This is a genomic window from Rhodococcus sp. IEGM 1302, from assembly GCF_030056935.1.
GTDB lineage: Bacteria > Actinomycetota > Actinomycetes > Mycobacteriales > Mycobacteriaceae > Rhodococcus_F > Rhodococcus_F qingshengii.
This window is the reverse complement of sequence record NZ_JASHKY010000001.1, coordinates 1-82,132: the sequence shown is the minus strand read 5'-3', so window position 1 is coordinate 82,132 and position 82,132 is coordinate 1. Positions and strand designations below refer to the sequence as shown.

General features: G+C 62.2%; 72 protein-coding genes and 2 pseudogenes. 43 read left to right on the top strand and 31 right to left on the bottom strand.

Annotated features, from left to right (window positions below; translation table 11 throughout):
* The 3 genes from QM609_RS00370 to ggh form a co-directional block, all read right to left on the bottom strand.
* Positions 1-3,775, bottom strand: a 3,775-nt coding sequence (locus QM609_RS00370) for a DUF7927 domain-containing protein (RefSeq protein WP_283336851.1), incomplete at its 3' end; no start/stop codon positions are given.
* Positions 3,776-4,754: 979 nt separating this feature from the next.
* Positions 4,755-5,450 (bottom strand): glycoside hydrolase family 25 protein, encoded by a 696-nt coding sequence (locus QM609_RS00365; RefSeq protein ID WP_370334015.1) that lies wholly within the window; start codon positions 5,448-5,450, stop codon positions 4,755-4,757.
* Positions 5,451-5,557: 107 nt separating this feature from the next.
* The gene (ggh, locus tag QM609_RS00360; RefSeq protein ID WP_019746148.1) at positions 5,558-6,895 is read right to left on the bottom strand and encodes a glucosylglycerate hydrolase; all 1,338 of its coding nucleotides are present in this window, start codon (positions 6,893-6,895) and stop codon (positions 5,558-5,560) included.
* A gap of 110 nt (positions 6,896-7,005) precedes the next feature.
* Here ggh and QM609_RS00355 point away from each other — a divergent pair, with 110 nt between their 5' ends.
* The 3 genes from QM609_RS00355 to QM609_RS00345 all read left to right on the top strand — a co-directional run bounded on the left by QM609_RS00355 (position 7,006) and on the right by QM609_RS00345 (position 10,169).
* Positions 7,006-7,704, top strand: a complete 699-nt coding sequence (locus QM609_RS00355; RefSeq protein WP_007735269.1) for a haloacid dehalogenase type II — start codon at positions 7,006-7,008, stop codon at positions 7,702-7,704.
* 72 nt (positions 7,705-7,776) lie between these two features.
* Positions 7,777-8,688, top strand: a complete 912-nt coding sequence (locus QM609_RS00350) for a cation efflux transmembrane domain-containing protein (protein WP_047270088.1) — start codon at positions 7,777-7,779, stop codon at positions 8,686-8,688.
* 119 nt (positions 8,689-8,807) lie between these two features.
* Positions 8,808-10,169 (top strand): HNH endonuclease signature motif containing protein, encoded by a 1,362-nt coding sequence (locus QM609_RS00345; RefSeq protein WP_149357883.1) that lies wholly within the window; start codon positions 8,808-8,810, stop codon positions 10,167-10,169.
* Positions 10,170-10,218: 49 nt separating this feature from the next.
* On the opposite strand, the gene QM609_RS00340 is transcribed toward QM609_RS00345, so the two are convergent.
* Entirely contained in the window at positions 10,219-11,220 is a 1,002-nt protein-coding gene (locus tag QM609_RS00340; RefSeq protein WP_003942580.1) for a PHP domain-containing protein, read from the bottom strand.
* Positions 11,221-11,280: 60 nt separating this feature from the next.
* Here QM609_RS00340 and QM609_RS00335 point away from each other — a divergent pair, with 60 nt between their 5' ends.
* Entirely contained in the window at positions 11,281-11,691 is a 411-nt protein-coding gene (locus QM609_RS00335; RefSeq protein ID WP_371683560.1) for a TIGR03668 family PPOX class F420-dependent oxidoreductase, read from the top strand.
* A gap of 144 nt (positions 11,692-11,835) precedes the next feature.
* Positions 11,836-12,588, top strand: a complete 753-nt coding sequence (locus QM609_RS00330) for a cyclase family protein (RefSeq protein WP_007729041.1) — start codon at positions 11,836-11,838, stop codon at positions 12,586-12,588.
* On the opposite strand, the gene QM609_RS00325 is transcribed toward QM609_RS00330, so the two are convergent.
* From QM609_RS00325 to QM609_RS00310, 4 genes are all read right to left on the bottom strand, one after another.
* Positions 12,577-14,118 carry a GGDEF domain-containing protein gene (locus QM609_RS00325; protein WP_050655896.1) on the bottom strand — a complete coding sequence of 514 codons (1,542 nt, stop codon included), beginning with the start codon at positions 14,116-14,118 and terminating at the stop codon, positions 12,577-12,579. The genes QM609_RS00330 and QM609_RS00325 overlap by 12 nt on opposite strands.
* Before the next feature lie 119 nt (positions 14,119-14,237).
* On the bottom strand, positions 14,238-15,146 hold the full coding sequence (locus QM609_RS00320; protein WP_050655897.1) for a metal ABC transporter permease: 909 nt from the start codon (positions 15,144-15,146) through the stop codon (positions 14,238-14,240).
* Between the two features lie 3 nt (positions 15,147-15,149).
* On the bottom strand, positions 15,150-15,881 hold the full coding sequence (locus tag QM609_RS00315; protein WP_050655898.1) for a metal ABC transporter ATP-binding protein: 732 nt from the start codon (positions 15,879-15,881) through the stop codon (positions 15,150-15,152).
* On the bottom strand, positions 15,878-16,804 hold the full coding sequence (locus QM609_RS00310) for a metal ABC transporter substrate-binding protein (RefSeq protein ID WP_047272640.1): 927 nt from the start codon (positions 16,802-16,804) through the stop codon (positions 15,878-15,880). Before QM609_RS00310 ends, QM609_RS00315 begins: the two co-directional genes overlap by 4 nt.
* 77 nt (positions 16,805-16,881) lie before the next feature.
* On the opposite strand from QM609_RS00310, the gene QM609_RS00305 reads away from it, so the two are divergent.
* The 3 genes from QM609_RS00305 to QM609_RS00295 all read left to right on the top strand — a co-directional run bounded on the left by QM609_RS00305 (position 16,882) and on the right by QM609_RS00295 (position 19,511).
* Positions 16,882-17,559 carry an SDR family oxidoreductase gene (locus QM609_RS00305; protein ID WP_050655899.1) on the top strand — a complete coding sequence of 226 codons (678 nt, stop codon included), beginning with the start codon at positions 16,882-16,884 and terminating at the stop codon, positions 17,557-17,559.
* Positions 17,560-17,697: 138 nt separating this feature from the next.
* A complete protein-coding gene (locus QM609_RS00300) occupies positions 17,698-18,606 on the top strand; it encodes a TIGR04222 domain-containing membrane protein (RefSeq protein ID WP_050655900.1) in 909 nt (302 codons plus the stop codon).
* Positions 18,603-19,511, top strand: coding sequence for a TIGR04222 domain-containing membrane protein (locus tag QM609_RS00295; protein WP_047272643.1), 909 nt, complete (start codon positions 18,603-18,605; stop codon positions 19,509-19,511). Before QM609_RS00300 ends, QM609_RS00295 begins: the two co-directional genes overlap by 4 nt.
* Here QM609_RS00295 and QM609_RS00290 read toward each other — a convergent pair.
* From QM609_RS00290 to pdhA, 5 genes are read right to left on the bottom strand one after another with little or no spacing between them, the layout of a single operon-like run.
* Positions 19,440-20,546, bottom strand: coding sequence for a Glu/Leu/Phe/Val dehydrogenase family protein (locus QM609_RS00290; RefSeq protein ID WP_050655901.1), 1,107 nt, complete (start codon positions 20,544-20,546; stop codon positions 19,440-19,442). The two genes, QM609_RS00295 and QM609_RS00290, sit on opposite strands and share 72 nt — an antisense overlap.
* A gap of 24 nt (positions 20,547-20,570) precedes the next feature.
* Entirely contained in the window at positions 20,571-21,950 is a 1,380-nt protein-coding gene (gene lpdA / locus QM609_RS00285) for a dihydrolipoyl dehydrogenase (protein ID WP_283336848.1), read from the bottom strand.
* On the bottom strand, positions 21,950-23,173 hold the full coding sequence (locus QM609_RS00280; protein ID WP_050655910.1) for a dihydrolipoamide acetyltransferase family protein: 1,224 nt from the start codon (positions 23,171-23,173) through the stop codon (positions 21,950-21,952). The genes lpdA and QM609_RS00280 overlap by 1 nt, the downstream gene beginning before the upstream one ends.
* Positions 23,170-24,174: an alpha-ketoacid dehydrogenase subunit beta gene (locus tag QM609_RS00275; protein ID WP_050655903.1), complete on the bottom strand. Its 1,005-nt coding sequence runs from the start codon at positions 24,172-24,174 to the stop codon at positions 23,170-23,172. The genes QM609_RS00280 and QM609_RS00275 overlap by 4 nt, the downstream gene beginning before the upstream one ends.
* A 2-nt stretch (positions 24,175-24,176) precedes the next feature.
* A complete protein-coding gene (gene pdhA / locus QM609_RS00270; protein WP_003942481.1) occupies positions 24,177-25,304 on the bottom strand; it encodes a pyruvate dehydrogenase (acetyl-transferring) E1 component subunit alpha in 1,128 nt (375 codons plus the stop codon).
* Between the two features lie 154 nt (positions 25,305-25,458).
* On the opposite strand from pdhA, the gene QM609_RS00265 reads away from it, so the two are divergent.
* Genes QM609_RS00265 through QM609_RS00255 form a run of 3 tightly spaced genes read left to right on the top strand, consistent with a single transcriptional unit; the run spans position 25,459 to position 27,123 of the window.
* Positions 25,459-25,929, top strand: coding sequence for an Lrp/AsnC family transcriptional regulator (locus QM609_RS00265; RefSeq protein WP_020971454.1), 471 nt, complete (start codon positions 25,459-25,461; stop codon positions 25,927-25,929).
* A 46-nt stretch (positions 25,930-25,975) separates the two neighbouring features.
* Complete coding sequence (locus QM609_RS00260) at positions 25,976-26,800, top strand: MbnB/TglH/ChrH family RiPP precursor modification enzyme (protein WP_007729070.1); 825 nt, start codon at positions 25,976-25,978, stop codon at positions 26,798-26,800.
* A complete protein-coding gene (locus QM609_RS00255) occupies positions 26,797-27,123 on the top strand; it encodes an SCO6045 C-terminal-like domain-containing protein (protein WP_050655904.1) in 327 nt (108 codons plus the stop codon). The genes QM609_RS00260 and QM609_RS00255 overlap by 4 nt, the downstream gene beginning before the upstream one ends.
* Here the strand turns inward: QM609_RS00255 and QM609_RS00250 are convergent.
* The 8 genes from QM609_RS00250 to QM609_RS00215 all read right to left on the bottom strand — a co-directional run bounded on the left by QM609_RS00250 (position 27,112) and on the right by QM609_RS00215 (position 34,405).
* The gene (locus QM609_RS00250; RefSeq protein ID WP_003942478.1) at positions 27,112-27,906 is read right to left on the bottom strand and encodes a family 1 encapsulin nanocompartment shell protein; all 795 of its coding nucleotides are present in this window, start codon (positions 27,904-27,906) and stop codon (positions 27,112-27,114) included. The two genes, QM609_RS00255 and QM609_RS00250, sit on opposite strands and share 12 nt — an antisense overlap.
* Entirely contained in the window at positions 27,903-28,961 is a 1,059-nt protein-coding gene (locus QM609_RS00245; protein ID WP_042447536.1) for a Dyp-type peroxidase, read from the bottom strand. The genes QM609_RS00250 and QM609_RS00245 overlap by 4 nt, the downstream gene beginning before the upstream one ends.
* 68 nt (positions 28,962-29,029) lie before the next feature.
* Positions 29,030-29,986, bottom strand: a complete 957-nt coding sequence (locus QM609_RS00240) for an SMP-30/gluconolactonase/LRE family protein (RefSeq protein WP_007729077.1) — start codon at positions 29,984-29,986, stop codon at positions 29,030-29,032.
* Between the two features lie 34 nt (positions 29,987-30,020).
* A complete protein-coding gene (locus tag QM609_RS00235; RefSeq protein ID WP_076948822.1) occupies positions 30,021-30,977 on the bottom strand; it encodes an alpha/beta fold hydrolase in 957 nt (318 codons plus the stop codon).
* Position 30,978: 1 nt separating this feature from the next.
* Entirely contained in the window at positions 30,979-31,353 is a 375-nt protein-coding gene (locus tag QM609_RS00230) for a nuclear transport factor 2 family protein (RefSeq protein WP_003942502.1), read from the bottom strand.
* Between the two features lie 65 nt (positions 31,354-31,418).
* Positions 31,419-32,099 (bottom strand): hypothetical protein, encoded by a 681-nt coding sequence (locus QM609_RS00225; RefSeq protein WP_007729081.1) that lies wholly within the window; start codon positions 32,097-32,099, stop codon positions 31,419-31,421.
* A gap of 54 nt (positions 32,100-32,153) precedes the next feature.
* Positions 32,154-33,584, bottom strand: a complete 1,431-nt coding sequence (locus tag QM609_RS00220) for an APC family permease (RefSeq protein WP_283336843.1) — start codon at positions 33,582-33,584, stop codon at positions 32,154-32,156.
* 98 nt (positions 33,585-33,682) lie between these two features.
* Entirely contained in the window at positions 33,683-34,405 is a 723-nt protein-coding gene (locus QM609_RS00215; protein WP_007729085.1) for a FadR/GntR family transcriptional regulator, read from the bottom strand.
* Between the two features lie 200 nt (positions 34,406-34,605).
* Between QM609_RS00215 and QM609_RS00210 the strand changes: the two genes are divergently transcribed.
* Genes QM609_RS00210 through QM609_RS00190 form a run of 5 tightly spaced genes read left to right on the top strand, consistent with a single transcriptional unit; the run spans position 34,606 to position 39,574 of the window.
* The gene (locus QM609_RS00210) at positions 34,606-35,412 is read left to right on the top strand and encodes a gamma-glutamyl-gamma-aminobutyrate hydrolase family protein (protein WP_158656627.1); all 807 of its coding nucleotides are present in this window, start codon (positions 34,606-34,608) and stop codon (positions 35,410-35,412) included.
* Positions 35,396-36,169, top strand: a complete 774-nt coding sequence (locus QM609_RS00205) for an SDR family NAD(P)-dependent oxidoreductase (RefSeq protein ID WP_007729089.1) — start codon at positions 35,396-35,398, stop codon at positions 36,167-36,169. Before QM609_RS00210 ends, QM609_RS00205 begins: the two co-directional genes overlap by 17 nt.
* Positions 36,166-37,542, top strand: coding sequence for a glutamine synthetase family protein (locus tag QM609_RS00200; protein ID WP_007729091.1), 1,377 nt, complete (start codon positions 36,166-36,168; stop codon positions 37,540-37,542). Before QM609_RS00205 ends, QM609_RS00200 begins: the two co-directional genes overlap by 4 nt.
* A gap of 31 nt (positions 37,543-37,573) precedes the next feature.
* Positions 37,574-39,037, top strand: coding sequence for an aldehyde dehydrogenase family protein (locus tag QM609_RS00195; RefSeq protein ID WP_076948824.1), 1,464 nt, complete (start codon positions 37,574-37,576; stop codon positions 39,035-39,037).
* Between the two features lie 18 nt (positions 39,038-39,055).
* Positions 39,056-39,574 carry a hypothetical protein gene (locus QM609_RS00190; protein ID WP_007729094.1) on the top strand — a complete coding sequence of 173 codons (519 nt, stop codon included), beginning with the start codon at positions 39,056-39,058 and terminating at the stop codon, positions 39,572-39,574.
* A 67-nt stretch (positions 39,575-39,641) separates the two neighbouring features.
* Here the strand turns inward: QM609_RS00190 and QM609_RS00185 are convergent, their stop codons facing one another.
* A complete protein-coding gene (locus QM609_RS00185; protein WP_030537475.1) occupies positions 39,642-41,147 on the bottom strand; it encodes an MFS transporter in 1,506 nt (501 codons plus the stop codon).
* 424 nt (positions 41,148-41,571) lie between these two features.
* Positions 41,572-44,418 (bottom strand): leucine--tRNA ligase, encoded by a 2,847-nt coding sequence (gene leuS, locus QM609_RS00180; RefSeq protein WP_007729098.1) that lies wholly within the window; start codon positions 44,416-44,418, stop codon positions 41,572-41,574.
* A gap of 101 nt (positions 44,419-44,519) precedes the next feature.
* Between leuS and QM609_RS00175 the strand changes: the two genes are divergently transcribed.
* On the top strand, positions 44,520-45,014 hold the full coding sequence (locus QM609_RS00175) for an SdpI family protein (protein ID WP_283336840.1): 495 nt from the start codon (positions 44,520-44,522) through the stop codon (positions 45,012-45,014).
* A gap of 5 nt (positions 45,015-45,019) precedes the next feature.
* Positions 45,020-45,979 carry a DUF1648 domain-containing protein gene (locus QM609_RS00170; RefSeq protein WP_230793344.1) on the top strand — a complete coding sequence of 320 codons (960 nt, stop codon included), beginning with the start codon at positions 45,020-45,022 and terminating at the stop codon, positions 45,977-45,979.
* Here QM609_RS00170 and QM609_RS00165 read toward each other — a convergent pair.
* On the bottom strand, positions 45,948-46,643 hold the full coding sequence (locus QM609_RS00165; RefSeq protein ID WP_007729102.1) for a FadR/GntR family transcriptional regulator: 696 nt from the start codon (positions 46,641-46,643) through the stop codon (positions 45,948-45,950). The two genes, QM609_RS00170 and QM609_RS00165, sit on opposite strands and share 32 nt — an antisense overlap.
* 162 nt (positions 46,644-46,805) lie before the next feature.
* On the opposite strand from QM609_RS00165, the gene QM609_RS00160 reads away from it, so the two are divergent.
* Together QM609_RS00160 and QM609_RS00155 are read left to right on the top strand one after the other, a co-directional pair.
* Positions 46,806-47,975: an MFS transporter gene (locus tag QM609_RS00160; protein ID WP_007729103.1), complete on the top strand. Its 1,170-nt coding sequence runs from the start codon at positions 46,806-46,808 to the stop codon at positions 47,973-47,975.
* 4 nt (positions 47,976-47,979) lie between these two features.
* Positions 47,980-48,960 (top strand): bile acid:sodium symporter family protein, encoded by a 981-nt coding sequence (locus QM609_RS00155; RefSeq protein ID WP_003942582.1) that lies wholly within the window; start codon positions 47,980-47,982, stop codon positions 48,958-48,960.
* A 266-nt stretch (positions 48,961-49,226) separates the two neighbouring features.
* Here the strand turns inward: QM609_RS00155 and QM609_RS00150 are convergent, their stop codons facing one another.
* Together QM609_RS00150 and QM609_RS00145 are read right to left on the bottom strand one after the other, a co-directional pair.
* Entirely contained in the window at positions 49,227-49,832 is a 606-nt protein-coding gene (locus QM609_RS00150) for a YqgE/AlgH family protein (RefSeq protein WP_003942572.1), read from the bottom strand.
* 53 nt (positions 49,833-49,885) lie between these two features.
* The gene (locus QM609_RS00145) at positions 49,886-50,581 is read right to left on the bottom strand and encodes a TetR/AcrR family transcriptional regulator (protein WP_039973071.1); all 696 of its coding nucleotides are present in this window, start codon (positions 50,579-50,581) and stop codon (positions 49,886-49,888) included.
* Between the two features lie 134 nt (positions 50,582-50,715).
* On the opposite strand from QM609_RS00145, the gene QM609_RS00140 reads away from it, so the two are divergent.
* On the top strand, positions 50,716-51,657 hold the full coding sequence (locus QM609_RS00140; RefSeq protein WP_007729110.1) for an NAD-dependent epimerase/dehydratase family protein: 942 nt from the start codon (positions 50,716-50,718) through the stop codon (positions 51,655-51,657).
* A gap of 24 nt (positions 51,658-51,681) precedes the next feature.
* On the opposite strand, the gene QM609_RS00135 is transcribed toward QM609_RS00140, so the two are convergent.
* A complete protein-coding gene (locus tag QM609_RS00135; RefSeq protein WP_007729112.1) occupies positions 51,682-53,103 on the bottom strand; it encodes an MFS transporter in 1,422 nt (473 codons plus the stop codon).
* Between the two features lie 86 nt (positions 53,104-53,189).
* On the opposite strand from QM609_RS00135, the gene QM609_RS00130 reads away from it, so the two are divergent.
* From QM609_RS00130 to QM609_RS00115, 4 genes are all read left to right on the top strand, one after another.
* Positions 53,190-53,756 (top strand): TetR/AcrR family transcriptional regulator, encoded by a 567-nt coding sequence (locus QM609_RS00130; protein WP_007729114.1) that lies wholly within the window; start codon positions 53,190-53,192, stop codon positions 53,754-53,756.
* 87 nt (positions 53,757-53,843) lie between these two features.
* A complete protein-coding gene (locus QM609_RS00125; RefSeq protein WP_042924289.1) occupies positions 53,844-54,467 on the top strand; it encodes a TetR/AcrR family transcriptional regulator in 624 nt (207 codons plus the stop codon).
* Positions 54,451-56,088: an acyl-CoA dehydrogenase family protein gene (locus QM609_RS00120; protein WP_050655907.1), complete on the top strand. Its 1,638-nt coding sequence runs from the start codon at positions 54,451-54,453 to the stop codon at positions 56,086-56,088. Before QM609_RS00125 ends, QM609_RS00120 begins: the two co-directional genes overlap by 17 nt.
* A gap of 23 nt (positions 56,089-56,111) precedes the next feature.
* On the top strand, positions 56,112-57,419 hold the full coding sequence (locus QM609_RS00115; protein ID WP_007729119.1) for an MFS transporter: 1,308 nt from the start codon (positions 56,112-56,114) through the stop codon (positions 57,417-57,419).
* Here the strand turns inward: QM609_RS00115 and QM609_RS00110 are convergent.
* Positions 57,403-58,854, bottom strand: a complete 1,452-nt coding sequence (locus tag QM609_RS00110) for a CCA tRNA nucleotidyltransferase (RefSeq protein WP_003942535.1) — start codon at positions 58,852-58,854, stop codon at positions 57,403-57,405. The two genes, QM609_RS00115 and QM609_RS00110, sit on opposite strands and share 17 nt — an antisense overlap.
* 111 nt (positions 58,855-58,965) lie before the next feature.
* Between QM609_RS00110 and QM609_RS00105 the strand changes: the two genes are divergently transcribed.
* The 4 genes and pseudogenes from QM609_RS00105 to QM609_RS00090 all read left to right on the top strand — a co-directional run.
* Positions 58,966-59,538 (top strand): NUDIX hydrolase, encoded by a 573-nt coding sequence (locus tag QM609_RS00105; RefSeq protein WP_030537486.1) that lies wholly within the window; start codon positions 58,966-58,968, stop codon positions 59,536-59,538.
* On the top strand, positions 59,535-61,889 hold the full coding sequence (locus QM609_RS00100; protein WP_050655908.1) for a DUF6049 family protein: 2,355 nt from the start codon (positions 59,535-59,537) through the stop codon (positions 61,887-61,889). The genes QM609_RS00105 and QM609_RS00100 overlap by 4 nt, the downstream gene beginning before the upstream one ends.
* On the top strand, positions 61,886-65,905 hold the full coding sequence (locus QM609_RS00095; RefSeq protein ID WP_050655909.1) for a lipid II flippase MurJ: 4,020 nt from the start codon (positions 61,886-61,888) through the stop codon (positions 65,903-65,905). Before QM609_RS00100 ends, QM609_RS00095 begins: the two co-directional genes overlap by 4 nt.
* Before the next feature lie 140 nt (positions 65,906-66,045).
* Positions 66,046-66,264 (top strand): annotated as a pseudogene (locus QM609_RS00090) (sigma factor); the annotation flags it as partial.
* A gap of 20 nt (positions 66,265-66,284) precedes the next feature.
* On the opposite strand, the gene QM609_RS00085 reads toward QM609_RS00090, so the two are convergent.
* The gene (locus tag QM609_RS00085) at positions 66,285-67,481 is read right to left on the bottom strand and encodes a tyrosine-type recombinase/integrase (protein ID WP_283336837.1); all 1,197 of its coding nucleotides are present in this window, start codon (positions 67,479-67,481) and stop codon (positions 66,285-66,287) included.
* Positions 67,462-68,052, bottom strand: a complete 591-nt coding sequence (locus tag QM609_RS00080; protein WP_283336836.1) for a helix-turn-helix transcriptional regulator — start codon at positions 68,050-68,052, stop codon at positions 67,462-67,464. Before QM609_RS00080 ends, QM609_RS00085 begins: the two co-directional genes overlap by 20 nt.
* A 99-nt stretch (positions 68,053-68,151) precedes the next feature.
* Here QM609_RS00080 and QM609_RS00075 point away from each other — a divergent pair, with 99 nt between their 5' ends.
* The 13 genes and pseudogenes from QM609_RS00075 (at position 68,152) to QM609_RS00015 (ending at position 80,026) form a co-directional block, all read left to right on the top strand.
* Entirely contained in the window at positions 68,152-68,406 is a 255-nt protein-coding gene (locus QM609_RS00075) for a helix-turn-helix transcriptional regulator (RefSeq protein ID WP_283336834.1), read from the top strand.
* A gap of 100 nt (positions 68,407-68,506) precedes the next feature.
* Positions 68,507-69,019 carry a hypothetical protein gene (locus tag QM609_RS00070; RefSeq protein WP_283336833.1) on the top strand — a complete coding sequence of 171 codons (513 nt, stop codon included), beginning with the start codon at positions 68,507-68,509 and terminating at the stop codon, positions 69,017-69,019.
* Positions 69,019-69,738 carry a bifunctional DNA primase/polymerase gene (locus tag QM609_RS00065; protein WP_054187661.1) on the top strand — a complete coding sequence of 240 codons (720 nt, stop codon included), beginning with the start codon at positions 69,019-69,021 and terminating at the stop codon, positions 69,736-69,738. The genes QM609_RS00070 and QM609_RS00065 overlap by 1 nt, the downstream gene beginning before the upstream one ends.
* Positions 69,738-70,856 (top strand): AAA family ATPase, encoded by a 1,119-nt coding sequence (locus tag QM609_RS00060; protein ID WP_283336831.1) that lies wholly within the window; start codon positions 69,738-69,740, stop codon positions 70,854-70,856. The genes QM609_RS00065 and QM609_RS00060 overlap by 1 nt, the downstream gene beginning before the upstream one ends.
* Positions 70,853-71,050: a hypothetical protein gene (locus QM609_RS00055; RefSeq protein WP_054187659.1), complete on the top strand. Its 198-nt coding sequence runs from the start codon at positions 70,853-70,855 to the stop codon at positions 71,048-71,050. The genes QM609_RS00060 and QM609_RS00055 overlap by 4 nt, the downstream gene beginning before the upstream one ends.
* Entirely contained in the window at positions 71,047-71,331 is a 285-nt protein-coding gene (locus QM609_RS00050) for a hypothetical protein (RefSeq protein ID WP_065352600.1), read from the top strand. The genes QM609_RS00055 and QM609_RS00050 overlap by 4 nt, the downstream gene beginning before the upstream one ends.
* Positions 71,332-71,738: 407 nt before the next feature.
* The gene (locus QM609_RS00045; protein ID WP_283336829.1) at positions 71,739-76,511 is read left to right on the top strand and encodes a transglycosylase SLT domain-containing protein; all 4,773 of its coding nucleotides are present in this window, start codon (positions 71,739-71,741) and stop codon (positions 76,509-76,511) included.
* Positions 76,512-76,531: 20 nt separating this feature from the next.
* Complete coding sequence (locus tag QM609_RS00040) at positions 76,532-76,693, top strand: hypothetical protein (RefSeq protein ID WP_166501951.1); 162 nt, start codon at positions 76,532-76,534, stop codon at positions 76,691-76,693.
* Between the two features lie 145 nt (positions 76,694-76,838).
* Positions 76,839-77,714, top strand: coding sequence for a hypothetical protein (locus QM609_RS00035; RefSeq protein WP_283336828.1), 876 nt, complete (start codon positions 76,839-76,841; stop codon positions 77,712-77,714).
* A 266-nt stretch (positions 77,715-77,980) separates the two neighbouring features.
* On the top strand, positions 77,981-78,247 hold the full coding sequence (locus QM609_RS00030; protein WP_142006314.1) for a hypothetical protein: 267 nt from the start codon (positions 77,981-77,983) through the stop codon (positions 78,245-78,247).
* A 136-nt stretch (positions 78,248-78,383) separates the two neighbouring features.
* Complete coding sequence (locus QM609_RS00025) at positions 78,384-78,575, top strand: helix-turn-helix domain-containing protein (RefSeq protein WP_142006317.1); 192 nt, start codon at positions 78,384-78,386, stop codon at positions 78,573-78,575.
* Between the two features lie 354 nt (positions 78,576-78,929).
* Positions 78,930-79,256: pseudogene (locus tag QM609_RS00020) on the top strand (sigma-70 family RNA polymerase sigma factor); the annotation flags it as partial.
* Between the two features lie 53 nt (positions 79,257-79,309).
* Positions 79,310-80,026 (top strand): RsmA family anti-sigma factor, encoded by a 717-nt coding sequence (locus QM609_RS00015; RefSeq protein ID WP_007729130.1) that lies wholly within the window; start codon positions 79,310-79,312, stop codon positions 80,024-80,026.
* A 9-nt stretch (positions 80,027-80,035) separates the two neighbouring features.
* On the opposite strand, the gene QM609_RS00010 is transcribed toward QM609_RS00015, so the two are convergent.
* Positions 80,036-80,602 (bottom strand): helix-turn-helix domain-containing protein, encoded by a 567-nt coding sequence (locus tag QM609_RS00010; RefSeq protein WP_003942539.1) that lies wholly within the window; start codon positions 80,600-80,602, stop codon positions 80,036-80,038.
* A 98-nt stretch (positions 80,603-80,700) separates the two neighbouring features.
* Here QM609_RS00010 and nox point away from each other — a divergent pair, with 98 nt between their 5' ends.
* Entirely contained in the window at positions 80,701-81,924 is a 1,224-nt protein-coding gene (gene nox, locus QM609_RS00005) for a 4,4'-dithiodibutanoate disulfide reductase (protein ID WP_050656768.1), read from the top strand.
* Positions 81,925-82,132: the final 208 nt, after the last annotated feature.

The window sequence follows — 82,132 nt, the reverse complement described above, 5'->3', positions numbered from 1 at the left end:
CAACATTCGAACCCGACACCGGATCAGAAGACTTCACCACAGCAATCTTCGGAGAGACCACCGGATGCGTCGTGCACAGCTGCGTCGCCGGATCACACACCTCCGGAGGATCAACCGGCGGAGTCGTACCCGGAACAACGAAGTTGTTCACGAACACCCCACCGACCACATCGGCATTGACCTTCACCGAATACGTCACCGACTTCGTTTCGCCGGCCGCCAAGGTTCCCGTCACCGAGAAACCATCACTGCCGACCATCGTCGCAACCAACGGAGCATCAGCAGCCAAACCACTCAATGCACCCTTGTCCACAACCTGACGCAAATCATCGAAGTACGCCACCTCACCCGCACCGTTACCGGTGTTCGAGAACGTGAGCGTGTACTTGATGTCCTGACCGGCAACAACATTCGAACCCGACACCGGATCAGAAGACTTCACCACAGCAATCTTCGGAGACACCACCGGATGCGTCGTGCACAGCTGCGTCGCCGGATCACACACCTCCGGAGGATCAACCGGCGGAGTCGTACCCGGAACAACGAAGTTGTTCACGAACACCCCACCGACCACATCGGCATTGACCTTCACCGAATACGTCACCGACTTCGTTTCGCCGGCCGCCAAGGTTCCCGTCACCGAGAAACCATCACTGCCGACCATCGTCGCAACCAACGGAGCATCAGCAGCCAAACCACTCAATGCACCCTTGTCCACAACCTGACGCAAATCATCGAAGTACGCCACCTCACCCGCACCGTTACCGGTGTTCGAGAACGAAAGCGTGTACTTGATGTCCTGACCGGCAACAACATTCGAACCCGACACCGGATCAGAAGACTTCACCACAGCAATCTTCGGAGACAGAACCGGATGCTCCGTCGTCACCGGCGGAGGAGTGATCTCCGGACCCGTCGGCGGCTTCGCAGTACCGGTGACCTTGTTGTTGATCAGAACCCCGCCGGCAACACCGGCATTGATCTTCACCTGATAGGTCAGAACAACCGACTTACCAGCTTCCAATCCACCGGTCCAGGTGAGCGTGGTGCCCGACAGGGTCGGAGCAGCACCGTCGACACCGTCAACAGTCGCCTTCAGCGAACCGTCCACCAACGTCGCGTTGTCGAGAACCTTCGATAAATCATCAGTCAACACAACAGGATTGAGCGTCGTCTTACCGGTGTTCGTACCGGTCACCGTATACGTGATCGTCTGACCAGCATTGACGCCGGTACCCGACGCAGGATCCGCAGTCTTCGCGACAGTGAAACCGGGAACCGAGTGATTCGTCTCAACCGGCGGCGGAGTGATATCCGGACCGGTCGGCGGCTTCGCAGTACCCGTGACCTTGTTGTTCAAGACCGTACCCGCAGCGACACCGTCGTTGACCTTCACCTCGTAGGTCAGGACAACCGACTTGCCGGCTTCGAGAACGCCAGTCCACGAGAGCGTCGTACCCGACAAAGTCGGAACAGCCACGGAAGCTCCGTCAATGGTCGCCTTCAGCGAACCAGGAACGACAGCAGCATTATTGAGGACCGCACCCAGATCGTCATTGATCTGTACCGGATCAAGCTTCGTCTTGCCGGTGTTGGTGCCGGTGACGGTGTACTTGATCGACTCGCCGGCCTGAACCGTCGAACCGGAGATCGGATCGGCAGTCTTCGCCAGCGTAAAGCCTGGAACCGAGTGATTCGTTTCCACCGGAGGAGGAGTGATGTCCGGACCGGTCGGCGGCTTCGCAGTACCGGTGACTTTGTTGTTCAGAACCGTTCCCGCGGCAACGCCGGCATTGACCTTCACCTGGTATGTCAGAACAACAGACTTACCGGCCGGGAGATTCGCGGACCACGACAAAGTGCTGCCCGAAAGAGTCGGAGCAGCAACAGGAGCACCGTCGATGGTCGCCTTCAGCGAGCCCGGAACGACAGCAGCATTGTTGAGAACCGCACTCAGATCATCGGTGATCGTCGCGGGAGTCAGGGCCGTCCTGCCGGTGTTGGCACCGGTGACGGTGTACGTAATGGTGTCGCCGGCCTGAACCGTCGAACCGGAAACCGGATCAGCCGTCTTGGTCAGCGTGAAACCAGGCATGGGATGCGTCGTGCAGAGATTGGTTGCAGGATCACATGTTGTGGGGGGAGTTGTAGTCCCCGGAACCAGATAGTTGTTCAGAACTTTGTTGCCGCCGTCTTTGACAGTGACGGTGTATGTGACTGTCCCCTTGCCGCCGGCCGGCAAGGTGCCGCCGACCTTGATCTTGTCGGCGCCGTTCAATGCGGCGGTGAGTCCGCCGGTTGCAGCACCGACCGCAACTGTTCCGTCATCAATGACGTCGGCGAGGTAGTCCGTGTAGTCGATCGTTGCCGGCGCAGTGCCCGGATTCTCGAAATTCAGAGTGTAGGTGATTGATTGGCCGATATTGACCGTCTCACCGGTAGGTGGTGACGACGACTTCTTCACGAGAACCGGGGTGTTCTTGACCTTGCAATACACGTTGTCACCCGGTGTAAGTGCTGCCTGCGCAACGTCACCGACCCTGAGGGCCTGGGTCACGCCGTTTACCTGGCAATCCCACGATGTCGCATAGTTCGCGGTCTTGGTCGCCGAGGTAGTTGGCTTCTCCCAGAACGTGACAGGGGTGGGCGTGGTATCTGCGAGGAGCGTCCGCCAGCCAGTCGATGCCGTCGTATCAGTCGCACCGGTCGTGGTGCTCTTGATCTCGGTTGCTGCAGCGGCGCCTGCATCAGCGTGGTGTCCGGTGCTCATGCCGATAGTGAAATCGTCACCGGGGGTGACGCGCGTGAGGTCCTTGTCGATCTTGACCTTCGACAGCAGCACACCGAACGCCAGGCCCTGACGCGAGGTCGCCTGAACGGTATTTCCGAAAGTGGCTGCGAAACTTGTCGGAGCAGTCGATGCAACGACCAGCGTTCCGGGCGTGCGCCCCTGTCCATTGACGTTGTTCCACGAATCGCATCGGACGGTATTGGCTGGCATACCCGTCAGCCCACCGTCACAGGCCCGAATTCCGGGGTAGGCAGGATCACTGTCGTCACCGACGGTACGTGCGATCTGCCGTAGAGGCTTGTCCGAATTGAAAGTGAGGAATTCACGGTCGTTCGTAGTATTGATATTCGCGTCTGTCGACTCGGCGTCGGCTGCTACAAGCCCGTAGTTGTTGACGGCGCCATTCGGCCCCGTCATCACGATGTTCTTCAGCGAGACTGTTCCACCGGACTGACCAGCGGTGGCTGAGGTTTGGTAGATCGCCGGCTTGATCGTCGTCGGCACACCCGTGTACGCGGAAGTTCCCAACGCTGCATAGTGCAACGTGGGAAATGCCTTCGTTTCGATCCCCTGGTGTGTCTTTCCCGCTACCGAGTCGGTGAGGAAAGCCTTGAAGTTGATCTTGTAACCGTCGGTGAGCTGGATTTCCATCGACTGCCCTGCCGCAGAAGCAGCCGTTGCCGCATCGAGCGTCGACATATCGATCCAGCAGATGTTCTGCGAGAACGGACCGGTGCCGGGGGCGCTGAATGCGCAGCCTTTTGCAAGCTGTTCATCCGGAAGAACAGCGGCGCGAGCCGGCGCCTGAGCCTGAACGGGGCCGCCGAGCGTCGCGGCCGGCTGCGCTGACGCAACCACTGCCGTCGCGCCGGAGATACCGAGAATCATCGCGATGGCGGTCCATACCACCGTCCACGCTCGCACCCAGGGCGGGAGCCCTGCGGTGAATATGGCCGACCTTGTCGGCGGTATGTCGTTAGGCATTTCTTACTCCCCAGGATGTGCCTGATCGATGTTCGATGGACGGAGATGCGAGAGCGCTGGCGCGAACTCCCGGTTGATCGGTTGGTTCGGGTCGATGCGCCTGTTTTCGGCTGATCGACCTCACACCGGACGCTGTTGCCGGTCCTGTCATTCGAGCTCCTCTTCGGAAACACCTGCGTGTTGGAAGAGCCGCCCTGAACAGGACCTTGGCCCTCGAAATCCGCGCAAATCGAGAGCAACCTTCCAGTTATCAGGAACAAGATAACAGATAACCGGGAGCTTGCCCATCGAAAGTCGGACAAAGCAGACCGATCGACGTTTTTGTTCGTAGATCGGACAAGCTTCGAGGAGCAGTGTTGTCCGAGCGGACAATTCAGCCCTCGGAGTGCGGCACCGCGGCGAACGCGATGACATTCAACGTTTCCGCTGACCAGATCGGGTGACGACCAACCTCGAGGAAGATATGGAATCTGGACAAATGCCCAATATGGATAAGGCCTGTTGGATGCGCCACAGACCCTCGAACGACGTTCGGAAACCCCGTCCTGCATGGAGTCCGATCACGCGTGCGAGCCCGTCGAAATTGATCGAATTGATCCAGACCACACTCAGCGACGGCTGCCGGTAACGAAGCATCCCGAGGCTCCGATAATTGGATTGCGAGGCACCAACTTCGCCCGAAACCGGGCGGCCGCCTTCGATTCAAACCCAACTTCAAGTCCGTTTTGTAGCTTTTCAGGCAGAGCAGTTCTGCTCATTTTCTGCCATAGCTATTTTCTGATCCTGCTCAGCTAGTCGAAAGTTCAGCGACCGTGGCTACCGCCCGGCAGAATTCTCGTAACTGACGAGCAACAACCGGACTAACCAGCCAAGCGTCACAAGAGTGCCAAAAAGGGCCCTTCCGCGTGCCTCGAGGCAAATGCATCGAGGGCGAAAGGGCCCGAACCGGGCACCACGGAGCCAAGGGCCCCGCCGCAAACTAGCTGCTGCCGAACCCCACACTGTTGGCGTAGCGATCGAAATCGCCCTGGGCTCCGCTGTAGACGTTGATATCAGTGTTTCCGGTGATTCCGGGGATTCGTCCGGTGCTGGTGTACTGCCAGAAAGTCCAGTTGGACCAACCGCCGGGTAGCGGCCCCGGTGCGTTCTGCCCGTTGTAATCGGCGATCCACAGCGGGTAGTGGTTGAACTCGGTGGTGTTGGCCATCTGAGTACGCCAGAAGTTGGGATACGTGTAAATGATGGGCTGCCGCCCGGTAAGTGCCTGGACTGTATTCAAGTAGCGATGAGTCCAGTCGATGACCTGCCCGGCGGGCAGTCCCTTCGCGTCCTCGAGATCCAGAACGGGCGGGAGGTCACCAGGTCCGTTGATACCCAGGACGATCGCCGAATAGAAGGCGGCCTGGGCTTCGGGGGACTGGCGAACGTCTGCGTAGTGGTAGGCCCCGCGCGAGACGCCGGCAGCACGCATGACCAGGCAATCCTGGATGAAGTACGGATTGACGTAGTTGAGCGACTCGGTGGCCTTGACCATCGCGAACTCGTGCCCTGACGCCTTGACCTGGAACCAGTCGATTCCGGTTCCGTCCACGTGTTGCCACGAAGAGACGTCCGGGCCACGGGGAGCGTCGGCAGCGGCGAGGCCAGGTGCCGTGATCGCGATGGCAGCTGCCATCGCGATCGGGGTGAGCTTGCCCAGTGTCCTGACGATCCGTCGCTCGACCATTTCCCGAGACTAAGGTCGACTAGTCCGTTTTGTCCCCTAATTCAGGGAATGTTCACTCAACCGAGCCAATCGAGAACAGCCGCAGCGGTCCACGACTGTTGCATACTGCCCAGCGGCTCACCGGTGAAAGGCTCGTAGTATTCGGCAAAACTGCCATCGCTGGCCTGCCGCAACCCCTCCGAACGCAAGACGTGCGATCTCTCGGCCCACCCCCGACGCGCGAACGCCCACGAGAACAACCACGTGATCACCGGCCACACCGGGCCACGCCAATACTCCCGCGGGCGGAAATCGCCGGAAACCGGAGACGTCGACGGTGGGACAGCAAACCGCATGTCCGGGTGACCACAGAATTTGGGCCCCTCGAAAGTGCGCAACAGAGCGCGCTCGGCATCGCGGCTCAGGCCGCCGCACAGCAACGGCGCAAACATCGCGATGGTCTCGGTATGAACCCATCGCCCGGTGCGAAGATCGAAATCCTTTGCTGCACCTGATCGTTCATCGGTGGTGGCAATCACGCCCTGCCGGAATCGATCTGCCCACCCGCGTAGATCACGGACGTCGGAGTTCGGCCGGGAATGCTCCTCGCCGATCGTCGCCAGGACGTCGCACGCCATCGAGAAGACCGCGCTGACAAACACGTCCTCGACGGCAAAACTCATGGCTGTGGCAAGCTGCGAGTCCTCGTACCGCACGGCCTTCATCTCTTCGAGAAGCCAAAGGTAGCGGTCGTATTCGTGATCCGTGGGCCGCTGAGACAGGTCCGTCACCACTGCGAGATCAGCACGCTGATACGCAGGAACTTGTCCCGCAACAACATTCGCGTACGCCAGATCCCACCGCGGAGAGTTGTCCATCCCAGATTCCCACCCGTGATAGAGCGCGATACGGCCGTTGCCGTCGAGATCGCGGGCCTCCGCCAACCACCGGTGCCACCGAACCAGATCGCTCCAGCGCCGGTCGAGGAACTCTTCCGCGACCGCACGCGTCGTACGTCCGTGCCGACGCGAATGATCGAGAATCCGCTGCACCGCGATCGCGTGAACGGGGGGTTGGGTGATTCCCGATGTAGCGGTACCCAAAGGAGCATGCGCTGCCAACGCATTGACATCCCACCGCGTCGGGCCGGGGAAGTAGCCGTCGACACCGTTCGCGAACACGATGTGCGGAATCATTCCGTTCTTCCACTGAGCCGAGAGCAAGGTATCGAGCTCTACTACCGCCCGTTCGACGCTGAGCGGCGCCAGACCTACCGCCACGAACGCGGCGTCCCAGCTCCACATGTGGGGATACAGCTTCGGGGCAGCGCTGGTCATCGTGCCCAGGTCGTTTCCGCGCAGCAAGTAGGCAGCTCGGGCGGCGAGCTGAGTCGGGGTAAATCCGCGGTCGGCCATAGATGTCTATTTTGCGACGCGTCGAGCCTTTGCGCTCACCGAGCACGAATCCGGCGCTGCAGCCGCAATAATGAAGGAAGTCCGTCAGGTGATCTCGGAGTGGAGGCCTAGTGCGCGAGAAGATCAAAGCACTGCTGTTCGACGTCCAGGGCACAGCGACCGATTTTCACAGCACACTGTGCCGAGAGGCCCGTCGAATCACCGACGCCGACGTGGACTGGCCAAGATTCGTCAATCTCTGGCGCGCTGAGTACTTCGCGAACACCTCCGAGGCCGACGATTCCACAGGCGAATGGGTGACAGTACATTCGGTGTACCGCGAGGCTCTGCGCAAGCTGTTGGCCCGCGAGAGCATCGAACTTTCCGATGCCGAACAGGAAGAACTCACCACCGCCTGGAAATTCCTGGACCCGTGGCCCGACACTGTCGCCGGCCTGACAACCCTGCGCCAGCAGTACACAATCGCTGCCTTGTCCAACGCCGACGTGAATGCCGCAGTCAGCATCTCCCGGCACGGAAATCTGCCATGGCATGCCGTCTTCACTGCCGAAATGGCCGGCGTCTTCAAACCAGATCCGAAGATCTACCACCTGGCTGCTCGATATCTCGGGTACGACCCGGCCGAGATCATGATGGTTGCCAGTCACAAATATGACATCCGGGCGGCCAAAGCTCTCGGATTCCGCACAGCCTTCATAGCTCGACCACTCGAATTCGGAGCCAGGGGCAATCCCGATGTGTCCTTCTCCGACGAGTTCGACATCAACGCCGAGGACTTTCTCGATCTGGCAGCGCAATTGGTCCACTGATCCCGTGCCTGCGCGTCGTTGCTGGTATTCCTACGTGAAGGAATATCGAAACGGACAGGCGGTTTGGAATTCATGGGCACCAAGGAAGACAGCGCTACCCGCGAACGCAAGGCCCTGCGGTACTCGCTCGTGGTCGCAACGGCGTTGGCTGTGCTCGCCGCATTCTGGGGCTGGATCTCGCAGTCCCAGGTGATCCTGCTCGACGGTGTGTACGCCCTCATCGGAATGGTGTTGACGGCGATCTCACTGCGGGTCTCGCGGATAGCCGACTCGGGCCCCACCGCACGCTTCCCGTTCGGAAAGGAGGCATTGATCCCGGTCGTCATCGCTGTCCAGGGCATGGCACTACTGGCGACGCTCGCCTACGCCGCAGTCGAGGCAGTTCGTGTCATCCTCGCGGGCGGAGTCGACGTCACCGCGGGGTCTCTGGTGGCATACGGCGCTGTCAGCGCAGTGGTGTCGATCATCATCTGGCGCTACGTCGGACAAGTCGACCGCACATCTGATCTGCTCGTCGCCGAAGCCAGGCAATGGGGAGCGTCGGCTGCCTTCAGCGCGCTGGTCGCAGTCGGTGCTGTCGTCGCAATGATCCTGGGCCGCACCGATTTCTCCGACGCCGACCGATATGTCGACTCCGTCTTGGTCCTCCTCGGCTGCGCGATGCTGGTCCCGCAACCGTACGCACTTCTGCGAACCGCACTGATCGAACTCCTCGAAGGTGCTCCCGGCGAAAACGTTCAGGCCCGCGTGCACGATGCCATCGCCGTCGTCCGCGACGAATTCGGTTTGGACGAACCGACTCTCACCATGAGCAAGGTGGGTCGCAAGCTGTATGTCGAAGCGACGTTCATGGTCGCGCCACACAGCTGGGACATCGACGGTGAAGACGCAGTACGACGCTCGTTCGCCACCAGCCTCGCCGATCTCCCCTACGAACCGTGGCTGAACATCGAACTGACTACAGATCCGGCGCTGATGCTCTAGCGACGGAATCTGCTCTCGAACAACAGAATCACGACGGCCGGGCCCACCTCACCTTCTCGAAAAAGCCCTTGACTCGAAAGTATGTTCGAGTATGATGGGAGGTGGAACGGGGGGTTCTCATGACGATCAACATCACCGAAGATGCTGTCACCGACGTGGTCAACAACTCCGCCGTGGGTGTGCGCGGACGATTGTGGCGGCTTCACCCCAGCGACGTCCGCGAGATCGCCATCACCGCGTCAGCGGAAATCCTTCGCCTGGAAGCCATTCGAGTCGCCGCTGTCGACACCCTGACGTTGAACCCGGACGAACAAGTACTCTGCTACCGCGGCACCGGACAATGGCTCGCGAACCACACCATGCTGCAGATCTCCACCGGCAGAAGAATCGCAGCCCTGGGAAAAGCGCTACGGTCGTTTCCCGAGATCGAAGACCAATTCGATGCCGGTGACCTCACTTTCGAGCACGCAGCACTGATCGTGGCGTTCTGCGAATCCCCACCCAAGGCAATGCCCGACGCCGCACTACCGTACTGCCGCGACACACTCCTCGCCGCAGCATCCGGAACCGAAGCAACCACCGTCAAACTGCGCTACGCCATCAGCGTCCTCGAGCACATGTTCGAATCCGACGACCCACCACCAAGCGAAGACACCGACCGCAACGAACTGCGCATCTCCCCCACCCTCAACGGAAGAGTCGCCGTCCGAGGCGATTTCGACGGAATGACCGGCGAAATGCTTCTCTCCGCCCTCTCCAACCTCTCCATGCCCACCCCCGCCGAAGACGGCACACCCGACAAACGACCCGCCGCCACACGCAACGCAGACGCCATGGCAGAACTCATCCGGCGCTACCTCGACAACGCTGCCACCGGCATCGACGGCGGCCAACGCCCACACCTGAACGTGCACATCAACGCCAAAGACCTGGCCTACCACCGTGAATGCGCCACAACGAGTGATGGCTCAACACCTGCCCCGTCCGAGGACGACGATCCCGGCATGCTCGATCTCGACTTTCACGATCTCGACAAACAAGATCTCGATGTCGGCCACATGCCCTGGATGGGACCACTGAGCGTCGGCCGCACCCGTATGATCGCCTGCGACTGCATGCTCTCCAGCGTCCTCCTCGACGAAAACGGTGCCCCACTCGACGTCACCCCACTCAAAAGGCTTGTCACCGCAGCACAACGCACCGCCCTGATCGCCCGCGACAAAGGCTGCGCCTTCCCCGGCTGCGACTGCGTCCCCGCCTGGACCGACGCCCACCACATCAAACACTGGGCCAAAGGAGGACCAACCGTCATGGACAACCTGGTCCTACTCTGCCGAACCCACCACACCCTGATGCACCGAAAACCCGGATTCACCGGACAATGGGAAATCCGAATGGGCACCGATCACCTGCCCTGGTTCATCCCACCACCGGGCATCGACCCCGACCGGAAACCCCTCCGCTCCACCACACGACTCTGAACCCGGAGGTCACCGAGCACACGCCTCGGTGACCCATTCCGGCGTGCTCTCAATTGCCTGCCCACTCCAAAAGATCTTCGGCGGTCCAAGTATTGATCACCCGATCGGCTTCGACGCCGCACTTTTCGGCCCGGTCACAGCCGTAGCCCTGCCAAGCCAGCTGACCGGGGGCATGGGCGTCAGTGTCGATGGAGAAAAGACAATCGAGATCGCGGGCCAACTCGATCAAACGCGAAGGCGGGTCACGACGCTCCGGTCGGGAATTGATCTCAACGGCTGTGCCTGATTCGCGGCAGGCCTCGAACACTTTCTCCGCGTCGAACTGCGACTCGGGCCGGGTTCCGCGAGCACCCTCGACAAGACGCCCGGTGCAGTGTCCGAGAATATCGACACGCGGGTTTCGCACTGCAGCAAGCATTCTGCGGGTCATCGCCTCACGTTCGGACCGCAGCTTGGAGTGGACGCTCGCCACCACGATGTCGAGTTCGTCGAGCAGATCGGGATCCTGGTCGAGTGAACCGTCCTCGAGGATGTCCACCTCGATTCCCGTGAGGATGCGGAAGGGAGCCAGTTCGGCATTCAACCCGGCTATCACGTCGAGTTGAGACCGTAGGCGCTCCGCGGACAGCCCGTTGGCAACTGTGAGGCGAGGCGAATGGTCGGTGAGGGCGCAGTAGTCATGGCCGAGTGCTGCTGCGCGTCGCATCATCTCTTCGATGGGGCTTCCACCATCGGACCAGTCGGAGTGGGTGTGGAGGTCGCCGCGGAGGGCTTGTCGCAATGGGCTGTCGCCGATGGGCTCAGCCTGCCCCCGCAGTTCCTCGAGATACTCGGGGATGCCGTCGTACGACTGAGCGATAATCGTGGCAGTCTTCGGCCCGATGCCGGTGAGGGCCTTCCAACTGTCGGCTTTCCGGCGAGACTCCTTCTGCTCGTCGGACAATCCTGAAAAGACCTCCGCAGCTCGGCGATAGGCCTTGACGCGGTGCGTTTCAGCGCGTGATCGTTCGAGCCAGTAGGCGATCTCCCGAAGCGCTTCATCCGGTTCCATGAGACCACTGTTCCGTCAGCAGCGGCTCGCGGCAACCCTTGATCCCCTTACGCTGTGAATATGGACGACCCGAGAGCACGATTTGAAGCCGCGCGGGTGGCTCACCTGGCAACGGCAGATGCGGCCGGCGTTCCGCACATCGTGCCGCTGGTATTCGTCTTGGTCGGCGCCACCGTCTATTCCTGTGTCGACCACAAACCGAAAACCACGACCGCTCTTCGCAGGCTCCGGAACATCACCGAGACGGGGCGCGCAAGCCTGCTGGTCGATCATTACGACGACGACTGGTCCGCGCTCTGGTGGGTCCGCGTCGACGGACATGCGGAGGTTCTCGACCCCGGCACCAAGGAGTCCGAGAGCGCGATCAATGCTTTGGCCGCAAAGTATCCGCAGTACGTAGATCACCGACCGCACGGACAGGTCATAGCTGTCCGCGATGTGGAGTGGTCGTCATGGTCCGCAGCAGCCTAAGGTTCTGTCCTAGTGTTCAAGGAACGAAAGTGATTGCAACACTCTCAATTCGGACAAATTGGTGGGGGATCGATGAAACGACGGCAGTTACTTCAGCGCGCAGCCACAGGTCTGGCGCTGGTAGCGGGACCTCAGGTGATCGACATGGGTAGCAGTTCCGGAAGCAGTCAAGACGCAACAAGCCCGTTGAACGAACAGTTGTCGGTTGTTTCGCTCTCACACGTGAACGACCCGGCGACGACACCGGTTTTTCCAGGCGACCCCGAGTTCACTCTCGACACAGCGGCCACCATCGCAGACGACGGCTACTACCTCCAGTACGTCAAGGAAGGTGAGCACACGGGCACGCATTGGGGCGCACCCGCACACTTCCAGGAAGGCGGCCTCACAGCCGACCAACTCGATCCGGCGGACCTCTTCCTCCCCGCAGTGAAGATCGACATCCGGGACAAGGCTGCCGCCGATTCGGACTATGCGCTCACGGTCGCGGACCTGCAGGAATGGGAAACGCGCAACGGCAAGATCCCCGATGGAGCGGCCGTAGTTCTCTGGACCGGATGGGAATCGCGCTGGGGTAGCGAAGAATATGCCAACTCCGATGCCGAGGGCGTCACCCACCAGCCCGGCTTCTCGGTGGACGCGGCGCGGTGGCTGATAGACACCGGCCGTTTGGGCACCCGCGGAGCATTGGGAACCGACACGTTCGGTCCCGACCTCGGAAACGACGAAACCTACCCCGTCTCGACAATCCTGTACGACAAGCATCGAATCAGCCTGGAGAACTTGAACAATCTTGCCGCCCTGCCAACCACCGGGGCTAGCATCCTTGTCGGTGGTGCGATCAACAAGGCCGGATCGGGTTCACCGGCAACGATTTTCGCACTACTACGGCGATAACCATTTGCGACGGTCGCCGTAGACAACGACCGCTCCCTTCCCACTTCTCTTCGCCTCGTACATCGCCGCATCGGCTCGGCGGAGAAGAGCGTGTGCACTCAGCGGCTCGTCGGCTAACTCGAACTGCGCGACACCAACGCTCGCACCCACCGACACCGATGTGTCTGCAGTCTGATCGGACCTGAGCGCGTCGACGATCCGGCGAGCCACGACGACGGCGTCGTCGATCGTGCCCTGCAGGAGCACTGTGAACTCGTCGCCACCGAATCGGGCGACAAACGCACCCTCGGGAACCGCTTCGCGCAGACGTGCTGTGAGAGCAACCAGTAACCGGTCGCCGGCCGGGTGCCCGTATCGATCGTTGATCTGTTTGAAGTCGTCCAGATCGACAAGCATCAGCACCCAATCGGAGTTCGTCTGGCGATAGTCGTCGATGGCGCTCGCAAAGTGTTCGTCGAACGCGGCCCGGTTTGCAAGCTCGGTGAGTGGGTCGTGATGTGCTCGGTACCTCAGCTCGTCCTGGGCAGCGGAGATCTGTTGGAGGAGCGCGTCGTTCTCGAGGAGCGTGAGTATTTGGCGCACCAGCGCGAGAACCAACACGCCGACGCCGAGTATCACGACCACGGCATCGAGGTTGCCGACGATCAGCGCCTGAACAGTCACGATCGTCGCGATCACCGCGATCAACAGATACGGCAGCAGCAACTGAGTCCGATCGCTTCGCCACTGCTGTGGCGCGTTGCGGTTCCGAGGCTCGGTTCGCTTCGTCAGCGCCGCCAAGGCGATCAACGGCGGCCCCGCGATGAACCCGGCATCGGCGATGGTCGGCATACTCTCGGCGCCGATCGCCACCAAGTACGCGTACAGGCTGTCCGATAGGGAGAGCATCACCAACCCGCACCCGAGGAACGTCAGCGGTTCACGGATCTCTGCTACGGCCTTCGGTCCGATGACCATCAGCAAGACCATGGCGATCAGAACGAAGTCGGTGATCGGATACATCACCGCGACAAGAAACCCGAGAGATCCCGTCGGACCGGTATGAACGACGGCGCCCAGGGCGGTCGTCCACGTGAGGATGAACAATCCACCGACAACGACAAGACCGTCGAGCGTCAGCACGAGCCAGAGATGGATCGGACCGATCGCCTCACGCCGGGGCGACTGACGCACCAACGACAGAAGCGCCGGCACGGCGAACACCGGGAACATGAAGAAACCGATGTCCGCGATCGACGGCGACGGAAGTGGAACGTGGAGAACCGAGCGGTAGAACGCCCAGAAGAACATCCCGAGAGTCCAGCCGGCCATACCCAGAGCCATCAGAGTTCGCCAACGCCGCTCGACGCCGTGATAGCGCCGCGATGTCCACCAACAGACCGCAGTTGCGGTGGCTCCGCCGACGAGCTGGGCGATATCGTCCACCAGAACCGAAGTTCGTGGGCTGAGCAGCCCGGATCCGGCGAGAGCGATGACCGCGACAACGACGCCGAGAACCAGCCACGTGCGTCGCGCTCGGAACTGCGTCATCGAAGAACCCATCGGTGTTCAAGGCGTCACCACCGATCGTCTTGCAGCCGGCATCGTTGCGGCCGGAATGTTGTGGTGACGAATGCCCGTACGAACCTACCCGATTTGGTAGCGGATTGTTAACTGGACGAACGATCAGGAAGGCTCGTACGCCCCGCGGCGCTGTATTCCGCTCGGGTCCTACGCCGCTGCGAAGTCCATTTCGCGATCACCCCTTGCGACGGGCTGAACAGGTACACCAGAGCGAACACGATGCCCTGCGTCATCACAACCATGCCCCCGGAAGCTGTGTCGAGGTAGTAGCTGACGTAGATACCGGCAATCGCGCAGACTGCGGAAACGACGGGAGCTATCACCAGCATCCGCGAGAACTTGTCAGTGAGAAGGTAGGCCGTCGCGCCGGGGATGATCAGCATCGCCACCACCAGCACGACGCCGACGGCTTGCAACGCCACAACGGACGTGAGCGCGAGGACGCCGAGTAGCAGCGCACCCAGGCGCTTGGGCGAAAGACCTATCGCGTTCGCATGGATCGGGTCGAAGGCGAACAACGTCAGATCACGACGCTTGATCAACAGAATGCTCAACGCCAACGCGCCGAGTATCGCGACCTGCAGAAGATCGGACGAGCTCACCCCCAGCAGGTTGCCGAAAATGATGTGGTTGAGATCGGTCTGGCTGGGGGTCACCGAGATGAGAACCAAACCGAACGCAAAGAGAGTCGTGAAGACGATACCGATCGCGGCGTCTTCCTTGACGCGGCTGGTGTTACGGATCAGTCCGATCAGGGCTACGGCGATCAACCCGAAGATCAAGGCCCCGATCGCAAATGGTGCGCCGACGACGTAAGCGAGGACAACACCCGGCAGCACGGCGTGCGAGACGGCGTCGCCCATCAACGACCACCCGATGAGCACCAACCAACAACTGAGCACCGCGCAGACAACCGCTGCCACAACCGCAACGGCCAACGCGCGCACCATGAATCCGTACTGGAGAGGATCAAGTAGGAGTTCTACGAGGTTCATCGATCAGGTCCTGTCCATCACGTCGAGACCGAAAGCCAGGGCGAGGTTTTCCGGTTGCAGCACGGTGTCCGGGTCGGAATGCACCAGGACCTTGCGCATGAGCAGTACCGCCTCGTCGCAGAGTTTCGGCACAGCGTGGAGATCGTGGGTCGAGACCAAGATCGACCGGCCGTCGGAAGCCAACTCTCGTAGCAGCGTAGAAATCGTTGCCTCGGAACGCTTGTCGACGCCCGCAAACGGCTCGTCCAGCAGCAGTATCGACGCGTCCTGAGCGATGCCGCGTGCGACGAACGCGCGCTTCTTCTGACCACCCGAGAGCTGACCGATCTGACGATCCGCAAATTCGGTGAGTTCCACCCGCTCGAGGGCCTCTGCCACCGCCTCGCGATCTGCACGCCGCGGACGTCGCAAGAATCCGAGGTGGCCGTACCTGCCCATCATCACGATGTCACGGACGCTGATCGGGAAGGTCCAGTCGACGTCTTCACTCTGCGGCACGTATCCGACGCGGCCGCTCTTGCGCGCAGTGGCTGCGTCGAGACCGGCGATTCTGACAGAACCGTTGTCCGGCTTGATCATCCCCATGATCACTTTGAACAGAGTCGACTTTCCTGAACCGTTCATGCCGATCAGTCCGCAGACGCTACCCGAGTTCAACGTCAGATCGACGTGGTCCAGTGCGTGGACCTCGCCGTAGTGAACGCTGACGTTTTCGACGCGAATGGCTTCGTTCATGATTTACCGCCGGTCAGACCGCCGAGGATGACGTCGGTGTCGTGGCGAATCATGTCCAGATAGGTGGGCACGGGACCGTCGGCTTCGGACAGCGAATCGACGTACAGCGTTCCGCCGAACTTCGCGCCGGTCGCCCCGACAACCTGCTGCATGGGGGCATCCGAGACCGTCGACTCGCAGAAGACGGCGGGAACGGAATTGGCTCGGACGAAGTCGATCGCGGCGATGATCTGCTGCGGCGTCGCCTGCTGCTCGGCATTGACCGGCCAGATGTACGCCTCGCTGAGTCCCGCGTCCCTGGCCAGATAGGAGAACGCACCCTCGCAACTGACGAGTGCACGCTGACCTGCGGGCAATGCCGCCAGCCCACTGACCAGGCCGTCCTGAACTGCTTGCAGTTCCGCCTTGTACTTCGCGCCGTTCTCCGCAAATGCCGAGGCGTTGTCCGGGTCGAGGTCGCTGAAAGCAGTCACCATGTTGTCGACGTAGATCTGCGTATTCAACGGAGACATCCATGCATGCGGATTGGGCTTGCCCGCATACGCGTCGCCGGCGATCGGAATGCCTTCGACGCCGTCGCTGACCACGACGTGTGGCACGTCCAGTCCGTTGACGAATTTCGCGAACCACGCCTCGAGGTTCATGCCGTTGTCGAGGATCAGATCGGCTTCGCTCGCCCGCCGAATGTCTCCGGGCGTCGGCTCGTAGCCGTGAATTTCGGCCCCCGCCTTGGTGATCGACTCGACGCGAAGATGATCGCCGGCAACGTTCTGGGCGATGTCCGACAGCACGGTGAACGTGGTGAGCACCACCGGGCGGTCGTCGTCGGAGCCAGAACTCACCGCAGAACAGCTGGACAGAAGCAGGGCGGCGAGGGCGGCAATTCCCAGGCGGCGGAAGTTCTTCGCGTCGCGTGTCGTCATGGTCGAACTCTAATATGTGGGTAAACAAATACACAAGTTCGTCTGGCCGAACAATCCTCACTCGATAGGCTCGCACCATGCGTCCTACTGCCTTGATCACCGGTTCCAGTCGCGGCCTCGGAGCTGCCATCGCACGCGAACTGGCGCCGACACACGACCTGCTGCTCGGTGCACGATCCGCGCAGGCCCTCGAGCCGATCTGCGCCGAACTGCCCGGATCGACGCCTCTACCCCTCGACCTCACGGACTACGACGCCGTCGCCGCCGCCGCCTCGTCCATCACGACGCTCGACGTGCTGGTACACAACGCCGGCGTGGCCGACATCGGAACCATCGAGGAATCCTCGGTCGATCAGTGGCGACACACCCTCGAGGCAAACGTCATCGCCGTCGCCGAACTCACGCGTGTCCTCCTTCCTGCCCTCAGGGCAGCCGGTGGCCACGTCGTACTGATCAATTCGGGTGCCGGACTGCGCGCCAACGCCGGCTGGGGCTCGTATGCGGCCAGCAAGTTCGCCCTGCGCGCTTTCGGAGATGCGTTGCGCCTGGAAGAGCCGGCACTGCGGGTCACCTCCATTCACCCCGGACGGATCGACACCGACATGCAGCGCGACATCGTCGCCGGTGAGGGCGACGAGTACGACCCGGAGCGCTTCCTGAAAGCCTCCACTGTGGCGCGTGCCGTACTCACTGCCGTCGAAACACCGTCCGACGCACACCCCACGGAGATCGTGCTTCGACCTACCGGCCGGTAAATCCCCAGTTCGGCGGTAACGGAATGGTGACGATGGCCATCCGGATATCGCTTTTCCGGGCACTGGCCCGATACTGACATCAGTTGTCGGACAAAGAGACTGGACTTGTCTCAGGAGTTCATCGAGAGGTGGTGTGCGATGCATGATCATACGGATACATGGGGGATCCCCAGCCAGACTTTCCTTCAGTGGTACCTGGTGGCGGCTGCCGTCGCGATCGGACTCTCGCTGTACAGCCGAATGACTGCGCGCCGGTCACCGGTGGTCGTCGACGCTGTCCGTCGGCCGCTCACTCCTCCCGAGATCGGTGCCTTGACCAGTGACTACCAAGCGGTGCTGGCGTCGATGGCTATTCTGCGCAGCGCCGAGCTGATCAGCACCGAAGGCAAGACCAAGCTGGCACTCACTGCGGAGGACAAGAATCGTCTCGACTGGTTCACCCGTACGGTGCACAAGCGGCTCGGCAACGGAAAGGTCCCGCTGCGGCAGGTGCGTCTGATGGGACGGCTGAACGTCGCACTCGCACAACTACGTACGACGTTGATCGACGAGGGATATTTGCAACGCCAGCAGGACGGTCTGACCGCTGCCCTTCGGACCGTTCCGATCGTGGCGGTCATTGCTATCGGCGTAGTCCGTCTCGTCGCCGGAATCGCCGGCGGTAAGCCGGTCGGGTTCCTGCTCCTCACCATCATCGTTCTCGCTCTGATGATTCCACTTCTTCGCATCAAGCGTCGTCGGACAGCTTTGGGAGACAGCGAGCTTCGACGCCTCAAGCACGAAAACTCGTACCTCTCACCGAAACTGCGGCCCGCGTACACGAGCTACGGTCCCTCGCTCGCCGGGCTGTCGGCGGCGCTCTTCGGTGCGGGCGCTCTGGTTCTGATCGATCCGGCGCTGGCGGGAGCGGTAGCTGCGGGCGCCGCGTACAGCCCGGGTGGCGGAAGTTCGAGCTACTACAGTTGTGGCTCCTCATCCGGATCATCCGGCTCGGACGGCGGTGGCGGCAGTGGGAGCAGTTGCGGCGGCGGGGGGTGTGGGGGATGAGCACGCATGCAGCCGACACCTGGGGGATCCCCAGCGAGGATTTCCTCTACGGCTACATAGCCGTTTCGGCCACGCTCATGGTTCTCACTCTGGGGTGGCGTCTGATGATCCGGGCACGCCGGCACGGGTACTCAACCGAGCACGGGTATTCCGCCGAGCAACTGACGCCTCCGGAAGTCGGAATGCTCACCGGCGAGTCACGCGCCATCGCAGCATCATTGGCAATCCTGCGTAGCGCTGACCTGATCACCACCGACGGCGCTGTCCTGCGCCCGTTGGGCCCTGGCGACGAGACCCTGGACTGGTACACCCTCACCGTGTACCAGCGCCTGGCCCAGCAGGCTCTACCCCATCGTCGGCGCCAACTCGCCGAGCGTATGACGGTGGAAACAGCTCGCCTACGAAACTCTTTGGCGGACCGGGGATACCTGACCTCCGACAGCGCCAGGCGTTCAATCTTTCTCTCCACAGTTCCGCTGAAGATCCTGGTGGCCGTGGGTATCGTCCGCATTACTTTCGGACTGCACAACGACAAGCCCGTCGAGTTTCTGATTCTCGCCGTACTCGTCACCGGGTTCAGCATCCCGCTGCTCGGGCTCAACTTCGATCGAACCACCTCTGGCAAGGCGGCACGTTCGGAACTGACCACGGCACACGCCTACCTGTCCCCGCGCAACAAGCCTGCCTTCTCCGCCTACGGACCACGTTTGGCGGGAATGTCCGCCGCTCTCTTCGCCGGTTCGGCGATGCTGATGATCAATCCCGCCTTGGCCTCCGCCGCCGGAATCGGTGCCGACGGCAGCGGAAGTAGCGGGGGTTCGGACGGTGGCGGTTCAGGCGGGGGAGGCAGCAGCTGCAGCGGGGGCGGCGGATGTGGCGGCGGCGGCGGTGGATGCGGGGGATAGCCGCGCCCGGGCGAGCAAAAGCGCTGCGGCCTCGGTAGTGATGCCACGTTCCTCGCTCAACGAGTACACCTCGTCCAAGGTTCGACCGATGCCTCGGGTTCGTTCGACGACGTCGTCTTCGTTCCACCCCAGGACTTCTCGCCCCACGAGGTGAAAGGCTCCGCCTGCGTTCGCGACGAAATCAGGGGCACAGAGAACCCCGCGGTCTCGCAGAACCTCACCGGCAGCGGCATCGGTCAAGATGTTGTTTGCTGCGCCCGCCACGGCCAGAGTCGGAATCGACGCAGCCGCAGCGAAATCGATGATGCCTCCCATCGCGCAGGGGGCAAAGAGGTCACACGGTGTTCGGAGGACCTCGCCGGCAGGAACGACCGTGTGCCCCGCGAGAGAAGCCGCCTCGAGGCGCTGCGGGTCCGTATCGGCAACCAGCAGACGTGCGCCAGCCTGCGCTGCGAGACGGACGACGTCGCCGCCGACGGCGCCGAGCCCCTGTACCAGTACCGTTCGGCCGTCGAGTGTTCCGAGTCCTCGGCGACGCGCCGTGGCCTTCATCGCTTCGAACACACCCAGAGCGGTGGCGTGCGCGCTGGAACCGGCGCCACCGTTGTCAACCGAACGCCCGAAGACGTATCTGGTGGTGCGACTGAGCTGATCCATGTCGGAAGAGTTGGTGTTGACGTCGGGACCGGTCCAGTAGTTTCCTTCGAGCTTGTCGATGTTCTCGGCGTGGATGCCGAGGATACGAGACCAGGTTGCGGCGTCGATCTGATTGCGCGGTGCTGGCAGTGCGATCACCGACTTCCCGCCACCCATCGGCAGGTCGGAGACAGCCATCTTCAAAGTCATTGCACCGGCGAGCTTCCCGGCGTCCGCGAGAGCGTGGCCGATCGAGGGATAGTGAGCGGCCCGCGTGCCACCCGACGCCGGTCCCAGACGGGTGGAGTCGATTCGAATCACGAAAGTCGTGCCGGTCTCCCGATCATGGCGAGTGACGGTCAGTTCACCGTCCCAGCGCAGTTCGTCGTCGATACTCATTGAATCTCCTTTTCTGTCTTCGGGTCAGTTGTGGGCGTGCAGTGGTGTTCCCGCGAGTGCGAGCATGGCCTCGCCCAACGCTTCGTTCTGACTGGGGTGCGCGTGGATGAAACGCCCCACTTCATCGGGAAGTGCTTCCCAGGCAACGGCCAACTGCGCCTCACCGATCAGTTCGCCGACGCGGTCTCCCACCAGGTGAACTCCGACAACAGGGCCTTTCGTTCCGCTTCGAATCACTTTGATTCCACCGGTAGTTCGCAGGATCTGACTCTTGCCGTTACCTGCCAGGTCGTAGATGACGGTGGAGACGTCGGCGTACTGCGTGCGCGCCACCTCTTCGCCGAGCCCGACCGATGCAACTTCGGGATGTGAGTACGTCACGCGAGGAATCAGGTGTTCGGCGACCGGTATCGGATCCTTGCCGGCAATCTGTTCAGCCACAAAGATTCCTTGTTGGAAACCTCGGTGCGCCAACGCAAGACCGGGCACGATGTCGCCGACCGCGTACACACCGTCCACGGACGTACGGAGGCGTTCGTCGGTGACGACAAGTCCCTTGTCGAGGCTGATTCCGTTTTCTGCGAAACCGTTACCGTCCGTGCGAGGTCCGCGGCCGACGGCGACCAACAGTAGGTCGGTGTCGAGTATCGTTCCGTCGCTTAGTTCGATGCGGACGGAACCGGCTGCTTCTTTCGCGGAATCGACCTTTGTGTCTGTCTTACAGACGATTCCACGTTTCCGGTATGCCCGCTCCAGCTGCTTCGACGACCACGGATCCTCGGCGGCGATCAGTCGGGGGAGTGCCTCGACGATCGTTACTTCGGCGCCGAACGAGCGCCAGAGGCTTGCGAACTCGACGCCGATGACACCGCCACCGAGTACCGTTGCGCTGGTGGGCACCCGGTCGAGTTCGAGTGCCTGGTCGCTGGTGACGATCCGTCGGCCGAGTTCGATGCCGGGGAGTTCCCGCGGATACGAGCCGGTGGCCAGAACGAGTGATGTTCCGGTGTAGCGGGTTCCGTCGACGTCGATGCTTCGCCCACCGACATACGTCCCGTATCCGTTGACGATGGTGATCTTGTGTTGCGCCAACAAGCCTTGCAGACCGCTGTACAGCCGCTCGACTGTCCCGTTCTTGTAGTCGTGCACCTGCGCGACGTCGATGCCGGCAAAAGATGCCCGGACACCGAATTGCTCACTGGTGCGTGCCGAATCGGCCACCTCGGCGGAATGCAGCAGTGCCTTGGTCGGGATGCATCCGCGGTGCAGGCACGTTCCGCCGACCTTGTCCGCCTCGATCAGCGTGACCGACAACCCGAGTTGGGCGGCGCGGATCGCGCAGGCATAGCCACCCGATCCTCCACCGAGGATCACGACGTCGCTGTGGGGTTCTGCAGTTGTCATCAGAGCCTTCCCAGGACGCGGATCGGGTTCTCGATGTAGTCACCGAACAGCCTCAGGAATCCGCCGGCTTCGCCCCCGTCACAGACGCGGTGGTCGAAGCTCAACGAGATCTGAGTGACCTTACGAACGGTCAACTCGCCGTTCACGACCCACGGCTTGTCGATGATGCGTCCGATCCCCAGAATTGCCGCCTCGGGGTGATTGATGATCGGAGTCGATCCGTCGACCCCGAATACCCCGTAGTTGTTGAGCGTGAACGTGCCGCCGGTCAGGCGGGCGGGTTCGAGTTTGCCGTCGCGCGCAAGGTCGGTGGTCACCCGAAGTGCTTGTGCGAGTTCGACGGTGCTCAGGGCGTCCGCATTTCGAATGACCGGTACCATCAATCCCTTCGGTGTCTGCGCGGCGATCCCCAGGTGGGTGCGGGCGTGTCGGACGATCTCGCCTCGAGCAGTATCGACCGACGAGTTCAGTTCGGGGTACTGCGCCAACGCCGCGATGGTCAGCCGAGCCAGGAGCGCCATCAGGCTGATCTTGTCGGAATCGGGCAGTGACTTGTTGATCTCGGCTCGCGCCGCCAAGAGTTCGGTGGCGTCGACGTCAACCCAGGTTGTTGCGTCCGGGATCTCACGGCGGCTGGTGGACAGCTTGTCGGCAACCACCTTGCGTAGTCCCTTGATCGGGATCCGCTGGTCGGCCGCGTGTGACGTTTCCAATTCCGTGCCGGTGTTCGACCCGGCCTCGACGTCGGCGCGCGTGATGACTCCGCCGGCGCCCGAACCGGAAATCGTGGTTAGGTCGATACTGTTGTCAGAGGCCAGTTTACGAACGATCGGCGAGATCACGCGTACCGACGGAGCCGCTCTGCGGCGGCGCAGAGGTGCATCCTCGCTGGTGCCGTAGCCGATCAGGACGTTGCCCGAACCGGCGCGTTCCTCTTCGCGGTAGCGCTCGTGGTTGGCCGAAACGACCGCGTCGACACTCTCGCCACCACTCACAGTGATCAGCGGTGTGCCCACCTTCAGGGTGTCTCCGTCTTTGCCGTGTAGTTCGATCACGGTCCCGGCGAACGGGATGGGCACATCCACAGCAGCTTTCGCAGTTTCCACCTCGACGACGATCTGATCGATGGTGACCACGTCGCCGACCTTGACGTGCCACTCCGCGATGTCGGCCTCGGCCAGACCTTCACCCAGATCGGGGAGCATGAATACCTGATTGCTCATGCCGTCACCGCCCAACGGGTGTCCGGGGCGTCGTTCCACTGCAGACGGTCGACGGCGTCCAGGACCCGGTCGACGCTGGGCAGGTGGTGACGCTCGAGCTTGGGAGCGGGGTAGGGGATGTCGAAGCCGCTGACCCGGAGCACCGGGGCATGGAGATGGTGGAAACACCGTTCCTGCACGCGGGCAGCAATTTCTGCACCCACACCGGCAAAACCCTGCGCTTCCTGGATGACGATGCAGCGTCCGGTCTTTCGCACCGATGCGGTGACCGTCTCGTCGTCGAACGGCACTATCGAGCGGATGTCGATCACCTCGATGTCCCGGCCCTCGGCTGCAGCGGCCTCGGCGGACCTCAGTGCAACATCCACGGACGGACCGTAGGCGATGAGCGTCGCGTCACGACCGGGGCGACGGACGACGGCGCGACCGATCGGCTCACATGCGGTCAGTTCGACATCTGCTCGCGCGAAGTACAGCTTCTTGGGCTCGAGGAAGATCACGGGGTCGAGGTCCTCGATTGCCGAACGTAGCAGCGAGTACGCATCTTCCACCGTGGACGGCGCCACAACCTTCAGTCCGGGTGTGTGCGCGTAGTAGCCCTCACTGGAATCACAGTGATGCTCCACCCCGCCGATACCGCCGGCAAAAGGAACACGAATGACTATCGGAATCGACAGCGCGCCCTTGGTGCGGTTGCGGATCTTCGCCACATGGGAGGCGATCTGTTCGAACGCCGGATAGGCAAACGCGTCGAACTGCATTTCCACGACCGGACGAAAACCGGCCATGGCCATGCCGATTGCGAATCCGATGATGCCGGACTCGGCGAGGGGAGTGTCGAAGCATCGGTCGTCGCCGAAGTCGCGGGTGAGGCCGTCGGTGACGCGGAAAACGCCGCCCAGGGTGCCGACGTCCTCACCGAAGACGACAACGTTGTCGTCCGCAGCCAGAGAGTCGCGTAGCGCGGTGTTGAGGGCCTGAGCCATCGTGAGCATGGGCATGGTCAGTGTCCCCCTGTGTCAGCGGCTTCGGCAGCAAGTTCGGTTTCGAGTTGGGCTTGTTGCTCACGCAATTGCGGTGTCTGCTCGGCGAAGACGTACCGGAACAGATCGAGCGGATCGTGCGGGCGGTCGACATTCATGCCGGCGCGCAGTGTGGCGGCCGCGGTTTCTGCCTCTGCAGTCAGCGATTCCACGAACGCGTCGTCGATCAGATCGTGTGCGCGCAGATACTTTTCGAGACGCGGCAACGGATCTCGCCCGAGCCAGGCTTCCACCTCGGCGCTGTCGCGGTAGCGGGTGGCGTCGTCGGCATTGGTGTGTGCGTCGATGCGATAAGTGTGTGCCTCGACGATCACCGGTCCGTTTCCGCTGCGGACGAAGCGTGCCGCCTCGTCCATGACGGCCAGCATCGCAACGGGATCGTTGCCGTCTACCTGCTCGCTGCCGATCCCGTAGCCGACGCCCTTGTGCGCCAACGTCGGTGCTGCGCTTTGGCGCGACAGTGGCACGCTGATCGCAAATCCGTTGTTCTGCACCAGAAAGATCACCGGCGCCTTGAAGACGGCGGCGAAGTTCAGCGCCTCGTGGAAATCGCCCTCACTGGTGGCGCCGTCACCACAGAGCGCCAAGGCGACGGTGTTCAAGCCCCGTCGAGACTCCCCGTAGGCCACCCCCGCTGCATGCAGCAATTGCGTTGCCAGCGGGGTGCACTGCGGCGCACTGCGCAGTGCGACCGGGTCGTATCCGCAGTGCCAGTCGCCGGCGAGCATGCTCAGAATCTGCACCGGATCGACACCCCTGGCGGCCAACGCCATCGAATCCCGGTAGGTGGGGAAGAGCCAGTCACTCGGCTCCAGACTCATCGCTGCCGCGATCTGACATGCCTCCTGCCCTCGCGAGGACGGATACACGGCCAGGCGCCCCTGTTTGGTCAGCGCCGTCGCCTGCTGGTCGAAACGCCTGCCCAGGAACATCTTTCGATACATCGCGATCAGGCGATCGTCGCTCGGTTTTGCGTACCGGGCCTCGCTGCGCGTCAGTTCTCCGGCAGGGTCGAGGTACTGCACCGCAGAATCGGCCGGCAGGAACTTCTGATACCGCAGTTCCCCCAAGGGCTCGACAAGTGTCACTTCTACCTCCAGAAGACGTTGTGTCCATCAGTATTCGCACTTCGGCGACGTAATGGCAGCAAGCGTCGAGGATTCAAGACAAACGGCCTATCATGAGGATTCGGGCAGCAATATGTCCATCAACCGACTCGACTACCGAACCAGGAATGGACAGATGGCCACCGAACCGCACGCTCTCGATGCGATCGACCGTCGCATCATCGCCGAACTGGTCGCAGACAGTCGCATCTCCATGCGTGCACTGGCCGAAAAGGCGCACATATCCCGCGCTCACGCCTACGTCCGCATCGAAAGGCTCGAGGACGCCGGAATCATCACCGGATTCACGACGCGGATCGCCCACGAGAAGGCCGGACTCGGCTCCTCGGCATACGTCGCACTCTCGATCAGGCAGCACTCGTGGCGAGGTCTGGCGGCGTCCTTGAAGGCCCTGCCGTTTGTCGAGCACTTCTCCCTCCTCGGCGGCGACTTCGACGTTCTGGTGCTGGTTCGAGCCCCGGACAACCAGGAACTACGCCACACCGTTCTCGAAGAACTCCAGGGACTCGACGGGGTTCTCTCGACCAAAACGTGGCTGATCTTCGAAGAAGGCAACGGTCCGGGACCCAACTGGTTGCCCGGCTGATCCGTCTATAGTCGCCGTTAGCAGTTGCACACGGGAGGTGACTCGAATGACCCTGCACGGCCTGGGAATCGGTTGGCGCCCCGAGGTCTCCGGAATCATCGCGCAACTCGACGGCCTGGCATTCTGCGAAGTCATTGCCGAATCCGTCGGAAACGAGATACCGCCGCACCTCGGCTCGCTGGGAGTTCCGGTGATCCCGCACGGAATCTCGCTCTCACTTGGCGGGGCCGAGGCGGTAGATCAGGCACGGATCGATCACCTTGCGCGTGCATCCCAGCTACTGGGCGCTCCCTTGGCGAGCGAGCACATCGCATTCGTGCGTGCAGGCGGCATCGAGGCCGGCCACCTGCTCCCACTTCCGCGCACCTACGAAGCCGTCGACGCCCTGGTACGCAACATCACCCGGACTCAGGACGGTCTACCGGTGCCGTTCGCCGTCGAAAACGTTGCCGCCCTGTTCGACTGGCCGGACGACGAGTTGACCGAAGGGGAGTTTCTCGCGGAGATCGTCGAGCGCACCGGAGCCCTGCTGGTTCTCGACATCGCGAACGTCTATGCCAATGCCCTCAACCGAGGGCGTGATCCCTGGGCCGAGCTGAGCCGGCTACCACTCGAGCGAATCGCATACTGCCACATCGCCGGTGGCAGCATCAGCGACGGCAAATACCACGACACGCACACCGATCCGGTACCCGAAGCCGTGCTGGAACTCCTTGCGCAGTTCACCGCCGCCGGTCACCATCCCGCCATCATGCTCGAGCGCGACGGAAACTATCCGCCGGCACTGGAATTGCTCGACGAGCTCGATGCCATCGCCGACGCAGCAGGGCTCGATCGCATCACCGCGGGCACCGATTGGTCACGCACATGAGCACGCTCGGTGAGCGTCAAGAGGCGCTGATTCGCGCACTGGTGGCGGGTGGCGAACTGCCCGAAGGCTTCGACAAAGACGAAGCCGCCGTTGTCTCGGCGGCGCTGCTCCGAAAGCGCGCAGGAGAAGTGGCGCACCACCTTCCGGTCGTGCGCCACACTCTCGGCGATCGTTATCTTCAGTTGTTCACAGCGTGGGCGGGCGGACGGCCGAAGTCGTCTTCGCATGCGGATGCCCAGGCCTTTGTCGCCCATCTCCAGGACATCGGCGAACTGCCTCGCCCACCCTGGTATCAGAGGTTTCGAAAGGTCTCACGCAAGTGAGACAACAGCTTCGCTGGTGTACATGAGGAACGTCATCGATTCCTGGAAGTACAGCTCGACGGAGTTCGCATCGTGCGAGAGATAGCCGATGGACAGGTCCTGGCCGAGGTGCAATTCGTAGTCACCGCCACGCGTCGACAGCAGGAAAGCGCCGTCGATGGCCGGGGCCCAGATGATCTCGCCGTCGAGGACGCGTCGCAGGTGCTCGCGGATGGGGTAGCCGTGATCGGAGGTCTCGTTGATCGCGGTGAACGCATCTGCATTCAGGAGCAGTGAGTACGGTCCGTTGACACCGGCCAAGCGCAGCGACGTGATCGCCTGGCTGATGGCTTCCGGGTAGTCCTTGGCGTCAATGGGTAGCTTCAGTTCCGGGTTGGAACCGCTGGCCCGCACGCCGGTGATGCTGGCTGCTGGGTATCCCTCGAAGATGGCGCGGTCCTCGGCGAACGCGATCTGCTTGGCCGCGTCCTTGACGGGCTGCCAGTCGGAGTCCTTGGCGCCGCGTTCGACGTCGTCGATGGCCTGACGGCTGACGGTGAAAGGGACCCGCAGTTCGATGATCGGCTGGGACTGACGAGCATGTGCGATGACGCCGTCGGCCAAGGGATTGATCGGCACCTGATGCCCGAGTGGGATGGCCGCGAGATCGTCACCCGACGGTCCCTCCACATCCACGACACGACGACCGGCGACGTGACGCTTGAAGGTACGGCTCGCCTCTTCTTCGATCTCGGCCCAGGCTGCTGCCGAAATGGGTGCTAGGTCGCGGTGCAGGTTTGTCATTGCTGGGCACTCCTTTTGAGGCTGCCGATTCCGAGAGAACCGTCAGAGATGGGCGCTGTGAACGTCGCTTCGGGAACGAGCCTGGTCGGCAAGTCCGGGGGATCGTCGAGAAAGTCCGCCGTCGGAACGAAGAAATTGATTCCGGTGACGGCGGTGGAGAAATCGAGAATGCGGTCGTAATTGCCGACGGGATTCCCGATGAACATGTTGGTGAGCATCTGCTCGGTGACCGTAGGCGACGCCGAGTAACCGATGAAATAGGTACCCATCTCAGCGGAGCCGACGTGGCCGAACGGCATGTTGTCCCGCAGAATCTGGATCTGCTCACCGGATTCGTCCTCGATGACGGTGAGTGCGGTGTGGGAGTTGGCCGGCTTGGTGTCGTCGTCCATCTCGAGATCTTCGAGCTTGGAGCGTCCGATGACGTTCTCCTGCTCCTCGACGGGCAGGGAGTTCCACTCCGACATGTCGTGGAGGTACTTCTGGACGATGACGTAACTGCTGCCTGCGAAATCCGGATCCTCGTCACCGACGGTGACCGCGACGTAAGCGGCCTGCCCGGACGGGTTCTCGGTACCGTCGACAAAACCCATGAGGTCGCGTTGCTCGAAATACTTGAACCCGTGGACCTCGTCGATCACCGACGCGGCCCCGGCCAACCTGTTGGTCACGACCGTGGCGAACTCGAAGCACAGGTCCATCTGACGGGCCCGGATGTGAAACAACAGATCGCCCGGCGTGCGCGGGGCGTGGTGTTTGTCACCGGTCAACTCGACGAACGGATGCAATTCCGCCGGCCGTGGACCGTCGAAAAGTCGATCCCACGCATCCGAACCGATGCCGACGACGGCAGCCAAGCCACCGGCGGGAACCCGGAATCCGATCGAGCGTTGCAGCCCGGAAATATCCGCCAGAACGTCGTGAACTGCCTGCTCACCACCCTCGTCGATGGTGAAAACCAGGAAGATCGCAGCTTCCGTGAGCGGGGTCAGCAACGGCTGCGGTATCGCGGGAAGGGCCACTTCGGCCTCGTCGATCTCACTCGTTTCCGCCATGCAGACCAGTATGGACGATTCCGGCAGTCCCGGCATCAGTAGTGGGTAAGTCGCGTCAGGGTGTCGCGTCAGGGTGTTGCGGCCTGGGCGCCCGCGTCGAAGCCGGCCGGAATCTCGAAGATCTTTCCGTCGAACCCGGCGCGGTAGAGATGCCCGGCCGCGAAACCGGAATTGCCACGCCCGTAGGTCAACACACTCGACGCTTGCAGTCCGCTGGTGAGCGAGCAGTACTGGCCGGGTCCGTCGATCCGCCACACCTCACCACTGATGTCCGTGGGAACAATTGCGCGATCTCGCGAGTCCAAGGTCAAACCATCTGGGGCAGAGAAGGTTTCGAAACCACCGAGATCGACCAACGACTCCGAATATCCCGGATTGTCCACGGAGATGCGGCTGACACCCGGGTTTGCGAACGTGCGCGAAACGTAGAGCCAGCGATTATCGGCGCTCAGGGCAGCGCCGTTTGCACTCGGGAAGGTTGCCCACGCCGGGTCGACGGAACCATTCGGGCTGACCTTTCCGATCAGCGAACCGAAATCGTTGGTGGCGTAGATCGTCCCGTCGTGCGCGACGGCAAGGCCGTTTGCAGCGCTCAGACCACCGGCTATCGGCGTCACGGCGCCCGAGTTCACGTCCACCCGCGCGACCGACGCAGCACGCGTCAGATCGCCGATCAGCACGCCGGCGTTTGCTCCGGTACCCACCAGCAGTGAACCGTCCGGGCTCCACGCGAGTGCGCCCGCACCGCCGGGAACCGTCGCGATCGGAACTGCGGCCTGACCAGGCCCGTCGACGCGGAAGATCCGCCCACTCACCAGGTCGGTCGTATACAGGCGCCCTTGCCCGTCCACCGTGACACCCTCGAGGGCCGCACCCGGAATCTGGGCGCTGAGTATGGCGGGTGACGATCCAGGGCAAGGCGGAGCGGCGGCGGCACCGGACACGCCCAGAGCCAGAAGCGAACCGGCAACAAGAGCACCGGTGATACCTACCCGAATACCGCGATCGAAGATCCTGGTGCGCATCTGCGCAACGCTAGACCTTCGGCCCGGTTTTCGCCTAGAGCGACCGAAGGAAAGAGATCAAAAGTTCATTGACCTCGGCAGCGTGTTCTTGTTGTACGAAGTGCCCCGCACCGCCGAGGAGATGTACACCCCGCAGGTCGGGGACGGTGTCCTTCATTCGGTCCAATGCCTTGGGACCGCTCATCGCGATGACCGGGTCTTCCGCGCCCGCAACGAAGAGCGTCGGGACCTCGATGTGCGCTCCGTCCAGATCCGCGCTGCGTTCCCAATTGGCGTCATACGCTCGGTACCAGTTCAAGCCACCGGTGAAACCTGTTGCAGTAAAGGCCTTTACATAGGCATCCAAATCATCCTCGGTGAACCACGACCACGGCAACGCCGGCGCCTCGGGAAGTACGTCGAGATAGCCGTTTCCTTCGGAGGGGTTCTTCCACACATCGAGGTACCGGTAAGCCCCGGACAAGGCGTGGAAGAGCCGCTGAAGGAATTCACGTGGACGGGCGTCGAGTTCGCGCTCCGCAACACCCGGTTCCTGAAAATAGTGAATGTGCAGAAAGTGCTTGCGCGCCAAGGCGGCGTAGATGGCCGAGGGCTTGGCCGGGAATCTGTCCGGCGCATAGGGAACCGCCAAGGAGACCAGTCCCGCAACGCGATCGGGGTGACGAAGCGCTGTCGTCCACGCAACCGGAGCGCCGAAATCGTGTCCGACGAACACCGCTTTGTCGATTCCGAGAGCGTCGAGTAGGTCGATCAGCCGGTTCGCGACGGCGTCGTTGGTGTAGTCCTCGATCGCGTCGGGGCGGGTAGTGCCGCCGTAACCGGGCATGTCGAGTGCAATCGACCGAAAACCCGCTTCCGCCAACGCTGCCGACTGATGGCGATAGCTGTATCCGAGGCCGGGAAAGCCGTGGCACATGACCACAGCTGTCCCGGAACCGGAATCATCGATCTGCCAACAGAATCCGTCGACGTCGATCGTCTTGACCGTCATGTCAGGCGGTGATCATGTCTTCCTGGTTCCAGAATGCACGCATCGACAGGATCTTTCCGTCGTCGTCGAAGGTCATGACGTCGATGGGTGCGATGGTCAGAGTCTGCTCGCCGAGCTTGGTGATCAGCGAGAAGTGGAATGCCGCTTCGTTTCCGGCGATGCGGAGGGTCTGAAGGTGAGCTTCCTGGTCGAAATTCTCGATCACGGAGTAGAACTCGAGAATGGACTCACGGGTGGTGCGCACGTCGGTACCAACCGGGTCTTCAACCGTTGCACCCTCTGCGTACAGGGCCACAACCTGGGCAGCAGTGCCCGTCGCAACGGTCTCGATGTAGGCGTCGACGGTCTTGCGGATTACCTCTGCGGACGGTGCCATGGTCTACCCCTCGTAGTTAGAACAGGTTCTAATTCTGAGGATAACCTACGACTCTGTTCCACGGGTCAGCTTTCGAGCACCTTGCGCAGGCGAGCCTTCTTCCGGTTCTCCCGCACGATCCAGACGACATCGGTGTCGTCCGACGCCCCCAGGGAGACGAATGCCGGCAGGGCATTCTCCGGATCCGCCGCAACCGCGACACTCCAGCAGTATCCAAGCGCCTGCCGGAGAGTCCGTGTGTCGGCCTCGCGACGAGAATCAGCTGGTTGCGAGACGATCCACTCGGTAGCGTCTCGGCACACCTGAACGGCCAGCGCAGCGTTGGTCTTGTCCTTCAGCAACCGTGGCTCGCAGATCCCCGCAGCCGCTGCGCGCAGCGTCAATGGATGGGCGGACCGTGACCACTGCTCGATGATCGCCCGCAATAATTGCGGATCCGTGTCACCTATCGCCTGAACGGCCATCGCGGCAGCTTCACGTGCGCGCCACGACGCACTGGTGGTCGCCTCCGTCAAGCTGCGGAGAACGGATCGCTCGTGCGAGCGAACGAAGATGAATCCGAGCCCGACGATCCCACAGCAGCGGATGTATTCGTCCTCGGACTCCGCTGCCAGCAGGATGTCGTCGTCATCGGCGCCGCGCGCGAACTCGAGCATGAGCCCAAGGTTCGCGCGCGGGCCGGGCAGTCCTGAACGCTCCGTCAGGTAACTCCACAGTTCATCGCCGTCCAGATCCGCGAACGTCATGGGAGTCCTGCTTTCTCGAGTGCGGGTGCACCCATCATTTCACCGAAAGCCCTCTCACGACGGGAGTTCGAAGCTCACTTGCTTCCGTCGTCGCGCATAGAGGAATCCACCGACAAACGCGAGCACCAGCACCCCGGTCATCACCACGGCCAGAATGTTGCCGCCCAGTAGGAGCGGAAGGTTTCCGGCAATGGCGATCGCGAAGCCGATCAGCCCGACAAGGCCCAAGCTCGGGGCAAGTTTGGTGTGCCAGAATCGCTGATCGACCTTCGTACGATGAAAGAAGACGAGCACCGCAAGGCACGTGAGCAACATGAGAGCCACGATCCCCACCGTTGCAACGCCGGCGAACCACGCGAAGATCTGTGTCACCGGATCCAGACCGATGACGATGCAAGCTCCGAGAAGTACCAAAGCACAGCAGGATTGCACCACTGACGCGATGTGCGGCGAACCATGCACGCGGTGCGTCCGCCCACCTGCGCCCGGCAGAACGCCGGTGTTCGACAGAACGAAGATGTATCTGGCCAAGACATTGTGGAGAGACAGAACTGCGGCAAAGAGACTGGACACCAACAGAATTTGAATCAGGTGGGCTGTCACCGTTCCGGCAAAGTCGGTGGCAGTGGTGATCAGCATGCCGTCGGGGTCAGTACCCGCAATGTCCACTGCACCCTTGTCGCCCCAGGCTGTCACAACCGCCCAACTGGAGAGAGCGTAGAAGCCGCCGATGAGGATCAAGGCGGCGTATGTCGCTCGCGGGACAGTCCGCGCGGGATCCTTCGCTTCGTCACGGAAGATCGCCGTCGACTCGAACCCGATGTAACCGGCAAGCGCGAATACCAATGCGACGCCGGGGGATCCGGAGAATATTTCCGACGGAGAGAACATTGCTGTCGACGGGCCTTCCGGACCACCGTCGGCGATGATGAAAGCGTCGAGTACGACTACGATCCCGACCTCTGCGATCAACAGGATGCCGAGCACCTTGCCCGACAATTCGATATGACGAAATCCGAGGACGGCTACCAGAGCCAACGAGGCGAGCGAGAAGATCCACCACGGCACCTCCGGACCACCGTGGGAGGTGATCAACGAACTCATTGCCGGGCCGAGGTAGCCGTATACGGCCAATTGCACTGTGCTGTAACTGACGAGGGCCAACATCGCACTGCCGACGCCGGCACCACGGCCGAGACCATGTCCGATGTAGAGATAGAACGCTCCGGTTCCCGGGATGTAACGCGACATCGCGGTGAACCCGACGGCGAAGAGCAGAAGTACACCGGTTGTCACGGCGAAGGTCATGGGGAAGCCCGCACCGTTGCCACCGGAAATACCCAGCGGCACAAGACCACTGATCACAGTCAGGGGAGCAGCTGCGGCAACGACCATGAGGACTATCGAGCCGGTACCCAGCGAGCCTCGAAGAGTTCGGTCATCGCCGGATGCATCACGTGAAGCATTGACGGAAGTATGGGTCATACGGGCGATGTTAGAACCATTGAAGTCGATTCGGGACCCAATTCACAAAACTTTTACTTGCGAAAAACGGGACGAACCGTCCGTTCGTCGCGCTCCCGTCAGCCTTCTTCCTGCAGCGCCAAGCGTTTGAGCTCGTCTTTTGCGTGCAGAATGTGACGTTCCATTGCCTCCGCCGCGCGAGCGCTGTCGCCCCGCTTGATCGCCTCGAAGATTTCCTTGTGCTCCACCCTCGAAGCCTCGACCTGGTCTTCGAACACGAGATGATCGACGGGGACGAACATTTCGCCGCGAGCCTCGACCACAGCGGCCTCCAACCTGCTGTTTCCCGCCGCTCTGGCGATACCGCCGTGGAACCTGGCGTCACAAGCCCGGAACGATCCCCGACTTCCGGAAACCCCCAATTGCTCAATGGATTCGAGCAACTCGAGAAGATGACGATCGGTTCGCCGGACCGCCGCGAGGCTTGCCGTGCGCATTTCCAACCCGATACGGAGGTCGACGATCTCGTCGATGTCTGCTTCTCGCGCTTTCAACTGCCCAACCCAGTCTTCATAAGGCCTGGTCAACTCCGAAACGAACGATCCACCCGTTGCACCGCGTCGCACCTCGATGTATCCCATTGCCTGAAGGATTCGGATAGCTTCTCGCACACTGACTCGACCGACTTCGAGTTGCTGAGACAGTTCACGCTCGGACGGCAGGCGATCACCGGGGCTGAGCGCGCCGCTGTGAATGAGCAGTCGCAAGCGTCGAGCGATATCCTCCCCCAACGTCGGTGCACTGACCATGAATTCGATGGCCGGCAGCTTGTCGATCTGCACGTCTCGTACCCCCTACTCGGTGCCTGGACCGACTCTTCAGCTTCGTCCTCGTACGCTTCGTCACGGGCTGCAAAATCGAACGCGCCATTCGCAACTGTCCTTGAATAGATACAGCAGCGCGCGGCACTTCGAACCCGTTACTCCAACTTTACAAGCCAAACCCTAGCGAAAAGCCATTCAATGGTTCTATGCTCGCTCCTATGACCCAATTCACGATGACGGCGGAGGCACTCCCCGCCATGCCCCTGATCGGAGTCACCGGCCGCGTCGACCGAGGCGGGCCGTCACTACCGAACGTCGTCGGCGACGCATTGATGGAAATGTTCTTCACCGATTTTCCGTCGAAGATCCGCGCCGCCGGTGGTCAACCGATCCTGCTGAGCATCCACAGTGATCCGCGCCGAATCGTCGAGCATCTCGACGCCCTCGTCCTCAGCGGTGGTTCCGACGTGGACCCCAGGCGATACGGCCGCACCCCCGGACCAAACTCCTCGATGATCGACCCCGCTCGGGACGAATTCGAGTTCGCCCTGGTCGATGCAGCCTGGGAAATCGGACTGCCGATCCTGGGTGTATGTCGAGGACACCAGGTCGTCAACGTCGCCCGCGGGGGCACTCTGATTGCCGACCTTCCGACCGACGCCGGTGAGGCGCACAGCTTCTTCGGCTATCCGCGTTCCTACCGACCACAACAGGTCGCCCTTGAATCCGGCTCCATCCCATATAGTCTGTACGGCAACAGCATTCACGTGAACAGCCTTCACCACCAAGCAGTGGATGCCCCGGGGAACGGACTCCGGATCGTCGGACGCGCGCTCGACGGCGTCGCCGAAGCCATCCAGGCCGACGATCGCCCCGTGGTGGGCGTGCAGTGGCACCCCGAATTCTTCGTCGAAATCGACCCGCTCTTCTCGTGGCTCGTCGACGCTGCAACCTCCCGTCGGACCAATTCTTCTCACCAGATCGATCATCACAGAATGGAAGACAACAATGTCACGTACGCATGAGAACAAGGTTGCCCTGATCACCGGTGCAGGCTCCGGAATCGGCCGCGGCATCGCGCTGCGCCTCGCCTCCGACGGTGCCCGCGTCGCGGTCGTGGACCTTCACATCGAAAGTGCAAAGGAGACCGTCGCACTTATCGAATCGCAGTACGGCACAGCCGCGCTCGCCCTTGAGGCCGATGTGCGCGACCGCGCCGCCGTGAGCGCCGCTTTCGAAGCCACCGTCGCCGAATGGGGACGCTTCGACTACCTCGTCAACAACGCCGGCCTGATCACGATGAGTTCTCTCGAGAACCTCACCGACGAAGAGTGGGACCTCGTCCTCGACGTCAATCTCAAGGGCATGTTCATCGTCACGCAGATCGCCACCCCATACTTCCGCGACGGCAACAGCGGCGCTGTGGTGAACTTGTCGACGGTGGAAGCGGACGTGGTCGTGTCCTCCCAGGGCTTCGCACAGGTCCACTACAACGCGTCGAAGGGTGGAGTGAAGATGCTGACGAAGGCTCTGGCCGTCGAACTCTCGCGGTACAACGTACGAGTCAACGCGATCGCCCCCGGGCCGGTCCCCACCGCCTTCCTGCCTGGCATCGACGTCTCCTCCGGCGAAGTTCTCGACTTCATGAAGTCCAGGCTCCTGGTGCCGCGCGTCGGCCGCCCCGAGGACATGGGTGGTGCAGTCTCCTTCCTGCTCTCCGACGACGCCTCCTACATCAGTGGAGTCCAGCTGCCCGTCGACGGCGGATGGCTTGCCCGATGAAAGGCCGGCTCACCACGGCCGAGCTCGCCGAGTCCGACATCGACACCGTCCTCATCGCCGGTATCGACCTCTACGGACGGTTGATCGGCAAACGAGTCCCGACGCGAATTTTCCTCGCGAACATCGACGAGGGTCTGCATGTGTGCACCTGTGTGTATGCCTGGGATGCCAGCCAACGCATGGACAAACTCGTTGTCGACTACGCCGGCGGACACACCGGCTGGCATGACTTCCGTCTGCGACCCGATCTGGGGACACTTCGACGTGCGTCGTGGCTCGAGTCCACTGCCATCGTCATCGCAGACTCGGTCGACGAACATACCGGCGAGCTCGTCCCGATCGCACCGCGCACGATCCTGCGCAAGCAGATCGACAAGCTCGAAGCTGACGGCCACACCGTCTACGCGGCAACGGAACTCGAGTTCCACCTCTACCGAGGTGCCCCCGACGCATTGCGGCGCAGCGGCTATCGGGATCTCGAACCCACCACCCTGGTGCCCTCGGATTACACCATCACCGCCGGCAACGCGATGGAACCTTTCTTCCGCAAGGTACGAACCGCGTTGGAGGAGAGCGCGATTCCCGTGGAGGTCTCTCAGGTCGAATACGGCCTGGGCCAGTGGGAGATCAACCTCGAATACGGAACCGCGCTCGAGATGGCCGACCGCCATGTGCTATTCAAGCAGGTCGTCCACGACGTCGCTGCGGCAGAAGGGCTCACTGCTACCTTCATGGCACGTCCGAGCACCGACGGCATGGGCTCGTCGTGTCATATTCACGCGTCCATGCGGAGCGACGACACCTTCCCGTTCCACGACGAAAGCGCAGAAAACACCGCGAGCGCCGAGCTGCTGCACGCCGTCGGCGGAGTTCTCGAGCACTGCCCGGAACTCATGCTGTTCTACACGCCGACCATCAACTCGATGCGCCGCACCAGAGCCAGCCACGATTTCTCGGGGAACGGCTTGACCTGGGGTTTCGACAACAGGACTACCACCTGCCGACTCATCACCGGTGCACCGTCCGCCAACCGTCTCGAAATGAGACTGCCAGGGGCGGACGCAAATCCGTATCTCGCACTCGCCGCCGTTCTGGCGTCGATGAACGACGGTCTGACACGAAAGCTCGATCCCGGCGCACCGGTACGACGCGACGGGTACAGCGACACAGACACACTCGAGAAGGTGAAGCAACAACCGCTGCCCGGCACACTGGACGAAGCGGCGCGTGCGCTCGAGGCCAGTGAGTTCGCACTCGCGGCGTTCGGCGCCGAGGTCGTATCGCACTATGCGGCGGTCGCCAAGGACGAATGGGATTCCTTCATGTCCGCGGTCACCGACTGGGAACGCGAACGCTACCTCGACAACATCTGACCTACAAACGATTTCGCCACGAAGGACAGTCATGACCACTTCATGCTCACTCGTGCCCCAGAACAACACGATCGACGGAAACGTCGAAACACCGGCTATCGACCTCGGCGAATTTCTCACCGATCCCGACACCGGAGAGAAACTGCAAGCCCAACTCGCGTCCTCCACCGAACAGGTGGAGAGGGCGATCACCGCCGCGACAGAACTTCACCGATCGGGTGTCTGGACCCGTCGATCGGTCGCCGACCGGGTGCGCCTACTCGAGAGAACGGCTGAACTTGTCGAAGAACGGACTGCGGCGATCGCTCGTGAGGACTCCAAGAACAACGGCCTTCCGCTTTCGATCAGCACACTTTTCGCCGGCGGACTTCCCGATCTGTTCCGCAGTGCTGCAACGCATCTGAAGAACTCCTCCGGGTTCGAGCAGCTGGCGTCAGGTGCACAATTACATCGGCTGGCGTGGGGCCCGACCGCTGTGATCGCACCGTGGAACGCACCGAGCTTCATCACCGCCAAGAAGACCGCATTCGCTTTGGCCGCAGGTGCTCCGGTCATCGCCAAGCCCTCCAACTGGGCTCCGTCGGGTCCCAACGTGCTTGCCGAGGCGATCTCACGTGCCATCGCCGAAGTCGACGCGCCGAAAGCTCTGTTTCAACTCGTTCACGGAGGCGGGGACGTCGGGCATCTACTGGCCTCCGATCGACGAATCCGAGCACTGGCGTTCACCGGCGGCCGAGCAGCCGGTAGTTCCATCGCCGCTGCAGCTTCTACCGATTTCAAGGCTCTTCAACTCGAGCTCGGCAGCAACAACCCCGTGATCATCCGCGCCGACGCCGACATCGATCTGACTGCCACCGCACTCGTCGACGGGTTCACCAAACTCAACGGGCAATGGTGTGAGAGTCCGGGAAGCGTCTTCGTGCCGCCGCACCTTCACGACCGGCTTGTCGACGCAATACTCGACCGCACGGCCGAAATCGCACTCGGCCGAACCGATGACGCCAACACCACGATGGGTCCGCAGGCGAACGAGCCTCAACTCCAACGGATGCGGGATACCGTCGAATTCCTCCGTGGCGTGGGCGGCACGGCCGTCTCGAGCACCCCCGTGCCTGACGATTCCGGATGGTTCTTCCCACCGACAGTGGTGCACGGAATCTCGTCGGAGCAGACCAAATCGGAGACCTTCGGGCCGATCCTGACGATGCACCGAGCATCAACCGACGAGGAAGCTCTGCTCGAGGCCAACGCTCTCGATACCGGCCTGGCCGGATACGTGTTCGGCGCCGACGTCGACGCCGCTCGTGAACTTGCGACCCGAATCGATTGCGGTGAGAACAAGATCAACAGCACCAGCCTCCTGGACCTAGACGACCACTCGACCCAGAGTTTCTGGGGCGGAAGCGGTATCGGCGCACACGGCGACGCAGAGCTTCTCGACTTCTTCCGGGGATCGAGAATCATCGGGGTCGATGCGCCCGGACTTCCTCTCTAGGCGGAGGAGGTCGAGGAAATGGGTGAAGCGGCTCGGGTGGGCACCGATACGAGTCGGGTGGGCACCATGGTGGTCGAATGCCACGATACCGCGGCGGTTCTCGCACGTATTTCGTCGCTGGGGTGGAAGCTCGGCGTCGAGGTCGTCAGCCTGTCTACATGGGTATCCGTGACATCGCCGGGAGTCACCGGAATGTCGATCGCATACCGTTGCCCGGCAACGATCTCCGACGCCATGTTGATCAAGCGTCTCAACAAGATCATCGGGATAGTTCGCATCAAGACGGACCACGGCCCGTTCGTTCCGGTGACACCACAGGTCGGCCTACACGTCACCGCGACTTTCCAACGCGTCGATCCAGTGGCGCTGGTGGCGTACCGGCACGGCGCAACTGTGTGCAGTCAAGCGAACAATGTTCTGTCGGTACAACTCACCACCACCCGATCGATCGCGGACACATTCGTATCTGATCTGGCACAGGTCGCAGAGCGTCCGCTGCGGGGTGAGATCTCGCTGCAGGAGATTCATCTTGCATGACGCCGAAGTGCCACCACGGCGATGTGCGGCCACGGACGTTGGCCAGTAGCCGCACATCATCGTGTGATCAGTGAGCAGGGAGGAGGGACGTCTCCTGCTGCACACCGTCTTCTGCGCCGATCTGGACGATGTTTCGCGGCAGGAACACGGCTGCGATCGCGCCGAGAACTGCTGCAGCAGCACCGATCAGGAACGCGATACGCATGCCCTCGTCGGTGTAGAAGACAGCGCCCTCCATCGCCATCGCGATGTGCGAGTTCAAGACCGTGAAGGCGATGACGGGAAGCACTGCGGGGAAGATGCTCTGGAAGACCGCAACCATGCTCGCCGTGGTTGCCTGCAACTGCGGCGGCACTGCCTCGATGAGCAGGTTCGGGATGGAGGCGTAGCCCATACCCATACCGACACCGAAGATTCCGGCAAAGATGATGAGCAGAGGCTTGTTGTCGTGAATGGTTGCCGTCAACGTGAATCCGACTGCCATGAGGATCATTCCGATGATCATCAGCAGACGGGGCCGGATGTTGCGCCCCACGAGGAAGCCCACGATCAAACCACCGACCACCACCATGCCGCCAAGGGGCGCCTGGAAGATCGCGAATCCCTCTGCCGTCACGCCGAATCCGTATCCCAGGCCGAGAACTGCGGGGGTCATCACCATCATCGGCAGCAAAATCGTGAAGACTCCCGATGCGCCGTAGCAGAAACCGGCACCGACGGCGGTGAGCATCACCGAACGCTTGCCGAAGTAGCGCAGGTCGATCAAGGGCTCGCGGATGGCTCGGGCAGAGGCAACCCAAGCCACCAACAGTGCGACGCCGCCGATCAGGTAGGCCAGTGTCGAACCGTTCTTCCAGCCCCAGGTCGGGCCGAAGCTGACGCCGATCAGAATTCCGGCGATGCCCGATCCGAGCAGTACCGCGCCGATCAGGTCCAGCGAAGAGCGAAGTCGGACAGTCGATTCCGCCGTCGAAGCGAAGATCATGCCGCCGAGGAGAACCAGCCCGACGACAAAGAACCAGAAGATGCTCCGGAACCCGTGGTTGTCGATCAACCAACCGGAGACGAACGGCGCCGGAATCGCGATCAGACCCATACCGGAAGTCGCGATACTGACTGCCAGCGCAACAGTTTTCGGCGGGAAGACATCTCGAATGAGGGAGTAGCTCAGGAAGAGGCAGGGAACGAGAAGACCCGTCAATGACCGGCCCAGAATCAGGACGGCATAGCTCGGCGCAACCGCCGAAATGAAGGATCCGACCGCTGCGCCGGCGACCGCCAAGAGCAGGACTTTTCGCTTGCCGTACATGTCGGCGAGCTTTCCGAGCAGAGGAGACGCGACCGCCCCCAGCAGCAAGAACGACGTGAGCAGCCAAGCTCCCTGCGTCGTTTGATAATGCGCCGAGATGGCCGGCAGCGCAGTGGAAATCATCATGTAGCTCACCGCGAGCATCTCGAGAAGTAGAACGATCGACGCCAGAGAGAACACCAGTCGCGGAGTCCAACGCTCCGGTATCGATGTCGGTTCGGGCGCACTAGGAGACGAACCGGAGCTGTGGACGTGAGACGCCATGGCTGGAAGATCCTTTCGGGACACCTACAAATTCGATTGACCCCCTGTCGAATACCGCCGACGGGGGCCTTGCGGGGAAGTGCAGTGGAACGACAGCTACCGCTCTCGGCAACGTGTTACGTGCATCACAGCCCTCACATCGAACACGCGCTACCAAATGTTCCGTGGAGCGGGACATTCAGGACAACGACTGATTGGCGTCACAAACTCGAACCTGGCTTTGGATTATGAGCAACGGCAACGATTTTCGGTTCGAACTTGAACGTGGAGCCATTCCCATCTTCGAAATACCGACCACCCCGTACTTGACGATCCCGCCTTTGAGGTTCCCCCTCGGTGTCAACGTCGGGAATCATCCCCAGAAACGACTGTGCGCCGTTTCGGTAGCGGTAACTACCAAAACGGCGCACAGGGGCCGAAGGCCCTACAGAACTATGTTCACCATCTTGCCCGGCACAACGATCACCTTGCGGGGTGCGTTGCCCTCGAGCAGAGCGACGATCTTCTCATCGGCCAGCGCGATCTCTTCGACAGCCTTGCGATCGGCATCCGCCGGGACGCTGATGCGGCTACGAACCTTGCCGTTGACCTGGATCGGGTACTCGACGGTATCCTCGACGAGCCACTTCTCCTCGACTGCCGGGAAGGGTCCGTGCGCAAGGGATTCCGTGTGACCCAGACGCGACCACAGCTCTTCCGCGAGGTGCGGCGCCAGCGGAGCGAGCATCAGCACCAGCGGCTCGACAGCAGCACGCGGCGCACCGCCCGGGAACGCCTTGGTGAGGTGGTTGTTGTACTCGATCAGCTTCGCGGCGGCCGTGTTGTCGCGCAGCGCCGTGTAATCCTCGATGACACCGGAAATCGCCTTGTTGAGCGCACGCAGCGTCTCTTCACCAGGAGCTTCGTCGGTGACACGGGGCTTGCCGGTCTCCTCGTCGATGACGACGCGCCACACTCGCTGCAGGAATCGCGCAGCACCGACGACGTCCTTGGTTGCCCACGGACGCGAGGTGTCCAGCGGACCCATCGACATCTCGTACACACGCAGAGTGTCTGCACCGAACTCGGCGCAGATCTCGTCCGGCGCAACGGCATTCTTCAGGCTCTTGCCCATCTTGCCGTACTCGCGGTTGACCTCGGCGCCCTCGAAGAAGAACTTGCCGTCACGCTCGACGACCTCTTCTGCCGGCACGTAGACGCCGCGGGCATCGGTGTACGCGAATGCCTGGATGTAGCCCTGGTTGTAGAGGCGACGGTACGGCTCGCTCGAGGACACGTAGCCCAGGTCGAACAGAACCTTGTGCCAGAAGCGCGAGTACAGCAGGTGCAGCACTGCGTGCTCGACGCCGCCGACGTACAGGTCGACTCCACCGGGATCGTTGGGGCCGTGCAGTTCCGGACGCGGGCCCGTCCAGTACGCCTCGTTCTGCGGGTCGCAGAAGGCGTCCTGGTTGGTGGGGTCGATGTAGCGCAGCTGGTACCACGAGCTACCTGCCCACTGCGGCATGACGTTGGTGTCGCGGTGGTAGGTCTGCAGACCGTCACCGAGATCGAGCTCGACGTTGACCCAGTCGGTCGCCTTGTTCAGCGGGGGAGAGGGCTCGGAGTTGGCGTCGTCCGGATCGAAGGACACGGGTGCGTAGTCCTCGACCTCCGGAAGCACCACGGGCAGAGCCGAATCCGGCAGAGCGTGTGCGTTGCCGTCCGCGTCGTAGACGATCGGGAAAGGCTCGCCCCAGTAACGCTGACGCGCGAAAAGCCAGTCGCGCAGCTTGTACTGGATGGTGCCCTTGCCCTGGCCGCTCTCCTCGAGGCGACTGATGACGGTCGCCTTGGCCTCGGCAACGTCCAGCCCGTCGAGGTAGTCGGAGTTCACCAGCGGGCCGTCACCGGAGTACGCAGCCTCCGAAACATTGCCACCGGCAATAACTTCGAGAATATCCAGACCGAACGCGTTCGCGAACTCCCAGTCACGGTGATCGTGTCCCGGAACTGCCATGATCGCACCGGTGCCGTAACCCGTCAGAACGTAGTCGGCGATGAAGATCGGAACCTTGTGTCCGTTGACCGGATTGACGGCGTAGGAACCGAGGAAGACGCCCGTCTTCTCCTTGTTTTCCTGGCGCTCCAGGTCGGTCTTGGCGGCAATCGACTTACGGTATGCAGCAACAGCTTCCGCCGGAGTCGTGGCACCGCCAGTCCAGCGCGCGTCGACACCTTCGGGCCACTCGTCCGCGACGAGCTTGTCCACCAAGTCGTGCTCAGGAGCCAGCGTCACGTAGGTGGCGCCGAACAGCGTGTCCGGACGGGTAGTGAACACATCGACGCCGTACTCGCCTGCAGCAAAGGTAACTTCGGCACCGTACGAGCGTCCGATCCAGTTGCGCTGCATGGCCTTGACCTTGTCCGGCCAATCCAGGTACTCGAGGTCGTCGACCAGGCGATCGGAGTACGCGGTGATGCGCATCATCCACTGCTGGAGATGCTTACGGAAGACTGGGAAGTTTCCGCGGTCACTACGACCGTCGGCGGTGACTTCCTCGTTGGCCAGGACGGTACCCAAACCGGGGCACCAGTTGACCATCGAATCCGACTGGTAGACAAGGCGGTACGAGTCCAGAACCTTGGCCTTCGCGGCCACGTCCAACGAAGCCCACTCGCGTCCGTCTTCCAGAGCGCGCTCACCGGAATCGAACTCGGCTTCCAACTCGGAGATACGACGCGCCTTGCCGGCTTCCTTGTCGTACCAGGCGCCATGGATCTGCAGGAAGATCCACTGCGTCCAGTGGTAGAAGTCGACATCCGTCGTCGCGAGACTACGACGCTCGTCGTGGCCCAGACCCAGGCGTCGCAGCTGGCGCTTCATGTTGGCGATGTTGGACTCGGTGGTGGTCCGTGGGTGGGTACCCGTCTGCACGGCGTACTGCTCGGCCGGGAGACCGAAGGCGTCGTAACCGAGGGTGTGCAGGACATTGCGGCCCTGCATGCGATGGAAGCGCGCGAAGACGTCCGTAGCGATGTATCCGAGCGGGTGACCGACATGCAGGCCCGAACCCGAGGGGTACGGGAACATGTCCTGCACGAAGAGCTTGTCGGCGGGAACACCGTCGGGCGAGGAGAGCGGACCGACCGGATTGGGCGCGTTGAACGTGCCTTCCTCACTCCAGCGGTCCTGCCAGTGCTGCTCGATCTGGCCGGCGAGCTCCGCGGTGTAGCGGTGCTGCGGAGTTGCGTCGGCTGGTGAATCGGGGGACTGCGGAGACTCGGTCACTGTGGTCGCTATCTACTTGGCTGACGGAAATACCGATAACCAGGGTAGAGCCTGCACGACCCGGGCATACCATCAACTCCACTCGCGCCTATCCTGTATGGGTGATCGTTGTCGCTGTGGTGCTATTCGTGCTCGCTGTCGCCGTCGGTGGAGTTGCTGTCGCCGGACTGATCGGCAAACTCCCGCGCAACCGCTGGGCCGGTGTCCGCACCGAGGATTCCCTGCGGAGCGAGGAGTCGTTCGCCCTCGCCAACAAGGTGGCCGGTCCGACCATGCTCGCGGCCGCTGGAATGTTGGTCATCGGCGGAGTCGCAGCACTGACCATCGGCGGAGTCTTCGGCATTGCCGTCGCGATCATCGCCGTCGTCGTCGCCGTCCTCACTGCCGGTTTCGGTGGAGGCATCGGCACCCGCGCAGCCGCCGCGCTCCCGCAGCAGAGCGGATGCGGTAACGACTGCAACTGCGGCGGACACTCCGAGCCTGCCGCCGACGAGCCGGTGGCGGAGACCCCCGAGGCCAAGGCGAACGCTGCCGCTTGCGGCACCGCTTCCTGCGGTGCCTGCGCGCTCAAGGATGCTTGCCAGCCGGATCATTGATTCACGTGAAACATCGCGTGGTCGACCCGGCCGGGGTCGTATTCGGGCTAGTCGTTCCGCTGTTGTGTGCGGTCTTCGGCTTCGTCCTGACAAAAATTTGGGAGCCCCGCCTCCCGGAACAGATCGCGACTCACTGGACCACCACCTCGCCGGACGGATTCTCCACCCCGTCGGCCAACGCCTGGACCATTGCACTTCTGACGCTGCTCTTCGGTGGCGGCCTGAGTGCGATTGCTGCTCTTGCTCCCGCGATGCTGATGATGCGCCGATTCATGTTAGTTGTCGGGCTGAGCGTGGTCGGGCTCATCACGACAGTGAACTTCGCTTTGCTCTACACCCAACTCGATGTCACCGATCCATCCACGACGTCACTCCCGCTGTGGTCTATCGGTGTCGGCTTTGTCATCGGCGGGGTGCTGGGGTGGATCGGCGCCTCGTTCCTGCGTGACTACCGCGTCCGCACTCTTGCCACGATCGAACCCTCGGCCGGGTTGCCGCGAAGCCGCTGCGCTCTCCCCATCTCCGACGACGTCGGATTCAGCACCAAGGGGTCGGTGATCCTCGCTGCGATCACTCTGTCGCCCGGAGTCATCATGGCGTTGGCGACGCGGTCACTCTGGCCGCTGTTCATCTTCGGGGCACTCGGCCTGCTTGTCGTCAGCTTGGTTCGCTTCCGGGTGATCGTCGACGAACGGGAGATCCGGGTGATCAACATGGGGATGGCTGCGATGACCTACGACATAGACGAAGTTGTCGGAGCTGACATCGCGGAGATCAAACCGTTCGCGGACTTCGGCGGCTGGGGACTCAAGACCAAGGGTCGTCGCAACTACGGCGTCGTCACCCGCACCGGACCAGCGGTGGTCATCACGTTCGCTTGTGGCGACCGACTCACGATCACGACACCCGAAGCCGAAGACATCGCCGGGTCACTCAATCGATTGGCCGACGCCCGGACTCGCTAACCGCCGAGCCTGAACCGATCGCTTCCTGAGTCTTCTCGAGATACCCACACGCCGCAGCCCTGGCTTTGGTGACATCGCGTTCGGCGATGGCTTCGGCAACTCCCTGATGATGCGAAGACGTCAGCGACGGCGGATGCACCCCTTCGGTCACCTCGTAGGTGGCTCGAACTGTTTCGAGGATTCCGGCAAACAGATCTTTCAGCACGGGATTGTGGGCGGCATCGACAACGGCAATGTGAAACGCGAGATCGACGTCGACGAAGTTCTCCGCTGGGACATCACGCTTGGCGGCCAGTTCACGAAGTATCCGAACGTCGTCGTCGCTGCGACGCTCACACGCCAACCGGACCGCTTCCATCTCGAGCGCACGACGCACTTCGAAGACGTATTTCATCTCGTCGACGGACGCGTGTTTGCCGAGCAGTCCGCCGATGTCGGTCCGAGCGCGCACGAAGGTCCCTGATCCGCGACGGATCTCGAGAACTCCCGTCGAGGTCAATGTCTTGATCGCTTCGCGCACGGTGTTCCGGCCGACGCCGAGAACACTCATCAGCTCCGGCTCGGTCGGAACACGATTGCCCACTGTCCAGACGCCGTCGGAGATCTGCGTGCGCATCCAGTCGAGGGATTGCTCGTACGCGGACTCTTTGCGAACAACGGTCATCAGCTCATCCTCACAGCATTAGCGGCGATCATTCCACTCACCTACGATACGTAGGACGACCCATGTATTTTCGCACTCTGTCTTCAGGAGGGGCTTCCCACGTCCGCCACAGCTGTCGCCACCGAAGAACGCACACGCCGCACCAATCGACACTTCTACGGCGTGGGCTACGTCCTCACCGTGATCCTCTTGGGCGCGAACATGCCCACCTCCGTCTACGGGCTGTACCGGACCGAGTTCGGATTCACGCCCACCATCCAGACGCTGATCTACGGCGTCTACGTCGCCGGCCTCGTTCCGGCATTGCTGTTCTTCGGACCGCTGTCCGACGCCCTCGGCCGACGCACCGTGCTCCTTACTGCACTCGCTCTGAGCGTCGTCGGCACGCTCGTTCTGGCATTTGCCGACGCGACGGTGTGGTTGTTCGTCGGCCGGATTGCCCAGGGAATCGCGGTGGGCGCGGCCAGTGCGGCGGGTAGCGCCGCATTGGTGGAGCAGGAACCGAAGTTCGATCACCGACGAGCAGCGCTCGTATCGACGGTGACGGGCGCGTTGGGCGGTGCGCTCGGACCACTCGTGTCCGGTGCAATCGCCCAGTACCTTCCACAACCGCTGCGGTTGCCGTATCTGATCTTCCTCGTCGCGTTCATCCCGGCACTGATCGTGTTGCTGCTACTTCCGCGGATCGGGGACGTCACACGCCCGAAGCGGTTCTTCCAGATGCCACATGTTCCCGCCACTGTTCGCGAGACTTTCTGGCTCAGCTCGCTCGCCGTCGCGCTGTCGTGGGGCGCGGTCGGGCTCTTCCAGTCGGTGGTCCCGTCGTGGATGACCAGCCTGCTGAACATTGACAACCTTCTGCTCGGCGGCGGGGCGGCCGCACTGGTGATGATCTGCTCGGTGGTCGCGCAACTCGGCGGAAGCCGCATGGACCCGCGCACGTCCGTCACCGTCGGTCTGGGAATCCTCGCTCTGGGAATGATCGGCCTCCTCGTGGTCGACCTCGTCCCGAGCCTGGCACTGCTTGGCGTCATCACCGTCGTGGTCGGCGCCGGGCACGGTCTGGCGTTTGCCGGCGGCATGAAGCGCGTCAACGCCGCCGCCCGGACCCACGCCCGCGAGAGCCACGGCGGAGTTCTGGCCGCGTTCTTCACCGTCAGCTACGCGGGACTGGCGATCCCGTCGATCACCGCGGGTATCGCCATCACCCTCCAGGGAATGCAGACGGCCATCATCGAGCTGTCGATCATCGGGACGCTGCTGTGCCTGGCGGTGATGGGCTTCAACCTTCGTGGGGCTCGAGAGCCCGCTGAAGCTCGCCGTTATCCTTAGCCAGGTGAAGTTTCTCAGTAGGTTCTACATCGACGGGTTCATCCTCGGCATCATCATCGCCGGCGTGCTCGGAAGTGTGTTCCCGGTATCGGGTACCGCGGAGAGCATTCTGAACTGGGCCACCAAGATCGCCATCGGCTTCTTGTTCCTGCTCTACGGCGCACGGCTCTCGCCGCAGGAAGCCTGGAAGGGCGTCAAGCACTGGCGACTGCACACCGTCGTCCTCGCCGCGACGTTCGTGCTGTTCCCACTGATCGGCCTAGCACTGCGATTCCTGTCACCGACGCTGATCAGCGACGAGCTCTACACCGGCATCCTCTACATGTGCCTGGTTCCGTCGACGGTTCAGTCTTCGATCGCGTTCACGTCGATCGCCAAGGGGAACGTCGCGGGCGCGATCGTCAGTGCGTCGTTCTCCAACCTGATCGGCGTCTTCGTCACACCGCTGCTGGTGGTTCTGCTGATGAACACCACCGGCCAGGCGACGGTCGACTTCTCGTCGATCCTCGACATCGTCGTGCAGTTGCTGATCCCGTTCATCGTCGGTCAGCTGATCCGCCCGCTGGTGATCGGATGGCTGCAGAAGTACGCCGAACCCACCAAGTACGTCGATCGCGGATCGATCCTCCTCGTTGTCTTCGCCGCCTTCAGCGAAAGCATGAAAGAGGGGATCTGGAGCACCATCACGATCTGGCAGATCGTGATCCTCACAATCGTGTGCTGCCTGATTCTCGCGCTGGTTCTCGGCGTGACCACTCTCGCGGGGCGCAAGCTCGGGTTCGATCTTCCCGATCAGATCGTCATCATCTTCTGCGGGTCGAAGAAGTCCTTGGCAACGGGCCTACCGATGGCGGCTGTACTGTTCGCGGGCCAGCCCGTCGGCCTGATCGTGTTGCCGCTGATGATCTTCCATCAGATCCAACTGATCGTCTGTGCTGCGATGGCGCAACGCTTCGCGAATCGGGATCCGGTCAGCGTCAGCTAGCGAGCAACTCGCCTCGGGTCGCGTCGACGCAGCCGCAACCGCCCTGCAGTTCAGCACAATCGATGGACAGCGCATGGCGGACCGATGCCAGGTCGAGGCAGTTCGCGCCGGTGCATTCGAGTGACCCGTCGGCATGCCGTAGCAAAGAATCGTGGCAGTGATCGACATCCGAAACACAATCCGCGCACTGGATCTGACGCTCAGCGAGCATTACTGCCACCTCTCTCGAAAACGATGACACAGGAATATCATCGACCTCCGACAAGTCAGTTTCGTTCCACCTCGATGGGGTGGCTGGCCAGCATCGCCACGGGTAGCGGCTGGCGTCGTAGCACCCGTGCCCAGACATCGACTCGGGGCGGCGTCAGCACATCCGACGGCAGCGAGCTGATCACCATCCAGTCTTCACGCTCGAGCTCCGAATCCAGCTGGCCCAGAGTCCAACCCGAGTACCCGGCAAAAATGCGGATCCCTTCGACCAGAGGAGCAATGACCTCCGGGTCCGAGTCCAGATCCACCATGACTACCTTGCCGTCCACCCGCCGCAGGCCGGCGACGCCGTCGATCCGCGCACCGTTGCGAGCGATGCCCAGGCAAAGCGCCGAGTCACGCTTGACTGGTCCACCGATGTACAGGGCCGAAGGATGCGCGGTCAGCGGTGACCACTGCGGCAACACGTTCTGCACGGCCGTCTCACTCGGCCGATTGACGACGACGCCCAGGCTCCCGGCGTCGTTGTGCTCGATCATGTAGATGACGGTGCGGCGAAATGCGGGTTCCGTGAGATCGGTCGACGACACCAACAAACTGCCCGGACGAACCTCCGGTTCTATCCAGGCCATTCGATCCTCGGGTTCTTCTGCGTGCGCCACAAGGACATCATCTCACCGACAACTGCGCGCGGAGGAACGAGACACAAGCGTGTTCAGGTCAGACCCGCCACATCGGCAAGTAGTGCCAAATGCCGCTCGAAAATCTCGCTCGCGTCGGTGAACGTATCGCTTCCGTACTGCCCGAACACCTCGAAGTTCACCGAACCGAACAGCGATACCCAGACGAGAGTTGCGCGCACCGCGGCATCCGGCGGCAGGTCGGTACCCAGTTCAATCCGCACTCCCTCGAGGTCCGCTGCCAACGTGTCACTCAGGCCCGGACCCTCTCGCACCGTCAGTGAACCCGCGCGATGGGCGGCGTCGATGATCCCGATCAGCCGGGTCACGACGAGGGTGCCGGGGCCGGTGGTCTGCTCGCCCGGAGCGTCGTAGCCGGGGACGGGGCTGCCGAACAACAGACCGTAGCGGGCCGGCTCCCGGATCGCCCAGCTCCGAACGGCGCGCCCGAGAGCAATGAACTGTCCGCGAAAATCCTCTGCTGCAACGGCATTCACGGCGGCGTCCACTTCCGCGCCCAGTTCCGTGTACCCGTCGACCACCAGCAAGGTCAGCAGTTCGTCCCGACTGGCGACATAGCGGTATACCGCTGAGGACACGACTCCCAGGTCACGCGCGACGGCCCGCAGAGACAAAGCGGCAGCGCCGACGGCAGCAAGATGCTCGCGTCCGATACGGGTGATGTCCTGCAGCGTCTGTTCGCGCGCCCGCTCACGGGGAGTTCCAACCATGAGTCCATCTTGCCCCATTCCCGAGAGCAGCATCAACAAAAGAGAGCACTGCTCTTGACAGCGCTCGGGTGCAGGTGCATTCTTGAAAACGAGAGCAGTGCTCTCAGTTCACTCGAAACAAGAAGGAGCACACCATGTCGAACCTCGAAATCGTCACCGGAGCAGGACCCGTCGGATCCGCCGTCGCACTACAGCTCGCCGAGCAGGGAATCAACGTCCGGCTCCTGACCAGGTCCGGCAGCGGGCCCGAGCACCCGCTGATCGACCGCCGACGCGTCGACGTCTCGGATTCCGAGGCCCTTCGCTCGGTCAGCGAGGGCGCCACGGCCATCTACCACTGCATCCACGCTGCTTACAACGCAGCCGATTGGGAGCGGGAACTCCCGGCGGCCGAGAAGGTTGTGCTCGACGCGGCCGCATCCATCGGTGCCGTCGTGGTCTTCCCCGAAAGCCTCTACGCCTACAACTCCGACACCCTGATGACCGAATCCGATCCACGCAACGCCACCGGTGGCAAGCGCGGCGTGCGCACCGCGCTGCTGCGTGCTCGCGAGGCCTCTGCAACACCCACCGTCAGCGTCGTGGCCTCGGACTTCTTCGGTCCCCGCGTCCGCACTGCCCACGCGGGCGAGCGCATGGTTCCGAAAGTCATGGTAGGTAAGAAGATTCGTGTCATCGGTTCCGCAGATCAGCCGCACTCCTTCACCTACATCCCCGATCTCGCAGCAGCGATGATCGCGGCGGCACACAACCCCGAACTTTGGAACTCCGTCCTCCACGCACCCACCGGCCCCGCGCTCACTCAGCGCAAGATCGCCGAGGCCTTCGCCCGCGCCGCCGGGGCATCCCCCGCCAAGGTGGGTGTACTCCCCGCCTGGGTGCTCGACGCCGCCGGCAAGATCAACACCGACAGCCGCGAACTCGCGGAGATGAACTACCAGTTCACCAAGCCGTTCGTCATGGACTCGAGCGCCAGCGAAGTGCTGCTCGGACTCTCGCCGACGCCGCTCGATCAGGCCGCCGAAGCGACCGTCGCGTGGTGGCGCGCGGAACAGGCTCGCACCGCTGCTGCCTGAATCTGGCGGTGGGCCGGGCATCACTCAGATCTGCGTGAGATAGCGTCGACTGAGAGCGACGATGGCCACGAAACACGCTGCAACGAAGATCATCCCGATGCGTGCCCCACCAACGGAGTTCGACGCACTCAGAGCGATGCCCAGGGCCGCGACGCCGATCGCCATGCCCGTTTGACGGGAGGTATTCAGTACCCCCGAGGCAAGTCCGGCGAACGATTTGTCGATCACTGCCATGGCCGCTCCATTGCAGCTGGGGCCGAACACACCACACCCGAGACCGACGAGGGCGGTCCCCGCCATCACCACAGGCCAGGTATCGCTGTCCCCGATCGCGGTGCACAGGAGCGCGCCGATCGCAGCAGTGGAAGCACCGACAGTCAGGAGCCAGCACATACCGCGACCTGCCCACACGCGATTGAGGACCAGCGTTCCGAACGTCCACAACACTGCAAACGGCAGAAAGAACAGTCCTGTCCGCAGCGCTGAAGAGCCCCAGTAGGACTGGATGAATATCGCGAGCATGAATTGCATGCCGTAGGCCCCGAATTGGAAGGCGAATCCGTTCGCTATGGATACAGAGAACGCCGGCTTACGGAAGATCGACAGCGGCAGAACCGGATGCCGGGTCCGGCCCTCGACGACGAAGAACCCGACGAGCGCTGCCACACATCCGAGTAGCAACGCCAGCGCCAACGGATCACCCCACCCGCGGGAGCCGCCTTCGATCAAACCGGCTACCAGGAGGGCAAGTCCGGCGATGCCGAGGACCTGCCCGGGAACGTCATAGGATTCCGCATCGCGCGTCGCGGTTTCACGGACATGCCGCCAGCACAGCCAGAGGGCTAGAACGCCGATGGGAACATTGACGAAGAAGATCGAGCGCCAACCGATGAACTCGGTGAGCAAGCCTCCTCCGATCGGTCCTGCGACCAATGCGATTCCGCCCGTTGCTCCCCAAATCGTGATTGCCTTGGCACGCGCGATCGGATCCGGATAGGTGCGTGCAATGATCGCCAGTGTCGTTGGAAGAAGCCCGGCAGCAGCGACACCCTGCAGGCAACGAAATGCCGCCAGCGATAGAAGGTTTGGGCTGACGGCGCACAACAGAGAAGCCGCCGTGAAGCCGCCCAACGACCACAGGAAGACACTGCGGGAACCGACTCGGTCCGCCAGAACTCCCGCTGTGAGCAACAGGCTGGCCAGAGGAACCGTGTAGATGTTCACCAACCATTGCAAAGCGGCAATGGAGCCACCGATGTCGCGTTCGATTGCCGGTAACGCGATGTTGAGAGCGCTCCCGTCCAACAGGATCATGAAGAATCCAAGACAAACCGCAGTGAGTGCCAGTGCCTGATCTCTCGAATCACCCAACAGCGCAGTATGTTTCGTGCCGCCGGAGACTGCGTCACCGACCGAGCTGTCAGCAGAGATGTTGCTCGTGCCCATAGGAGGCCCCCGTCTCCGGAATTTCTGTACCTGCAAGTACAACAGCTTTCACAGAGACTGTACATACCCATAGGTACAATGTCTGTATGGGTAGTGCGGAACGGCTGATCGCAAGCATGCAAGAACTGTTGTGGGAGCGTGGCTACTCCGGAACGAGCCCACGTGCCGTGCAGAAAATGGCTGACGTCGGGCAAGGCAGCATGTACCACCACTTCCAGGGGAAAGCGGACCTGGCGGTGGCCGCAGAGCATCTCATGGGGCGCGAACTACAAGCGCAAATCACCGAACGACTCAACTCCGGCGAGACGACCGTCGACAAGATCGCTGCCTTCCTCACGATCGACGAACACGTCCTCCGCGGGTGTCGGCTCGGGAGATTGGTCCAAGACTCCGAGGTCGCATCCAACGACGAGTTGCGAGCACCGATCCAGACCATGTTCGTGTGGATTCAACAGAACATCGCATCCACACTCGAAGACGGGCGCAGCAACGGTGAAATCCGTCCCGATGCGAACATCGAAGCTCTCGCCACCACCATTCTCGCAGTGCGGCAAGGTGCTTACGTCCTCGCTCGTGCTGCCCAATCCGAAGAACCGTTTCGAAAGGCGGCCGACGGGCTGATCGAAATGCTCACCCACGGGGTTTGCGTGTAAAAGTTCAACGATGCTCCAGTAGCCATGTCGCCGTTCTGCTCCAGTCAGCTCTTGACGCAAGAACGGAACGGGTGTTCACTTCTTCACATGGCCTATCGCCGCACTCCGGCAGTACAGGAAAGATTGGACGCCCAACGCGCCCGACTGCTCGAGGCCGCTACGACGGCAGTGGCAACCCACGGCTATGCGGGATGTTCCATCGCCGCGGTGGCCAAGAACGCCGGCGTCGGCACCGGGACGCTGTATCGACATTTCGACGGCAAGGGCGAATTGTTCGCCGAAGTGTTCCAATCAGTCTGCAGCCGTGAGGTATCCGCAGCTCGGGACGCCGGAGACAGCGCCCGACATCTGGAAGGCAACCACCGCTCCGCTGTATCAGCGTCGGTTCGGACCTTCGCCGAACGTGCCATGCGCGCACCGGTTCTCGCCTATGCACTGCTGGTGGAACCGGTAGATCCTCTCGTCGACGAACAGCGGTTGATGTTTCGCGAATCGTTCCGCGATTGCCTGGCCACCGCAATTCGCTCAGCAGTCGAATCCGGTGAGATACCGCCACAGGACGCCACTCTGACGGCAGCGTGCATCGTCGGGGCAATCGGCGAGGCCCTGATCCTTCCACTGCGCGGCGGCACCACCGATCCCGCTGCGATCGACGCCATTCTCGCCTTCACCCTTCGATCGTTAGGGAGCTTCGATGACACCCACGCATGAAGTCACCAATCAGGTTCCGCCCCTGATCGATTACGACGCAGCCGAATACGCGCCGATCCTCGAGGCACTACACCGCGAAGGAGCATCGGACGCACTCGAAGGGGTTCATCGCGTCGGGATCCGCGCCGGCAGTGCTCAGGCCCAGGAGTGGGGCGATCTGGCCGAGGAGCACCCACCTGTTCTGAGAACCCACGACCGCTACGGCAACCGCATCGACGAGGTCCGTTACGACCCCGCCTATCACCAACTCATGAGCACCGCAGTGGAATTGGGACTGCACGGCGCTCCGTGGGTTGACCCGAATCCACACGCACACCTCGTCCGCGCCGCGAAGATGGCCGTGTGGGGTCAAACCGATGCCGGCCACGGCTGTCCCATCTCCATGACGTACGCCGTGATCCCCGCGCTGCGGCACAACGCGGATCTGGCCGCGCAGTACGAACCCCTCCTGACCACGCGGCACTACGATTCGGCGCTGAAAGCTCCCCTCACCAAACCCGGATTGATCGCCGGTATGTCGATGACGGAAAAACAGGGCGGTTCGGATGTTCGTGCCGGAACCACAAGGGCAGTGCCACAATCCGACGGCAGCTACCTGCTGACGGGCCACAAGTGGTTCACCTCCGCGCCGATGTCGGACGTGTTCCTCGTCCTCGCCCAGGCACCGGGTGGTCTGTCGTGCTTCTTCCTGCCTCGGGTCCTGCCGGACGGCTCGCTCAACAACATGTTCCTGCAGCGTCTGAAGGACAAGTTGGGCAATCATTCCAACGCGAGTAGTGAGGTCGAGTACCGCGACGCTCTCGCATGGATGGTCGGCGAGGAAGGCCGGGGCGTGCGCACCATCATCGAGATGGTCAACATGACCCGGTTGGACTGCACGATCGGCACGGCCACCGGCATGCGCGTCGGCACCATGCAGGCAGTTCACCACGCGAATCATCGAAGTGCTTTCGGCGCCAACCTGATCGACCAACCCTTGATGCGAAACGTTCTGGCAGATCTGGCGGTGGAATCGGAAGCGTCGACCACCGTCGCGATGTGGCTGGCCGCTCTGACCGACCGCGCAACCGCAGGCGATGCCCACGCCAGCGCACTACGACGCATTTCGTTGGCCGTGAGTAAGTACTTCGTCTGCAAGCGCGGACCGATCCACGCTGCCGAGGCACTCGAGTGTCTGGGCGGAAACGGATACGTGGAGGAATCCCGGATGCCGCGCCTCTATCGCGAGGCTCCGCTGCTTTCGGTGTGGGAGGGTTCCGGCAACGTCGCGGCGCTCGACACACTGCGGGCGATGGCCAAGCAACCCGAAACACTGCAGGTGTTCTTCGACGAGCTGAAACGAGCCAGTGGAGTGGACGGCCACTTCGATCAGGCCGTGCGGGATCTCCAGGTGGCATTCGGCGATTTCGACGACATCGAATACCGGGCACGAAAGATCGTCGGCGACATGGCGCTCGCTCTGCAGGCCTCGCTGTTGCTCCGCTACGGGCACCCCGCGGTGGCCGACGCGTTCTGCGCGAGTCGGCTCGGAAACAGCTGGGGGAGTGTGTTCGGAACGCTGCCGAGGGGCGTCGACGTCGCGCCGATCCTCGAGCGGGCCACCGTCAAGATCGGCGCCTGACCCACCCACTACAGTTTCCGCTTATGAACCGAGCCTCGAACCGCCGCGAGGCCTGGCAGCGCGTACTGCACACCCTGCGTGAATCACCCGGCCTCGGAAGGCTGGCGCTCGTCCGCTTTTCCAGCCAGTTCGGCGACGGAATGTTCCAGGCCGCGCTCGGCGGCGCAATCCTCTTCAACCCGGAACGCGAAACCGATCCGGTGGCGATAGCGGCCGGCTTTGCCGTACTGCTCCTTCCTTATTCGGTGATCGGCCCCTTTGCCGGCGCTCTGCTGGATCGTTGGGACCGCCGCCTGGTGCTCCTGTGGGCGAGCGTGCTCCGCGGGCTCTTCATCCTGACCACTGCGGTGCTGCTGGTCGCCGGCGGCGGTGACACTCTGTTGTTGACCTGTGCGCTTGCTGCAATCGGAGTCAGTCGCTTCGTCGGGGCAGGCGTATCCGCAGCCCTGCCGAAGGTCGTCCGACAATCGTGGCTGGTGGCAACCAATTCCGTTCTCACAACGGCTGGTTCGGTGGTAGCCGCTCTTGGTGCTTCGGCAGCGGTGGCGATCATCGGCATGATCGGCGCGGGGGATCGAGCGTCAGGCGCCGCCGTGGCCATCGCAGCACTGGGATCGGTGATCGCGGCCCTCGCCGCGGCCAGGTTCACGGCCCGCTCACTTGGTCCGGTCGCCGACGAAGTGGTCCGCGCCAGTGCCGTCCGTTCGGTGACGGCCGGACTGCGCACCGGGGCAACCGCTGTCTGGGAGGCGCCCGGCGTCACCACGGCGATGATCGGAATCGGAGCGCACCGCATCTGCTTCGGCATCAACACCCTCATCATGGTGCTGGTCCTACGCGACACCTCGAACGGCTCCCAATTACCCGGAGGGATGGCCGGATTCGGTGTCGCCGTCGGCGCCACGGCAATCGGAATGCTGATCGCGGCATTGATCACACCGTTCCTCATCCCGCGGATCGGTCGCTCACGGACGATCACCTACGCCCTGGTGTGCGCGGTTCTCGTCCAGCTCGTCTTCGTGACCACGCTGACTCAGGGGTCGCTGCTGATTGCCGCTTTCCTGCTCGGCATCGCCGGCCAGTCCGTGAAACTCAGCGGCGACGCGGCCATGCAGATCGACATCGACGACGACCGTCGTGGTCAGGTATTCGCACTGCAGGACACCGTGTTCAACGTCGCGTTCATCGGTGCGATCGCGGCAGCGTCGACGGTGATCGCACCCGACGGCAAGAGCGTCGGCCTGGCCGTTGCCGGTGCGGGTGTCTATGCCGCCGGATTGTCAGCGGTGCTGATCAACCGCAAGAAACGAGAAACTAGCCCTGCTGGGTAGCCCACCACTTCAGCAGTTCGGCCTCGGCCTCGTCACGCTCGAGCGGGCCGCGATCCAGACGTAATTCCTTGAGGAACGTCCATGCCTTGCCCACCTGCGGGCCGGCCGGGATGTTGAGCAGTTCCATGATGGCGTTGCCGTCGAGGTCCGGACGCACCCGAGCAAGGTCTTCCTGCTCGGCGATGCGCGCGATCCGCTCTTCGATGTCGTCGTACGTGGCCTGCAGCTGCGCGGCGCGACGCTTGTTGCGTGTGGTGCAGTCGGCCCGCACGAGCTTGTGCAAGCGGGGGAGCAGCTCGCCCGCGTCGGTGACGTACCGCCGCACCGCCGAGTCGGTCCACTGTCCCTTGCCGTAGCCGTGAAAACGCAAGTGCAGGAACACGAGCTGTGAGACGTCGTCGACCATCTGCTTCGAGAACTTCAGTGCCCGCATGCGCTTGCGCACCAGCTTGGCGCCGACCACCTCGTGGTGGTGGAAGCTGACCCCACCGCCAGGCTCGTTACGCTTGGTATCCGGCTTTCCGATGTCGTGAAGCAGTGCTGCCCAACGCAATACGAGGTCCGGATCGCCTTCTTCGAGATCGATCGCCTGCTGGAGCACCGTGAGGGAGTGCTGGTAGACGTCCTTGTGCTGGTGATGCTCGTCGATCTCGAGCTTCATCTGCGGAACCTCGGGCAGCACGTATGCGGCCAGTCCGGAGTCGACCATCATGTTGATGCCGTCCACCGGGTACATGCCGAGCATCAGTTTGTTCAGCTCCACCTGCACACGCTCGGCGGTGATTCGCTCGATCTGCGACGCCATCTCCTTGATGGCCTCGAAAACACGATTGTTCAACGTGAAACCAAGCTGCGAGACGAACCGGGCTGCACGCAGCATCCGCAGCGGATCGTCGTTGAACGAGTTTTCCGGCGCCGACGGCGTATCGAGCTCTCCGGCCAACAGCGCGTCCATGCCGTTCAGCGGATCGACAAACGTGTAGGAACCGTCCGCGCCGATCTTCATCGCCATCGCGTTGACGGTGAAATCGCGGCGCACCAGATCGTCGGCCAACGTCGTGCCGTACTCGACTATCGGATTACGAGAGACGCGATCGTAAGCGTCGGCCCGGAAGGTCGTGATCTCGATCTCCTGGCCGTGCTTGATGGCGCTGATGGTCCCGAACTCGATGCCCGTGTCCCACTGCTTGTCCACCCAGCCCTTGAGCAGAGCCTGAACCTTCTCCGGCCTGGCGTCCGTCGTGAAGTCCAGATCGCCACTGAAGCGGCCGAGGATCGCGTCGCGAACACTGCCACCCACCAGGAACAGCTCGTGACCGGCCGCAGCAAAACGCTCACCGAGCGGGTTCAACACGTCGGACAACGTGCCGAGCGTTGCAGTGGCGTCGGCAAGCAGTCGTAGGCGGCGATCAGCGTCGGAGGTAGGGACAGTCACGTGAAAGGAGCTTACTTAAGGTGCGCAAATAGCAGAACGCGCATACGAACGCGATAGACCGCTTTGCGCGGGTTACCGGGCAACGCTGCAACGCCAACTAGTATCGATGAGGTGTCTGGTGCCGAACGAACAAACAGGAGTCGCCGCAACCCGCGGCGTCGACCTGCCGTCGGCAACCCCGATAAACCTTTGATGCGAACCGTCCGTGAAACTTCTGCGGGCGGCTTGGTCGTCGACGGCTGGGGCGGACCTCCCGAACGCCTCTGCGCTGCACTGATCGGCCGAACCGACCGCCGCGGACGCCTGCTCTGGTCGCTACCCAAGGGCCATATCGAACAAGGTGAGACCGCTGAGCAGACCGCGATGCGTGAGGTCGAAGAAGAAACCGGTATTCAGGGAACCGTCCTGGCACCGCTGGGCAGCATCGACTACTGGTTCGTGACCGAAGGTCGACGCGTCCACAAGACCGTGCACCACTATCTCCTCCGCTTTCTCGGCGGTGAACTCTCCGACGAGGACATCGAGGTCACCGAAGTCGCCTGGGTGCCGCTGACGGAATTGCACTCGCGCCTCGCATACGCCGACGAGCGCAAACTCGCAGAACTCGCGTCCCAGATGATCGCCGAGATGCCGCGAACGGAAATACGGCAAGAACAGCGCCCGAAGGAACCGGACGCCGGATGAGAATGGCTCTGCGGCGGGCCGGTGTGGCCGCTTTGGTGATGGCCGCTGTCGGTTTCGGGCCCGCGACGACGGCCGTCTCCTGGGCCGCTCCGTCCAGCCAGCCCAGTGAGCGCGCCCCGGCGCGAAACACCAACGATGCCAAATTTCTGCAACTGACCATCGACTCCACCGCACCGACCACGGTGACGACCACCAGCGACCGCAACGTCGTGGTCAAGGGCACGGTGAAGAACGTCGGTGACCGTCCCGTCGAGGACGTCGGGGTGAGGCTGCAACGCGCTCCCGCGATCGACTCCAGTTCGGACGTGCGCGCAGCACTCGATTTCGACCAGGCCGTTTTCGACACGGTCGGCGAATTCGACACCGTTGCCACCACCCTCGACACCGGCCAGTCCAAGCAGTTCACGCTCACCTTGCCGTTGCGGAGCACTACCGGGTTGTCTCTCGACATCACCGAACCGGGCGTCTACCCGATGCTCGTCAACGTGAACGGCACCCCGGAGTACGGCGGTGCCGCCCGACTCGACGACGCACGCTTCCTGCTCCCCGTCCTCGGTGTGCCGGCCGCAGCCGAATCGAACGCCACAGCCGGAACCCCCAGTTCGTCCGCCACGGCGGTCGTTCCCCCCGACACGTCCGCCCCGATCGGCGTCACGCTCATGTGGCCGCTGGCCGACGCGCCACGACTCGTCGGCGGAATCCCCGGCGCGGTCAACGAGCCCGTACGCCTGATCGACGACGAACTTGCCACCGAACTTTCCGACGGCGGCCGTCTGGACGCGTTGGTCGATGCGGTGGAGAACGCCACCAAGCCCGAGAGCGATACCGATCGCCGCGTCACGGATGCGCTCTGCCTGGCAATCGACCCCGACCTTCTGATCACCGTCGAGAACATGACTCGCGGATACCTCGTGGCCGACAACTCGTCCGACCCCACCGGGCCGTCGCACGAAGGCCGCGGCAGCGACGCCGCCAACCAGTGGCTCGGCCGGGTGAAGACCCTCGCGTCCTCGATGTGCACGACGGCGGTTCCGTTCGCCCAGGCCGATCTCGCCGCGGTCACCTCGGTGGCCAATCCGGAGTTGACGGCTACCGCGCTCACACGGCCGGCGGACATCGTCGACAACATCCTCGGCGTGACCTCACTGCGAGATTTCGTCTGGCCGGATTCGGGTGTCCTCGACTCGGCCACCGCAGAGGTGCTGAGCGTGAATCCCACCACAGCGATGGTGGCTGACACTTCCGTCGACTCGGCAGCTCCGCAGCTGTCGTCGCGGATAACCGGCTCACTCGACGCGCTTGCCTTCGACACCTCGGCGGCAGCGGCGCTGGCCGCCACCGGCTCGGAGCCGCAGGTCCCGTCGTACATCCCCGACGACACCGCGCCGACCATCGACATCGAATCGCGCAGCGCCCGGCGTCAGGACGCGCTGGGGGCGATGGCCTGGGCCGCGCTGACGCCGACGTCGCTGCCGCGCAATCAGATCTTCGCGCCGCCGCAACTGTGGACCGCCGACAGCAACGACGCCACGGCGGTGCTCTCGATGCTCGCGACCCTCATCCGGTCCGGGCTCGCCTCACCTCAGGCCCTGCCGGCACTTCTCGGCAGGCAACCGGGTGCGACGGACGCCGCCACTCTCGACTACCCGGACCGGGCTACCCAGGACGGTCCGCAAACGTCCGTCGTCGAGACCGCAACCACCCAACTTCCGCGTATCGACGGGCTCGAAGCTTCGCTCGTGGACGATCCGGCGGCTTCGCTCACCCCCCGGGGATTCACGGCGCCGCTCCGCGAAGATCTGCTCCGCTCGATGACCTTGGCCGATCGCCGCAACGTCGACTCCGCATCGGTCAATCGGGCGGAGCGCGCTGCGACCATCCGCGCCGACAACGTCACCGAAGCCGTCGACGGGATGTACCGGGCCGTCAGTGTGGTGTCGCCGGGCGGCGTCTACACCCTCGCGTCGGGGCAGAGTCCGCTCCTGCTGGTGGCGCGCAACGAGCTGCCCATCGCCATCAACGTCGACCTGCGTGTGGAAGCCCCACCCGAGATGCAGATCAGTGACATCGGTCCCAAACAGCTTCCGCCGCGAGGTAGCCGACAGTTGACTGTGCCCGCGGAAATGAACGATTCTCGCAAGCTGGAAGTCAACTTCTCGCTGACCACGACAGATGGCCGCCAATTGGGTACGCCGACCAGCGTGACCGTACGGTCGAATGCGTACGGTCGTCCCCTGGCCGCCGTGACGGCGACAGCGGGAGGGTTGCTGCTGTTCCTGGCAGGGCGACGGCTGTGGCATCGATTCAAGGGTCAGCCGGACCCAGCAGATGAAGGGTACGAACGCTCATGACCGGGAATCCACCCGAGGAGGGTCGCCGCTCGGCGATCACCCGCAAGAGTGCCACGACCCGTTCGCATCCTCGGATGCCACCGTGGGAGCGCGGTTACCCGATCCAGCCGGTCAACCCGGACGCACGTTTCGACGACGCACCCACCATGACCATCCCGGTGATCCGCGACTACCCCCGGTACCGCGAAGCCGAGATGGAATTCGCCGACCGGCAGACGACCACGTCGGACGAGTTCGACACCGACGCCCATGTCCAGGTCGGGGAACGCAAGGAGACGAACTCTCGACTCCTCGCGGCAACGGGTTCCATCGCGATCGCGACGCTGACTAGCCGCATCACGGGATTCGCCAAGCAGTTGATGATCCTGATGGTCCTCGGTCCGGCCATCGCCAGCTCGTTCACCGTCGCCAGCCAGATTCCGAACATGATCGCGGAACTGGTTCTGGGCGCCGTGCTGACCGCCATCGTCGTCCCCGTGCTGGTTCGCGCCGAGCGGGAGGACGCCGATCACGGCGAAGCGTTTGTCCGACGCCTCTTCACGGCGTCGCTCGTTCTACTCGGCATGGCCGCGCTGCTCGCGACCCTGGCAGCACCCGTACTCACCAAATACGTCTTCCTGTCCGAAGACGGCAAGGTCAGCACCGACCTGACCACGGCGCTGTCGTATCTACTTCTGCCGGCGATCCTGTTCTACGGGCTGTCGGCACTGTTCACAGCGTTTCTGAACACCAGGCAGATCTTCAAGCCCGGAGCCTGGGCTCCCGTACTCAACAACGTCGTCGTCCTCGTGGTGCTCGTGATCTACCGCCTGACTCCGGGCGAGATCTCGCTTGATCCGGTCTCGATGGGCGATGCAAAGCTGCTCACCCTCGGTATCGGCATCACCATCGGCGTCATCGTGCAGGCAGCCAGCCTGATCCCCGCGCTTCGCCGCGAGAAGATCTCGCTCAAGCCGCTGTGGGGTCTCGACGACCGCCTGCGCCAGTTCGGCGGCATGGCCGTCGCCATCGTCTTGTACGTCCTGATCAGCCAGATGGGCATGATCTTCGCGACCAAGATCTCCTCCCACGCCGACGAAGCCGGCCCTGCCATCTACAGCCAGGCCTGGTTGCTCCTGCAGCTCCCGTACGGCGTGCTCGGAGTGACGGTTCTGACGGCGATCATGCCGCGCCTGAGCCGCAACGCTGCTGCCGACGACACCCCGGCCGTCGTGGACGATCTGTCGGTCGCAACGCGTCTGACCATGATCACGCTGGTTCCGATCATCATGTTCCTGACCTTCATGGGTCCGCAGGTCGGTGAAGCGCTCTACGGTTACGGCCGCTTCGGACCCGAACAGGCCGAACGACTCGGCACCGCCGTGAGCTGGTCGGCATTCACGTTGATTCCGTACGCGCTGGTCCTGATCCAACTTCGAGTGTTCTACGCCCGCGAACAGGCCTGGACGCCGACGTGGATCGTTCTCGGCATCACTGCAGTGAAAATCGCTTTCTCGGCGCTCGCTCCGGTCTTCGCATCCAACAGCGATCAGGTCGTGATCCTGCTCGGTGCGGCCAACGGTCTCGGATACATCACCGGCGCCGTCATCGGCGGGTACCTCCTGCACCGCAGCCTCGGAAACCTGCAGATGGCCAACGTGGGCAAGACAGTCTGGTCCGTCGTACTCGCCTCGCTAGCCGGGTCGTTGACCATGCTCGCGGTCGACCGGGTCCTCGGATTCGATCAACTCACCGAGCGTTTCGGCGGACCCGGCTCGATGGTTCGCGTCGCCGTCGGCGGCATCCTGATGCTCGCGATCACCTTCACGATTCTCTACTTCAAGAAGGTTCCGGAAGTCCTGTCGGTAACGGTTGCGGTCTCCCGCAAGATTCGTTCACTGACAGGTCGCGCCGAACCGGACACACGTAACAACACCGACGACGACGTCACCGAGCTGATTCCTGCAATCAGAACGGAATCAAACGAGCAAGAACGACCGGGTGCGCTCCCGTACCCTGGTCATGGGCGTACAGGATCGCAACCCGCGCGTATTCGGGGACGGGCTATCGATGGAGAAGGAGCGAGGGTGAGCGACGACAACGTTTCCGGCAACAAGAGTGCCGGGACTTCTGCCGTGAAAGCGTCCGAACAGAAGTCAACGGCATCGTCGGGCACACCTGCATCCACGAGTTCCTCCGCATCTGCCGGCCAGAAGCCACAGCAGGGTCAGAAGCCACAGCAGCCCGCACAGCGACCGCAGCAGGGCCAAAGCCCGCAGGGTCAGAAGCCGCAGCCGCCGGTGCAGAAGGCCGCTCCGCCGGTACCTCCGGTCAGTGTGTCCAAGACACCTTCGGCGCCCGTGTCGAAGACACCTTCAGCACCGGTCTCGAAGACACCCGCGCCGAAGACGCCTGCTCCGGACAAGAAGGCACCCGAATCTCAGAACACGGCTGCCGCTCAGACACCGCCCACTGCACCTCGCACACCTGCCGCCGGATCCGCATCACGACCGGCCCAGCGACCGATGCCCCGTGGACCGAAGCTCATCCCGGGCGCATCTGTCGCCGGCGGACGCTACCGTCTGCTCGCGCCGCACGGCGGAACCCGCGGACTGCAGTTCTGGGAAGCTCTCGACGTCAAGCTCGACCGTGAAGTAGCCCTGACGTTCGTCGACGCCGATCAGCGCGGTGACGACGACAGCCAGTCCGGACCGCAGGCAGTTCTCTCACGCACTCTGCGCCTGGGACGAATCAACTCGCCCGGTCTGGCTCGCGTCCTCGACGTCGTCCGCGGAAGCTCGGGCGGCATCGTCGTCGCCGAATGGACTCCCGGCCGTTCGCTGCGTGAGATGGCCGAGACGACGCCGTCGCCGATCGGTGCAGCCCGCGCCATTCGCGCCCTCGCGGCGGCTGCCGAAGCTGCTCACCGCACCGGCGGTGCGCTGTCCATCGACCACCCGGACCGCGTTCGCATCAGCATCAACGGTGACGCCGTACTGGCGTTCCCGGCGACGCTTGCCGACGCCGATTCCACCAGCGACGTCCGCGGCCTCGGCGCCATGCTGTACTCGCTCATCACGGCTCGCTGGCCGCTGGCCGAACCGTCCGCCGGTCCCGTCGGTGGTTTGCTTCCCGCCGGCCGCGGCGCCGACGGGAACATCGTCGAGCCTCGGGTCGTCCGTCCGGAGGTTCCGTTCGACATCTCGGCCGTTGCAGTTCGAGCGTTGCAGTCGGAGAGTGGAATCCGCACTGCTGCCACCGTGCAGCACATCCTCGATCAGGCGTCCGTCGTCAACGACAAGACGGAAATGATTCCGGCACTTCGTCTCGGCCACCGCGAACAGGGTGCGTCGGGTCATGCACTGAACGACCCCGAAGCCATCGAGGCCGAGAAGAAGAAGTCGACGCGGATGCTCGCGGCACTGACGGCACTCGGCGTCTTCACCGTGATCGTCCTGATTCTCCTTGTGGTGTGGGTAGCGAGCTTCCTCTCGGGTGGTAGTAACGACACCCCTCTCAGCGAGCAGAGTTTCGGATTGACCACCGAAGCCACTGCGCCCGAGAACAATTCACCCGCGCCCGCACCGGCGGCGGCAACCGTGCCGGTAGCTGCCTCGGCCGTAACGGTGTTCTCACCCCAGGGCACGCCGGATCAACCGGCAACGGCCAAGAACGCCATCGACGGCAACCCGGCCACTGCGTGGTCGTCGGACTCGTACTTCCAGCCGTTCCCGTCACTGAAGAACGGTGTCGGCCTGATGGTGAGTCTTGCCGATGCCGCCAACCTGAAGAATGTTGCGATCACGTCTGATTCGCCGGGAACCGTCGTTGAAATCCGTTCTGCCCCTTCTGCGAATACTTCACTGGATCAGACCAAGGAAATCGGATCGGGTGTCCTGAAGAACGGTGTGACCGACATTCCAGTCACTTCGGATGGCTCGGGTCAGTATGTCCTGGTTTGGATTACGCAGCTCAGCACCGAATCCGGACAAAACCAGACATCCATCTCGGAGATTGCATTCACTGCTGCAAAGTGATCGCCCTTGGCCCTTCTGAAACCTACCGACTGGGCTAATATCCGCCCGTGCACAGTTATCGGGGGGGCACCGGGGGCGGAGCCGGAAAATTCGAATCCAGAAGTTTCGAGAACAAGAATCTCGAGGCGACGGATTTCGAATTGTTGACTGCTCATGTCGAGGGCGATCAGCATGCGTTCCGTGAACTACTGACCAGGCATCAGGATCATCTATGGCACGTTGCCCGGCGTACGAGCTACTCGGACGAGGATGCGGCCGACGCTCTCCAGGAGGGTCTGCTGTCCGCGCACCGCAAGGCCGCGAAGTTCCGCGGCGACGCGGCGGTGCGTAGTTGGCTCCACACCATCGTGGTCAATGCCTCGAATGCCAGGTCAGCGGCCTAAATATGCCCTTGGGTACGCAGAGGGTACGCAGTAGATCCGAGAGCCTCACCAAAGAGCCCGCTTGCGGCCTTACGGGTTCGGTCCTCAGCCTTTGGCCATAGGTGGCTGTACGTGTCGAGTGTGACCGACGCCGATGAGTGCCCCAGCGCTCGCTGGACGGTCACTACATCGCAGCCGGCGGCGATCAGGCCCGACGCGAAGTAGTGCCGCAGCGAGTGCAGTTTGACGTCCGTAATACCCGCGGCAGCTTTCGCTTTGCGCCAGCGCCCGCCGACCATGTTGTTCTCCATCGGATTGCCGTTGAGCCCCTCGAAGATCCACCGTTTCGGATTGTCGCCGGGAACGTGCAGGCGGATGTGCTCGGCCACCATGTCGATAAGTTCTTTGGGTGCGGCGACCACCCGCTCGCTGCCGTACTTCGGTGGGCGAATCTCCACAACACCGCTACGGATTCGCTGCACCTGGCGTTCGACGTGGATCTCCCGGCGAAAGAAATCGAAGTCCCCAACCTGAAAGGCTGACGTCTCACCCGAGCGTGTTCCCGAGAACGCGCACAGCGCGATGAAGAGCATGAACCGATCTTCGGCGTTCGAGATGAGTTGGCCCACCTGCTCACTGGTCGGAATGCTCATCGCCGCTTCAGCGCGCCGCGTGCGTGGAAGTTTTACGCCTTGGCTCGGATCGACGGCCAGTGCCTTGTCGCGTATCGCTGCCTTCAGAATTGCGCGCACGTTCATCATTCGAGACTTGATAGTCGACGGCGCCAGCGGCTGGTCCTGCATCGCCTTGACCCATGTCTCGAAGTGACTCGCCCGCAGATCGGCCATAGCTACATCGCGGAACGGAACAGTCCTGTCGAGACGGTCATTCTCGCGACGCGTGTGATGCACCCAAACCTGACGCGGCGACCACTCGGCATAGAAGCTGCCGAAGGTAATCTGACCGCGCACAGGGTCGATGTAATTGCCGGTGACCTGACTTGCGACGATGTTGTCCAGCCAGTTTTGCGCGTCAATCTTGCGGTCGAATCGCTGCGTTCGCTCACGGCTCTCGTCATCTACGTAACGTGCACGCCAACGCTTTCCGGTTCCGTGAAGTTTTGATTCAACCTTGTGATCTCTACCCTCGACCCGAATCGTCTTCCACCATAGATCCTCGACGCCAGCGCGCCGATTACGCTTCTGGGGAGCCATTGGAACCATCCGGCAGGGAGAGGAATTCTTCCAACAGTTCGGACTCACTCACCTTGAAGAGGTCTTCCAAGATGGACAAGCTCTTGAGAGCCTCCGTTCCGGAGCGCAGGACGCTACCTATCCGGCTAAGGGCTACAACCATCCGGACGTCATCTACTGGCATTTCATCGGCGTCGCCTATGGGCCGCTGCTGGATGGCCTGAACCTCCAATTGCACCCTTTCTGAGAGCTGAAAGATCGCCCCGAGGTCACTCCGCATCCGCCGATTGGTCACTGCGGCAGTTGCCGCGACTTCTTCAGCCAGAGCCCGGCTGTCGGTCTTTCGGGCCACTCCGAGGAGTTGATCTATAGACCGGTCGAAAACACGGGCAAAGGCGTCGGCCTCGTCAAGGCGAATTGATCTGGGGCGCAATGCATCTCTTGCTTCAATTTTGGTAACCGTTGTTGGATGCATCGGCACTCCCGCATCTGCCACTCTTCGCGCAAGTTCGGCTTGTGACCACTTCCTCCGTTCCCGCTCCCACTTCACACGTTCGCCGAATCTCTGCTCTGCCGTCTCAGTCGCTGCCATTTCAGCAACTTTACATTTTGGCTTGCATCGTGGCTAGTCCACGGTGTACAACGTATTTAGCACTTCCAATTCGGCAGGTTGCTCATTCAGGAGAAGAAGATGAACCCTCCCACCTCAGTCGCGTTTCGGACCCACGGGGACGTGGCCTTTCAGATGGAGCAGTACCTCACGACCAAACAGGTCAGTGAGAGGACAGGCATCCCTGTCAGCACGCTTCGCTACTACCGCGCTAAGGGGATTGGCCCCGAGTCGCACGTACAGGGCAAGTCGAGAGTGGTCTACAAGCTCTCCAAGCTGCAGGAATGGCTCGTTGCCCAGGAATCCAACGGGGTCCGCGGCGGAGTCGCTTCATGAGCGGTGAACGCAAAAACAGCACCGACTGCGGGATTGCCGTCCCACTTGCAGTCGATGCCGTTCAGAACCCCAACAACTCTCACGAAGCAGGAGATCTTTCATGCCTACTGTAAGGCACAACACCAGCAAAGCGGAAGACGCCCGTCAGACGCCGTTCAAAAATTGCCGAGACTTCAACGCCGAGATGCTCCCCAAGATCGAGATCTCAGGCAAGGATCCCAGCCCCTGGCTGAAAGATGCGCCGCGGTGGTCGAATCCGAACCTCGATGTTCTCGACGAACCGGGCAGCGACGTCTGCCAGCCCGATCACGCCGAGTGGCGATCCACTCCGTTGCGCATGCCGTACACGACCAAGTATGCAGTCGTGGGTGTGGACGGAAACTGGACCACCGCAACGATTTACGCAAACATCAGCCAGAGGGTCGGCGACCGATACCCCCACATCAATTTCGAGAGCCACGGATGGAACGCCAAGGGCGACCCGGTAGGCGACGACACGCCACTCAACAAGTACTCCCTGACGATCGAGGACGCCGGCAACCTCGCCCGCGCCCTTCTCCTTCTGATCGATCTCGCGCTCGGAACGTCCGACGACGTCGGGGAGGTGGCCTGATGATTCCGAACGAAAAGATGCTTGAACTCGGGTTCGCCATGGGTCCGCTCGACGGTAAAAAGGCGTTCCTCCCCGGAGGGTTTCATGACTTCACGACAGACCGCGGGGTTCTGGAGCGACAGGCGAAGCGGTGGCCTAACTGCAACTGGGGTGGAACCTGTGAGGGCGTCATGGTCCTTGATGAGGATCCTCGCAACGGCGGAAACCTGGAGTCACTGAAGATCCCTGCCGTTCTTCAAACCCTCGTAGTGCGTACGGGTTCCGGCGGTCGACATGCCTACTTCCAGTTCTCCGGGAAGGTGAGGGGCAAGATTCAGCAGCACGACGGTATCGACCTCAAGACATGGCGTACGGGATACACCGTCATGCCAGGGTCGATCCATCCCGAGACCGGAAAGCCGTACCGGATCGAAGTCGACCTTCCGATCGCACCTCTGCCCGAGTTACTGCTCCCGTTGGTAGAAGTCTCGGAGTACAAACCGCGGCCCGCCACTGCTCCGCCGGAGGTGCGTAACCACGGCGTCGTCCGGAAAGTTGCAGAGTCGCACGGGGGCGGCCGAAATGCGATCACGTTCTGGGCGTTTTGCAGGGCCCTCGAACGAGGGAGCAGTGACCTCGTGGATGAGATTCGTTCGGCGGCTCTGTCCACCGGGCTCGAGGAAAGAGAGATCGACACATGCCTGAGGTCAGCCGAACGGACGACGGGACGAGCTGCGTAGTGGACGATCAAGAGCCAGAATTCGATTCGTCTCGCGTACTCGACGGGATGGTCGACGGGGCATGGCTCGACGCGCAGCACTTCCCTCCACTTCAGTGGAGTGTGCAAGGCATCGTTCCAGAGGGTTTCGGGCTGATCGTGGCGCCTCCGAAAGCGGGCAAGTCATGGTTGGTTGCCGGCGTTGGACTTGCTTGTGCGTCAGGCGGTCTGGCGCTGGGGAAGATCTCGGTGTCCAGCCGACCGGTGCTATACATGGCGCTCGAGGATGGCCATCGAAGACTGCAGGGCCGCTTCCGTCAGATCCTCGGTGAAGGGGTTCCAATCCCGAAGGCGATTCATTTGATCGTCAAGGCTCGACCGCATGAAGTGGTGACGATGATTGCCGAGTTCCTCGACCAGCACGCGGATGTTGCGCCACTGGTCATCTTGGACACGCTCGGAAAGGTGAAGCCCCCGAAGAAGGCCGGCGAGGACTCATACACGGCGGACTATGCGATCGGAACGAAACTCAAGGATTTGGTTGATGCGGTTGCGGGTTCGAGCTTGCTCGTCGTGCACCACACCCGCAAGGCAGAATCCTCAGACTTCGTGGACGCCGTCAGTGGCACTCAGGGAATAGCAGGTTCGGCGGACTTCATTCTCGTTCTCGCTCGTAAACGAAAGTCTGATGACGCGGTGCTTGCAGTTACCGGTCGCGATGTGACCGAGAACGAGTACGCGCTCACTATGACGGATGGGCGGTGGTCACTCGACGGGATGGATCTCGTCGACGCGGCTGCCACGGTTGAACGTAGACAGCAGAAGTCGACCCTTGCTGATCGATCGGTGGAGATCGTTCGATTTGTCGAGTCTCACGACAAGGTTGCGCCGGCTGAACTCGCGGCTCATTTGGGGATCGATTCGAAGACTGCAGGCACTCTCCTCGGACGCCTTGCCGAGGCCGGGCACATCAGTAAGTCCGGTCGCGGGGTCTACGTAAGCAGTGTTGAAAGTGTGGAAAGTGTTGAAACTGTGGAGAACGCGCAGCTCACCACGGACTCTTCGACCAGGGAAGACGCTGCCAATTCAACACTTTCAACACTTTCCACACGGACTGACAAGAAGGAGTCCGCAGCATGAAGGTTCCAACATCCCTCACGCTCGACCAATACCGAGAGCTGAACGCAATCACTCTCGAATACCGAGGCAAGCGATGGACGCAATTGACCCTCGCTGAAAGTGATGACCTCCTCGACGAACTACGCCGGGAGGTACTGGCCCTTCATGAGAGGGCCGAAGAACTCATCGCCAACAAAAAGAAGGATGAATCATGAGCATGCCCGAAGCAGTCCACCAGATCTGCGCACCGCAAGACTTCTCCCGAGGCTTTGCCGCGATCGCACACGCCAAACGCGGCGACATCGAAGGCGTGCAGATCGTCATCGACGAAGCCAACGAGCGCAACCGGTTGGCGGAGCTGACATTCGCGAGCCTCTTCGCCCTCGCAGACATCTTCAAGCTGCACATGGGAGACGAGTTCGAGAAGCAGATGGTCGACCTCGCCGCGCACGCCGCGTCATATGGCGACATCACCCTGCCGGATGACGAGGGCTGACGCCGAACACCTCGGGGCAGGAGTGATCTTGCTCCGAGGTTCGGCCATCCCAGAGATCTACTACCTTGTCTCCGTTGCAATCAAGCAGCTGCAGCGCGACGGGTATCGGCCCTCACCACATGTTCTCAATCTGCAGGAAGAACTCAAGCTCGGCGCCCTTGAAGCGAAGGATGAGCTGAGTCGACGGCGACAACGCGACGTCGCCAAACCCCCTATCCCGCAAGGATTATCCATAGGCAGCACTGAAGCCGCGGAAATCCTCGGATGCAGTAGACGCCACGTTCAACGAATCGCAAGTTCGTTGGACGGTCGGAAAGGGAGCGCCGGGGCTCTCGAATTCGACCGAAACGTCGTGATGGCTTACTGCGGGGCAAGGGGTTCCGTGGCGTAGTACCCGGAGGTAGCCCGTGAGTGTCCAGTTTCAGGCAGGCACAGCATCAATCGCCATTGGACCCGACCTCACGGGCTTCCATCGGAAAGTCAAAGTTCAACTGCGCTCCGAGCGCATCGAAGCACCGGTCATCGTCGTACCGAACTTCGACAACTTCAGGCAGAAGCTCGAAACGGGTCTGGGGAGATTCAACGCCAATATCAAGGTGAAGGTCTCCCCGGACCTGTCTGGTTTTCGCCAGCAGCTTCGGGCGGATCTCGCAGCCACCTCAGGCGATTCCGCCGTCACCATTCCAGTTCGCCTCGATCTGACGGTGGCGCGTGAACAACTCCGCGCCTTCCGAGTCGAGGCCAGCCGCTCGATGCACGCGGACTTCGATCTCGACATCACTGCCGCACTCGCGCAGTTGGCAGCGCTTCGCGCCGCGTCCCAAGGGATCGGCAGTGTCGGCGGCATCGGCTCGATTGGCACAGCTGCCTCGGGGATCATCAACCCCGTTGGACTGGCAACCGCAGCCCTCGTTGGACTAGCCGCAGTCAGTCTCGTTCCACTGATCGGTCAGCTCGCCCAGGCTGCGGGAGTCATATCACTGCTCCCTGCCGTAGCCGCCTCTGCCGCAGCAGGAATCGCAACCATCGTCATAGGTTCGACCGGAGTGTTTGATGCTTTCTCGAAGGGCTCCAAGGCTGCCGAGGAGGCTGCGAAAAATGCCGCGAAGACCGCGAAGCAGCAGGCGACCGAGGCCCGAGAACGTGCGTCGGCCGCGAAGGCTGTGGCAAACGCAGAGCGTGGCGTAGAGAAGGCCGCTGACGGTGTTGCTCGTGCTGAGCGTGGCGTCGGCACGGCACTCGACAACGTCGAGCGTGCTGAACGTGGAGTTACCCAGGCACAGAAGCGGTCAGAGGAAGCCCAGAAGAGCCTGACCCGAGCCCGCAAGGATGCCCAGGAGCAGATCGAGGATCTAAATCTCGCGCTGAAGGGGTCGGCACTCGATGAGCGTGGCGCTGAGTTGGCAGTCCGTCGCGCCGAGCAGCAGTTGCGGGATCTCTGGAAGGGTGGCCAGCCGGTCACTCAACTCGACATTTCCGAGGCCGTTCTCGGTGTCGACGAGGCCAAGCAGCGTCTCGACGAGGTGCGTGAGCGCAATGGTGATCTTCGCGAGGAGGTCGCTGCCGCGAATCAGGCTGGCGTCGAAGGTTCTGAGCAGGTCGTCTCCGCGAAAGAAGCCATCGCCGATGCAGATCAGGGTGTCATCGATTCGCAGAAGTCTCTGGCGGATTCACACCTTGCTGTAGCTGACGCGCAGGGTGCAGTTCTCGACGCACAGCAGAACCTTGCGGATTCGCAGGAAGCCGTCATTGATGCTCAGCAACGTGCCGCTGAAGCGACAACGGCTAGTGCTGACGCGGTCGACGAGTATGCGGCAGCCTTGGCAAATCTGTCACCCAACGCCCGTGCGTTCGTTGAAGAAACCCGCAGCCTCGGTGATGCCTGGAAGGATCTCCGACTCCAGATCCAAGACAACCTGTTTGCCGGCCTCGGTGGATCGATCACCGATCTTGCGACGAACTACTTCCCGATCCTCAAGAACGGCCTCGGCGGCATTGCGACCGAGATCAATATCGGACTCAAGGGCGCGCTCGCCGACCTGTCGAGCGAGTCCAGCAAGCTCGACTGGACGAACATTCTCGAGAACACCCGGATCTCGATGCAGCCCGTCATCGACGGACTGTCGAGCCTCTTCGGCGGCCTGACGAACATCGCCTCCATCGGATCAGATTTCCTCCCCGGCCTTAGCGGTTCGTTCGCGGACACAATGGCGCGCTTCGAGGAGTGGACTGCCTCCGAGGAGGGGCAGAACAAGATCCGCACCTTCATGGAGAACTCGATCAAAGCCCTTGGTGAAATCAAGGATCTGTTCGTCGAGATTGGCCGCGTAGTTGGTGGACTGTTCACCACGTCCGATGAATCCGGCAAGTCGATGGTCCAGAGCCTCACGGAAACGATGCGTGAGTTCGCGGACTGGATGCGCACGGCCGAGGGTCAGGAGAAGATGAAGGCGTTCTGGGAAGACGTCCGCCACACGGTTACCGACATTCTCAACCTGGTCAAAGAAGCCATCAAGTTGGCGAACATTCTCTTCCCCTCTGGAGGTAGAACCGGACCCGGGGCGGGGCCGAACGACCCCAATGCTCCTGAAGGTAATGCGCGAAACTCAGGTGCCGTGCCCCCAATGGGCGCAGTTATTGACGGAAGCGCAGTCGACCCGGGACATGTCGGCGGATTTCAGTACAACCTCGACATGAGCGGCGCGTGGAGGTTTCTACGCAACGACAACGACAACGGCGCTCTCCGCAACATCAAGGATTGGTGGAACGGCGCCTTTGGCCCGGGAGATGGGGAGACCAAGGAACAGCGCGAAGCGCGGGAAAATGGTCAACTGCCCACCACGGTTCCTGGTCCAAATACCGGCGGCGGCCGATCGGGTGGACAGAAGCAGTACACCCGCGAGGAATGGGAGAAGACCTTCGGCGACGTCGAGGAATTCGACCGCCAACTCGACGAGTTGCAGCGCAAGTCAATCGAGACGCAGCAGGTTGGTAGCAGCAACTTCGGAACCCTCGGGTCCAATGTTGCGCAATCCCTACTTTCTCTCAGTACGGGCGATTTCGTCGGCTTCAAGTCAAGCCTCGAAGACCTCGGACGAAACATTCTCGGCACCACCGAGAGTGGCGGAATCAACTGGGGCAACCTCGGATCCAAGATCGGCGAGGTCGTTGGGAATATCACCAACACGATCTTTCCTGGCTTCAAGGAAGGTCTCGGAACCCTCCTCGAATTCGGTCGCGGAATCGTCGAAGGCTTCGGCGGAAACTGGGATCGACTGAAAGAGATGGCCGCTGGTCCCATCAACTGGATCATCGACAACGTCATCAATGGTGCCCTGAAGAGCGCCTGGGATACCGTCGCCACAGTCTTCGGACTGGATAAGTGGGACGGCGTTGGACGCATTGAGACGGGGCAGGTCCTCGACGCTCGCGGCAACGATGGCGGCAAGACTGGGTACGCGACAGGCGGCATCCTTCCGGGCTACACCCCGGGCCGCGATGTCCATGAGTTTGCATCACCAACAGGTGGGCGACTGCACCTTTCGGGTGGCGAAGCTGTAATGCGCCCGGAGTGGACCCAGGCTATGGGCTCCGGCTACGTGAACGGCATGAATGCCGCAGCGCGAGCCGAGGGCGTAGCTGGCGTCAAGAAGCGAATGCAGTACTTCGCAAACGGCGGAATCGTCGAGTCGATGACGTCGGCCGTGCAGGAGAAGTTCGGCGCCGGAATGCAAATGACCTCCGGTCTTCGCTACACCGACAACGGCTACCACTCGCAGGGCATGGCTGCGGACTTCTCGAACGGGTATTCCTCAACCCCTGAGATGCGTCAACTCGCAGGCTGGATTGCAGACAACTTTGCAGGCCGAACCATCGAGTTGATTCACGATCCGTTCAATCGCAACATCGGCGCCGGCAACCCAGTCGGTGACGGTTACGGGTTCTACGGCGCGGGCACGATGGCAGAGCACAACAACCATGTGCACTGGGCAGTCGCGGAACCGGTTGGCCCTGGCGGCGATCCGGCCGACGCGGATGGCGGCGGGCTCATGGGAAGTGTGCGCCGCCTCCTTGGCGGTGCAGTCAACTCGGCTCGCTCGGTCGCAGCTTCGACATTCGACAAGACGGTGTCGGGCATTGGTGCTGGCATACCGGATTTTGGGCCGACGCTGATGGGTCAGCTCCCCAAGGCTGCGTTCACCGCAATCAAGGATGCGATGACCACTGCAATCAGGGGCGCCTCCGGGCCGAACGATTCAGGGTCGACGCCGTTCGACATCGGAGCCGGTGCGGAACAGTGGCGCTCCAAGGTGATTGAAGCTCTCCAGCGAGAGGGGTTCGACGCCAGCGAACGCAATCAGAATCTGATGCTCGCGCAGATTCAGTCCGAGTCCGGCGGCAACCCGAACATCGTCCAGTCGGTTCAGGATGTGAACTCGGGCGGCAATGAAGCGGTGGGTCTACTTCAGGTCATTCCTGGAACCTTTGCGACCTACCGCAACCCGGATCTGCCGAACGATCGCACAGATCCCGACGCTTCAATGTCCGCGGCGTTGCGCTACTACCGATCCAGGTATGGCGACGACCTCGGGGCCATGTGGGGCCAAGGGCACGGCTACGCACTCGGCGGGATCATCCCCGGATACAGCCCCGGCCAGGACAAGTTCCAGGTTGGCGTTTCTGGTGGTGAGTCGATCATGCGGCCCGAGTGGACTCGCGCTGTGGGTTCGTCGTTCGTCGATGGCATGAACTCGATCGCTCGTAAGCAGGGTGTCGAGGGTGTGCAGCGGGCGATGGGCATGTTCGCGCAGGGTGGCGTCTTCGATCCTGAAGAGGCTCGCCTGTTCGCGGAGGGTCGTTTCGCTCAGTTCGGAACTCAGGTCGGCGATATCGCGAAGAGCGCTATTCCGGAGATCCTCGGAGTTCAAGGCACGCCCTTGGATCCGAACCACCGGTACTGGCAGGCGGCGATGGACATCCAATCCGCCGCAATGGGAGCCCAAACAGTAGGCCCAGTCGTCTCAGACCAGCTCGGGTCCAACTCGATTCAGTCCGCGATCGCCGAAGGTGGCCGCGTCATCGAGGAGCACATCCACTATCACGTCGCCGATATGGCCGAGGCGATTCAGAAAGAGCGCATCCGGCAGCAGCAGCAAGCGCTGTCGTTCACCGGACGCTAACCACAAGAAAGGAATCCACCATGACCGAAGCCCACGAAACAGACCCCGCACGACCGCTCGGCGCCGTCGTCGAGGAATACCTCAGCGGACTAACCGAGCAGGACTTCACAGACCTTGTCGCCAGGACACGTGAGCCAGCACAGGAGGAGACCCTCTACCCGGCTTCCTGGCGGACTCAATGAGCCCCGAGGAAGAGGACGCACGCTCCGAACGCATCCTCGAGCAACTCAGGCTTGGTGCGTTCAAACCTGGAGCCTCGCCGGCCAAATCGCCCGAACGTGACCACTCATACCCACCCCATTGGAACTCAGGACGAAGGAACGAACAATGACTGCCTACTACAGCTCGAACACCACCACTGCCCATTGCAAGCGCCTCGTGGCCAGTATCGAGGCATTCGACATTCCGGTACCCAAGCCGCTCTCGGACACTCTCGCCGCTTGGCAGCGAATGAAGTCCTTTGCTGCCCCCTCTGATGCAGTAGCCAAGGAGATCAAGGACAAGATCGTCCGAGGCGAGCTCACCGATGCTCAACTCGCGACCCTGGCAGCCAAGGGCGCGGCCGAGCAGGCAGCCCGTGACTATGTCGCCTCGATTACCGGCCACGAGACGTTGTACGTCCGTCGCTTCCACGACGCGCTCGACGACGGCATCGCAGACGAGATCATCGACGCACTGCGACCCAAGGTTGACCAGGCAATGGCCGGCGTGGCCGCAGCCAAGGAACACATCAACGGTGATGAGTCATTGGAAGCGTTCCTCAATCACGCTGACGCCGAGGCTCTCGACGCATGGCAGTCGCTACCCGGATACATCGCAACCCTCGACAGGGCCGAGAACATCCTCAACGACTTCCTGCCAGGCTCGAGCTTCCCTCTCTTCGAGTCGTCGCCGGCAACCCTGCGCATGTCAGCGTTCGCTGTGTTCTTCACCGACCCCTCACTTGGCAAGCTGATGGAGGCGTCACAGTTCTCGCGCACCGGACGCAACGGAGACCGACGCGACAACCCTTGGTACCGAGTGATGACATCGATCAACCTCAACACTCTCGCCGAGGCGCGTGAATACCACCGCGCCTACCTCGAACAGGACTACGAAGCGGTGAACCAGACGTTCCGCGGAACAGTCACCGAGGACAACGGCATCGTGCAGGACGCACCAATGCCGAACCCGTACCGCAAGCCCGAGCCTGCCGAGAGCTAGCCCGCCGGCCAACCCATCGGCGTCAACCTCGCCACCGCGGTATCAAACGGGCAGTGCCGTGCGTGGATGGATGACCAGCTCATGACCCGTACCTTTCCGGAGAGGCTGGCTCAGCGCCGATGACAGGCCCTTACGAAGCACCCCTGGCCATGCCCCCTCGATCGATCCACACGGAAGGGCGCTTTGCATTGAGCCGCTGACCCCGTACGGGATACAGGGTCGATTCGAGACCCGTTTCCTGGGCTTTTGCCGGTAAAGTGCCACAAATGAGGCCGGCCCGAGAAGTAATGAACGACGTGGTGACGTTTGCCATGCCGTTCATGAACGCTGGCGACCGACAGATGATCAGAGAGTGGATGGACGTCGGTGAAGACGCCCTCGTGGTCGACCTCGTAATGGGAGCAGCTGCCCGCGGAGACTTCGTGATTCCGCCAGCACTCTTCACCGACGTCGCCGACTACTGGACCGACCCGGCTCGGTCGAACGTGATGACCGAGGACATTCGAGAGTCGATCGGAGCCATCCGCAACTGACCCTCATTTGCCCATGTGCGGCCTGAAAAGTCCGTGGGGAGAGACGTGACGCAATGCCAAGCGGGTGGCAGCAGGATCGATCGAGGTTGCACCCGGAGGGTCTAAAAATTTGACCCCTCAGCCATAGGGTCAGGATATGAGCGAGAACATCGAAACCCCATGGATGAACGTCTCCGAGGCAGCGGCGTACATGCGCCGGCATCCCGTCACTGTCCGCAAGGATCTTGAGTCCGAGCGCCTCCTCGGGTATCAGCGCAAGGCGCCGAACGGTCACTGGCGAATCCATCGCGACGACTGCGATCGGTTCCTCCGTGGCGAGTCGAGCTGATCTGCTCTCGGTTCAACTGACATCAGGTCCAGTTGTGGCGCATGCTCACCGGATGAGAACTCCGCGTCTGCCGAAAAAAGCACCCTGGCGACAGGAAGACGAGGATCATCTCCAGAAAGTTCTGGCTACCTTCCCTCCGTGGAACGCCGAACAAATCGCAGTGGCACGTCGGTGCTTTGGAGCGGCACAGGCGCGAATCGAGGCGAGGGAAGAAGCGGAACGGGCTCAGTACGCAGAGGGTACGCAGTAGCTCCACTTCGCATTCATTCTCGCCAACGCTTACAACGCATCTTTTCGCAGGTCAGCGGAGCGCTCGTAGAGCCTCAATACTCACCAACGCCCGAGAACGCGTGCGTGGTCAATGCCTGCCTCGACCGGATCCGACGCAACAAATCACGGGCGGGGTTCTCTCTGTCTTCGGAGAACGCGGAGGAACCCCGCGATCACCGCGACTATGCGGCGACAGTGGACATGAGCCTGACCGTCGAACAGGCACTGGCATCGCTGCCGCCTGAGCAGCGTGCTGCCGTCGTCGCCGTCGATGTCGAGGGGTATCCGGTAGCCGAGGCCGCCGAGAGGTTGGGAGTGCCCGTAGGGACCGTGAAGAGTCGCTGCGCCCGCGCGCGCAAGCGTCTCGCCGCCCAGTTGGAGGACTTTCGCGAAGGCGGGAACCATTCGTGAACCGGCCGCGTCCTATCTTGTAAGGGTCCGCACCGACTGCCGAGGGAGGGTTCATGACAGATCCGTCTGTTCGCGTTCCGTCGCCTCCGTTTTCAGAAGACCTACTCGCAGATCTTCACGCCGGGGTTCTCGATTCCGAAACCAGTGCGGCTCTGTGGCCGGTGGTACGCGCAGATCCTGACGCCCATGCATTTGTCACCGCCCTTGACGGCGTCACGGCATCACTCGCGACACTGAACTCGAGCAAGGCCACTCACGAACGGATTCCGAATTCGCTTGCCGAGCGAATCAATTCGGCACTGGATCGACAGTCAGAACAGCTGGAGCCGCCAGCTGAGGCAGCTGTCGTGCCGTTCCGGCGGCGCCCACAAGCGTGGGTTCTCGGTGCCGCAGCAGCCGTGTTGGCGGCCTTCGTGATCGTTGTTATCGGAACCCGAGATTCCGAACCCGCCGAAAGTGTTGTCGCTCAACCGAGCACACCGGCGACGTCTGCTGTCGACGATCCGGATTCGGCGTCTCTGCTCTCACTCGTCGGATCCAAAAACCTTGGACCACTGGATGATCCATCCAAACTTGCCGGATGCCTACGCGCCAACGGCATCGACGAGGGCTGGCCTCTACTCGGTTCCGGCGAGATTCGCATCGACGGGGCGCCGGCGATAGTCCTACTCTTCACGGGATCGCAGCCGCGTCAGATCACTGCACTAACTGTTGGCATCAACTGCAGCGACGGGAATCCGAATACGTTGTCGGTCAAGAACATCGGCTGACGTCGACGGTCAGCGCGGCGATGCCGCCGGGAGTAAGAGCTCGAGGATTCTTTCGCGTAGCGCATCTGTATCGTCCTCGACCGCTATCAGACTCGAAAACATCGCTGCCCCGGCCGCCAATACCAGCACGGCCTTGGCATCGAGCAGTGCCGATTCAGGATCTTCGGCGTTCTGAAGGAACAGTTGCGTACTCGGTCCACTGAACCCGCGCCACAATTCGTTGCGCAGGTCGTCGTGGTCGCGCAGGGCCGCCAGCAATCCTGGCGACGCGGCGCGAACCTCGGGACGGGAGAAGAGCTGAGCACTTCCCTCCACCACCCAACGGATCCAGCCGTCGCGATCGGTGCCCTCGAACGGTGTCAGGTCCGGTGTCGCCCCCAGGATCGACCCGAGAACAAGATGTGCCTTCGACGGCCATCGCCGCGACATCGAGGCTCGGCTGACCCCTGCCCGTGCCGCGATCGCCCGGAGACTGAGTTGATCCCAACCGACCTCGAGGAGCATCGCTCGGGTGACCTCGAGGACTGTGTCGTCGATGCGTGGGTCTCGTGGGCGACCTGATCCTGTGGCATTCATCGTGTCGAATTGTCGGACAGATTGGCAGTAGGCGCTATATCGTCGTAGTTACGAGTCCACTGGCATCGTAAAGATCAGGCCGCCGCAGGAAGTTGAAAATGACCACAGCGCCCACACCGTCGATATTCGAACCCGCACGTCTCGGCCCTCTGACCTTGCGCAACCGCATCGTCAAAGCTGCAACGTTCGAGGGCGTCATGCCCCGGGGAGCGGTCTCGGACGATCTGATCAACTTCCACGCCGAGGTGGCCCGCGGCGGGGCCGCGATGACCACTGTCGCCTATTGCGCCGTCTCACCAGGTGGACGAGTCCACCGCGACACCCTTGTCATGGACGAGCGCGCGCTGCCGGGACTACGCAGACTGACCGACGCCGTCCACGCCGAAGGCGCACTTGCTGCGGCGCAGATCGGCCACGCGGGACTGGTCGCCAACACGCTCTCCAACAAGACGAAGACTCTGGCGCCGTCGACCCGGCTGAGTCCGCCCGCGATGGGCCTCGTCAAGGGCGCGACACTCGCCGAACTCGACGGTGTCGTCTCCGACTTCGAACGGACCGCTCGCGTCGCCGTGGACGCAGGATTCGACGCCATCGAGGTCCATCTCGGCCACAACTACCTCCTCAGTTCGTTCATGAGCCCCAATCTGAACAAGCGCCACGATCGATACGGTGGCAGCGTCGCCAAGCGCGCCGAGTATCCGCGTCGAGTCGTCGAAGCGGTGCGACGGGCCGCTGGATCCAGCGTGGCGGTCACCGCGAAATTCAACATGTCCGATGGGGTGCCGAAAGGTCTGTGGCTCGACCAGAGCCTGCCGATCGCCCAGATCCTCGAAGCCGACGGCCATCTGGACGCGATGCAATTGACCGGTGGCAGTTCACTTCTCAACGGAATGTACTTCTTCCGCGGCGAGGTCCCACTGGCTGAGTTTGTCGCCTCCCAACCCAAACTCGTCGGGTACGGGCTGAAGTTCTACGGTCCCAAACTCTTTCCGACGTACCCGTTCGAGGAGGGCTTCTTCCTGCCCTTCGCCCGTCAGTTCCGACAGGCGCTGAGGATGCCACTGATCCTGCTCGGCGGCATCAACCGCGTCGACACCATCGAGCACGCACTGGATGAAGGATTCGAATTCGTCGCCATGGCGCGTGCGCTCCTCAGGGACCCACAACTGGTCAACAAATTCCAAGCCGAGAGCGTCGACGAGGGGTTGTGTATCCACTGCAACAAGTGCATGCCCACCATCTACACCGGCACGCGCTGTGTGGTTCGGGACGCGCTTGTGGTTCGGGAGGCACCGCGCCCCGCCCGTGAGTCCCGCGTGTGAGCTGCCGGCTGTGAGCCACTTTCCAGCGGAGTGCGGGAACAACACCCCTTATCCTGGTGTTGATCGGTACGGCTCTCCAAGAAGCGGAGGGTCTGCACTCACTATTGGAAGGCTCGCATGACCACCCAGCTGGAAAACACGCCCGCGGTCCATGACGTCATCATTGTCGGTTCCGGACCGGCCGGCTACACCGCTGGTGTCTACACCG

Bases quoted from the DNA above. Each gene is read 5' to 3' on its own strand.
- QM609_RS00040 (WP_166501951.1), top strand. From the start codon at position 76,532: ATGACCGAAGCCCACGAAACAGACCCCGCACGACCGCTCGGCGCCGTC.
- QM609_RS00240 (WP_007729077.1), bottom strand. From the start codon at position 29,986: ATGCGCACCAGGATCTTCGATCGCGGTATTCGGGTAGGTATCACCGGT.
- lpdA (WP_283336848.1), bottom strand. From the start codon at position 21,950: ATGACAACTGCAGAACCCCACAGCGACGTCGTGATCCTCGGTGGAGGA.
- QM609_RS00330 (WP_007729041.1), top strand. From the start codon at position 11,836: ATGGGTAGCAGTTCCGGAAGCAGTCAAGACGCAACAAGCCCGTTGAAC.
- QM609_RS00010 (WP_003942539.1), bottom strand. From the start codon at position 80,602: ATGAATGCCACAGGATCAGGTCGCCCACGAGACCCACGCATCGACGAC.
- QM609_RS00220 (WP_283336843.1), bottom strand. From the start codon at position 33,584: ATGACCCATACTTCCGTCAATGCTTCACGTGATGCATCCGGCGATGAC.
- QM609_RS00165 (WP_007729102.1), bottom strand. From the start codon at position 46,643: ATGACCGTTGTTCGCAAAGAGTCCGCGTACGAGCAATCCCTCGACTGG.
- QM609_RS00275 (WP_050655903.1), bottom strand. From the start codon at position 24,174: ATGCCCATGCTCACGATGGCTCAGGCCCTCAACACCGCGCTACGCGAC.
- QM609_RS00115 (WP_007729119.1), top strand. From the start codon at position 56,112: ATGAACCGAGCCTCGAACCGCCGCGAGGCCTGGCAGCGCGTACTGCAC.
- QM609_RS00300 (WP_050655900.1), top strand. From the start codon at position 17,698: ATGCATGATCATACGGATACATGGGGGATCCCCAGCCAGACTTTCCTT.
- QM609_RS00190 (WP_007729094.1), top strand. From the start codon at position 39,056: ATGGGTGAAGCGGCTCGGGTGGGCACCGATACGAGTCGGGTGGGCACC.
- QM609_RS00135 (WP_007729112.1), bottom strand. From the start codon at position 53,103: ATGGGCACGAGCAACATCTCTGCTGACAGCTCGGTCGGTGACGCAGTC.
- QM609_RS00145 (WP_039973071.1), bottom strand. From the start codon at position 50,581: ATGGTTGGAACTCCCCGTGAGCGGGCGCGCGAACAGACGCTGCAGGAC.
- QM609_RS00095 (WP_050655909.1), top strand. From the start codon at position 61,886: ATGACCGGGAATCCACCCGAGGAGGGTCGCCGCTCGGCGATCACCCGC.
- QM609_RS00210 (WP_158656627.1), top strand. From the start codon at position 34,606: ATGACCCAATTCACGATGACGGCGGAGGCACTCCCCGCCATGCCCCTG.
- QM609_RS00120 (WP_050655907.1), top strand. From the start codon at position 54,451: ATGACACCCACGCATGAAGTCACCAATCAGGTTCCGCCCCTGATCGAT.
- QM609_RS00200 (WP_007729091.1), top strand. From the start codon at position 36,166: ATGAAAGGCCGGCTCACCACGGCCGAGCTCGCCGAGTCCGACATCGAC.
- QM609_RS00320 (WP_050655897.1), bottom strand. From the start codon at position 15,146: ATGAACCTCGTAGAACTCCTACTTGATCCTCTCCAGTACGGATTCATG.
- QM609_RS00055 (WP_054187659.1), top strand. From the start codon at position 70,853: ATGAAGGTTCCAACATCCCTCACGCTCGACCAATACCGAGAGCTGAAC.
- QM609_RS00185 (WP_030537475.1), bottom strand. From the start codon at position 41,147: ATGGCGTCTCACGTCCACAGCTCCGGTTCGTCTCCTAGTGCGCCCGAA.
- QM609_RS00140 (WP_007729110.1), top strand. From the start codon at position 50,716: ATGTCGAACCTCGAAATCGTCACCGGAGCAGGACCCGTCGGATCCGCC.
- QM609_RS00080 (WP_283336836.1), bottom strand. From the start codon at position 68,052: ATGGCAGCGACTGAGACGGCAGAGCAGAGATTCGGCGAACGTGTGAAG.
- QM609_RS00280 (WP_050655910.1), bottom strand. From the start codon at position 23,173: ATGAGCAATCAGGTATTCATGCTCCCCGATCTGGGTGAAGGTCTGGCC.
- QM609_RS00070 (WP_283336833.1), top strand. From the start codon at position 68,507: ATGCCTACTGTAAGGCACAACACCAGCAAAGCGGAAGACGCCCGTCAG.
- QM609_RS00015 (WP_007729130.1), top strand. From the start codon at position 79,310: ATGACAGATCCGTCTGTTCGCGTTCCGTCGCCTCCGTTTTCAGAAGAC.
- QM609_RS00205 (WP_007729089.1), top strand. From the start codon at position 35,396: ATGTCACGTACGCATGAGAACAAGGTTGCCCTGATCACCGGTGCAGGC.
- QM609_RS00225 (WP_007729081.1), bottom strand. From the start codon at position 32,099: ATGACGTTCGCGGATCTGGACGGCGATGAACTGTGGAGTTACCTGACG.
- nox (WP_050656768.1), top strand. From the start codon at position 80,701: ATGACCACAGCGCCCACACCGTCGATATTCGAACCCGCACGTCTCGGC.
- QM609_RS00125 (WP_042924289.1), top strand. From the start codon at position 53,844: ATGGCCTATCGCCGCACTCCGGCAGTACAGGAAAGATTGGACGCCCAA.
- QM609_RS00100 (WP_050655908.1), top strand. From the start codon at position 59,535: ATGAGAATGGCTCTGCGGCGGGCCGGTGTGGCCGCTTTGGTGATGGCC.
- QM609_RS00235 (WP_076948822.1), bottom strand. From the start codon at position 30,977: ATGACGGTCAAGACGATCGACGTCGACGGATTCTGTTGGCAGATCGAT.
- QM609_RS00050 (WP_065352600.1), top strand. From the start codon at position 71,047: ATGAGCATGCCCGAAGCAGTCCACCAGATCTGCGCACCGCAAGACTTC.
- QM609_RS00345 (WP_149357883.1), top strand. From the start codon at position 8,808: ATGACGATCAACATCACCGAAGATGCTGTCACCGACGTGGTCAACAAC.
- QM609_RS00245 (WP_042447536.1), bottom strand. From the start codon at position 28,961: ATGGCGGAAACGAGTGAGATCGACGAGGCCGAAGTGGCCCTTCCCGCG.
- QM609_RS00230 (WP_003942502.1), bottom strand. From the start codon at position 31,353: ATGGCACCGTCCGCAGAGGTAATCCGCAAGACCGTCGACGCCTACATC.
- QM609_RS00025 (WP_142006317.1), top strand. From the start codon at position 78,384: ATGAGCGAGAACATCGAAACCCCATGGATGAACGTCTCCGAGGCAGCG.
- QM609_RS00085 (WP_283336837.1), bottom strand. From the start codon at position 67,481: ATGGCTCCCCAGAAGCGTAATCGGCGCGCTGGCGTCGAGGATCTATGG.
- QM609_RS00195 (WP_076948824.1), top strand. From the start codon at position 37,574: ATGACCACTTCATGCTCACTCGTGCCCCAGAACAACACGATCGACGGA.
- QM609_RS00035 (WP_283336828.1), top strand. From the start codon at position 76,839: ATGACTGCCTACTACAGCTCGAACACCACCACTGCCCATTGCAAGCGC.
- QM609_RS00365 (WP_370334015.1), bottom strand. From the start codon at position 5,450: ATGGCAGCTGCCATCGCGATCACGGCACCTGGCCTCGCCGCTGCCGAC.
- QM609_RS00350 (WP_047270088.1), top strand. From the start codon at position 7,777: ATGGGCACCAAGGAAGACAGCGCTACCCGCGAACGCAAGGCCCTGCGG.
- QM609_RS00295 (WP_047272643.1), top strand. From the start codon at position 18,603: ATGAGCACGCATGCAGCCGACACCTGGGGGATCCCCAGCGAGGATTTC.
- QM609_RS00260 (WP_007729070.1), top strand. From the start codon at position 25,976: ATGACCCTGCACGGCCTGGGAATCGGTTGGCGCCCCGAGGTCTCCGGA.
- QM609_RS00290 (WP_050655901.1), bottom strand. From the start codon at position 20,546: ATGAGTATCGACGACGAACTGCGCTGGGACGGTGAACTGACCGTCACT.
- QM609_RS00255 (WP_050655904.1), top strand. From the start codon at position 26,797: ATGAGCACGCTCGGTGAGCGTCAAGAGGCGCTGATTCGCGCACTGGTG.
- QM609_RS00250 (WP_003942478.1), bottom strand. From the start codon at position 27,906: ATGACAAACCTGCACCGCGACCTAGCACCCATTTCGGCAGCAGCCTGG.
- QM609_RS00065 (WP_054187661.1), top strand. From the start codon at position 69,019: ATGATTCCGAACGAAAAGATGCTTGAACTCGGGTTCGCCATGGGTCCG.
- QM609_RS00305 (WP_050655899.1), top strand. From the start codon at position 16,882: ATGCGTCCTACTGCCTTGATCACCGGTTCCAGTCGCGGCCTCGGAGCT.
- QM609_RS00340 (WP_003942580.1), bottom strand. From the start codon at position 11,220: ATGGAACCGGATGAAGCGCTTCGGGAGATCGCCTACTGGCTCGAACGA.
- QM609_RS00130 (WP_007729114.1), top strand. From the start codon at position 53,190: ATGGGTAGTGCGGAACGGCTGATCGCAAGCATGCAAGAACTGTTGTGG.
- QM609_RS00075 (WP_283336834.1), top strand. From the start codon at position 68,152: ATGAACCCTCCCACCTCAGTCGCGTTTCGGACCCACGGGGACGTGGCC.
- QM609_RS00325 (WP_050655896.1), bottom strand. From the start codon at position 14,118: ATGACGCAGTTCCGAGCGCGACGCACGTGGCTGGTTCTCGGCGTCGTT.
- QM609_RS00335 (WP_371683560.1), top strand. From the start codon at position 11,281: ATGGACGACCCGAGAGCACGATTTGAAGCCGCGCGGGTGGCTCACCTG.
- QM609_RS00265 (WP_020971454.1), top strand. From the start codon at position 25,459: ATGGCCACCGAACCGCACGCTCTCGATGCGATCGACCGTCGCATCATC.
- QM609_RS00030 (WP_142006314.1), top strand. From the start codon at position 77,981: ATGAGGCCGGCCCGAGAAGTAATGAACGACGTGGTGACGTTTGCCATG.
- QM609_RS00315 (WP_050655898.1), bottom strand. From the start codon at position 15,881: ATGAACGAAGCCATTCGCGTCGAAAACGTCAGCGTTCACTACGGCGAG.
- QM609_RS00310 (WP_047272640.1), bottom strand. From the start codon at position 16,804: ATGACGACACGCGACGCGAAGAACTTCCGCCGCCTGGGAATTGCCGCC.
- ggh (WP_019746148.1), bottom strand. From the start codon at position 6,895: ATGGCCGACCGCGGATTTACCCCGACTCAGCTCGCCGCCCGAGCTGCC.